The sequence below is a fragment of the Comamonas sp. C24C genome (assembly GCF_053345995.1).
On record NZ_JBKFBC010000003.1, the window covers coordinates 1 to 85,085 of the forward strand.

Annotated in this window: 81 protein-coding genes and 1 tRNA gene; 39 read left to right on the top strand and 43 right to left on the bottom strand. The window is 62.5% G+C overall.

What is annotated here, in order from left to right; genetic code table 11:
- Together ACLBXN_RS06900 and ACLBXN_RS06905 are read right to left on the bottom strand one after the other, a co-directional pair.
- The coding region (locus tag ACLBXN_RS06900; protein WP_447611627.1) for a hypothetical protein at positions 1-482 on the bottom strand (482 nt) is incomplete at its 3' end.
- A 72-nt stretch (positions 483-554) separates the two neighbouring features.
- Positions 555-1,178 (bottom strand): hypothetical protein, encoded by a 624-nt coding sequence (locus ACLBXN_RS06905; RefSeq protein ID WP_349305269.1) that lies wholly within the window; start codon positions 1,176-1,178, stop codon positions 555-557.
- Here ACLBXN_RS06905 and ACLBXN_RS06910 point away from each other — a divergent pair.
- The 3 genes from ACLBXN_RS06910 to ACLBXN_RS06920 all read left to right on the top strand — a co-directional run bounded on the left by ACLBXN_RS06910 (position 1,096) and on the right by ACLBXN_RS06920 (position 2,968).
- Positions 1,096-1,275 carry a hypothetical protein gene (locus ACLBXN_RS06910; protein ID WP_349305270.1) on the top strand — a complete coding sequence of 60 codons (180 nt, stop codon included), beginning with the start codon at positions 1,096-1,098 and terminating at the stop codon, positions 1,273-1,275. The two genes, ACLBXN_RS06905 and ACLBXN_RS06910, sit on opposite strands and share 83 nt — an antisense overlap.
- Positions 1,276-1,764: 489 nt before the next feature.
- A complete protein-coding gene (locus ACLBXN_RS06915; RefSeq protein ID WP_447611628.1) occupies positions 1,765-2,529 on the top strand; it encodes a LuxR C-terminal-related transcriptional regulator in 765 nt (254 codons plus the stop codon).
- A 112-nt stretch (positions 2,530-2,641) separates the two neighbouring features.
- Complete coding sequence (locus tag ACLBXN_RS06920) at positions 2,642-2,968, top strand: hypothetical protein (protein WP_447611629.1); 327 nt, start codon at positions 2,642-2,644, stop codon at positions 2,966-2,968.
- 389 nt (positions 2,969-3,357) lie between these two features.
- Here the strand turns inward: ACLBXN_RS06920 and ACLBXN_RS06925 are convergent, their stop codons facing one another.
- From ACLBXN_RS06925 to ACLBXN_RS06945, 5 genes are all read right to left on the bottom strand, one after another.
- Positions 3,358-4,389, bottom strand: a complete 1,032-nt coding sequence (locus tag ACLBXN_RS06925) for an integrase (RefSeq protein ID WP_447611630.1) — start codon at positions 4,387-4,389, stop codon at positions 3,358-3,360.
- Positions 4,386-4,601 carry a DUF4224 domain-containing protein gene (locus ACLBXN_RS06930; protein WP_447611631.1) on the bottom strand — a complete coding sequence of 72 codons (216 nt, stop codon included), beginning with the start codon at positions 4,599-4,601 and terminating at the stop codon, positions 4,386-4,388. Before ACLBXN_RS06930 ends, ACLBXN_RS06925 begins: the two co-directional genes overlap by 4 nt.
- Positions 4,602-4,820: 219 nt before the next feature.
- Positions 4,821-5,270, bottom strand: coding sequence for a Lar family restriction alleviation protein (locus ACLBXN_RS06935; protein WP_447611632.1), 450 nt, complete (start codon positions 5,268-5,270; stop codon positions 4,821-4,823).
- A 201-nt stretch (positions 5,271-5,471) separates the two neighbouring features.
- Positions 5,472-5,726 (bottom strand): hypothetical protein, encoded by a 255-nt coding sequence (locus tag ACLBXN_RS06940; protein WP_447611633.1) that lies wholly within the window; start codon positions 5,724-5,726, stop codon positions 5,472-5,474.
- Positions 5,681-5,842: a hypothetical protein gene (locus tag ACLBXN_RS06945; RefSeq protein ID WP_447611634.1), complete on the bottom strand. Its 162-nt coding sequence runs from the start codon at positions 5,840-5,842 to the stop codon at positions 5,681-5,683. Before ACLBXN_RS06945 ends, ACLBXN_RS06940 begins: the two co-directional genes overlap by 46 nt.
- 217 nt (positions 5,843-6,059) lie before the next feature.
- Between ACLBXN_RS06945 and ACLBXN_RS06950 the strand changes: the two genes are divergently transcribed.
- Positions 6,060-6,914 carry a CPBP family intramembrane glutamic endopeptidase gene (locus ACLBXN_RS06950; RefSeq protein WP_447611849.1) on the top strand — a complete coding sequence of 285 codons (855 nt, stop codon included), beginning with the start codon at positions 6,060-6,062 and terminating at the stop codon, positions 6,912-6,914.
- Between the two features lie 34 nt (positions 6,915-6,948).
- On the opposite strand, the gene ACLBXN_RS06955 is transcribed toward ACLBXN_RS06950, so the two are convergent.
- The 3 genes from ACLBXN_RS06955 to ACLBXN_RS06965 form a co-directional block, all read right to left on the bottom strand.
- Positions 6,949-7,248 carry a hypothetical protein gene (locus tag ACLBXN_RS06955; RefSeq protein WP_447611635.1) on the bottom strand — a complete coding sequence of 100 codons (300 nt, stop codon included), beginning with the start codon at positions 7,246-7,248 and terminating at the stop codon, positions 6,949-6,951.
- Between the two features lie 70 nt (positions 7,249-7,318).
- Positions 7,319-7,717 carry a hypothetical protein gene (locus ACLBXN_RS06960; RefSeq protein ID WP_447611636.1) on the bottom strand — a complete coding sequence of 133 codons (399 nt, stop codon included), beginning with the start codon at positions 7,715-7,717 and terminating at the stop codon, positions 7,319-7,321.
- 94 nt (positions 7,718-7,811) lie between these two features.
- On the bottom strand, positions 7,812-8,609 hold the full coding sequence (locus tag ACLBXN_RS06965) for a recombination-associated protein RdgC (protein WP_447611637.1): 798 nt from the start codon (positions 8,607-8,609) through the stop codon (positions 7,812-7,814).
- A gap of 10 nt (positions 8,610-8,619) precedes the next feature.
- On the opposite strand from ACLBXN_RS06965, the gene ACLBXN_RS06970 reads away from it, so the two are divergent.
- The 5 genes from ACLBXN_RS06970 (at position 8,620) to ACLBXN_RS06990 (ending at position 10,453) form a co-directional block, all read left to right on the top strand.
- A complete protein-coding gene (locus ACLBXN_RS06970) occupies positions 8,620-8,745 on the top strand; it encodes a hypothetical protein (RefSeq protein WP_447611638.1) in 126 nt (41 codons plus the stop codon).
- Positions 8,742-8,996 (top strand): hypothetical protein, encoded by a 255-nt coding sequence (locus ACLBXN_RS06975; protein WP_447611639.1) that lies wholly within the window; start codon positions 8,742-8,744, stop codon positions 8,994-8,996. The genes ACLBXN_RS06970 and ACLBXN_RS06975 overlap by 4 nt, the downstream gene beginning before the upstream one ends.
- Positions 8,997-9,168: 172 nt before the next feature.
- Positions 9,169-9,654 (top strand): hypothetical protein, encoded by a 486-nt coding sequence (locus tag ACLBXN_RS06980; protein WP_447611640.1) that lies wholly within the window; start codon positions 9,169-9,171, stop codon positions 9,652-9,654.
- A gap of 137 nt (positions 9,655-9,791) precedes the next feature.
- Positions 9,792-10,121, top strand: a complete 330-nt coding sequence (locus ACLBXN_RS06985) for a hypothetical protein (RefSeq protein WP_447611641.1) — start codon at positions 9,792-9,794, stop codon at positions 10,119-10,121.
- Positions 10,121-10,453: an HNH endonuclease gene (locus tag ACLBXN_RS06990; RefSeq protein ID WP_447611642.1), complete on the top strand. Its 333-nt coding sequence runs from the start codon at positions 10,121-10,123 to the stop codon at positions 10,451-10,453. The genes ACLBXN_RS06985 and ACLBXN_RS06990 overlap by 1 nt, the downstream gene beginning before the upstream one ends.
- Here ACLBXN_RS06990 and ACLBXN_RS06995 read toward each other — a convergent pair.
- Both ACLBXN_RS06995 and ACLBXN_RS07000 read right to left on the bottom strand, forming a co-directional pair.
- Complete coding sequence (locus ACLBXN_RS06995; RefSeq protein WP_447611643.1) at positions 10,448-10,729, bottom strand: hypothetical protein; 282 nt, start codon at positions 10,727-10,729, stop codon at positions 10,448-10,450. The two genes, ACLBXN_RS06990 and ACLBXN_RS06995, sit on opposite strands and share 6 nt — an antisense overlap.
- 517 nt (positions 10,730-11,246) lie before the next feature.
- Positions 11,247-11,331 (bottom strand) — tRNA-Leu (locus tag ACLBXN_RS07000).
- 40 nt (positions 11,332-11,371) lie between these two features.
- On the opposite strand from ACLBXN_RS07000, the gene cysM reads away from it, so the two are divergent.
- From cysM to ACLBXN_RS07015, 3 genes are all read left to right on the top strand, one after another.
- Positions 11,372-12,277 carry a cysteine synthase CysM gene (gene cysM / locus ACLBXN_RS07005; protein WP_003052795.1) on the top strand — a complete coding sequence of 302 codons (906 nt, stop codon included), beginning with the start codon at positions 11,372-11,374 and terminating at the stop codon, positions 12,275-12,277.
- A 196-nt stretch (positions 12,278-12,473) separates the two neighbouring features.
- Positions 12,474-13,097, top strand: a complete 624-nt coding sequence (locus ACLBXN_RS07010) for an NUDIX domain-containing protein (protein WP_407713935.1) — start codon at positions 12,474-12,476, stop codon at positions 13,095-13,097.
- 68 nt (positions 13,098-13,165) lie between these two features.
- Complete coding sequence (locus tag ACLBXN_RS07015; protein WP_003052800.1) at positions 13,166-13,393, top strand: sulfurtransferase TusA family protein; 228 nt, start codon at positions 13,166-13,168, stop codon at positions 13,391-13,393.
- A gap of 69 nt (positions 13,394-13,462) precedes the next feature.
- Here the strand turns inward: ACLBXN_RS07015 and galU are convergent, their stop codons facing one another.
- Positions 13,463-14,350, bottom strand: coding sequence for a UTP--glucose-1-phosphate uridylyltransferase GalU (galU, locus tag ACLBXN_RS07020; protein WP_003052802.1), 888 nt, complete (start codon positions 14,348-14,350; stop codon positions 13,463-13,465).
- Positions 14,351-14,422: 72 nt separating this feature from the next.
- Entirely contained in the window at positions 14,423-17,314 is a 2,892-nt protein-coding gene (locus ACLBXN_RS07025) for a valine--tRNA ligase (RefSeq protein WP_447611644.1), read from the bottom strand.
- Between the two features lie 269 nt (positions 17,315-17,583).
- On the opposite strand from ACLBXN_RS07025, the gene ACLBXN_RS07030 reads away from it, so the two are divergent.
- Positions 17,584-17,925 carry a zinc ribbon domain-containing protein YjdM gene (locus ACLBXN_RS07030; protein WP_447611645.1) on the top strand — a complete coding sequence of 114 codons (342 nt, stop codon included), beginning with the start codon at positions 17,584-17,586 and terminating at the stop codon, positions 17,923-17,925.
- Positions 17,926-18,040: 115 nt separating this feature from the next.
- Here the strand turns inward: ACLBXN_RS07030 and ACLBXN_RS07035 are convergent, their stop codons facing one another.
- From ACLBXN_RS07035 to ACLBXN_RS07050, 4 genes are all read right to left on the bottom strand, one after another.
- Entirely contained in the window at positions 18,041-18,697 is a 657-nt protein-coding gene (locus ACLBXN_RS07035; RefSeq protein WP_447611646.1) for a VOC family protein, read from the bottom strand.
- Positions 18,698-18,879: 182 nt separating this feature from the next.
- The gene (locus ACLBXN_RS07040; RefSeq protein ID WP_003052814.1) at positions 18,880-19,455 is read right to left on the bottom strand and encodes a YceI family protein; all 576 of its coding nucleotides are present in this window, start codon (positions 19,453-19,455) and stop codon (positions 18,880-18,882) included.
- Positions 19,456-19,537: 82 nt separating this feature from the next.
- A complete protein-coding gene (locus ACLBXN_RS07045) occupies positions 19,538-20,101 on the bottom strand; it encodes a YceI family protein (RefSeq protein ID WP_003052816.1) in 564 nt (187 codons plus the stop codon).
- A gap of 147 nt (positions 20,102-20,248) precedes the next feature.
- Positions 20,249-20,794 carry a cytochrome b gene (locus ACLBXN_RS07050; protein WP_447611647.1) on the bottom strand — a complete coding sequence of 182 codons (546 nt, stop codon included), beginning with the start codon at positions 20,792-20,794 and terminating at the stop codon, positions 20,249-20,251.
- 523 nt (positions 20,795-21,317) lie between these two features.
- Here ACLBXN_RS07050 and ACLBXN_RS07055 point away from each other — a divergent pair.
- From ACLBXN_RS07055 to ACLBXN_RS07065, 3 genes are read left to right on the top strand one after another with little or no spacing between them, the layout of a single operon-like run.
- Complete coding sequence (locus tag ACLBXN_RS07055) at positions 21,318-24,125, top strand: xanthine dehydrogenase family protein molybdopterin-binding subunit (protein WP_447611648.1); 2,808 nt, start codon at positions 21,318-21,320, stop codon at positions 24,123-24,125.
- Positions 24,125-24,694 (top strand): (2Fe-2S)-binding protein, encoded by a 570-nt coding sequence (locus ACLBXN_RS07060; RefSeq protein ID WP_003052822.1) that lies wholly within the window; start codon positions 24,125-24,127, stop codon positions 24,692-24,694. Before ACLBXN_RS07055 ends, ACLBXN_RS07060 begins: the two co-directional genes overlap by 1 nt.
- The gene (locus ACLBXN_RS07065) at positions 24,687-25,973 is read left to right on the top strand and encodes a c-type cytochrome (protein ID WP_447611649.1); all 1,287 of its coding nucleotides are present in this window, start codon (positions 24,687-24,689) and stop codon (positions 25,971-25,973) included. Before ACLBXN_RS07060 ends, ACLBXN_RS07065 begins: the two co-directional genes overlap by 8 nt.
- Before the next feature lie 134 nt (positions 25,974-26,107).
- Here the strand turns inward: ACLBXN_RS07065 and ACLBXN_RS07070 are convergent, their stop codons facing one another.
- From ACLBXN_RS07070 to hemC, 4 genes are read right to left on the bottom strand one after another with little or no spacing between them, the layout of a single operon-like run.
- Entirely contained in the window at positions 26,108-27,418 is a 1,311-nt protein-coding gene (locus tag ACLBXN_RS07070; RefSeq protein ID WP_043004713.1) for a heme biosynthesis protein HemY, read from the bottom strand.
- A 17-nt stretch (positions 27,419-27,435) separates the two neighbouring features.
- Complete coding sequence (locus ACLBXN_RS07075; protein WP_211459568.1) at positions 27,436-28,551, bottom strand: uroporphyrinogen-III C-methyltransferase; 1,116 nt, start codon at positions 28,549-28,551, stop codon at positions 27,436-27,438.
- Positions 28,548-29,381, bottom strand: coding sequence for a uroporphyrinogen-III synthase (locus ACLBXN_RS07080; protein ID WP_447611650.1), 834 nt, complete (start codon positions 29,379-29,381; stop codon positions 28,548-28,550). Before ACLBXN_RS07080 ends, ACLBXN_RS07075 begins: the two co-directional genes overlap by 4 nt.
- A 13-nt stretch (positions 29,382-29,394) precedes the next feature.
- Complete coding sequence (hemC, locus tag ACLBXN_RS07085; RefSeq protein WP_343678257.1) at positions 29,395-30,339, bottom strand: hydroxymethylbilane synthase; 945 nt, start codon at positions 30,337-30,339, stop codon at positions 29,395-29,397.
- 78 nt (positions 30,340-30,417) lie between these two features.
- Here hemC and ppc point away from each other — a divergent pair, with 78 nt between their 5' ends.
- Positions 30,418-33,267: a phosphoenolpyruvate carboxylase gene (gene ppc / locus ACLBXN_RS07090; protein ID WP_447611651.1), complete on the top strand. Its 2,850-nt coding sequence runs from the start codon at positions 30,418-30,420 to the stop codon at positions 33,265-33,267.
- A 443-nt stretch (positions 33,268-33,710) separates the two neighbouring features.
- Here the strand turns inward: ppc and flhC are convergent, their stop codons facing one another.
- The 5 genes from flhC to ACLBXN_RS07115 form a co-directional block, all read right to left on the bottom strand.
- The gene (gene flhC / locus ACLBXN_RS07095; RefSeq protein ID WP_003052834.1) at positions 33,711-34,262 is read right to left on the bottom strand and encodes a flagellar transcriptional regulator FlhC; all 552 of its coding nucleotides are present in this window, start codon (positions 34,260-34,262) and stop codon (positions 33,711-33,713) included.
- A 38-nt stretch (positions 34,263-34,300) separates the two neighbouring features.
- Positions 34,301-34,627, bottom strand: a complete 327-nt coding sequence (flhD, locus tag ACLBXN_RS07100; RefSeq protein WP_003069145.1) for a flagellar transcriptional regulator FlhD — start codon at positions 34,625-34,627, stop codon at positions 34,301-34,303.
- A gap of 581 nt (positions 34,628-35,208) precedes the next feature.
- Entirely contained in the window at positions 35,209-36,120 is a 912-nt protein-coding gene (locus tag ACLBXN_RS07105) for a sulfurtransferase (RefSeq protein ID WP_447611652.1), read from the bottom strand.
- A gap of 196 nt (positions 36,121-36,316) precedes the next feature.
- Complete coding sequence (locus ACLBXN_RS07110; RefSeq protein WP_003052839.1) at positions 36,317-37,231, bottom strand: DMT family transporter; 915 nt, start codon at positions 37,229-37,231, stop codon at positions 36,317-36,319.
- An 83-nt stretch (positions 37,232-37,314) separates the two neighbouring features.
- Entirely contained in the window at positions 37,315-38,454 is a 1,140-nt protein-coding gene (locus ACLBXN_RS07115; RefSeq protein ID WP_003078766.1) for an aromatic ring-hydroxylating oxygenase subunit alpha, read from the bottom strand.
- A gap of 434 nt (positions 38,455-38,888) precedes the next feature.
- Between ACLBXN_RS07115 and xseB the strand changes: the two genes are divergently transcribed.
- From xseB to ACLBXN_RS07140, 5 genes are all read left to right on the top strand, one after another.
- The gene (gene xseB, locus ACLBXN_RS07120; RefSeq protein WP_043004723.1) at positions 38,889-39,128 is read left to right on the top strand and encodes an exodeoxyribonuclease VII small subunit; all 240 of its coding nucleotides are present in this window, start codon (positions 38,889-38,891) and stop codon (positions 39,126-39,128) included.
- A gap of 38 nt (positions 39,129-39,166) precedes the next feature.
- On the top strand, positions 39,167-40,108 hold the full coding sequence (locus ACLBXN_RS07125) for a polyprenyl synthetase family protein (protein WP_447611653.1): 942 nt from the start codon (positions 39,167-39,169) through the stop codon (positions 40,106-40,108).
- 66 nt (positions 40,109-40,174) lie between these two features.
- Entirely contained in the window at positions 40,175-42,043 is a 1,869-nt protein-coding gene (gene dxs, locus ACLBXN_RS07130) for a 1-deoxy-D-xylulose-5-phosphate synthase (protein ID WP_447611654.1), read from the top strand.
- Positions 42,044-42,257: 214 nt separating this feature from the next.
- On the top strand, positions 42,258-43,340 hold the full coding sequence (locus ACLBXN_RS07135) for an ABC transporter substrate-binding protein (protein ID WP_211459583.1): 1,083 nt from the start codon (positions 42,258-42,260) through the stop codon (positions 43,338-43,340).
- A 185-nt stretch (positions 43,341-43,525) separates the two neighbouring features.
- On the top strand, positions 43,526-44,608 hold the full coding sequence (locus ACLBXN_RS07140; protein ID WP_003052850.1) for a TRAP transporter substrate-binding protein: 1,083 nt from the start codon (positions 43,526-43,528) through the stop codon (positions 44,606-44,608).
- 12 nt (positions 44,609-44,620) lie between these two features.
- Here the strand turns inward: ACLBXN_RS07140 and ACLBXN_RS07145 are convergent, their stop codons facing one another.
- The 4 genes from ACLBXN_RS07145 to ACLBXN_RS07160 all read right to left on the bottom strand — a co-directional run bounded on the left by ACLBXN_RS07145 (position 44,621) and on the right by ACLBXN_RS07160 (position 48,995).
- A complete protein-coding gene (locus ACLBXN_RS07145) occupies positions 44,621-44,788 on the bottom strand; it encodes a hypothetical protein (RefSeq protein WP_447611655.1) in 168 nt (55 codons plus the stop codon).
- A gap of 218 nt (positions 44,789-45,006) precedes the next feature.
- Complete coding sequence (locus tag ACLBXN_RS07150; protein ID WP_447611656.1) at positions 45,007-46,836, bottom strand: TRAP transporter large permease; 1,830 nt, start codon at positions 46,834-46,836, stop codon at positions 45,007-45,009.
- Between the two features lie 19 nt (positions 46,837-46,855).
- Positions 46,856-47,476 carry a TRAP transporter small permease subunit gene (locus ACLBXN_RS07155; protein ID WP_003069181.1) on the bottom strand — a complete coding sequence of 207 codons (621 nt, stop codon included), beginning with the start codon at positions 47,474-47,476 and terminating at the stop codon, positions 46,856-46,858.
- Between the two features lie 346 nt (positions 47,477-47,822).
- The gene (locus ACLBXN_RS07160) at positions 47,823-48,995 is read right to left on the bottom strand and encodes a helix-turn-helix domain-containing protein (protein WP_211459590.1); all 1,173 of its coding nucleotides are present in this window, start codon (positions 48,993-48,995) and stop codon (positions 47,823-47,825) included.
- Between the two features lie 158 nt (positions 48,996-49,153).
- Between ACLBXN_RS07160 and ACLBXN_RS07165 the strand changes: the two genes are divergently transcribed.
- The 6 genes from ACLBXN_RS07165 (at position 49,154) to ACLBXN_RS07190 (ending at position 55,854) form a co-directional block, all read left to right on the top strand.
- The gene (locus ACLBXN_RS07165) at positions 49,154-49,624 is read left to right on the top strand and encodes a (2Fe-2S)-binding protein (protein WP_043004730.1); all 471 of its coding nucleotides are present in this window, start codon (positions 49,154-49,156) and stop codon (positions 49,622-49,624) included.
- A gap of 33 nt (positions 49,625-49,657) precedes the next feature.
- The gene (locus tag ACLBXN_RS07170; protein WP_447611657.1) at positions 49,658-52,045 is read left to right on the top strand and encodes a xanthine dehydrogenase family protein molybdopterin-binding subunit; all 2,388 of its coding nucleotides are present in this window, start codon (positions 49,658-49,660) and stop codon (positions 52,043-52,045) included.
- Positions 52,046-52,079: 34 nt separating this feature from the next.
- Positions 52,080-52,865 carry an FAD binding domain-containing protein gene (locus ACLBXN_RS07175; RefSeq protein WP_447611658.1) on the top strand — a complete coding sequence of 262 codons (786 nt, stop codon included), beginning with the start codon at positions 52,080-52,082 and terminating at the stop codon, positions 52,863-52,865.
- A gap of 179 nt (positions 52,866-53,044) precedes the next feature.
- Complete coding sequence (locus tag ACLBXN_RS07180; RefSeq protein WP_447611659.1) at positions 53,045-53,965, top strand: AAA family ATPase; 921 nt, start codon at positions 53,045-53,047, stop codon at positions 53,963-53,965.
- Positions 53,952-55,193 (top strand): vWA domain-containing protein, encoded by a 1,242-nt coding sequence (locus tag ACLBXN_RS07185; RefSeq protein ID WP_447611660.1) that lies wholly within the window; start codon positions 53,952-53,954, stop codon positions 55,191-55,193. The genes ACLBXN_RS07180 and ACLBXN_RS07185 overlap by 14 nt, the downstream gene beginning before the upstream one ends.
- Before the next feature lie 13 nt (positions 55,194-55,206).
- Positions 55,207-55,854, top strand: a complete 648-nt coding sequence (locus tag ACLBXN_RS07190) for a CoxG family protein (RefSeq protein WP_447611661.1) — start codon at positions 55,207-55,209, stop codon at positions 55,852-55,854.
- Between the two features lie 63 nt (positions 55,855-55,917).
- Here the strand turns inward: ACLBXN_RS07190 and ACLBXN_RS07195 are convergent, their stop codons facing one another.
- Complete coding sequence (locus ACLBXN_RS07195) at positions 55,918-56,301, bottom strand: nuclear transport factor 2 family protein (protein WP_043004737.1); 384 nt, start codon at positions 56,299-56,301, stop codon at positions 55,918-55,920.
- Between the two features lie 267 nt (positions 56,302-56,568).
- On the opposite strand from ACLBXN_RS07195, the gene ACLBXN_RS07200 reads away from it, so the two are divergent.
- The 6 genes from ACLBXN_RS07200 to ACLBXN_RS07225 all read left to right on the top strand — a co-directional run bounded on the left by ACLBXN_RS07200 (position 56,569) and on the right by ACLBXN_RS07225 (position 67,218).
- On the top strand, positions 56,569-58,323 hold the full coding sequence (locus ACLBXN_RS07200) for an MdtA/MuxA family multidrug efflux RND transporter periplasmic adaptor subunit (RefSeq protein ID WP_447611662.1): 1,755 nt from the start codon (positions 56,569-56,571) through the stop codon (positions 58,321-58,323).
- A gap of 24 nt (positions 58,324-58,347) precedes the next feature.
- Entirely contained in the window at positions 58,348-61,548 is a 3,201-nt protein-coding gene (locus tag ACLBXN_RS07205) for an MdtB/MuxB family multidrug efflux RND transporter permease subunit (protein ID WP_447611663.1), read from the top strand.
- Positions 61,545-64,718: an efflux RND transporter permease subunit gene (locus ACLBXN_RS07210; protein ID WP_211459609.1), complete on the top strand. Its 3,174-nt coding sequence runs from the start codon at positions 61,545-61,547 to the stop codon at positions 64,716-64,718. The genes ACLBXN_RS07205 and ACLBXN_RS07210 overlap by 4 nt, the downstream gene beginning before the upstream one ends.
- A 1-nt stretch (position 64,719) precedes the next feature.
- Positions 64,720-66,297, top strand: coding sequence for an efflux transporter outer membrane subunit (locus ACLBXN_RS07215; RefSeq protein WP_447611664.1), 1,578 nt, complete (start codon positions 64,720-64,722; stop codon positions 66,295-66,297).
- 63 nt (positions 66,298-66,360) lie between these two features.
- A complete protein-coding gene (locus ACLBXN_RS07220) occupies positions 66,361-66,684 on the top strand; it encodes a hypothetical protein (protein ID WP_003052881.1) in 324 nt (107 codons plus the stop codon).
- A 237-nt stretch (positions 66,685-66,921) separates the two neighbouring features.
- Positions 66,922-67,218, top strand: coding sequence for a hypothetical protein (locus ACLBXN_RS07225; RefSeq protein ID WP_447611665.1), 297 nt, complete (start codon positions 66,922-66,924; stop codon positions 67,216-67,218).
- A 78-nt stretch (positions 67,219-67,296) separates the two neighbouring features.
- On the opposite strand, the gene ACLBXN_RS07230 is transcribed toward ACLBXN_RS07225, so the two are convergent.
- Together ACLBXN_RS07230 and ACLBXN_RS07235 are read right to left on the bottom strand one after the other, a co-directional pair.
- A complete protein-coding gene (locus ACLBXN_RS07230) occupies positions 67,297-67,815 on the bottom strand; it encodes an SRPBCC family protein (protein WP_043004834.1) in 519 nt (172 codons plus the stop codon).
- An 85-nt stretch (positions 67,816-67,900) separates the two neighbouring features.
- Positions 67,901-68,266, bottom strand: a complete 366-nt coding sequence (locus ACLBXN_RS07235; RefSeq protein ID WP_447611666.1) for a hypothetical protein — start codon at positions 68,264-68,266, stop codon at positions 67,901-67,903.
- A gap of 117 nt (positions 68,267-68,383) precedes the next feature.
- Between ACLBXN_RS07235 and ACLBXN_RS07240 the strand changes: the two genes are divergently transcribed.
- Positions 68,384-69,055, top strand: a complete 672-nt coding sequence (locus ACLBXN_RS07240) for an ABC transporter ATP-binding protein (protein WP_447611667.1) — start codon at positions 68,384-68,386, stop codon at positions 69,053-69,055.
- Here ACLBXN_RS07240 and ACLBXN_RS07245 read toward each other — a convergent pair.
- Genes ACLBXN_RS07245 through ACLBXN_RS07260 form a run of 4 tightly spaced genes read right to left on the bottom strand, consistent with a single transcriptional unit; the run spans position 69,042 to position 71,665 of the window.
- Entirely contained in the window at positions 69,042-69,857 is an 816-nt protein-coding gene (locus ACLBXN_RS07245; protein WP_447611668.1) for a LytR/AlgR family response regulator transcription factor, read from the bottom strand. The two genes, ACLBXN_RS07240 and ACLBXN_RS07245, sit on opposite strands and share 14 nt — an antisense overlap.
- Positions 69,854-70,915 (bottom strand): sensor histidine kinase, encoded by a 1,062-nt coding sequence (locus ACLBXN_RS07250; protein WP_447611669.1) that lies wholly within the window; start codon positions 70,913-70,915, stop codon positions 69,854-69,856. Before ACLBXN_RS07250 ends, ACLBXN_RS07245 begins: the two co-directional genes overlap by 4 nt.
- Positions 70,916-70,939: 24 nt before the next feature.
- Positions 70,940-71,224: a 2TM domain-containing protein gene (locus ACLBXN_RS07255; protein ID WP_211459625.1), complete on the bottom strand. Its 285-nt coding sequence runs from the start codon at positions 71,222-71,224 to the stop codon at positions 70,940-70,942.
- A gap of 36 nt (positions 71,225-71,260) precedes the next feature.
- Positions 71,261-71,665 carry a DUF2306 domain-containing protein gene (locus ACLBXN_RS07260; RefSeq protein WP_043004836.1) on the bottom strand — a complete coding sequence of 135 codons (405 nt, stop codon included), beginning with the start codon at positions 71,663-71,665 and terminating at the stop codon, positions 71,261-71,263.
- Between the two features lie 272 nt (positions 71,666-71,937).
- Here ACLBXN_RS07260 and ACLBXN_RS07265 point away from each other — a divergent pair, with 272 nt between their 5' ends.
- Together ACLBXN_RS07265 and ACLBXN_RS07270 are read left to right on the top strand one after the other, a co-directional pair.
- Positions 71,938-74,127, top strand: a complete 2,190-nt coding sequence (locus tag ACLBXN_RS07265) for a TonB-dependent receptor (protein ID WP_447611670.1) — start codon at positions 71,938-71,940, stop codon at positions 74,125-74,127.
- A complete protein-coding gene (locus ACLBXN_RS07270) occupies positions 74,127-75,386 on the top strand; it encodes a PepSY-associated TM helix domain-containing protein (protein ID WP_343678229.1) in 1,260 nt (419 codons plus the stop codon). The genes ACLBXN_RS07265 and ACLBXN_RS07270 overlap by 1 nt, the downstream gene beginning before the upstream one ends.
- A 72-nt stretch (positions 75,387-75,458) precedes the next feature.
- On the opposite strand, the gene ACLBXN_RS07275 is transcribed toward ACLBXN_RS07270, so the two are convergent.
- Positions 75,459-75,737: a PsiF family protein gene (locus ACLBXN_RS07275; protein ID WP_003052901.1), complete on the bottom strand. Its 279-nt coding sequence runs from the start codon at positions 75,735-75,737 to the stop codon at positions 75,459-75,461.
- Between the two features lie 213 nt (positions 75,738-75,950).
- On the opposite strand from ACLBXN_RS07275, the gene ACLBXN_RS07280 reads away from it, so the two are divergent.
- Positions 75,951-76,775 carry an undecaprenyl-diphosphate phosphatase gene (locus tag ACLBXN_RS07280; protein WP_003078828.1) on the top strand — a complete coding sequence of 275 codons (825 nt, stop codon included), beginning with the start codon at positions 75,951-75,953 and terminating at the stop codon, positions 76,773-76,775.
- 137 nt (positions 76,776-76,912) lie between these two features.
- Here the strand turns inward: ACLBXN_RS07280 and ACLBXN_RS07285 are convergent, their stop codons facing one another.
- Both ACLBXN_RS07285 and ACLBXN_RS07290 read right to left on the bottom strand, forming a co-directional pair.
- Entirely contained in the window at positions 76,913-77,788 is an 876-nt protein-coding gene (locus ACLBXN_RS07285; RefSeq protein WP_447611671.1) for an alpha/beta hydrolase, read from the bottom strand.
- Positions 77,789-77,848: 60 nt separating this feature from the next.
- Positions 77,849-78,832 (bottom strand): proteasome-type protease, encoded by a 984-nt coding sequence (locus ACLBXN_RS07290; protein WP_043004752.1) that lies wholly within the window; start codon positions 78,830-78,832, stop codon positions 77,849-77,851.
- 273 nt (positions 78,833-79,105) lie between these two features.
- Here ACLBXN_RS07290 and ACLBXN_RS07295 point away from each other — a divergent pair, with 273 nt between their 5' ends.
- Positions 79,106-81,031, top strand: a complete 1,926-nt coding sequence (locus tag ACLBXN_RS07295; RefSeq protein WP_447611672.1) for a methyl-accepting chemotaxis protein — start codon at positions 79,106-79,108, stop codon at positions 81,029-81,031.
- 62 nt (positions 81,032-81,093) lie between these two features.
- Here ACLBXN_RS07295 and mutS read toward each other — a convergent pair whose 3' ends face one another.
- Positions 81,094-83,685: a DNA mismatch repair protein MutS gene (mutS, locus tag ACLBXN_RS07300; protein ID WP_447611850.1), complete on the bottom strand. Its 2,592-nt coding sequence runs from the start codon at positions 83,683-83,685 to the stop codon at positions 81,094-81,096.
- Between the two features lie 181 nt (positions 83,686-83,866).
- On the bottom strand, positions 83,867-84,934 hold the full coding sequence (locus tag ACLBXN_RS07305; RefSeq protein WP_447611673.1) for a sterol desaturase family protein: 1,068 nt from the start codon (positions 84,932-84,934) through the stop codon (positions 83,867-83,869).
- Positions 84,935-85,085: the final 151 nt, after the last annotated feature.

Sequence of the window (85,085 nt, forward strand, 5' to 3'; positions counted from 1 at the left end):
TTCATGCCCTTGTTCCAGAGTTCGCGGCTCATTTTCAGGCGCTTGCAATGCTCGTCCGTCCAGGTCGTGCCGAAGCTCACGCCAAAGCCGGGGCCGTTGGCACTGCCGCTGCTGCTGCCCATGCAGGTGTCGTTGCTGGTCGTGAGGTTGGGGCCGTTCACGCTGGGAACGTTCTTCATGGTGTAAGTGCCCGTGTACTCCACGATGTTCTTGGAAGTCCCGGACACTGTGTTGTTCAGATTCTGGGTCGTCGTTCCGTTCGTTGTAATGTTCTGATCGGAGGTCGAAGTGGACCGGCTCTCCATCGTGCCCGTAGAACGGCTCTCCACCGGCGCAACCACAGGATTGACAATGGTGACCGATTGATTTTGCTGGGCCCCCACGGAAGAGGATTCGGAGGAGCTTTGCGCGCTGCTGCCAGCACTTTGCGCATAACTGCACAAAGGAACGCAAAGACTTAACAGAGCTATTGAGAGTTTCATGCTTGGCTCCTATGTCGCCCGAGCCTGGCTGTCCAGGCCCGGGACAAACACAGCTATCTTGGGATAGCTTGCTTAGTTGGCATTGGCGGTAGAGCCTGCACCAGCAGTACCGGAAGTGCCGCCGCCGTTAGAGAAGTAGCCAGCGTTGCCAAAGGCTCCAGCGTTCTGATGGACGGTACCCACCGAGGTTGCACCCGATCCGGTGTTGGTCCAGGCACCGCCAGGGCCCGAGATAGCGGCCGAAGTTGCACCATAGCCGGAGGTGGTTCCAGCATTGCTATTCACATAGGACAGTCCACCGCCAGGGCCAGCGCCAGTAGCGACTTGGTTGGCTGTATGCGAAGTGGCCACGCCAGCTGCGCCGCCGCTGACGGGGCCTGCGCTATAGCCAGCGAGAGCTGCAGAACCTGCGTTGGCATTGGTCGCAGCACCGCCACCGGCAACAGCGTTGCCCGAAGTGGCAGACAGGCTCTTCACATTACCGTAGGTCGTTGCGCCACCACTGACCGCGGCGCCGCCTGCACCGTAAGGGCCGACAGCAATACCGCCCCCAGCTGCATTGGCGTTGGAAGTTGCACCGGAGGTGGCGCTATTCATGCTCAGCGCGGCACCGTTGCCCGAACTGGCCGCGCCCGAGACCGTTGCCGAAGATGCACTTGACGTCGTGTTTGTGGCAGCGATGCTTGAGCCGCTCACTGCAGCAGATGCAACACCAGCCAACGCAATAACCGCCATGGCAATCAGAGACTTTTTCATGATCGTTCCTTTGAATAGCGAGTTCTCAGACAACTGAGAGTGTGTGAGCGAAAGACCAGTGCTCGGTATTAAGCAAAGGCCAGTGTTAACCGCCATCATGTTTTGGAGTTTTAAGTTACTTCCCAAAACACGCTTTCGGTTGGAAGCAGTTTCAGAAAACGATGTGTAAACGGTAATACCCTTTTTGAAGGTATTTTTCAGGGAAGATTTTCATTTGAAATAAATGAATATTTCCACGTGACGATTGCAATCATTGCTATTAAAAATATAGTATTTGGCGAAAAATTCTTACAGTGTTAGAAAAAGTAATCTTTATTTCATTTTTATATTATCTCTTGTGTTTCAAAATCAAAGGGTTTCTATCTAATTTTATCGGCGGCTGAAAATTAATACCCACTTATAAAGTGAGAAATTGTAAGAAAATAAACTTAATTTTTCTTTATGAGTTTTCAATGGATTTTTTCGAGATGAGATTTTATTTTTCTGGGGAATTTTTAACTTTCCTTTACACCAGATGGGGTGTCACATGTACCTCTCCGACTCATCCAAGGGGCCACGCTTTGATGCAGGCGGCGCCGAAGTCACGTCCTCAGTTCTGGGACATATGTGGCCATCTGACATGAAGGGCCAGAAGAGCCAGCCAGTGCGAGTTTTTCTGGTTGACGAAGACAGTCATATCAGGAATGTGATCTCGCAGGAGCTCATGCGAGATCCTCGGACCATCCTGGTAGGGCAAGCTTCCAGCTACCGGGAGGCGCGCAAGAGCATCTTTGTGCAGGAGTTCGACGTGCTCCTCATTGATCTCTCTCTCAGCGAAGGACAGGGGGCTGATTTACTGGATTGGGTCCAATTAAGAATGCCTAGTGTGCTGAGTATTGCAATATCTTCCAGTGAAAAAGACGATGTCGCCATGGACGCTTTAAAAAAAGGTGTTGTGGGATATTTGCTGAAAAACTCATGGTTTGGAAGTTATTCGCAAGCCGTTCTGGAAGTGGCCAATGGTGGGGCCTCTATATCTCCAATAGTTGCGAAGAAAATTCTTCCCAAGATATTTCAAACCTCCATTCCTGAAGAAAATCCTCTTGAATATAAGAACTATGAGCCATTGACTGAAAGAGAAAAAGAGGTTTTGAGATTGATCGCTCAAGGAAAAAGAACACACGAGATTGGGTCCTACTTGAAAATAAGCACATTGACTGTATCAACGCATGTGAAAAATATTTATCGAAAAATGCAGGTCAGAACCAGGGCGCAGGCTGTCAGATATGCGGTATTGAAAGGTATCATTTAAATATTGTTGACCGCAGAGTCTTTAAAATTTATGAAAGCGAACTTTTCTTACAGGAAAAATTAGAAGAGAAATCGATTTTTAAATATTGGGCTTGATATTTTTTGATAGTGCAATGTCGGATCGCCAACTGTCAGTCGCTTTGCCTGAACGTTTTTCAATCTATTCGCCCGGTGCAGGCCACGCAATCGATGTCCGCATTGCCGTGATCCAGCAGTTCTCCCGCTTCATCAGTTTCCTTGGTCCGACTGGCTGCGAAGCTGCATCTATCGCGCAGAGACTGGGTGCGAGTCTGTTTTACTGGCTCTTCGCTACCGGTGGCTTCGGCGTTACGTCATCTTCTGAACTGGCAGAAATCATGCGCAGGCTCGCGGATCGGATGTCGTGCAGCAGCTCGATGCGGAGCCTGCCCCACAACCCGAGCAAGACGGGCGCTGCGTGATTTCAGTCGAGATGTCAGGCATTGAACAAGCCCGGACGCACACGGCCTTGCGCTCGTTAACTTGCGGGCGGAGCTAGCGCGAGGCTCAGCTAATTGACCTCGAATCGCGCCATAAGCTTGCAGTCATTTTCACGAACGTCAATTAATTCAACCACGAACGCATAAGGGAAAACACAAAGAAAATTCACCAAAGAAAAAAGCCGTTAAGTCATTGATACTTAACGGCTTTTTGTATGTGGTGCCCGGGGCCGGAATCGAACCGGCACGCCTTGCGGCGGGGGATTTTGAGTCCCGTGAAGAATTGAGGATTCATGCGGCCTGCGGGCCGATGTGTTCCGGATTTTTTGGAGCACTTCTCTATAGGCAGAGAAGGCAAAACCGGAACACTTTTATCCCACTGGTTTCAGTCTTCGGACGCCGCCGTAATGGCGTTCTGTCAGGCGCTCGTCGCTGTGCTGCAGCAGCTTGGATGCCTCTTCCAGGCTGCCCGTTTTCTGGGCGGCGCGCTTGCGCATGTCCCGCAGATAGAGCTTCTTGATTGCATCGACCAGCTCACCCTCGCCGCGCTCGCTGGCCTTCTCTGCGGCCGCGCCCCGGGCCTTGTCCCATCCATAGCGAAGCGCTTGGGATGACACTGGCTGGCCGTCTGCCGTGGAGAGCAGCATCAGGTGATCGGCTCCAAGGGCTTTGCGCCTGCGAACTAGGTCGGGAAGCACTGTCGACAGGTTCAAGTCCCACTCTGCCTCCTTGCCGGTCTTACTGGCCTCCAGTGTGAGCAGGTTCCCGCGAGGCATCAGAACCGTGATGCAGTCAGTGAGGCGCATGCCCGTGGCGGATCCGAGGTCCATGCAGTCCTTGATGTGCTGGGCTGCCTCAGCGTAGATTGCCGCAAACACATCGTCCCGAACCTTGATCTTTCGTGCCTTTTCCTTGTTCTTCCACTTGCTACGCTCCATGCCGGCCGCCGGCCAGGGCAGCGAGGTCAGGCCTTCACCGCGCGCCCAGTTCCAGATGAGCGAGAGCAGGGACATCTCCCGGTTGCCCTGGGTTTTTGCCGTACGCTTCGTCAGGTAACCCTTGATTACCGGCAGGCTCACCTGGTCCCAGGTGGCATCAGCAAAGACAGGGCGCATCATCCTGAGGTTCTTGGCGTAGCCCTTTTTCGTCTCTTCGCTCTTGTAGGTAGGGAGCACCTTTGATTCCCAGCCGGCGAATGCCTCCTCCAGCGTGCCGGTGATGCGCGCACTGTGGGTGCCGTTCTCCGTAATGTCTTTCCATTGAGCGATTGCTTTATCGAAGTCGGTGCCAAGGGGAATTTCCCCGTTTCCCTCTGTCGATGCGTCATAGAAGTAATACACCACGACCTTGCCGCTTTTGCGGCGGCGCGTCCTGGTGCGCAGTCGTGGATAGGCTCCAGTCATCGGACAGCTCCTAAGTTAATCCCGCGCGAAGGCGTGAAAACCACTCCAGTCAGCCACGCCCTGGCATGAGCGCGAGAAACAAGAATACGCTTGCCTAGGCGTTTATGAGGGATTCCCTCTTTCTTCAGGAATGCCTCTTGCTGGTCCAGCTTTCCAGCTGATGCCATGCGCTTTATTTCTTGTGGCAACAGGAATTCACCAGTTTGCTCCATGGCGGCCTCCATTAAAAATGGCCCTTGCGGGCCGGCGGTTAGGTTTCAAAGGTTCGAGCAGAAGGCGTGCGGCCTGGTTGTAGGCATCCCAAAGCTGCAGTCCGTCGGTGCACCGCTCCTGCTGCCCGCCGGATAGCCCGGCAGCGCAGCAGGTAGGGCAGTTGAAGTGGTGGGCGATGTATGCCTTGTCTTCTGGCAGGCCCACGGTGCTGGCGCTGGTCATCCCGGTTTCTCGATGCGTTTGAAGTCGATCACCCAGACCCATGGGTTTGTGGCCCAGTCGTCGCCCGTGGATTCCCAGATTTCTTGGAATAGCTCACGAGGTTCATGAGTGGCCCCGCCGAAATACTGATCGCCTTGGTTGATGACGTAGCGGCCTGTAGCTGGCAGTTGATCCGCGCTGCCAAAATTCGTGCCAGCGAACGCTTTGGCTAACTCGTCGTCACTGACCACCTTGGAAGTATCTAGAGGCTGGATCTCTGGACGAGCTCGGCGATTCCATTCTTCGGCAAGCAGCGGTTTGCAGTCGTCCATACAGGAGGCGCGGCGGTTGCCTTGCATCCCACAGCTGACGCAAGCGACCCATTCCCATTGCAACTCATCTTTTTCAAAGTGAGCATTGCACCCGCAAAATGGGCACCGCTTCAATTTGTGCTCTGTGGTCTTCATGCTTGGCCTTTCTGCGCCTGGGCGCGCTGTGCTGCGGGGTTGCAGGGTGCCGCGCGCCCGTAGTTCATGTCCTCCCACCAGCCTGTGTCTCCATATTTCATGGCGAAGCGGTTCTGTTTAAGACCGCATGCCGTGCATGTGCGGTCATGTGGGTTTCGGTAGCTCCAGCTATGGAATTGCGCCCAAAAGCGCTTAAACCATTCACGCATGCTCGCCCCCTTGTGTCTGCTGGGCTGCCGCGATAGCTGCTGCTGCGCGAACAATGGCGCGGCGCACCGCGGCATATGGATCCCCGTCGCAACCTGATTCTGTGAATTTCACTGTGACGTGACCCGCAAAAATGCCCTGCTCGTCGTACCAGCAGACATTCGTGCTTTTGTCGTCTCTGTATCGAACCCACAAATTCAGCTTCACTGCCAGCCGCAGCGCGTCGCCATCGTGATCGAGGGGGTCCATACATCGATAGGGATGCCTTGCCCCAGCTCAATCCAGTAGCAGCCGTGCACCTCTTCAAACTTCACGCGCAAACCAGCGGCTCGCGCCGCCAGCTCCAACAATTCACGGTCGGTCATGCTGGATCTCCCTGCTGGGCTGAGCGCGCTCGAACTCGGTGAATGCACCCATCACCACAAGCATCAGGGTCGCCATCGGCGATTCCTCATCAGTGACGTCAGACACACTTTGACGAACTTGATACATACGCCGCGCTGCGTGGGCGTATCCTTTGTAGCGGGCAGTGCAATGACTTGACGACTTGATCGAAACTAATTCTTGGAGAAGTTACGACTAATGCTCTTCGCACCGTGGATTGCAATTTTCCTTGCTGCTCTTTCCGTGTGGTGGCCCACTTTTCGGTGGCTGTGTCTGGGGCTACTTGTTGTCGGATATAGCGCTGCGCTGGTGAATGGACAGATTGGCTTCTTGGTCGCTATTCCTTTCGCGTCATTGTGCTTTGCCGCGTATGCGGTCTCGCAGAGCCGCAAGCCTTATCTCCAATACATCGGGCATGTCACATTCATCGTGCTTGCCATTGCTCTAAGCATGCATTGGCTACCGGGATTTCATAATCCGCGCGTTATCGGCCCCGTGCGATTCACTGCCGATGCCTTACCATTTTCGATGTACCTCAACTTGGACAAGCCTCTGATCGGCTTTTGGTTGCTTCTGGTTCTGCCGTGGACTTTGCCTCCGACAAATTGGCGGTTGTCACTGAAGGCTGGCCTCGGCGGCATGTTGATGACAATCGTGACTTGTCTATTGATTGCCGTGCTGCTTGGCCTTGTCAAATGGGAGCCCAAATGGCCCACCGCCAGTTGGCTATGGCTTCTGAACAATTTGCTGCTCGTCACGCTCACCGAGGAAGCGCTATTTCGAGGATATATACAGGGTGGTCTAAGCCGGCTGCTCAGACAGCAACCGTATGGGGATGCGATAGCTATCTGTATCTCGGCTGTGCTGTTTGGTCTCGCACATGTCGCAGGTGGATGGCAATGGATCGTGCTCGCAAGCGTCGCGGGAATTGGATATGGATTGGCTTACCGCTTCGGTGGGCTCCAAGCTGCGGTGATCGCTCATTTTGGTCTTAACGTGGCACACTTTTTCCTTTTTACCTATCCGATGCTGCAACTGATTAGTCCATCGTGAGTTGCACCGTGCGTCTACCCAAGCCGTTAGTCAATCAGGACAATGAGAAAGTGCTTCGCGTGGGATTTCCGTCTTCTGTTGTGGTCGCATGCAAAGGCCCAGGCTGCCTGTCTGTGGCTTTGTAAGGGCATACCTCCTCGATTTCAGTGCGATAGTGGCGCGTCACGTGGGTGATGTGCATCATGCAGTCGATGGCGTCGACGTCTTGGATAATCGCAATGTCAACCCGACTGGCGATGGCTTGCTCGATGCCTGTGCTGGCTCCGCCGCCGTCGGCAAACAGATCAATCACCAGGTTGGCAGGCAGTGCCAGCACAAATTGAGAGGTAAGCATAGAGCTCCAGAAATGACAAAGCCCGCTCAGTGGCTGGCTGTGATTGGTGGATAAGTGCGACGGCCAGAGCTCAAGCGACGGTCTTCTTGATTTCTTGGATCTGTACCTCAAGCCAGCCCGCCTTGACGGCCAGCTCTTTGCATTGCTGAGCAGCCTCTTGAAGGATGTAGGGCTTGCTACGCACTGCGGTGCGCTTGGCGGTGCGCAGCCATGCAGCTTCATCAAACGGCTCCGGCGGCTTGCCGCCAGCCTTCTGTGCCATTTGGCAAAGCCGCTCGTGCGCCTGTCTGGCTTCTTCCAGCATTCCGGGCTTGATGCCCGAGACGCGCCAGCCTTTGTGCACGGACACCGCATCCGCCTTGGCAGCCAGGCGGCGCTGGCGCTCGAGCTCCATTCCTTGAGCTCGCATGGCAGCCATGTGGGAATCGGTGATTGGGTCGCTGTTGTGATTCACGAAAGTCAGACTCATGGGAGCCTCCAAAGAAAAAGCCCGCTGGTCGGCGGGCGGATGATTCATTGATGTGGGCGCGCGGCCCGATTCATGCAAATCTATGAATAGGTGCTCAGTTGCTGGCGCTGGTAGCCAGCGAGGCGGGCAGGTCGCCCAGCGCGGTGCGGCCTTCGCCGCCCAGAGCCTCGATCAGATCCGGGATCAGGCGCGACAGCTCACCCGTGGCAATGGTCACATCGGTATCAAAGCCGCTGTTGTCCTTGCTGTTGCCGTCCATGACCGCATCCAGTAGCGCGATGTTCTTGATCTGCAGGCCTGCGGTCAGCACAAAGCTCACGCGGTCGTCCCAGGTCATCGCCAGCTTGGTCGGAATCTTGCCGTGCTCGATGTGCTGGCGGACTTCATCAATATCCAGCGGGTGGCGGGCGTAGCGCACCACGGCCTTGGATTCGTCCGCGGCTTTCAGCTCCGTTTCGCGGTCGGCCGAGAAGCCGGCGGGCGGCTCCTGCGTCATCAGCCAATGCGCCATGGCGGCCTGCGGGCTGGTTTGTGTGTCCAGCAGAGCCAGGGCGAAGCCGGGCAGGCCTTCGACCAGCAGTGTTACCACCTCGTCGGCGCGGCCCTGGGCACTGGTATCGAGCACCAGGGTGCGCGCCTGCGGATCGATCCAGACCCACATGCTGCCTTGCTTGGTGAAGGCCATGGGCAGCAGATCCAGCTTGGCCTCGTCCTTGAGCTCCTTCTTCTCCTTCTTGCCGGGCTTGCGGCCCTCGGTTTTTTCGATGTGCTCGGCCTTCTCGTTGACCTTGCGGTTGAGCACGCTGGCCGGCAGCATCTTGGACTCGCTCATGAAGCGCTTCACCCATTGACCGGCCACGCTTTCCGCCAGCGGGCCAGCCATTCGATACATCGCAGACTTTGTGTACCTGGAGAAGGGCATTGAGGTGATCGAGGATGTGAAGGGCGTGGAGACCCCTGAGTTCAAGATCAAGCGCCACCTGATGAAGGCTTTGCTGGGTCTGGAAGTGAAGGTGGTCAAAAAATGACCCAGGCATTGAATCCCGCATTCTTTGGCAAGGTCGTGCCGCTGGCTGGCCAGCGCAAGCCGCCCAGCGCCTCGCGCATTACGCGGCTGGTGTGGCCGACCTACAAGCGCCTGAGCGATGGTCGCTACCTCATTGAGCACTGGATGGAGAACCGCAGTTGCAACCGGGTGCAGGTTGGCGGCAGCATGGTCTGCGTGGTCGACGACTACGGCAGTCTGGTGGCGGTAGAGGACAGGGGGCGCGCATGGTGACGGGCATGTCATCCGAACAGCGCGCGCCGCCGCATGGGCTTGTCGAACCAGGGCTGGAATGATGGCCGGCTCCATGGCCTGCGTCACTTCTGGTCGATTTATTCCGCGCGCTACTTGCGCGCCTTGACAAGGCATGCCACAATCGCGACCAATTACCGCGACACTGAGTCGTGTGCCCTGGTTGCCTGATGGTAGCCAGCGGCGTGACCAAAGCCCCAAGCCTTACCCGCTGGGGCTTTTTCGTTTGTCTCCTGCCAGCCGCAAGCTGGTTGCTGCCGCCCTCGTTCACCTCTCGGTAGTCGGTGGCGTGACCAAAACAAAGCCCGCTGGCGAACCTAGCGGGCTTTTTGTTGTGTTGGCAAATCTTATTGTTCTTTGCAAACCTTATTACCTTTTTGCATGTCTACTTAGTATTCTTAGTGCACTGAATAAGAGGGAGGAAGGGAGCGTGAACGTTGATAGCTTAGTGGGCTGCACATTGTTTGTGGATGACATCGCGGTGGTGCGTTTCACGGCTCCTGAAGTCATGGTCAAGGTCACGGCAGTCGTCGGTAAATACACGGTCGTAGCTGTAAAGATCCATGACGAAGGTCATGGAACTCAGCGGGCATATCGCAGAGATCAGCTTAGTAAGCTTCCAGCTCCAATGAAGTGTTAAAAAATATGAGCACCCAAGAGTTAACGAACCACCTCCGGGAGGTGTTTCATCTATCTCCTAGCTGGTCGAAAGCCGGCCTTTGCCGCCCTGGTTCGCCTCGGCGGCTTTTTCATCCCTGAGCCAGCCAGGGCGCGCGCTTGTCCAAGCGCGCGGAGAGTTTGGTGCCGCAAGCTGTGGTGCTGGACAGCGAACGGCATCCACCCAGCGCCAGTAGGCGTAAGTCCGATGGGTGGAATCATTCATTTCCAGGAGCGGCCATGGCCCTTGATGCAACCCATTCACGGCTGACCAAGGTGGGCCGAATCGTGATAAAGGGCGGCCATGTTCTGGTCGAAGGCTTTGAGGGTGATAACTGCTCTTGCCGCAATGTGGCAGTGCTGGCCTGTATGCATGGCATGCAAGTGCTGACGCTGGAAGCCCGCAAGACCATCGAGCAGCCAGGCGGCGGCCAGATCAGGGGAGGGTGATGGCCAAGCTCAAGACCTTCAAGAGCGGCGTGCCAATCCTGAATACCCAGCGCGTTCAGACCATGCAGGCGGGTAGCTGGCGCACCAGTGACCAGACGGCTGCACAGCGCGGCTATGGGTACAAGTGGCAGCAGGCCCGGGCTCAGTACCTGCGTGAGCATCCGCTTTGTGTGATGTGCAAGGCCGATGATCAGGTTACTGCGGCTACGGCCGTTGACCACATCGTCCCGCATCGAGGTGATCAGTCGCTGTTCTGGCGTCGGAGCAATTGGCAGCCTTTGTGCGCCACACACCACTCCCGCGACAAGCAACGGGAAGAGGCAAGACTATGAACGAACTATCTGGCGCATTTGGGTCAGATTGAACTCCTGGCCTTCGTCTTCGAAGTCTTGGTAGACGTGCTCACCATCAGCTTCAAGCGCATGAATCCTTGTGACTTCAGTGTCAGTGAGCTGGTAGACGGTGATGAATGGCTCCGCTGGATCCTGCTCATCGTGGTCGTACGCGCTGGACTCTGAGTGAAGTGACTTGATGGCGGCATATGCATTGGCTGCCTCGCCAAGCCATTGAAGGTGACCTGGTCCTGTGTCAAAGATCGCGTAGCGCATGAATGCTCCTTGGTTGAGTTGTACCGAATGATAGGCCTCGCTGCAGGGAGATCGCGGCGCCTGCGGGCTCGTGACGCAGCCTGAGGGCATCGACAAGGGGAAGGGGCGGTCAAAAGGCTGGAGCCTTGCGGTCTCTAGACTGCCCTGTTCCGCACGCGCAGAAAATTTCCCCCTGTATGAATAAATCCGGGGGTGGAATTCAAAGAAATCAAAGAATTCAGAGGAGCCGCTTATGCCAAGAGGTGGCGCGCGGCCCGGGGCTGGCTTTTGCGACTTCTGGCGGAAGCCTCACGCCGTCTGAATACAGTTGATAGATGGTGCACCACATACTGTGATTTTATACAGCATCTCTATATCGTCGCTTGGTGCGAGTGCTCACATTTTTATGTGCGCGAACAAAAGGGCAAAAAAAAGCCTGCGCGATTGATCATCGTGCAGGCTATCTTTTTGCTAAAAAACCGGAACACATGCCGGAACAGTTCCCGGAACATCTTCAAAAGTTATAGCATTACGTCTGTGGTGCCCGGGGCCGGAATCGAACCGGCACGCCTTGCGGCGGGGGATTTTGAGTCCCCTGCGTCTACCAATTTCACCACCCGGGCTTCGCTTAGCGCAGACGCGAATTATGGCACAGTATTGGACATGAAAACTTATTCGACCATCGAACATGCTATCGGTCACACGCCGCTGGTGGCATTGCAACGCATCGGCGCGGATGCCAACCGCGAACGTGCAAACGTAGTGCTGGGCAAGCTCGAAGGCAACAACCCGGCTGGCTCCGTCAAGGACCGGCCTGCGCTGTCCATGATCCAGCGTGCTGAAGAGCGCGGTGAAATCAAGCCGGGCGATGCACTGATCGAGGCAACGTCGGGCAATACCGGCATTGCCTTGGCCATGGCTGCTGCCATCAAGGGCTACCGCATGATTCTGATCATGCCCGAGGATCTGTCCATCGAACGCGCCCAGACCATGAAGGCCTACGGTGCCGAACTGATTCTGACGCCCAAGAGCGGCGGCATGGAATATGCGCGCGATCTGGCCGACCAGATGGTGGCGCAGGGCAAGGGCGTGTTGCTGGACCAGTTTGCCAACCCCGACAACCCGCGAGCCCACTACGAAACCACAGGCCCGGAACTTTGGGAGCAGACCGGTGGCGAGATCACCCATTTTGTGAGCGCCATGGGCACCACCGGGACCATTACCGGCGTGGCCAAGTTCCTCAAGGAAAAGAACCCGAATATCAAGATCATCGGCGCTCAGCCTTCCGAGGGCTCGCGCATTCCTGGCATCCGCAAATGGCCCGAGGAATATCTGCCCAAGATCTATGACGCTTCGCTGGTCGACGAGCTGGTCTATGTGTCTCAGGATGATGCCGAAGACATGGCCCGCCGCATGGCGCGCGAAGAGGGCATCTTCGCAGGCATCTCGGCCGCCGGTGCATTGTGGGTGGCCCAGGAGATTGCCAAGCGCGAGCAGAACGCCACCATCGTGTTTGTGGTCTGCGACCGCGGTGATCGTTACCTCTCCACGGGCGTGTTCCCGGCATGAGCCATGTCTTTTGCGTGATAGCGCAAAGTGAATCAAAGCTCCAAATGACAGGTGGCGCTTACCAATCAAGCGCTGACTGCTATCAATATCAAGAATAGGACTTACGCAAACAAGAATGCAACAGCGGCCTGCCTTCTGAGACAGACGCCTCGCCTGAACCCGTTTTGCGTAAGTCCTGAAGAATACGGAGAGCCTCATGGCTTATGAAGTCCGCTTTTGTTCCAATTGCGCGACCGAGCTGCAATGGATTGTGGCCAGCGAGGACAGCGGCGAGGTACAGCGTCTGCGTTGCCCGAGTTGCGGGTTCACGCATTGGGGCAATCCCACGCCGGTGCTCGCGGCCGTAGTGGAAGGTGACGATGGGCGTGTGCTGCTGGCGCGAAATGCGCTGTGGCAGGAGGGCGTTTTCGGCCTGATCACAGGCTTTATGGAGGCCGGTGAATCGCCCGAAGCCGGAATCTGTCGCGAGGTGCTCGAAGAAACAGGGCTGCGCGTGAAAGCGCTGCGTCTGCTGTGCTGCTCGGAGTTTCTGCGCATGAATCAGGTGCTGATTGCCTACCATGTACGCGTGGAAGGCAGGCCCGAAGACGTGAGGCTTTCTCCGGAGCTGCTGGAGTATCGTTGGCAGACGGCGGAGGAGTCGCTGTGCTGGCCTGCGGGCACGGGCTACGCGCTGGCCGAGTGGATCAAGCAAAAAGGCTTTGAGCCGCGCTTTGGTGCCTTCCGTCCTGGTCAGAACCCCGAGCCTGATCCCGGCAAATGGCCTGTGCGACGCTGGGCTGAGGACCCGCGCTTTACGGTGGCCCCGGCTCTGGTTTGAGCAAAGACCGTGCTGGCACTGCCAGCGCCCGGTTTTTCTACAATCGGTGCAGACGAGGAATCCACCCCATGCACGTAGACCAAGAAGTTGACACCCGCGGCCTGAACTGTCCGCTGCCCATTCTCAAGGCCAAGAAAGCGCTGGCCGCCATGCAAAGCGGTCAGTTGCTCAAGGTCGTGGCCACGGATACCGGCTCCATCCGGGACTTCCAGGCCTTTGCCAAGCAGACCGGCAATGAACTGGTGGAGCAGCAGACGGTGGGTGATGAATTCATCCATATCCTGCGCCGACGTTGAAGACCGGTGCTTGAAGTGACAAGGCCTGCATTTGCAGGCCTTTGTCATCAGGGGCTTGGGGGATTGGCCTTAGAGGCTCAAGTTCTTGAGGTACTCGCGAAAGCTATCGCCCACATCGGGGTGCTGCAGCGCCAGTTCCACCGTAGCCTGCAGAAAGCCTTCCTTGCTGCCGCAGTCATAGCGTTTGCCAGCGTACTGGAAGGCGTAGACGGCCTCGTGCTGCATCAGGCGCTCAATGGCATCGGTCAGCTGTATCTCTCCGCCCACGCCCTGGGGCTGGTTGCGGATCTGGTCGAAGATGGCTGGGGTCAGCACATAGCGGCCGGCCACGCCCATGCGCGACGGAGCTTTTTCCGGAGCGGGCTTTTCCACGATCTCGTCGATACGCATCAGCGGTCCGCCCGCAGGCTCGCCCTTGACGATGCCGTAGCGCTTGGTGTGCTCAAGCGGCACTTCCTGCACGGCCAGCAGCGAGCGGCCCTGCTTCTGGAAGGCGGCCGTCATCTGTGCCATCACGCCGGGGCCGCCGTTCTCTCCTGTCATCAGGTCGTCGGCCAGGATGACGGCAAAGGGCTCGTTGCCCACCAAGGGCTCGGCGCACAGCACGGCATGGCCCAGACCCAGAGAGCGGGGCTGGCGCACGAACAGGCAGTTCATATCGGCCGGGCTGACGCTGCGCACCAAATCCAGCATGGCCTGTTTGCCGGCATTCTCGAGTTCATTCTCGAGTTCGTAGGAGGTGTCGAAATGGTCTTCGATGGCCCGCTTGCTGCGACCGGTGACAAAGACCATGTCGCGGATGCCGGCCTCATAAGCCTCTTCCACGGCGTACTGGATCAGTGGCTTGTCCACGACGGGCAGCATCTCTTTGGGCGATGCCTTGGTGGCGGGCAGAAAACGGGTGCCCAGACCTGCAACGGGGAACACGGCTTTGCGGACGCGGGTTTGATTGCTCATGTGCTTGTCTTTTCTGGATGGAAAAAAGGCGCAGTTGCCTGCGCCTTGTTTTATCAGGCAGTTTAGCGGTGTTTAACCGAGGCGAGCCAGTTGCTCGTTGATGCGTGTCAGCGTCGCGCCAAAGTCGGCCAGACGCTTGCGCTCCTGCTCCAGCACGGCGGCGGGCGCCTTGGCGCAGAAGGCTTCGTTGCCCAGCTTGCCATTGGCTTTCACGATTTCACCTTCCAGACGCTTGGCTTCCTTGCTCAGGCGGGCCTTTTCGGCTTCCACGTCGATCTCCACGAACAGCGCCAGACGGATATCGCCCATCACGTTCACGGGCGAGGCTTGAGCCGCGGCGGCCCAGGCAGCTTCGTCATCAAACACTTTGACTTCGCTGAGCTTGGCCAGGTTCTTGAGCACGTCGGCATTGGCGCGCAGGAAGGCCGAATCATCGGCATTGCCGGCCACGGCCAGCAGTGGCAGGCGCTGGGCGGGCGATACACCCATCTCGCCGCGCAGGGCACGGCAAGCGTCCACCATCTGCTTGATGCGGCCCACGTAGGCAATCGATGCTTCGTCGATCTTCTCGGGCTGGGCTTCGGGGTAGCGGGCCACGGCGATGGAGTCACCCTTGAGGCCGGCCACGGGCGCAACCTGCTGCCACAGTTCTTCCGTCACAAACGGAATGATGGGGTGGGCCAGACGCAGAATCGCTTCCAGCGTACGGATCAGCGTGCGACGGGTGGCGCGCTGCTGGGCTTCGTTGCCGGTCTGGATCTGCACCTTGGCGATTTCCAGATACCAGTCGCAGAACTCGTTCCAGACGAAGTCGTAAATCGTGTTGGCGACATTGTCCAGGCGGAATTCGGCAAAGCCCTTGGCCACTTCGGCCTCGACCTTCTGCAGTTGCGAGGCGATCCAGCGGTCGGGCTGGCTGAATTGCATATAGCCAGCGAATTCGCCGCCGGGCTGGCATTGTTCCTTGGTGTGAGGAGCCAGGCCGCAGTCATGGCCTTCGCAGTTCATCAGCACAAAGCGCGAAGCATTCCAGAGCTTGTTGCAGAAGTTGCGATAGCCCTCGCAGCGCTTGCTGTCGAAGTTGATGCTGCGGCCCAGTGACGCCAGGGCAGCAAAGGTGAAGCGCAGCGCATCGGCGCCGTAGGCTGGAATACCTTCGGGGAATTCCTTTTGCGTGTTCTTGCGCACCTGGGGCGCGGTCTCGGGCTTGCGCAGGCCGGTGGTGCGCTTTTCCAGCAGCGGCTCCAGCGAGATGCCGTCGATCAGGTCGACCGGGTCCAGCACATTGCCTTCAGACTTGCTCATCTTCTTGCCCTGTGCATCGCGCACCAGGCCGTGGATGTAGACATGCTTGAACGGCACGCGGCCGGTGAAGTGCGTGCTCATCATGATCATGCGAGCGACCCAGAAGAAGATGATGTCGTAACCCGTCACCAGCACCGAGGAGGGCAGGTAGAGGTTGTAGTCATCGTCGGCCGCATTGCCCTGCTCGGGCCAGCCCATGGTGCTGAACGGAACCATGGCAGAGGAGTACCAGGTGTCCAGCACGTCGGCATCGCGGATTAGCTTCTTGCCGGGGGCCTGCGCCTGGGCTTCTGCTTCGTTCTTGGCAACATAGATATTGCCTTCTTCGTCATACCAGGCTGGAATCTGGTGGCCCCACCACAGCTGGCGCGAGATGCACCAGTCCTGGATGTTGTTCATCCACTGGTTGTAGGTATTGACCCAGTTCTCGGGCACGAACTGGACTTCGCCGGAAGCGACGGCGTCGATGGCCTTCTGGGCGATGGACTTGCCGCTCGGGTCCTGGTCGCTGACCTTGCTCATGGCAATGAACCATTGGTCGGTCAGCATGGGCTCGATCACCTGGCCGGTACGGTCGCAGATCGGCACCATCAGCTTGTGCTTCTTGATCTCGACCATCAGGCCCAGCTCTTCCAGGTCGGCCACGATGGCCTTGCGGGCCACAAAGCGGTCCATGCCGCGGTATTTCTCGGGCGCCTCGTCATTGATCTTGGCGGTCAGCGTCAGCACGCAGATCATGGGCAGCTTGTGGCGCTGGCCCACCTGATAGTCGTTCTGGTCGTGGGCAGGCGTGACCTTGACCACGCCGGTGCCGAACTCTCGGTCCACGTATTCGTCGGCAATGATGGGGATCTGGCGGCCCACCAGGGGCAGGGTCACGGTCTGGCCGATCAGGTGCTTGTAACGCTCGTCTTCGGGGTGGACCATCACGGCCACGTCGCCCAGCATGGTTTCAGGGCGGGTGGTGGCGACGACCAGATTGCCTGCGCCGCTGGTCAGCGGGTAGGCAATGTGCCAGAGCGAGCCGTCTTTTTCCTGGTTTTCCACTTCCAGGTCGGACACGGCCGACTGCAGCACCGGGTCCCAGTTCACCAGGCGCTTGCCGCGGTAGATCAGGCCTTGCTGGTACAGCTTCACAAAGGTCTCGGTCACCACCTTGGACAGCTTGTCGTCCATGGTGAAGTACTCACGGCTCCAGTCCACGGTGTCGCCCATGCGGCGCATCTGGGTGGTGATGGTGTTGCCGGACTTTTCCTTCCACTCCCAGACCTTCTTGGTGAATTCGTTACGGCCCAGGTCATAACGGCTCACGCCCTGGGTCTGCAGCTGGCGTTCCACCACAATCTGGGTGGCGATGCCGGCGTGGTCGGTGCCGGGAATCCAGGCCGTGTTGTAGCCCTTCATGCGGTGGTAGCGCGTCAGCGAGTCCATGATGGTCTGGTTGAACGCGTGGCCCATGTGCAGCGTGCCGGTCACATTGGGAGGCGGAAGCTGGATGGAGAACGAGGGCTGGGCTGCATCGGGCTTGCCCGTGCCGCGCACGCCGGCGTGACCGTAGCCGCGCTTTTCCCACTCGGGGCCCCAGTGGGCCTCGATGGCGGCGGGTTCGAAGGATTTGGACAGGCTCTCCAGGCCGGGTTGTGCAGGGGTGTCGCTCATAGTTTGCTTGTCAAGGAAAACGGCATCCCTGGGGATGCGGTCGATAGTTCGAGACGGATTGACCGATTCTAGCGATCTGGTACATGTGAGCGGCGCAGGTGGGTACTGGCTTTAGCAGGGCCGCGGAGACCTGGCGGGTAAACTGCATCCATAGCCCTGGCTTGCCACCCCGTGGCCCAGATGCACGAGGATGGCCTGAGCCGTCCCGGCGCAGATAGCGACCGGCCCGGAGGTTTCCGCAGCCCGGCCGCGCAACGAGAGGATTACCCATGAGCACATTTCCCTCCTGTCCCCAATGCCGTTCCGAGTTCACCTATGAGGATGGAGGCCTGTTAGTCTGCCCCGAATGTGCCCATGAGTGGTCCGCCGAGGCCCAGGCAGCGGGCGAGCCGGAGTCCAGGGTCTACCGCGACAGCGTAGGCAATGTGCTGCAGGATGGCGATAGCGTCACCGTCATCAAGGATCTGAAGCTCAAGGGCTCGGCAGGTGTGGTCAAGGTGGGCACCAAGGTGAAGAACATCCGCCTGGTCGATGGGGATCACGATATCGACTGCAAGATCGATGGCTTTGGCGCCATGAGCCTGAAGACGGAGTTCGTGAAAAAGGCCTGAGTCGGCGTCTGACCGGCCCAAAGCGCAAAAGGCATCCCTGGGGATGCCTTTTTTATTGCCGCACTTCGATTTTCATTTGAACGGACAGCCGTCTAGGGCACCCGGAGCGCTGTTCTTAAACCGTGCCGGGAGGCACAAACTCAGGGCGGTCGTTGCTTTGCGGCTTGAGCAGAGCGCCGGATTTGCCTTCTGCACGTTCCTTGCGCCACTGCTCCTTGCGTGCCGTCCACTCGTCCAGGCGTGCATGGGCGGTCTTGCTTTCCTTGAGCATCTGCAGTTCGTCGGCCAACTGGGCCGTCAGCTCCAGGCGGATGCCGTTGGGGTCGAAGAAATAGATGCTCTTGAAGATGTGGTGGTCTGTCACACCCAGTACTTCCACGCCGCAGGCCTGCAGACGGGCCTTGGTGTTCTCCAGTTCCTGCACGGAGTCCACGCGGAAGGAGATGTGATTGATCCAGATGGGCGTGTTGGGGGAGGGCAGGGCTGCTTCGTCGTCGCCAATGTCGAAGAAGGCGATGAAGGAGCCGTCCTTGAGGCGGAAGAAGAAATGGGTGTAGGGGCAGTACTCGCCGGTGGAGGGGACGTAGTCGCTCTGGATGATGTGATAGAGCGGCAGGCCCAGGATGTCCTCGTAGAAGTGACGGGTCTCTTCCGCATCCTTGGCCTTGTAGGCGTAGTGGTGCAGCTGCTGCACGGAGGCAGGTGCGGGCAGCTGGCTCATGTCCGCGCGCCGGGGCTGGGAGTAAACCGGAGTAGGGGCGGCTTGGCTCATGCGATGTCTCCTTCGATTGTGTGAGTGAGATTATTCTACTATTCGTAATCGATTAACCTAAAGTAAATTTTTCATTGGGGGAATTGGCGGGGTGCAGATGCAAAAAAGCCCGGACCGTTTGCACGGGCCAGGCCAAAGAGAGAGCCCGCAAAGGGCTTCACTCGAGAGTCTTTGCGGACAAATTACTGCTTCACGGCTTCGATCTGCAGGACCAGACGCACTTCCTTGGGGAAGCCGTAGGGGATGCCGTAGTTCACGCCCCACTGGGTGCGGTCGATGGTGGCCTCGAAGTCGCCGCCGCAGACTTCACGCTTTTGCAGCATGGGGCTTTCGTAGCAGGTGAACTTGTTGGCTTTGACGGTGATGGGAGCGGTCTTGCCCAGCAGGGTCAGCTGGCCGGTCACTTCCTTGAGCTTGTCGCCGTCAAACACAAACTTGTCGGAGACGAACTTGGCTTCGGGGAATTTCTCCACGTTGAAGATGTCGGCGCTTTGCAGGTGCTTGTTGAAGGCGGGAGTGCCGGAGTTCACCGAAGTCATGTCCAGGGTCACTTCCACCTTGCCGGTCTTGGCTGCCTTGTCGAACTGCACGGTGCCGCTTTTCTTGTCGAAGCGGGCACGGTTGGTGGAAGCACCAAAGTGATCGATCTCGAAAGTCGCGAACGTGTGTGTGGGGTCGATGGCGTAAGTGGCTGGTGCCGCCTGGGCAGCGGTGGCAAACAGGGACGCAGCGGCCAGGGCGAACAGAGTGGAACGCATGGTGAATACTCCTTCAGGGATTGGAACTATCAAAACATGAGCTATCAGCGCTTGACCATCAAGGGCTGGAGCCGAAAAACGCTTAAAGCTTGCCGACGCCGGTCAGAGCCAGCTTGAATTGCACATTGACTTCGTCGGCCACCATGGAGGTGTCCTTCCAGTCGCCGTCGCCGATCTTGAAGTTCAGGCGCTTGAGTGCCAGCGTGCCGGCGGCCGTGGTGGTGGCACCGGACTGGGTCAGCGTCACGGGCAGGCTTACCTTCTGTGCATTGCCCTTGATGGTCAGAGTGCCGTCCACCTGGAACTTGCCGCCGCCCAGAGCCTTGACGGCGCTGGAGTCGAATGTGGCCTGAGGGAACTTGGCAACGTTGAACCAGTCTGCCTTGGGCAGTTCGGCATCGGTTTCCTTGGCGCCCATGGTGGCGCTGCCGGTATCGACCGTGAAATGGATCTTGCTGCTCTCGGGCTTGGCGGCGTCGAAGGCGATCTGGGCGTCGAACTTCTTGAAGTGGCCCTTGAGCGGCACGCCCATCTGCTTGGCTTCAAAGTTGACGGCGCTTTGTGCTGGCACCAGGGCTTGAGCCGCCTGGGCGGCAGTGCCCATGAAGGCGGTGGCGATCAGTGCGGAGGAAAAAAGGATTTTCATCAAAAAACTCCTTGTGATGAACGTACAAAAAACTTAAAAACCGGTACGGCTTGAAGGAGCGAGACAGCAAGCGCCGCAGCGCAGCAAAGCTGTCGTCCCCCTGGGAGAGGCGGCGGGGCCGCCCCGGCAAAGCCGCCCAGGGGGCTACTAGCCTGGAATCATGCGTGACAGCAGTCCGTCGCGGTCAATGATCTGATGCTTGATGACGGCGGCGATATGCATCACCACCAGGGCGGCCAGCGCGTAGGCCAGATAGCCATGCCAGGGCTTGAGCGCTTCGGCCAGCTCGGGGCTCTTGCTCACCAGGTCGGGCAGAGGCAGCTGACCGAAAAGCACGATGGGAAAGCCTGCGGCCGAGCTGTACATCCATCCAACCAGCGGGATGGCAAAGAACAGCGCATACATCAGGTGGTGCACACCATGGTGGGCCATGCGCTGCCAGCCGGGCATGGTGCGGGTGACGGCTTCGGGCAGTTCCGGTGGCCGGTGGGTGACGCGCCAGACCAGGCGCAGCACGGACAGGATCAGAATCGTCATGCCCGCCCATTTGTGCCAGTTGAAGTACTTGAGGCGTGTGGGCGAGAAAGGCAGGCCTGTCATATAGAGACCAAAGGCAAAGATGCCGATCAGCGCCAGGGCCAGAACCCAGTGCAGGGCGATGGCGGTACCGGTGTAGCGGGAGCTTGAGTTCATGGAAACTGCAATCAGAAAGTGCGGGTTGCGGGCGCTGGGGGCCTGCTGAAATTGATATGCAGTGTATGAAGCGACGAATGCAAAAAGGTTCAGCAGGATTGAGGTCTCAATTCAAAAAAGCTGAATGACCAAAGCCCGGACCACAGTCAGCAGCAGGGCCGCGGACTTCTTCAGCACCGAGCGGAATATGGATATGCCGCTTTACGCAACAAGCACCAATGTCGGGAATCGGTGTTGATGGGGATCAATTTTCCGAGTAATTAACTTGTGATTTGAATACTCAGACTGGCTTTGCAGCCGCTGTTTCTATACTCCGCGCCTCTTAGTCTTTTCAAAGACCAAAGCGTGGCGGACGGCCAAGGCTGGCGATATGTGGGCAGTAATGCCGACAACAACTGCAGCCGTTATCACCTGCTTTTTGACTCTTGGGCGTCTACAACGTCCTGGAATACATAGTCATCTAGCGATGTGCCCACGCCAGTCCTTGCTGTTGCTGTGCGCATTGCAGCAAGGAGTTGGAACCGTGTCCAAACTGGACTTGAATCGGCGCAGTTTTCTGAAGGCTGCCGCCGCCATGGGCGTGATTGCGAGTGTGCGCCCGGTCAAAGACGCGCTTGCGGAATTGATAACGCCCGCCAGCGGTCAGGAGACCCACTGGATCAATGGCAACACCCTCAACTACCGCCGCGACGGCCTGGCCAAGGTCACCGGGCAGAAGGTCTTTGCCATCGACCTGCGCGCCAGGGACATGCAGGGCTGGCCCGCGCAGCAGTCGCATGCGCTGACCATCCATATCCCGCGCGCCGACCGCATCTATGAAGGCCTGGATCTATCGGTGCTGGGCAGCGACTACCAGCCCGATGTGCTGATCGACGCCGAGTCCATCGCTGCCGACGGCGTGGGAATGCCCGAGCCGGGCTTCTACGGCGAGTTCTTCGTCAAGAAGGGGCAGGTCTCGCCCATGCTGGGGCACCCGGTGGCCGTGGCCATCTGGCACGACTACGAGAAGTTCCGCGTGGCCAACCAGCGCCTGCGTTTCAATGACGCGATCTTCCGCTTCGGTGCCGAGGCTGCCCAGCCACCGCGCGCGCCTTATGTGGCTGCGCGCTATGTGCGAGTGCAGGGCGAGGACGGCTATGGCGAGGACAGGTTCTCGCCCATGAAGAACACCGTCATCTGGCCGCAGCTCGATGAAAAAGGCGTGCACTGGCCCGACAGCAGCCACCCTGCCTTCGGGGCGCTGATGGGCGAGTCGGCCCGCATCCAGGCCGAGATGAAGCAGCCCAAGGACGGCTTGCGCGCGTTTGCACGCAAGTACTACAGCCAGTCCATCGAGCATGTGGCCATGGAAATGGAAAACGGCCTGGCCTGGTACGAACGTGACAGCGGTGCGCTGCACATGGTCGCCGCGAGTCAGGCGCCCTACGGCACGGCCGAGCATGTGATGCACATGCTCAAGGACAGCAAGCTGTCGCTGAACCAGCTCGACTACATCAGCTCCTACACCGTGGGCTACGGCCAGAAGGAGCATCATCCCTTCCCGTTCTACGTGGCCCTGGCCTCGCTGTACGCACAAGGCCGCCCGGTGCGGCTGGCGCTGGATCGCTGGAAGCATTTCCAGTTCGCACTCAAGCGCCATCCCTTCGATGTGGAGACCGCGATCTCGGTGGACAAGGACGGCAAGTTCCACGCACTGACCTGCCATATGGTGGGCGACGGCGGCGGCGTGACCAACTTCAGTCCCTCGGTGGGCACGGTGGCGGTGACGGCGGCGCAATCCATTTACTACTTCCCCGAGAGCGACCTGTCGACCGAGGTGTACCCCTCCATCGGCGTCACGGCCGGCTCCATGCGCGGCTACGGCACGGTGCAGTCCATGGCCTATACCGAGATGCTGGTCGACGAGATCGCCCAGGAGATCGGCCTGGATGCCATCGAGCTGCGCCGACGCAATGTGCTCAAGAGCAGCATGAAGAACACCCAGGGTGCCTCGCCCTCGGGGCATCTGCGCATTGGCGAGATCCTCGACATGGCTGCCAAGGATGCGATGTGGACCGAGCGCGCCAAGCGCAAGGCCGACTTCGAGGCTGCCAACCCCGGCCTGCGCTACGGCATAGGCTTCGGTGCGGTGCAAAAGGACTTCGGCACGGGGGCGGAAGCCTCGATCGCGCAGCTGGAGATCACGCCCGAGGGCCGCATCAAGATGCGCCACATCGCCACCGAGATCGGTACCGGCAGCACCACGGCGCAGCTGGTGGCGGTCGAGCCCTTCCTGGGCCGCCCGGCCGACGATGTGGACTTCGCGGTGAACCACTGGGACAACCTGCCGCTGCATACCAAGGACGAGCCTTACACCACACCTCAGGCCAAAGAGGACGAACTGGCGCGGGACCCGACCTGGACCCCGCGTCTGGTGTCGCCGGTATCGGCCTCGAACTCGGCCTACTACTTCCGTCATGCCACGCAGCAGGCGGCGCAGCTGCTGCTCAAGCTCTGCCTGTGGCCTGCGGCCCAGTCGATCTGGTCCGGCAAGGAAGGTGGTGGTCAGCTGCTGCCGAGCACCGTCACCGAAGACATGCTGGAGTGGCGTGATCGCATGCTCGTGGCCGAGGGCCTGGAGCCGCTGAGCCTGGAGCGCCTGGCCGCTCGCGCACACGAGCTGGGCATGGTGACCGGTGTCTGTGTGCATGCCTTCAACCGCTGGGCCTGGGCTAAGGCCGACTTCACGGTCGAAGGCAGAAAGTTCCAGGCCATGATCGACGCCCTGTCCGTGCAGTATGGCAAGGGTGCCGGCGAGGCCAAGAAGGCTGCGATGAAATCCGGCGGCTATGCCTTCATCGCACGCGACAAGGTTTATTACCCGCCGGTGCAGCGCACCAATGCGGGCACGGTGTACTACGCGCCCTGCGCCACCATGGTGGAGTTGTCCGTGTCCCCGGGCACGGGCAAGGTGAACATTCTCTCGCACAAGACCTGGCTGGAATGCGGCACGCAGATCGTGCCCGAGTTGGTCTCCGGCCAGATCCAGGGCGGCGTGGCCATGGGCATTGGCCATGCGCTGTACGAAGACCTGCCGCTCCATGAGGGCGGCCCCGGCAACGGCCAGTGGAACCTGAACCGCTACCACGTGCCGCGCGCCAGCGAAGTGGCCGTATGGACGGCCGAGGGCGTGGTGCTGCCGCCGCTGTCGCGCACCGATCCGCCCAAGGGCATGGCCGAGGTGGTGATGATTCCGGTGGTCGCTGCCTGCGTCAACGCCATCGCCCATGCCACGGGTAAGCGCTTTCATGCCACCCCCGTGACCCCCGACAAAATCAAAGAGGCACTGTGATGCAGGACCGTATTCAATTTTCCGCCACCATCAATCGCAAACAGGTAGGCCCCGTAGACGTTCCCAAGGACTTGATGATGATCGAGTTCCTGCAGGAATACGCGGGCATGAACGGCACACGTCTGGGTTGCGGCCAGGGCGTGTGCCGCGCCTGCACCATCATCGTCGACGACCCGGAAAAAGGCTCGATCACCGTGCCCGCCTGCGTGACTGGCGTGACCTGGCTCAACGGCAAGACCATTCGTACCGTGGAGGGCATTGCCTCGGTGGACGACAAGGGGGTGGTCCATCCTTCGCCGGTGCAGAAGGCTTTTCTCGAGCACTACTCTTTTCAGTGCGGCTACTGCACGCCCGGCTTTGTGAACTCGGCCACCGTGCTGGTGGAAAAACTCCAGAAGCACCCCGTGCCCGCCGATGAGGTGGAAAAAGCCATCGAGGAGCAGCTGGAGCCCCATATCTGCCGCTGTACCGGCTATGTGCGCTACTACAACGCCGTGCGCGACGTGATCCTGAAGACGCCGGGCCTGACCACAGGCAAGCGCAGCAAGGAGGTCGTGAACAATGGCTAAGACCTGGATCAAGGGCCTGGGCGCAGCCGCCATTCTGGGCGTGCTCGTGGCCGGAGGCATGTACCTGTACGGCAGCGCAAGCGGTGACGTCCCGCCGGCCACGGTGGACTTTGCCAAGCTGGGCCCGCAGGAGTTCGATGCGCTGTACAAGCGCGGCGAGCAGGTGTTTCGCGGTGGTGACTGCGCGGCCTGCCACAGCTCTCCGACCACGGGGGCGGAACTGGCGGGCGGTGTACCCATGGTCACTCCCATGGGAACGCTTTACGGTACCAATATCTCTCCTTCCAAGGAGCACGGCATCGGAGGCTGGACGGCCGACGATCTGTACCGGGCAGTGGCTGCTGGCATGGCACCAGGGCGCAAGAACCTGTATCCGGCCATGCCGTATGCCAGCTACCACCAGATCACGCGTGCCGATGTCGATGCGCTCTGGGTGTGGCTGATGAAGCAGCCGGCCGTGGAGGTCGCCAACAAGCCCGGCGAGATGAGCTTCCCGTTCAACATCCGTCCTGCCGTGGCCATGTGGAATGCGCTCAATCGCCCCGCAGCCAAGGAGTTCGACATGTCGGTGGACGAACTGGTGCGCGGCAAGTATCTGGTGGATGTGCTGGGCCACTGTGCCGAATGCCACAGCCCGCGCACCAGGGCCACCTTCGCCATGGATGGCTCGCGCTATCTCGAGGGCAACACCATCGAGGGTTCGTACGCTCCGGCGCTGACCCCTGATGCCCTGAGCGAGCGTGGCTGGACCAAGGACGATCTGGTCAGATTCTTCCGCACCGGCCTGTCGCCGCAAGGGGTGATGACTTTCCGCATGTCATCGGTGCTCGAACATTCCACCTCGCGCATGGCGGAGGCCGATGTGCGCGCCATGGCCGCCTATCTGACCCAGAACCGCGAGATGCCGGGGCCCAAGGTCAAGGCTGCCGAGGGGCAGATCAGCGTCAAGGGTGAGAACCTGTACCTGGGCCTGTGCGCGGGCTGCCACGGTGCGCAGGGCCAGGGCCAGCCGCATTCATCGGTGCCCATGAGCACCAACACCACGGCCATGTTCCCCACGCCCATCAACCTGATTCGCGTGATCCGCGAGGGCGTGCACGAGCGTGATCTGGCTCATGGCGAGCGCATGCAGACCATGCCGGGCTATGCCGACAAGCTCAGCAACGAGGAGATGGCCGACCTGGTCAACTACATGCGTCAGACCTGGGGCGGTCGCCCTGGCGACGTGACCGCAGCGCAGGTGGCTGAGCATGTGAAGACCATAGAGCACAGCAAGTAACTCCGGACTGGCTTGAGGCCACGGTCGCTCGCGATTTGCCGCGGCGGCTGTGGCCTTTTGCTTTGCACCAGGGGGCTGCGGGGTCGTTGGCCGCACAGCGTCCGTGCGACGCCGTGCTCCTTGCGAGGCAGCGCCTATTCGTCCTGCGCCGGATTGTCCGGCAGTACCACCATGGCCTGGGCTGCGAGCTTCCAGGCGATGGCCGAAGCCTCCATATCGCCACGGTGCTCGGCCATCAGCGCCAGGCGCTGCCAGGCGCGGGTGCGCAACTGGGGATCTTGCAGCAGCGGTGCGGCGCGGGTCAGCAACTGCTGGGCCTTGCCCCACAGCTCGCGCTGCACGCAGGCCATGCCGGCCAGGTATTGCAGGCGCGGCTCGCGCGGGTTGGCATTGGCCGCAGCCTCCATGCGCGCCAGCCAGGCGCCATCCAGCTTGCCCAGGCTCGATTGCAGCACCTCCACCAGCTTGGGCAGATGCGTTTCCGTGCGCGGGCCGGGCTGGGTCAGCAGATGTTCCCAAACCGGCAGCAGCCAGGTGCGCGCCTGCTGGGCTTCGCCGCCCAGTTCGATCAGGCGCTCGGTGGCCGGAATGGCCACTTCGGGCATGGCGCGCTCGTCCTCGTCCAGCGACAGCCAGAACTGCTGCAGCGACGAGGTGTCGCGCGCATCGCGGATGCTGGCCAGCAGCAGGCCGCGCACCACGCTGGCCGAGGCTGCGGGAGAGAAGGCGCGGTGCTTGGCCAGCAGACGGGCGGTGTCCAGCGCCACCTGCGTGTTGCCGGACAGGCGTGCGGCCTTGAGCTTGATGCGCAGGGCAATCGTGCGGCGGCCCGCACCCAGTGGCAGCTCGCCCAGGCGCCGAATCGATTCGGCGGCATCGCGGTCGTCCAGTGCCCAGCGGGCGGCGCGCATCTGGGCGCCTTCGCGAATTTCCGAGTCCTGGGTGTTGCCGGGCACTGGCAGCACGTCCAGAGCCTGCTGCCAGTGCTGGTCGCGCAGGGCGGCATCCTGCAAGGCATGGGATGCATCGGCGGCGATCAGATGGGCGGTGGCGTTGAGGCGCTCGCCATAAGGCAGGCCGGCTTTGGCGTCGCGCAGCGATTGTTCGGTGGACAGGGCCGCGAGCGCGGACTTGCGGGCGCGCAGGAAGCGGCCGGCTTGCAGATGCGAGAGCGCTTCGAGCAGGCTCTGGTTCATGCCGCGCTCTTTTTGCTGCATGCGCCAGCGGCGTGCCTGGTGCGGCATTTGCAGCAGCACCGCCAGAGCGCGCAGCGCGGCATAGAGCAGCACGAACGCGAGAAAGAGCAGAACCAGGGCCAGGTTCAGCGACATGTCCACCCGGTAAGGCGACCAGAACCAGGTGACCGAGCTTTGGTTATTGCCGGCAAACAAGGCCATGGCCACGGCCACGGCAAACAGACCCATCAACCACAAGGCGGCGCGCATCTCTGTGTCCTCCCCGATCAGCGGCCGGCTGCCGCCGTGGCCAGTGCATTCAGCGTGTCTTCAAGCTGTACGCGTCCGCCCGAATGCAGATTGGCCTGAATCTGCTGCAGCTGTGCCTGGGCGATCTGGGTACGCCGCGAGCGTGCGTCGAAGTATTTGTTGAGCAGGGCGCCTGCCGCGCTCAGGTCGGCACGGGCCGACTCCCATTGGCGTGACAGCAGGGCCAGACGGGCATTGAGCAGTTGCAGCTTGAGGTTTTCGCGCAGGAAATAGCCCTGCTCGGGAGCCAGCAGGGCCACCTCGGGGTGATCGATGCGGCGCACGCGCACCAGGTCGGCCGCGCCGTCCCTGAAGGAGTCCCAGACCCGCTGACCCTGGCCTTGCCACCAGATCCACTGCGTGGGCGAGAGATTGGCGTCCTCGGGCGTGTCATGGGCGGCCGCCGTCTTGCGGGGCTGGGCATCGCGCGCGCGTGGGCGACCCACATCGTTGATCAGGGCCAGGTCGTCCACCTGACGGATCAGGTCTTCGATACGGCTGAGCACTCCCGTGGTGTCCGTCACGCTCATGCGCGAGAGCTTGTCCAGATCCAGGTCGATGGCGCGCACCACCGGGGCCAGACGTGGCTGGGCCGTGCTTTCCACACGCTTTCTCGCCGATTTGAGGCTGGCGACCAGCGGCTGCAGGCTGCCCGAGAGCTCGGCCTGCTGCTGGGCCATGCGTACCGAGGAGTCGATATCGGCCACCAGGTTTTCATCGCGCGAGCGCGACATGCTCTGCATCAGCTCTTCAAGCTGGTTGCGCTGCAGGCTGATTTCGGCCACACGCGCCTCCATTACGGAAACGCGTGCAGCACTGTCGCGGGCGAGATCCTGAGCGTCCTTGGCCAAGGTGCGTGCCTCCACCGACTGAGCGCCCGATTGCGCCGACTGACGCGCCAATTGCTCCTGCATATTGCCCACGCGCTGCCACAGCATGCCGCAGGCAACCAGGGCTGCGGCAGCCACCGTGCCCAGCGTCAGCACCAGAGCCACGGGCGCGCCCCGCCCGGTCTGAACGGGGGCGGGATGGTCCTGGCTGGGTGGTGGGGCTATGGGTTGCTTGTCGGAGGTGGGGATGGCATCGGAGCTCATAGAGCCGATTCTATAGACGCCACCACATCATCCAGACTTGGGCGACTGTGCAAAACCCGACCGAAACCTGCTGAAAGTGCTTTGCTGGCAATGCGTTCATGGGTGGTGAGCGCTAACCCCAGGTTCCATTTTTGTTGGGGCAGAAGCTGTTGCAGGTTGGCAACAGCTTCCGAGCTGCTGAACAGCCACAGGCTGCCGTCGCTGGCGGCCTGCCGCGCGACATCCAGCTGCTGCGCCGTCCAGCTGGGAAGCTGGCGCTCATACACGGCCAGCAGCTCCACCTCGGCACCGGCTTCACGCAGCCGGGCTGCGAGCCAGTCACGGCCCGCACCTTGGGTGGATGGTGCAGGCTTGCCAGCATTGCCGGTGGCAGGGCTGGCGCCGCGCACGATCAGCACGCGGTCGCCCGCTCGAATCTGGTCATGGACGTTCTGCCACAGCGCTTCGGACTCGAACTGGGCGGCATCGGGGCTGGGGCCGTCGATCTGGTGGGAGTTCAACCCGAGCTCCAGCAAGGCACGCTCCGTACCCGGGCCCGGAGTCCATGCTCTGGTATCAGGAGCTAGAAGCGGTTTCCCAGTAAGCGTTTGAGGCGTGTTTGGCGTAAAGAAATACTTCGCTGCATTGCCGCTGACAAACATCACGGCCCGGTAGTGCCCGGGCTTGAGCGCCAGCTGGCGTGCGCTCAGCAGAGCCTGATGGGCAGCCGGGTCCGTGCAGCCAGCGATGGCCAGCAGCGGCAAGGCCTCGGCTTGCAGGCCGCGGGCACGAAACGCGTCGACCCAGGGTTTCGCATCATGCAAAGGGCGGGTGACCAGAACACGGCGCATGGGCAGGCGTGGCTCAGTCCTGCTTGGGCGCCGCAGGCACGGCACCCGCCGCTTGCAGCTGCGCAGCCAGTTGTTCGCCCAGGGCGTTGGCGCTGGCAAAGTCCGTCACGCTGGCGCTGGCCTGCACGCGCACCAGGCCCTTGTCGCCTTCCATGTCGCCCCAGGCCGCATCCATGTGCAGGGTGTCGCCTTCAAAGCGGCCATAGGCCGCCAGTGGCATGGAGCAGCTGCCGCCCATGCAGCGGCTGACGGCGCGCTCTGCGGTCACGGTCAGCCAGGTGGGCATATGGGCCAGCGGGGCCAGGGCGTCGATGATGTCCTGGCGGTCTGCGCGCACCTCGATGCCCAATGCACCCTGGCCTGCGGCGGGAAGCATCTGGGCCGGATCGAACCTGGCGCGGATGCGCTCGCTCATCTCCAGGCGCATCAGGCCGGCGGCGGCGAGCACGATGGCGTCGTACTGACCTTCGTCGAGCTTGCGCAGGCGGGTGTTGACATTGCCGCGCAAGGCCTCGATCTTGAGGTCGGGGCGCAGCGCCTGCAGCAGGGCCTGGCGACGCAGGCTGGAGGTGCCGACAACAGCACCCTGGGGCAGCTCGTCCAGCGATGCATAGCGGTTGGAGACAAAGGCGTCGCGCGGGTCTTCGCGCGTCATCACGCAGGCCAGCACAAAGCCTTCGGGCAGCTCCATGGGCACATCCTTCAAGGAGTGCACGGCCAGATCGGCGCGGCCTTCCTCGAGAGCCACTTCCAGCTCCTTGACGAACAGGCCCTTGCCGCCCACCTTGGACAGGGCACGGTCCAGAATCTGGTCGCCCTTGGTCGTCATCCCCAGCAGATCCACGCTGTGGCCTCGGCCGCGCAAGATCGCCTGCACATGCTCGGCCTGCCACATGGCCAGCTGGCTCTCGCGTGTGGCAATGACGATGGATGTGGGTGAGGATGCAGAAAATTTCATGACGGCGCGGTCTCGAACGGGTAACAGGGAATGCTAGCATGGCGAGTTGCCTTACACCGTGCCCAAGGAGAATAGTTCATGCCTTCCGCCCGCCCCAAGAGCGCCGCACATGCAGACAAACATGGCGAAAAACCGGCACGCAAGACCGACAAGGATTTGCCGTTGATCGAGGACATACGGCTGCTGGGGCGCATTCTGGGCGATGTGATTCGCGAGCAGGAAGGTGGGCCGGCCTACGAGCTGGTCGAGCAGGTACGCCAGCTTTCGGTGGCCTTTCGGCGCGATGCCGACGAAGCGGCCGACAAGGCACTCAAGAAGCTGCTCAAGGGACTGTCCAGCGACCAGACGGTGAGCGTGATTCGCGCCTTCACCTATTTCTCGCACCTGGCCAATCTGGCTGAAGACCGCCACCACATCCGCCGCCGCGCCGTGCACGAGCGCGCCGGCAACACACAGGAAGGCAGCATCGAGGTGGCACTGGCGCGCCTGCGCTGGGCGGGCATCTCGCCCGCCACGGTGGTCGACACGCTGGCCAAGAGCTTCATCTCGCCCGTGCTGACGGCCCACCCCACCGAGGTGCAGCGCCAGAGCATTCTGACGGCCGAGCGCCGCATTGCCCAGTTGCTGGCCGAGCGCGACGATATCCTGATGCGCGCCCAGCTCTACAACAGTGCCAAGGATGCGCTCACCCCGCGCGAGCTGACGCGGGTGGAAGCGCAGTTGCGTGCCTGCGTGGCCCAGCTCTGGCAGACGCGGCTGCTGCGCCATTCCAAGCTCACGGTGGCCGACGAGATCGAGAACGCCCTGTCCTACTACGAGGCGACGTTCCTGCAGGAGATCCCCAAGATCTACGAGCAGCTGGAACAGGAGCTGGGCGAGAAGCTGCCCGAACAGAGCTTTTTGCGCATGGGCCAATGGATAGGCGGCGATCGCGACGGCAATCCCTTTGTGACGGCCGAGAGTCTGGAGTTGGCTCTGACGCGTCAGGCCGACGTGGCGCTGCGCCACTATCTGCGCGAGGTGCACTACCTGGGCGGCGAGCTGTCGCTGTCGGCCAATCTGGTCGACATCACGCCCGAGATGCAGGCGCTGGCCGATGCCTCGCCCGACCACAATGTGCACCGTAGCGACGAGCCTTATCGCCGGGCGCTGACGGGCATCTATGCGCGTCTGGCCGCGACGCTCAAGCAGCTGACGGGCGGCGAGGCGGCACGCCATGCCGTGGCGCCCCAGAATGCCTATGCATCGGCCGACGCGTTTCTGGCCGATCTGCAGATCATCGACGACTCGCTGTCGCGCTATCACGGCGATGCCCTGGCGCCGCAGCGCCTGCGCCCGCTGATGCGCGCGGTGCGGGTCTTCGGCTTCTATCTGTCCACGGTGGACCTGCGCCAGAGCTCGGACAAGCATGAGGAAGTGGTGCGCGAGCTGCTCTCGGTCGCCAAGGTCGAGCTCGATTACAGCCTGCTCGAAGAAGACGCCAAATGCGCGCTGCTGGTGCGCCTGCTCGAAGACGCACGCCCCCTGCGCGTCATGGGCGGCGACTACGGCGACCACACGCGCAGCGAGCTGGCCATCTTCGAGACCGCCAAGCGCCTGCGCGAGCGCCTGGGCGGCGAGGCGATTCGCCATTGCATCATCAGCCACACCGAGACCGTCAGCGATCTGCTCGAGGTGCTGCTGCTGCAAAAGGAAGTGGGCCTGCTGCGCGGCACCCTGCAGGACGGTGCGCAATGCGACCTGATCGTGGTGCCGCTGTTCGAGACCATCGAGGACCTGCGCAATGCTGCGCCCATCATGCGCCGCTACTACCAGTTGCCCGGCATTGCCGAGCTGGTCCGGAAAAGCGGTGGCGAGCAGGACATCATGCTGGGCTACAGCGACAGCAACAAGGACGGCGGCATCTTCACCAGCAACTGGGAGCTGTACCGGGCCGAGATTGCGCTGGTCGATCTGTTTGACGATCTGGCCGATCACTACGGCATTCGGCTGCGCATGTTCCACGGCCGCGGCGGCACTGTGGGGCGTGGCGGCGGCCCCAGCTACCAGGCCATTCTGGCGCAGCCGCCAGGCACGGTGCGTGGTCAGATCCGCTTGACCGAGCAAGGCGAGGTCATCGCCTCCAAATATGCCAACCCCGAGATCGGACGCCGCAATCTGGAGACCCTGGTGGCCGCCACGCTGGAGGCCACACTGCTGCAGCCGACCAAGCCGGCGACCAAGGCCTTCCTGGAGGCTGCGGCGTTTCTGTCTGAAACCAGCATGGCGGCCTACCGTGCGCTGGTCTATGAGACTCCGGGCTTTACCAATTACTTCTTCAGCAGCACGCCGATTCGCGAGATCGCCGAACTCAATATCGGCTCGCGCCCCGCATCGCGCAAGGCGACCCAGGCCATCGAGGACCTGCGCGCCATTCCCTGGGGCTTCAGCTGGGGCCAGTGCCGCCTGACGCTGCCGGGCTGGTACGGTTTCGGCTCGGCGATCCAGGCCTTCATCCACCGCCCCGGCAAGGATGCCAAGGCACAGCTGGCGCTGCTGCAGAAGATGTACCGCCAGTGGCCGTTCTTCCGCACCCTGTTGTCGAATATGGACATGGTGCTGGCCAAGAGCGACCTGAACCTGGCCTCGCGCTACAGCGAATTGGTGACCGACACGCGCTTGCGCCGCCGCATCTTCGGTGCGATCGAGGCCGAGTGGCAGAGCACGGTGGAAGCGCTCAACCAGATCACGGGCGACAAGCAGCGCCTGGAGCACAACTCCGCGCTGGCGCGTTCCATCCGCCACCGCTTCCCCTATATCGATCCGCTCAACCACCTGCAGGTGGAGCTGGTGCGCCGCTGGCGTGCAGGACAGACCGACGACAGGGTCAAGAACGGCATCCACCTGTCCATCAACGGCATTGCCGCCGGAGTGCGCAACACGGGTTGAGGCTGTTGATGGCTGCTCCTGAATTTGGAGCTTTTGTCGCCAATGAATAAAGGGTTTTAGGCATATAAATGCTTAAAACCCTTTGTTGTATGGCGCCACAAGCTATGAAAGTTGAAGAGTCCTCAGGCAAGCGCGCTTGCACAGCGAGCCATCCAGCAAGCGCCGTCGCAGTTTCTCGGCCATCAAGGCCGGACACGCTGAAGCCGCCGCAGCAGATCATGGAGGATAGGCTACATCTTTAGGAGCTGCTTGCGCCAACGCATAAAGGGTTTGAGGCAAGTAAATGCTTCAAACCCTTTTACGTATGGCGCTAATAGCTATGAAAGTTGAGCTTTAAAACTGGCGTGCTCCAGACCAGAGGCAGCAAGCAAGCGCCGCCGCGCAGCGAGGCTGCCGTCCCCCTCCCGAAGAGAGAGGTGGAAGCGGCACAGCCGCTCAGGGGGTTAGTGAAGCATCAAGGACCCAGCGGCCTTGCTCTTGCCGGCGCGAGCGGGAGGATTGCACAGGCCGCACTGGTAGTGGCGCGCATTCTCGTAAGGCTCGGTCACGAACTGGCCCTTGCAGACCGAGCACTGGGTGCGCGTGAGCATCTGTGCATCGACAAACTTCACCAGGCGCCAGGCGCGGGTAAAGGACAGCAGCACCTCGAGTTCGGCAGCCTGAATCTGTTCGGTATAGAGGCGATAGGCCTTGGTCAGCTGCTCGGCCGAGTCCAGCTCCACGCCCTTGGACAGGTATTCGTAGATGTTGAGGAACAGCGAGCTGTGGATGTTTTCCTGCCAGGTCAGAAACCAGTCCGTGGAAAACGGCAGCTGGCCCTTGGAGGGAGACTTGCCCGAGATTTCCTTGTATAGCCGGATCAGGCGTTCATAAGACAGCGTGGTCTCGGACTCCAGCACCTGCATGCGGGCGCCCATCTCGATGAGCATGGCGGCGCGCTCGATTTGCTTGGATTCGTTCAGAACGCTTTTGGTGGCAGTCTTGGCGGCGGGCATCTGTCTCTCCTTAAAACCAGGTAGTCGCTAGCGGGTGCTCAGAGCACTTCGGAGACACGGCTGGCCATCAGGATGTTGGCGTGCAGCGTATTGGTGGCGGCGTTGCCGATCTTGTTGCTGCTGTGGTTGGTCAGCAGGCTCCAGACCATTTCGTCATCGGCGCGGAAGCTGGCCAGCAAGGTGTTGCGCGATGCCAGCTTGAGCACCTGGGCCGAAGACAGCGAGCCCAGCAGGTCGCAGGACTCTTCGTTCAGACCCAGACGGAACACGGCCTCGGCCTTGTCCTGGCGGATCAGGGTCTGGGCCAGCATCAGGTAGGTGAGGTTGGCTTCGCGGATCTCGGCAAGCAGTTGTTCGTTGTTCATGGGTCCAGTCCTTTCAATCTCGACAGACCGTCACGGCACACACAAACAAGACGTTAAAAGTGTTTCGATCTGTTGAAATGAATTGTGTTTCAAGCCTTGATCGAACTGAAGTCGGGGAGCGTCGGTATCGCCGGTCTGGTTTTACAGGCAGGCCTGTAAGATTTCCCTTACTGCCTTGCCGTCCGTCGGGATGACTTGGGATGCCGGTTGGGGGCTGACATTGCATCAGGCCGGATTCCGCTGGTGCATGTATTGTGAATCTGTCCGGAAGATGACAAACGAGGAAATAGGCGGCTTTTTGTTCGGTATCTGATCGCCTATGAAACAAGACGGTCCGGATTCCCTGTGATAGCGGCCTGCATCCGGGTTGCCAAGCTGCATCGACATGCGAGTGCGGACATGGGCGTCGGCCATGCCGCCAAGATCCGGAGCACTGCGATGGAGCGGGCTTGGCCTACATGGGTAGGGCGCTGATCACGGCCTGGCCTGCTCAAGGAGCGGGGAGTGAACCCGGCAAGTGCAGGGAGACAGGCGTGCCCGCTCGAAGCCGGTGCCTGGAGCGGCACCGGCATGCGTCAGGCTCAGCCCCTCTCGACCGGCCGCGAAGGCTGGCTGCACCACTCGCTCCAGCTGCCGGCAAACAAGGCCGTGGGCGCGAAGCCGGCAATGCGCATGGCCAGCACATTGGGGGTGGCGCTGACGCCGCTGCCGCACTGGTGCACCACGCTGGCGGGATCGTGTCCGGCCAGCAACTGGTCAAACTCGGCCTTGAGCAGCGCTGCGGGCTTGAAGCGTCCGTCGGCGGCGATATTGCTGCTGAACGGGCGATTCAGCGCGCCCGGAATATGGCCGGCCACGGGATCCAGAGGCTCCACCTCGCCGCGGTAGCGGGCCGGGGCCCGGGCATCGATGAGGGTCTGGGTGGCTTGACCCAGATCGGCCTCGACCTGAGAGACGGTCTTGAGCGTCTCCAGCGGCTGGCCCAGTTCAAAGTTGGACTGGAAATGGCCGGGCTCTTCCCCGCTGCCCAGGGGCTGGCCGGCCGCCTGCCAGGCCTGCAGCCCGCCATCAAGCACCGCCACGGCATCGTGGCCGGCCCAGCGCAGCATCCACCACAGGCGGCCGCAGTAATTGGCGGCGTTGCGGTCGTAGACCACGGCCTGCATATCGTTGGCAAAGCCTATGGAGGACAGCCAGGCGGAAAAGCGCTCGCGCGTGGGCAGCGGGTGGCGACCCCCCGAGGCCGATTGCACGCTGGTGGCGACCTGTCCGTCCTCGCCGGGCGTGCCGTGCGGTGCGCTGAGATTCTTGTCCAGGTCGGCGAAGACGGCGCCCGGGATATGGGCCTGCAGATACTGCTCTCGGCCGGCAGGCGGGTTCATGAGGTCAAAGCTGCAGTCAAACACCATCAAGGGCTTGCCGCTGGCCTTGAGCCGGGCCAGCTGTTCGACGGAAATCAGGGTGTTGTAATGCTCGGGCGTCGAGTGGTTCATGGCTTGCTGCTCCAAAGATTGACTGTTGCAGACGGCACTGCGTGCAGCCTTGCGTGATGCAAACCATTATGCGATCGGGTCAGCGCACCGGACTCAAGCGGCCTTCATTGTTTGGATATGGCCAGCCGCGCGGATCTGGCCTGGTCGCTGACGCAGGCAGGGGGGCATGGCGCAGATGCTCGGCACCCCGGCACGGTTAGCCTCTGGAGCGCAAGGTGGTGGCAGCGGCGCCGCTGGCGACGATGAGCACGATGCCTCCCCAGCCGATCAGGGGAATGCTCTCGCCGAACAGCACCAGGCTGAGCAGGGCGGCAAACACAATGCCCGAGTACTGCAGATTGGCGACGACCAGGGTGTTGCTCTTGCTGCCGGCCGAGGCATAGGCCTTGGTCATGCAGACCTGGGCCACGGCGGCCAGTACGCCCACGGGCACCAGCCACAGAGCGCTCCAGCCGGGGAAGGGCGAGATGCCGGTGAACAGCATGGTGATGCCGCCGGCAATGGCCGAACCGACCGAGAAATAGAACACCACGCGGGTCTCAGGCTCGCCCAGGCGCGACAGGGTTGTCACCTGCATATAGGCCATGGCCGCAAACATACCGCCAAACAGGCCGCCGAGCGCGGCGACCCATTCGCTGGCCGGTGCGCTGGTCGGGCGCAGCACCAGCAGCACGCCGACAAAGCCCGCCACCACGGTGGACACCAGGCCCCAGGGGAAGGGTGGAATGGCACGGCGGGTTTCGGGCTCGGCCGCATAAGACTTGCGCAGCGTATGGCGCATCCACAGGCCCTGGGCGATGAGAAACACCGCCATCCAGATGCTGCTCATGGAGTTGAGCGTGGTGGCCGTGGCCAGCGGCAGATGGCCGATGGCGTAGAACCAGGCTCCCATGGAGATCACGCCGACGAAGCTGCGCCAGGCATGCTCGCGCGAGTACTGGGTGGTCAGCGTCACGCCGCTGCGCCTGGCCAGCCAGACCAGCAGCGCCATGCTGACCAGGCCGCGGTAGAACACGATCTCTGCCGCATTGAAGTCCTGGGAGGCAAACTTCACACACACACTCATGACCGCAAAAATCAACGCGGCCAACACCATCCACAGGGCTTGCATATCTCACTCAATTCAGCATAAAAAATAGCTGCTGTGCTTATGGGGTAAGCGATAGCAGCTATCAGTCTTGAGGTTCACCTCATTCAGCGTTGGGGAACGCTGTCACCCATGATGCGGCGATACCATTCATGGAAATGTTGCATGCCGTCTTCCATGGGGCTCTGATAGGGGCCGACCTCGTTGTCGCCGCGTTCATACAGGGCCTTGCGGCCACCGTCCATGCGCTCGGCGATCTCGTCGTCCTCGATGCAGGTTTCCATGTAGGCGGCCTTCTGGGCCTGCACGAACTCGGGCTCGAAGGCGGCGATTTCCTCGGGGTAGAAGAACTCCACCACGTTCAGCGTCCTGTCCACGGCCAGCGGGTGCAGGGTCGAGACGGTCAGCACATGCGGATACCACTCCACCATGATGTGAGGGTAGTAGGTCAGCCAGATGGCACCGCGATCGGGTAGTTCGCCGTTGCGGTAGGCCAGCAGCACCTCGTGCCACTTCTTGTAGATGTCCGAGCCCGGGTTGCCGAAGCTGGGGGCCACGCCCACGGTCTGCACCGAGTACTCGCTGGCGAATTCCCACTTCAGATCGTCGCAGGTGACGAAGTTGCCCAGACCGGGGTGGAAGGGGCCGACGTGGTAGTCCTCCAGATAGACCTCGATAAAGGTCTTCCAGTTGTAGTTGCACTCGTGCATCTCGACATGGTCGAGCACAAAGCCGTCGAACTGGAGCTGCTCGCGCAGCTTCATGCCGGCCAGATCGGCCTCGATGTCGCGGCCGTTGTCCTCGAACAGCAGTCCGTTCCACTCACGCAGGCGGTAGTTGTTGAGGTTCAGGCAGGGGTCGTGGCTGAAATGCGGGGCGCCCAGCAGCTCGCCGCTGGTGCTGTAGGTCCAGCGGTGCAGCGGGCAGACGATATTGCCGCCGGCATGGCCCTTGCCTTCGGACAGCAGATTGCCGCGCCCCTTGAGCATCACGGCCTGGCGGTGGCGGCAGACGTTGGAGATCAGCTCGATCTCGCCTTTGGCATTGCGTACCAGCGCCCGCCCCTCTTTTTCCTGAGGCAGGGCGTAGTAGTCGCCTATCTCGGGAACGGCCAGCTGGTGGCCCACATAGCGCGGGCCGCGCTTGAAAATCGTTTCCAACTCGCGCTGGAACAGCGCTTCGTCGAAATAACTTGAAACTGGTAGTTGGCTTGCGGCCTGCTGCAGTTGAAGACTTAAATCAGTCATGGATGACTTGACCTAAAGACTCCCCACAGGGAGGGTGCACGTGCGCACACGGTAAAAAACGAAACCGGCCTTGTCTGGACACGGGCCTCAGGCAATGGGCGGTGGCGCATGGCCTGCCGACGCGTTTGCCCGACCAGGATGACCAGGCACGGGGCCGGCTTGACGGGAATGGGATTATAGGCTGTGGGGTTATTTCCGTTTTTCTGGTACGTGTATTGGCGTTATTTCGTCCATGTGCCGTCGGAGCCTGTCAGCAAGTTGCCAGCCGCCTGCAAACCCTTGCCGCTGGGCAAAAAGGCGGGCGCAGCAGGCCCGGGCCGGTCGGGAATTGACAGCCAAAACATATCGCGCCAGCCGGCTTTGCGGGCATTGCACGCCAATGGTGCAGGGACGCCTAAAATCGTCGCTTCCGTCCAACATTGACCACACCATCCATGCCCAAGGCCGCTGCCGCCAAAAAATCTGAACAGCCTGCCAGCTATGAAGCTGCTTTGCAGGAGCTGGAGCAACTGATTGCACAGATCGAATCCGGTCAGCTGCCGCTGGAGCAGATGCTCAGCGGCTACCAGCGCGCTGCGGAGTTGCTGGTTTTTTGCCGCAGCCAGCTCGATGCCGTGCAGGAGCAGGTCAAGGTATTGGACGAAGGCAAGCTGTCTGCCTGGACCCAGGACTGATCCCGGTGTCCGCGCGTTTTGCCTTGAAGATGCAGCCCATGAATGAATCAATGATTGCCGAACCATCGACGCCTTTGAACGAGGGCAAGACTGCCCTGGATTTTTCCGTCTGGATGCAGGAGCGACTGGTGCGCACCGAAGACGCGCTGTCGCGCTGGGTGGGCATCAATGCACCTGCGGGTCTGGGTGAGGCCATGCGTTACGCCGTGCTCGATGGCGGCAAGCGCTTGCGACCGCTGCTGGTCTGGGCGGCCGCGGAGGCGGTTGGCGGTCAGGCCGCGGCCACGCTGCGTGCCGGTTGTGCCGTGGAGCTGATTCATGCTTACTCCCTGGTGCACGACGACATGCCCTGCATGGACAACGACACCATGCGTCGCGGCAAGCCTACCGTGCATGTGCAGTTCGGCGAAGCCTCGGCCCTGCTGGCCGGCGATGCTCTGCAGGCCCTGGCTTTCGAGCTGCTGCTGCCCGAAGACGATGGCATTCCCTGCTCCATGCAGGCCAGGCTGTGCCGCCTGCTGGGCGCGGCGGCGGGCAGCCATGGCATGGCTGGCGGTCAGGCCATCGATCTGGCCAGCGTGGGCAAGCAACTGAGCGAGGCGCAACTGCGCGAGATGCACCGTCTCAAGACCGGTGCACTGCTGCTGGGCAGCGTGCTCATGGGGGCCGCCTGCAATGCACAGACCGACGCCAGGGCACTGGCCGCGCTGACCGACTACGGCCAGGCACTGGGCGTGGCGTTCCAGGTGGTGGACGACATTCTGGATGTGGTGGCCGACTCTGCAACGCTGGGCAAGACGGCGGGCAAGGATGCGGCCAATGACAAGCCCACATTTGTATCGCTGCTGGGGCTGGAAGCTGCAAGAGCCCATGCCGAGGAGTTGCGCCTGCAGGCCCACGCCGCGCTGGCGCGCAGCGGTCTGGCCGATACCCAGGCCCTGGCCGCACTTGCTGATATGGTCGTGCAGCGCACCCATTGAGATTGAATGGAAAAGCTCTGTAACCGAATATTGGCTGGCGCTAGCAGCTATTAAAAAATATAGAACATGTCCACGAATACTTCTTCCCTGCTGCACAACATCAACGATCCCGCAGACATGCGCGGCCTCTCGCGTGCCCAGCTCAAGACGCTGGCCGCAGAGCTGCGCACCTATGTGATCGACAGCGTCTCAAGGACCGGCGGGCACCTCAGCTCCAACCTGGGGACGGTGGAGTTGACCGTGGCGCTGCACTCGGTGTTCAACACGCCCTATGACCGCATCGTCTGGGACGTGGGCCACCAGACCTATCCGCACAAGATCCTGACCGGTCGCCGCGATCGCATGGCCACTCTGCGCCAGTTCGGCGGCCTGTCCGGCTTTCCTCAGCGTGCCGAGAGCGAGTACGACACCTTTGGCACGGCACACTCGTCCACCAGCATCTCTGCTGCGCTGGGCATGGCGCTGGCCGCCAAGCAAAAAGGCGAGGACCGCCGTGCAATCGCCGTGATCGGTGACGGTGCGATGACGGCCGGCATGGCTTTCGAGGCACTGAACAACGGCGGCGTGCACGATGCCAATCTGCTGGTCATCCTCAACGACAACGACATGAGCATCAGTCCACCCGTGGGCGCGCTCAATCGCTATCTGGCACAGCTGATGAGCGGCCAGTTCTATGCCAAGGCCCGCGATGTGGGCAAGAGCGTTCTCAAGCAGGTGCCGCCCTTGCTGGAGCTGGCCAAGCGCCTGGAACAGCAGGCCAAGGGCATGGTCGTGCCTGCCACCATGTTCGAGCAGTTCGGCTTCAACTACATCGGTCCCATCGATGGTCATGACCTCGACTCGCTGATCCCCACGCTGGAGAACATCAAGGGTCTCAAGGGCCCGCAGTTTCTGCATGTGGTTACCAAGAAGGGCCAGGGCTACAAGCTGGCCGAGGCCGATCCCGTGGCCTATCACGGGCCCGGGAAATTCGATCCGGCTGTCGGTCTGGTCAAGTCCGCCATCCCTGCCAAGCAGACCTTCACCCAGGTGTTCGGCCACTGGCTCTGCGATATGGCAGCCAAGGACCAGCGTCTGGTCGGCATCACGCCCGCCATGCGCGAGGGCTCGGGCATGGTGGAGTTCCACAAGCGCTTTCCAGGTCGCTACTACGACGTGGGCATTGCCGAGCAGCATGCCGTGACCTTTGCCGGCGGCATGGCCTGCGAAGGCGTCAAGCCCGTGGTGGCCATCTATTCCACGTTCCTGCAGCGTGCCTATGACCAGCTGATCCACGACGTCGCGCTGCAGAACCTGCCCGTGGTGTTCGCGCTGGACCGCGCAGGTCTGGTGGGTGCCGACGGGGCCACGCACGCCGGCGCCTATGACATTGCGTTTGTGCGTTGCATTCCCAATATGAGCATGGCCTGTCCGGCCGACGAGCGCGAAACCCGCCAGTTGCTGACCACGGCCTATGAGCAGGATCACCCCGTCTGCGTACGCTATCCGCGCGGTGCCGGTGTGGGCGTGACGCCGCTGGAGAGTCTTGATGCTTTGCCCTTCGGCAAGGGTGAGATGCGCCGCGAATCGAGCTCCGGGAAGGTGGCGATTCTGGCCTTCGGTACCTTGCTGTACCCGGCCTTGCAGGCCGCTGAGGCACTGGATGCCAGCGTGGCCAACATGCGCTGGGCCAAGCCGCTTGACGAAGAACTGCTGCTCAAGATCGCCGCCGAGCATGAACTCATTGTCACGCTGGAAGAGGGTTGCGTCATGGGCGGCGCCGGCAGTGCCGTGATGGAATGCCTGGCCGCCAACGGTCTGAGCAAGAGCGTGCTGCAGCTGGGTCTGCCAGATGCGTTCATTGAGCATGGCGATCCCGCCAAGCTGCTGGCGCTGCAGGGGCTGGATGCCGCAGGCATCGAAGCCTCCATCCGCAAGCGTCTGGCTGCGGGCTGACGCGATACGGACATGGTTTGCGCAAGTCCGATGGATTGACACCAGGCCCTTCCATGAAGGGCCTTTTTCTTTGCTTGCCGTCAAGAAAACTGACGGCAACCGTGAATCGCCACACGGACGGCGTCTGCGTTCCTAGAATGCCTGTGGCTGTCGGCCTGTGATCAGGCTGCTGCAGCCAGCTTGGCAATCGACAACTACTAGCGGAGAAATATTCATGGATCGTCGCTCACTCGTCAAACATGTGGGCATGGCTGGTGTGCTGGCAGCGGGCGTGGCTCCGGCGGTGCGCAGCCAGGAGGTGCTGCGCTGGCGCCTGGTGACGAGTTTTCCCAAAGTCCTTGACGCCATCTCTGGCGGGGCCGAGAAGTTTGCCCAGTCGCTGCGTCTCATGTCGGGTGGCCAGATCGAAGTCAGCGTGCACTCCGCGGGCGAGCTGATGCCCGCGTTTGGCGTGATGGAGGGAGTGCAGAACGGCGTGGTCGAAATGGCTTTGACGGCACCGTACTACTTCACCGACAAGGACTACTGCTTTGCACTCGGGTGCGCCGTGCCTTTCGGTCTGACGGCGCGGCAGATGGATGCCTGGATGGAGTGGGGCGGCGGGCGCAAGCTCATGGATGATTTCTACGCCCAGTACAACATCAAGAGCCTGAGCGCCGGCAACACCGGCACGCAGATGGGGGGCTGGTACCGCAAGGAAATCAGGACCGTGCAGGATCTGCACGGGCTGCGCATGCGCGCCGGCGGCGGCTTGCTCGGCGATGCGCTGCAAAAGCTAGGCGTGCAGGCCGTCAACATGCCTATTGCGGATGCGCAGCAGGCGCTGGAAAAGAACCGCCTTGATGCCGTGGAGTTCGTCGGCCCCTATGACGACCAGAAGCTGGGCTTCGGCAAGATCGCTCCCTACTACTACTATCCGGGCTGGTGGGAGGGCGGCGCCGAGCTGGCCTACTTCATCAATACCAAGTCCTTTGCAGCTCTGACGCCCGAGCTGCGCGCCATGGTGGAAGCCGCGGCGGCACTGGCCGCCAAGGATCTGACGGCCAAATACCTGGCGTACAACCCTGCGGCACTCAAGAAGCTGCTCAGCGAACGCGTGCAGCTGCGCGCCTTTCCACGCGAGCTCATGGATGCGGGCTTCAAGGCCGTGATGGCCACCATGGCCGAGCATGAGGCCAAGTCGGCGCAGTTCAAGAAGATTCACCGCAGCATGCGCGGATTCCAGCATGACCAGCTGCTCTGGGACCGCTTCTCCGAATTCCGCTATGCCAGCTATATGAGCGCGGTACGGCTGTAAGCAGCGCAGGCAGGCCGCCGAGGCCGAATTCGATACACCTAACTAGGTAGAACTTCTTAAGCTAACGGTCACTTTTTATCGCATGCTGAACGATTGACTCGTGTACATTTTGTGCCTGTTGCATAAGTCAAGCTGGCATAGATCAGTGGTCTGTGTCAGCCAATCTGTTCCTCAAGGAGACTAAAGTGGATCGTCGTTCCATTCTGAAAAATGCCGGTATCGCTGGCGTGCTGGCTGCGGGCGCCGCACCTGCTGTTCACGCCCAGGCCGCCGTGCGCTGGCGCCTGGCCTCGAGCTTTCCCAAGTCGCTGGACACCATCTTCGGCAGCGCTGAAAAGCTGTCGCAAGTGGTCAAGGCCATGTCGGGCGGCAAGTTCGAGATCTCGGTGCACCCCGCTGGCGAGCTGATGCCCGCTTTCGGTGTGGTGGATGCACTGCAGGGCGACACCATCGATATGGCACAGACTGCGGCCTACTATTTCACCGGCAAGGACCCCATCTTCGCCTTCAGCTGCGCCGTGCCCTTCGGCCTGACCACGCTGCAGATGAACGGCTGGAAAGACCATGGCAATGGCCGCAAGCTGCTGGATGCCTTCTTTGCTAAGTACAACTTCAAGACCGCATCCGCAGGCAACACCACGACCCAGATGGGTGGCTGGTACCGCAAGGAAATCAAGACCGTGGAAGACCTCAAGGGTCTGAAGATGCGTCTGGGTGGCGGCGTGTTCGGCGAAGCCATGGCCAAGCTGGGCGTGGTGGCACAGAACATGCCTGCCGGTGATGTTTATCAGGCCCTGGAAAAGGGTACGCTGGATGCCGTGGAGTTCGTCGGTCCCTACGACGATGAGAAGCTGGGCTTCAACAAGGTTGCTCCCTACTACTACTACCCCGGCTGGTGGGAAGGTTCTGCCGACCTGGAGTTCTTCATCAATCTGAAGAAGTACAACGCGCTGTCGCCCGAGAACAAGGCGATCCTGGACGCCGCAACCCGCGTGGCGGCCGCCGACATGACCAGCAAGTACCAGGTGCTCAACCCTCAGGCCATCAAGCGCCTGGTGGCCAACAAGACCCAGCTGAAGATGTTCCCCAAGCCGCTGATGGACGCCGGTTTCAAGGCTTCCATGGAGGTGTTTGCCGAGCACGAAGCCAAGTCGCCCGAATTCAAGAAGATTCACCAGGACATGCGCGCTTTCCAGCGCGACCAGATCCTGTGGAACCGCTTCTCCGAGTTCCCATTCAATCAGTACATGGCGACTGCCAAGATCTGATCTCGATCAGAGTCACCGGCGCCATGCGCTGGCTGTTGAAAAAACCGCAGCTTGCTGCGGTTTTTTCATGCCATCGAGATCATGCCGGGAGTCCTCCTGCGCTGCCTCGGAGGTGTCTTTCGATACGCGGATGACATCGGCCCGGCAGGGCAGTTCCCATTGTCCTTCGGTTGCCAGCATTCCATCTCTGCTGCGATAGGCCGGCTCCACACAAGACTCCTGGGCATTGGCGGCTTGAGACAGCAGGTCGGCACAGGGTTAACGGGGGCGGCAGTCAGCAGCTCGGTGATGGTCAGGGTAGCTTCCTGAAGGGTGCGGATCTATCACCCATCAATCTTCAAGCCATGAAAAAGCCCCGGCTCTGGCGAGCCGGGGCTGTGTCGGTAGCAGCTGTTGATTTACTTGGCGGCAGGTGCGATGCTCAGTGAATCCTGCAAGGCCTTGGCCGGGTCATCCGAGCCATAGCCGCTGGCATCGGGCGCAGCCGGGGCTGGCTGGCTGCCTTCTGCAGGGGCCGAGCCTTCCTCGCCGCCTTCAGGCGCTCCAAACGGGTTGTCTGCACCATAGCCGCCGCCGGCATCGTTGAGCTGGTTGAGCATTTCGTCGCCCACCTTGTTCATGTCCACAACCACGGGCTTGTCGAGCGCGCCGGTCACGATGCCGGGGAAGGCGATCAGCACGCCCACCATCACCAGTTGGATCAGCACAAAGGGCACGGCACCCTTGTAAATCTGCATGGTCGTGACTGGCGCTATCACCTTGTGCGTGACCTTGTCCACGTACTGCTTGTCCGGTGCGACGGAGCGCAGGAAGAACAGTGCAAAGCCGAAGGGCGGATGCATGAACGAGGTCTGCATGTTCACGGCCAGCAGTACGCCGAACCAGATCAGGTCGATGCCCATCTTCTCGGCCACGGGGCCCAGCAGCGGCACCACGATGAACGAGAGTTCAAAGTAGTCCAGGAAGAAGGCCAGGAAGAAGATCATGATGTTGACCACGATCAGGAAGCCCACCTGGCCGCCGGGCAGGCTGGTCAGCAGATGCTCCACCCACTTGGGGCCGTCTGCAGCCTGGAAGACCAGACTGAAGGTGGTGGCGCCGATCATGATGAACATCACAAAGCTGGCCAGCTTGGTGGTCGAGGCCAGGGCCTGCTTGAGCAGGTCCATGTTCAGGCGACGGCGGGCAAAACCCATGATCAGTGCCGCCATGGCGCCCATGGCACCGCCTTCGGTAGGTGTGGCAATGCCCAGGAAGATGGTGCCCAGCACCAGGAAGATCAGCAGCAGAGGGGGGATCAGCACAAAGGTCACGCGCTCGGCCAGCTTGGACAGCAGGCCCAGCTTGAGGACCCGGTTGAGCGAGGCGATCACGAAGGCGATGAAGGTGCCGCCGCACATGGCTGTGACGATCTTCTCGTCGGTGGCGACTTCGGTGATTTCCTTGCCCTGCCACCAGGTGTGCAGGTCGGCCATATGGCTGGCCAGGAAGATGGCCACGATGGTGGACAGACCCATCACCACAACCAGCGAGGTATAGCCGGAGTTGCCATTGGCTTCTCGATAGATACGTGCCTCAGGGGGGAGAGCAGGCACCATCTTGGGTTTGAAGATTGCAAGAATCACCACCCACAGCACATACAGGCCCATGAGCATGAAGCCGGGGATGAAGGCACCCTTGTACATATCTCCAACGCTCTTGCCCAACTGGTCGGCCATCAGAATCAGCACCAGCGAGGGCGGGATGATCTGGGCCAGCGTGCCAGAGGCCGCAATCACGCCCGATGCCAGGCGGCGGTCATAGCCGTAACGCAGCATGATGGGCAGAGAGATCAGGCCCATGGAGATTACCGAAGCGGCGACCACACCGGTGGTGGCAGCCAGCAGGGCGCCCACAAAGATCACGGCCAGCGCCAGACCGCCGCGGATGGGGCCGAAGACCTGACCGACAGTGTCAAGCAGGTCCTCCGCCATGCCGGAACGTTCGAGAATCAGGCCCATCAAGGTGAAGAAGGGCACGGCCAGCAGGGTGTCGTTGGCCATGATGCCGATCAGGCGCTGGGGCAGCCAGGCCATCACGGAGGAGGGGAAGACGCCCAGTTCGATGCCCAGAAAGCCGAAGGCCAGGCCCGCAGCGCCCAGGCTGAAGGCGACTGGAAAGCCCAGCAGCAAAAAGCAGATCAACCCCGCAAACATGATGGGGGCGTAGTTGGTAGCGATGAATTCCATTGATTGTCTCCCGCTACCGTTATGCCTTGGCCTGGGCAGCCAGCGCCTCAGCCTGCTTGCGATCGGCTTCGGCACGCAGGGCCTCGGCCAGCTCTTCCTCGGCGCTCTTGTCGCTGAGCTTGCCCATGGGGTCGGGGCCGTCACCGGTCAGGAAGGCAATGCGCTTGATCAGCTCGGAGATGCCCTGCAGCAGCAGCAAGGTGATGCCCACAGGAATCGCTGTCCACACGGGCCAGCGGATCAGTCCGCCGGGGTTGCCCGACATCTCGCCGGACTGGTACATCTGAATCACCACTGGCATGCTCAGCCACAGAATGGTCAGGCATAGAGGGGTGAGAAAGAAGGCAAAGCCGATGATGTCGATCCAGACTTGGGCCTTTTTGGACAGACGGCTGTTGATCACGTCGATGCGCACATGCTCGCGGTGCAGCAGGGTGTAGCCCGCCGCAATCAGAAAGGACCATGCGAACAGATACCACTGGACTTCCAGAAAGGCATTGGAGCTGGTGTCGAAGGCCTTGCGAACAATGGCGTTGGCGGCGCTGATGAAGGTGGCGGCAAATATCAGCCAGATTGAATATTTGCCGACAAAGGCGTTGAGCCTGTCGATAGCCCTGGACAGGGCAAGTAAAGCCTGCATGGTGTCTCCAAAAAGTAGGCCGTGTATGCGTCGCGCTGTTGGGGCTGGTAAGCCTTAGGGCGATCTGAGTTTTTGAACCGAACTGGAGATTCTACGGACGCAGGTATGGTGTTTTTTACAAATACGCACGCAAATGTGGCGCCCGAGCGTCAGTTGTGTCTGCTATGCGCACGATAGCTGGAAGCGCATGGCTGGTGCCGCTTAGGTGATTGTTTTATTGAGGTATTTTGGGTTCTTGATGGGCTTGGGTGCTAGTGTGCGCCTGCTGTCGTGGAGGATGTCTGTGTGCTGAAACTAGGGCAAATCCGGAGAGCGTCAAACTGCCTTGAATCCGGTTCAAGACCTCTTACTTGCTGGCGAGTCGACGGTAGAGCGTGGCCCGGCTCAATCCCAGGTTGCGGGCTGCCACGCTTACATTTCCGTGCGCCTCCTGCATGGCCTGCTGAATCAGCAGCAACTCGCTGGTGCGCAGCGGCGTGGCCATGGCATTGGCTGGTACTCCCCGGCTGGCTGCGCCGGAACCCGTCATGACGGGAGTGCGCAGCAAGGGGCCGGCCTGTGCCAGCGCCAGCAGGCGCAGACCGGACCACAGCGGCAGCTGCAGTGGCGCCTCGGGCCGCTGGCGCGCATGCTCGATCAGATGGCTCCAGGGCAGGGCCAGCAGCTCATGGCTCTGAATGAGCGAGTCCTCCCCGGGGGCTTGCAGAGGACGTGGCACCAGTTGCCTGGCCACGGTATTGCTGCCCAGCAATCGGCCTTCGGCATCAAACACCATCAGGCCTTCGCCCTCCTGGCCCAGCGGCCCGCCGGGCCAGTTCACGCGCAGCAGCAGGGTGTGAGGCAGGGCCCGCAGCAATCGATCTTCGATGGCGCGTGCGCAGCGCAGCGCCAGCAGCAGCAGCTCTGGGCGCTCGGGGACATCAATGCCGGTGATGTCCAGCATGCCCAGGCATTCGCCCTGAGGGCCGAATACCGGAGCACCTGCGCAGCTGTAGTCGCGCAGATCGTCAAAAAAATGCTCCTGCCTGTGCAGCCATACCGGGCTGAGTTCGGCCAGTGTCGCGCCGATGGCCGAGGTGCCCACGCCGCGCTCGGACAGGTCCACACCGACACGGCCCACGGCCAGCGCGCGCAGATCGCTGTGGTCGACGGGGCCTTGCACTTCCAGGGCCAGTCCCTGGGCATCGGTCAGCAGACAGAAGTAGCGCATGGCGCCCACGGCCGCGACCAGTTGCGTCATGACCGGACGTGCGGCCTGCAGCAGCAACTGGTGCTTGTCCTGGGCGTGGCGCAGTGCGTGAGGTCCGACGGCCTCGAACTCCACTGTTTGAGCGGGATGACGGCCCTGTGCCACGCAGCGCTGCCAAGAGCGCCAGAGCCAGGGGGCAAGACCAGACGGTACCAGTGCATGGGATGAGTCCATCGCCAGCAACTGCTGCCTGGCCTGGGCAAGCAGGGAATGGCGTGCACCTGGATGGGCTGCGGCTTGCGCGGATGTGGCGAGGCTGGCGGGCGACATGCGGACTCCGGACAGTGTTTCATTTTGAGAATATCTGTGCGTGTTTCGCCTGGCTTGGGGGTCAACCCTAGCGCCTTGCATGGTGGTAACTGCCCACCATAGAGAGTGCGGTTGTGCTTTGTTACCCAATTCTTCGGATATAGGCAGGAGGCATCACGATGAATGTTCAGTTCACGGTCAATGGCCGCGCGGCCAGCATTGACGTCCCCCCCAATACCTTGCTGGTGCAGGCGCTGCGTGAACAGCTGCGCCTGACGGGCACCCATGTGGGCTGCGATACCAGCCAGTGCGGAGCCTGCACGGTGCTGGTCAATGGCAAGGCCATCAAGTCCTGCACCATGCTGGCCGTGCAGGCCCAGGGTGCCGAGGTTCAGACCATAGAGGGCATGGCCGCTGCCGACGGCAGCATGCACCCCATGCAGGCGGCCTTCAAACAGTGCCACGGCCTGCAATGCGGCTTCTGCACACCCGGCATGGTGATGAGTGCCGTGGACCTGTGCCGCCAGAAGCCTCAGGCCACCGATGCCGAGATCCGCGAACTGCTCGAAGGCAATATCTGCCGCTGCACGGGCTACCAGAACATCGTCGCCGCCGTCAAAGCGGGTCGCGACGGCATGAGCGCCACCTGAGCCGCGCATCACAACTAGAAGAGGAGACACACCATGGGTGCATCTGACTTTTCCAAGCTGCCGCATATCGGCGAAGCCGTTCTGCGCCGCGAGGATGATCGCTTTCTGACCGGCGCTGGCCAGTACACAGACGACATCACACTGGGCGCACAGGCCTATGCGGTGTTCGTGCGCTCGCCCCATGCCCATGCAAGGCTGCGCAGCGTCAACGTGGATGCCGCCAAGGCGGCACCAGGCGTGGTCGGCGTGCTCACGGGCGCCGATGTGGCGGCCGCCGGCATCAACGGCCTGCCCTGCGGCTGGCTGATCACCAGCACCAATGGCGAGCCCATGAAGGAGCCGCCGCACCCGATATTGGCCCTCGATACCGTGCGCTATGTGGGCGATCAGGTGGCCATGGTGGTCGCCGAGACCCTGCAGCAGGCACGCGATGCGGCCGAGCTGGTGGAGGTCGATTACGCGGTGCTGCCTGCGGTCGTGAACGTGGCCGACGCGGCGGGCGGCAAAAAGCCTGGCGCCGTGGTTCACGACATTGCCCCGGACAACCATTGCTACAAATGGGCGATTGGCGACAAGGCGGCAGTGGATGCGGTGTTTGCCGGCGCCGCCCATGTGACCCGTCTGGACCTGGTCAACAACCGCCTGATACCCAACGCCATGGAGCCGCGGGTGGCCATAGGCAGCTATAACCGCGCCATGGACGAGTACACGCTGTACGTGGCCAACCAGAACCCGCATGTGGAGCGGCTGCTGATGACGGCCTTCGTCATGGGTCTGCCAGAGAGCAAGGTGCGCGTGATTGCGCCCGATGTGGGCGGCGGCTTTGGCTCCAAGATCTTCCTGTATGCCGAGGATGTCTGCCTGACCTGGGCGGCCAAGAAGCTCAACCGCAACATCAAGTGGACGGCCGATCGCAGCGAGTCCTTTCTGACCGATGCCCATGGCCGCGACCATGTCAGCCATGCCGAGATGGCCATGGATGCCGACGGCAAGTTCCTCGCCATGCGTGTGCACACCGATGCGAATCTGGGCGCCTACTTGTCCACTTTCGCCAGCGCGGTGCCCACCATTCTTTATGCAACCTTGCTGGCGGGCCAGTACACCACGCCGCAAATCCACATCGAGGTCGATGCCTGGTTCACCAACACTTCGCCCGTGGATGCCTACCGGGGCGCTGGGCGTCCCGAGGCCACTTACCTGCTCGAGCGGCTGGTCAGCCGCTGTGCCTGGGAGATGAATCTGTCCCAGGCCGAGATCAGGCGTCGCAACTTCATCACCAGCTTCCCCTATCAGACGCCCGTGGCGCTGCAGTACGACATCGGCGATTACCAGGCCTGCATGGATCAGGCCGAGCAACTGGCCGATGTGGCGGGCTTTGCGGCGCGGCGCGCAGCCAGCGAGGCCAGAAGCCTCAAGCGCGGCCTGGGCTACAGCAGCTACATCGAAGCCTGCGGTCTGGCGCCCAGCAATATTGCCGGGGCGCTGGGCGCACGTGCCGGTCTGTTCGAGTGCGGCGAGGTGCGCGTCCACCCCACGGGCAGCGTGACGGTGTTCACAGGCTCGCACAGCCATGGCCAGGGGCATGAGACGACTTTTGCCCAGGTGGTGGCGGCGCGGCTGGGCATTCCCGTCGAGCATGTCGAGATCGTCCATGGCGATACGGGCCGAGTGCCCTTTGGCATGGGAACCTATGGCTCGCGCTCCATCAGCGTGGGAGGGGCGGCCATCATGAAGGCTCTGGACAAGATCGAGGCCAAGGCCAAGAAGATCGCCGCCCACCTGATGGAGGCCAGCGATGCCGACATCGATTTCGCGGGAGGCGAGTTCACGGTGCGCGGCACCGACAGAAAGCTGCCGTTTGCCCAGATTGCGCTGACGGCCTATGTGCCGCACAACTATCCGCTGGACAAGCTGGAGCCGGGGCTGGACGAGACTGCTTTCTACGATCCCACCAACTTCACCTTCCCGGCCGGCACCTATATCTGCGAGGTCGAGGTGGACCCTGCCACGGGCGTGGTGCGCGTCGACCGCTTCAGTGCCGTGGACGATTTCGGCACCATCATCAACCCCATGATCGTGGAGGGTCAGGTTCATGGCGGACTGGCCCAGGGGATAGGTCAGGCGCTGCTGGAGAACTGTGTCTACGACCGTGACTCGGGTCAGTTGCTGACCGGCAGTTTCATGGACTACGCCATGCCCCGCGCCGACGATCTGCCCGACTTCAAGCTGGGTACAGTCTGCACGCCATGCACCCATAACCCGCTGGGCACCAAGGGCTGCGGCGAGGCCGGAGCCATAGGCTCGCCGCCCGCCGTCATCAATGCCGTGCTCGATGCCCTGCATTCTCTGGGCGTCAAGGACCTGGATATGCCTGCCAGCCCGCACCGCGTGTGGGAAGCGATTGATGCTGCACGCCCCTGAGGCACCCGACTGAGAGGAAGAGAGGACAACACATATGTATGCCTTCAGTTACTCCAACCCCCGGACGCTGGATGAGGTGAGCGCTGCCAGCGGTCAGTTTCTGGCCGGCGGCCAGAGCCTGATTCCTTCCATGAAGCTGCGCCTGGCCCAGCCCGGCGCGATTGTGGATCTCAACCAGGTCGATGGCCTGGCGGGAATCTGCGTCGGCGGCGATCAGGTCGAGATCGGCGCCATGACCCGTCACGCCGATGTCGCCGCCAGCCGCGAGGTGCAGGCCGCCATTCCTGCACTGGCCGAGTTGGCTGGCGGTATTGGCGACCGCCAGGTGCGAGCACGCGGCACGATTGGTGGCTCGCTGGCCAATAACGACCCTGCGGCCTGCTATCCCAGTGCGGTGCTGGGTCTGGGCGCTGTTGTGGTCACCAGTCGGCGCGAAATTGCGGCGGACGACTTCTTCCAGGGCATGTACACCACGGCACTGGAAGAGGGGGAGCTGATCAAGGCGGTACGCTTTCCCGTGCCCAGAAAGGCTGCCTATATCAAGTTCAAGCAGCCCGCGTCGCGCTTTGCACTGGTGGGCGTGTTTGTGGCGCAGACGGCGCAGGGCGTGCGCGTGGCCGTGACCGGTGCGGGACTATCGGTCTTCCGCCACGCAGGCCTGGAAGCGGCGCTCAACCAGAGTCTCACGGCCGCTGCGGCGGCTGCGGTGCCTATTGACGACAGCGAGCTCAACAGCGATCTGCACGCGAGTGCGCGCTACCGGGCGCAGCTGATCAGCGTCCTGACGCAGCGGGCAGTGGATCAACTGCTCTCTCCCTGAGCGGTTTTGTCTGGGGGGCTGCTCCTGCCTGGGCGGAGGGCAGCCTCGCCAAGGGTGGGGCGAGTGGGCGGTCGGCAGGCCGCTTGCTTGCCGTCTCTTTGCGGCAGTGTGATTGTCATAGGATGTTATTTTTTGAATAAAAAGTGGCTTAATCCCTTATCAGTAAAGCGCAAGCAGCTATGAATACTGAAGTGAATAGCGCTCTGCAGTCGGTGGATGGGCTGCTCGCCGCCTTGCAGGAGGTGGGCTATTTTGCGGACCGGCGTCTGGCCACGGCCGTGTTTCTGGCGCTCAGGCTTCAGCGGCCCCTGCTGCTGGAGGGCGAGCCGGGCGTGGGCAAGACCTCGCTGGCGCAGGCGCTGTCCCAGGTGCTGGCGCGGCAGCTGATCCGGCTGCAGTGCTATGACGGCCTGGAGCAGCGGGAAGCGCTGTATGAGTGGAATTACGCGGCGCAGCTGCTGCATTTGCGCGCGGCCGAACTGCGTGGCGCGGCGGAACTCGAAGCTGTCGAGCAGGAGGTCTATCAGCCTCGCTATCTGGTACGGCGCCCTTTGCTGCAGGCCCTGCAGGCACCTGCGCCTGGCGCGGTGCTGTTGATTGACGAGGTGGACCGGGCCGACGAGCCTTTCGAGGCCTTTTTGCTCGAATATCTGGGCGAGTACCAGGTCAGTATTCCCGAGCTGGGAGTCATCAAGGCCCAGGTGCCGCCCGTCACCATTCTGACCAGCAATCGCACGCGCGATCTGCATGATGCGGTCAAGCGCCGCTGCCTCTACCACTGGCTGGACTACCCCGAGCGCGAGCGCGAGCTGGCCATTGTCCGGTCGAAGGTGCCCGAAGCCGCGGTGGCGTTGACCGAACAGATCGCCCGTTTTGTGGACCGTCTGCGCAGCCGCCCGTTTGCCGATGCCTTCGAGCGCACGCCCGGCATTGCCGAAAGCGTGGAATGGGCCAAGGCGCTGGTGGCACTGGACACTCTGGTCATAGACCCCGAGCTGGTGCACGAGACGGCGGGCATTCTGTTCAAGCAGCGCGAAGATGTGGCGGCGCTCACTCCAGAGCGTCTGCAGCAATTGCTGGAGCCCGATGCCACAGCCTGAGCTGCAAGCGCAGTCGCCAGAGCGGCCCGCAAGCGTGAGCTGGTGGGGGGACGCGCGCGGCGGCAAACTGCCCATCAATCTGCTGGGGTTTGGTCGCGCGCTGCGCCGTGCGGGGCTGGCGGTGGATGCCGAGCGCCTGGCGCTGGCCCAGCAGGGCCTGATGCTGGTGGGCATGAACCGCGAGGACGTGGCCGCCGCGCTGGAGGCCGTGCTGGTTTCACGCGAACAGGACCTGGCGGTCTTTCGCGAATTGTTTGCGGCCTACTTTCGCAATCCCGAGGTGGCGCAGCAGCTTCTGAGCCAGTTGCTGCCAAGCTCGCCGGAGGCGGCCAGGCCGCGTCACAGGCCACGTGTGCAGGAGGCCCTGTCGGCGATTCGTGCCGCGCAGCAAACGCCCGCGAGCGAGGAGCTGACGCTGGATGCCGCCATGTCGGCCAGCGACCGGCACAGGCTGCAGCATGCGGATTTCAATCAGCTCAGTGCCAGCGAGTACCGCCTGGTGCAGCAACTGGCGCGCGATATCCGCTTGCCGCTGCCCAGCTATCGCAGTCGTAGAAGCGAGCTGCGAACCTCGGGGTTGCGTGTGCACTGGCCCGCCAGTCTGAAAGCTGCGGCGGCCACGGGCGGCGAGCTGGCAAGTCTCAAATGGCGCAGGCGCAAGCGGCTGCCCATGCCCTGGCTGGCGCTGGTCGATGTGTCGGGCTCCATGGAGCGTTATGTGCGTCTGTTGCTGGCATTTCTGCACCAGGCCACCAGCCCCCGGCGCTATCCGCAGCTGCGCCGCCATGTCTACAGCATGGGAACCAGCCTTCAGGAGCTGAACCGGGCTTTTGCCCACAGCGACCCCGATGCCATGCTTGCACAGCTCAATCACGACATCGACGATTTCGGCGGCGGCACCTGCCTGGGGGAATGCCTGGCACAGCTGCGCCGGCAGCAGGCGCGCCATCTGGTGGGCAGGCGCACTCTGGTGCTGCTGGTCAGCGACGGGCTGGATACCGGCGACAGTGTGCTGCTGGAGCGGGAGCTGCAGTGGCTGGCACGGCACAGCGCGCGCATTGTCTGGCTCAACCCCTTGTTGCGCTTTGACGGGTATGCCCCGCTGGCCAAAGGCGCGCAGGTGCTGCATCGTCACAGCCATGCCATGCTGGCCGTGCACAACCTGCAGTCATTGCAGCAACTGGCAGCCCACCTGGCGAAGCTGCTGCAGCTGCCGCACCGAGATTGAAAAGGAGAACACCATGGAAATGCATGCCAGCCGCCCTCTTGCCGTGAGCCAGCAGCAGGCCTGGGAGGCGCTCAACGATCCGCAAACCTTGCAGCAATGCCTGGCCGGCTGCGAGAAGTTCGAGGATGCGGGCGATGGCTCCTATGCCGTGATCATGTCCGTGAAGATCGGTCCGGTATCGGCGAAGTTCAATGGCCGGGTCACGCTGTCGGACGTGCAGCCGCCCAGGAGCTACACGATTGCCTTTGAAGGGCAGGGCGGTGTGGCCGGTTTTGGCAAGGGTCAGGCCAAGGTGGATCTGATTCCCGCCGATGAACGCCACTGCGAGCTGCAATACGAGGTGCAGGCCCAGGTCGGCGGCAAGATTGCCCAGCTGGGCCAGCGCCTGATCGACGGTGCGGCCAAGAGCATGGCAGAGGATTTCTTTGCGCGCTTCGAAGCCTTGATGCAGCAGCGCCACCCGAGCGAGCGGCCCGAAGACGAAGGCGGTGCGGAGGAGCTGGATACACGCTCCTGGGAGCACGACGCGGCTTCCACCAGCTACGCACCGCTGGATGCCACACCCTCGGCGCCGCCGCGCGAATCGCCTGGCATCCCTGTCTGGGCCTGGGGTCTGGGGGCTGTCATCGTTCTGGGCGCGCTCTGGCTGCTGACTCGCTGACCAGCGCATGAATAAAAAAGCCCCTGGGCCTGAGGCCAGGGGCTTGGTGCAGGTGGCTTAGCCTTATTGAGGCTGAGCGTGGAAAGCCTTGTTGGCAATCTTCCAGCCCTGCTCGGTCTTGAGCAGCACAAAGTAGTCGGTAAAGGTCACGGCACCATGGTAGAGCGTGACCTTGGCCATGGCGGCCGTGCCCACGATGTCCAGGGAGTCGATGACGCGGCGACGCGTGGCTTCGTCGGCGGCGGGCGTGTTCTTGAAGCGCTGGCAGTAGAAGTCCAGGTCCCAGGATGTCAGCGGGCCTTCGCGCACGGACTCCAGCCGGGCCGTGGGCATGAAGGCTGCGCGCATATGCTCGGCCTTGTCTTCGGCATGGCCGCGCATGTACAGCTCCAGCGGCACGCGCACGGCGGCTTCTTCGGGGTGATTGGTCAGGCGTTCGGTGGTCATATGGGTTTCTCCTTGGAGCCGGATTCCTTGCGCCGCAAGGCGGACGCAGCAATGGCAGTGTCAGCCGCCAAGCATGAGGCCTGAAAACACCGGCATTGCGGCTATGAAAGTCAGCACTGTTTTAGTCTGCCAAGAGGGAACTTCACGAGGTAAACCCGAGGTAAAGCAGGGGTAAATGCTGGCAAAGCCGGCGCTGCCTGACCCGGAATTTGCTTGCAACTGGATACCATTGGCGCCAATTCAGGCTCGAAATTCCTGCGCTCAACCATGTCCAGCTCATCCAATCTGCACCCCAATCGTCATTTTCTACAGCAGGGCAAGGTCCGGCCTGCCTTGCTTGCCACTGTGGTGCTCGCTGTGGCGGCCGCTGGCGGCGGCTATTGGTGGTATACGCAAAAACAGGGTGCAAGCGGCGATACGTCTGCGTCTGCAGCTCCTAAACAGGGAGCGGGTGGGCCTGGCGCTCGCGCCGGGCGCAACGGTCGCTCCGGGCCGGGCGGCCCCGGCGGCATGAGCCAGGCTCAGCCTGTGAGCGTCGGAGTGGTGGAGCAGCGTGACATGCGTGTGCTCGTCAGCGCCATCGGCACCATGAATGCACGTGCCACGGCCGTGGTGCGTGCCAAGGTTTCGGGCGAGCTGCTCAAGCTGCACTTCAAGGAAGGTGACGAGGTCAAGGCCGGCCAGTTGCTGGCCGAGATCGACCCGCGCAGTTTTGCGGCCTCGCTGGCGCAGGTGCAGGGCTCTCTGGCGCGTGATCAGGCCCAGCTCAAGAATGCGCAACTCGATCTGCAGCGCTACAAGGAGCTGCAGGCCCAGGACTCGATTGCCCGCCAGCAGGTCGATACCCAGGCAGCGCTGGTGCGCCAGCTGCAGGGCACGGTGGCGGCCGATCAGGGTCAGGTCGACGCGGCCAAGCTGCAACTGAGCTATACCAGGATCACGGCTCCCATCTCGGGCCGCCTCGGCCTGCGCCAGGCCGACCTCGGCAACGTGGTCAATCCTTCCGATACCAACGGGCTGGTGACGATCACCCAGATTCGCCCCATCGATGCCGTTTTCTCCGTCCCCGAAGCCCATGTCGGTACGCTGGCCCAGCAACTGCGCGAGGGCAAGGTCATGCCCGTAGAACTCTGGGACCGCGAGCAAAAGCAGATACTGGCCAAGGGCCAGCTCAATGCGCTGGACAACACCATCGACACGACCACGGGCACGGTCAAGGCCAAGGCCTCGTTCGACAACGCGGAGCGCAAGCTGTTTGCGAATCAGTTCGTCAACGTCAAGCTGCAGCTGCGCCAGATCGATCAGGCGCTGGTCGTGCCCGCGAATGCGGTGCAGAACAACTTTGTCTATCTGGTCAAACCCGACAACACGGTCACCCAGCGCAAGATCACGGTAGGGGTGACGGACGGTGACTATGTCAGCGTGCGCGGTGAGCTGGAGCCCGGCGACAAGGTGGTGACCGACGGCATCGACCGCCTGCGCGAAGGTGCGCAGGTGACGGTGGTGGACTCGGAAAAAGTCAAGAAAGTCGACCAGGCCGTGCAGGATGCCGCCAACCAGCCGCGCGGCATGATGCGCAACCTCAGTCCCGAGCAGCGTGAAAAAGTCTCCAAGATGACGCCCGAGGAACGCAAGGAGTTCTTCCAGAAGCTGCGCGCTGAGCGCGGTGCCAATGGCGGCAATGCTGGCCCGGGACCTCGCGGCGCGGACGCCCGTGGCGATCAGCCACGTGAGGCGCAGGGCAGTCCCTCCAAGCCGGACGCCAAGGCCGATGCGAAGCCGGATGCCAAGCCTGCCGCTGCGAGCGAGGCCAGGCCTCAGGCCGGCGCCGAGCGTGGCGGCGGCGAGGGCCGAGCCGAAAGAGCCGAGGGCCGGGGTGACCGTCCCCAGCTGACGCCCGAGCAGCGCGCCAAGCTGGAGGCCCTGTCGCCCGAAGAGCGCCGCGCCTTCTTCCAGAAGCTGCGCGCCGAGCGTGAAGCCAATGGTCAGACCGGAACGGCAGCCGGCGGCACGGGTCGCTGAGCATAGTCAGAGCCTGCGGCCATCATGAATCTCTCGCGCCTCTTCATTCTCAGGCCCATCGCCACCAGCTTGCTGATGGTGGCGGTGCTGATCTCGGGCATTCTTGCCTACCGCCTGCTGCCCATCTCGGCCCTGCCCGAGGTGGACTACCCCACCATACAGGTCACCACCCTCTACCCCGGGGCCAGCCCCGATGTGATGACCTCCAATGTCACGGCACCGCTGGAGCGCCAGTTCGGTCAGATGCCGGGCCTGGACCAGATGTCCTCGACCAGTTCGGGCGGCGCATCGGTCATCAGCCTGCGCTTTGCACTCGATATGTCCATGGACGTGGCCGAGCAGCAGGTGCAGGCCGCGATCAACGCGGGCACCAATCTGCTGCCCAGCGATCTGCCCATGCCGCCGCTCTACAGCAAGGTCAACCCGGCCGATGCGCCGGTGCTGACGCTGGCCATCAGCTCGCCTTCGCTGCCCGTCATCAGGATCAACGACCTGGTGGAGAACCGCCTCGCGCCCAAGCTCTCCCAGGTCAAGGGCGTGGGTCTGGTGGCCATTGCCGGTGCGCGCCGCCCGGCCGTGCGCATCCAGGCCAATCCGGCTGCGCTGGCCAGCTTCGGCATGACGCTGGATGATGTGCGCACCGCCATCTCTGCGGCCAACGTCAAGACCGCCAAGGGCAGCTTTGACGGCCCCAACCGCGCATCGACCATCGATGCCAACGACCAGATGCAGTCGGCGGCCGAGTACCGCAACCTCATCATCGCCTTCAAGAACGGCAATCCCGTGCGCCTGTCCGATGTGGCGCAGACCGTGGACGACGCCGAGAACACGCGTCTGGCCGCCTGGTCTGGCACTCCGGAGACCGGCTCCAAGTCGGCCGTGATTCTCAACATCCGTCGCCAGCCCGGCGCGAATGTGATCGAAACGGTCGATGCCATCAAGAACCTTCTGCCCCAGCTCAAGGAGACGCTGCCTGCCTCCGTCGACGTGCAGGTGCTGACCGATCGCACCGTGACCATCCGAGCCTCGGTCAAGGACATGCAGTTCGAGCTGGCCCTGGCCATCGCCCTGGTGGTGATGGTGATCTTCCTGTTCCTGCGCAGCGCATCGGCCACGCTGATTCCCAGCGTAGCGGTGCCGTTGTCGCTGATAGGCACCTTCGGCGTCATGTATCTGGCGGGCTTTTCCATCAACAACCTCACGCTGATGGCCCTGACCATCGCCACGGGCTTTGTGGTGGACGATGCCATCGTGATGATCGAGAACATTGCCCGCTATGTGGAAAAGGGCGAGGCGCCCATGCAGGCCGCGCTCAAGGGTGCCAAGCAGATCGGCTTCACCATCATCTCGCTGACCATCTCCCTGGTCGCGGTGCTGATTCCGCTGCTGTTCATGGGGGATGTGGTGGGGCGTCTGTTCCACGAATTCGCCATCACCATGACGGTGGCGATTCTGATCTCGGCCGTGGTTTCGCTCACGCTGACCCCCATGCTGTGCGCGCGCTTGCTGCGCCACCGGCCCGAGGGCGAGAAGAACCAGGCGCAGTCCAAGGGCTTCGGCGCTGCGGTCGCACGCTTTTTCGACAAGGTGATTGCCGAGTACGGCCGCATGCTGACCTGGGTGCTGGATCACAGCAAGCTGACCTGGCTGGTGTTCATCGCCACGCTGGTGGTCACGGTGCTGCTGTACTTCGTCGTGCCCAAGGGCTTCTTTCCTGAGCAGGATACGGGCACGATTGCCGCGACCACCGAGGCCGACCAGTCCATTTCCTTTGCCGCCATGGCCGAGCGCCAGCAGGCGCTGGCCGAGCATTTGCTCAAGGACCCGGCCGTGGCTTCCATCTCCTCGTTTATCGGCGTCGATGGAACCAATACCACGCTGAATACCGGCCGCATTCAGATCGACCTCAAGCCCCATCCCCAGCGTGATCGCCTGCCGGTGGTGCTCAATCGCCTGGCCGAGGATTCCCAGGCCGTGCCCGGCATCCGCCTCTATGCCCAGCCTGTGCAGGATCTGACGATAGAGGACCGCCAGGCCCGCACCCAGTACCAGCTGCTGCTGTCCTCGCCGGACATGAACCAGCTCACGGCCAGTACCCGAATTCTGGTGGAGCGTCTGCAGCAACTGCCCCAGTTGCTGGATGTCAGCAGCGATCTGCAGAACCAGGGCCGTCAGGCCTATGTGCAGATCGACCGTGCCCAGGCCAGCCGTCTGGGCGTGACGGTCTCGTCGGTGGACTCGGCCCTCTACAACGCTTTCGGCCAGCGCCTGATCTCCACGATCTTCACGCAATCCAACCAGTACCGGGTGGTGTTGGAGGTGGCGCCGCAGTTCAAGATCGGGCCAGAGGCCTTGCAGAACATCTATGCCGCATCCAGCAACGGAGCGCCGGTGCCGCTGTCCTCGATTGCCACGGTGAGCGAGCGCCCGATGGCGCTGGCCGTCAACCATGTGGGGCAGCTGCCTGCGGCCACCATTTCGTTCAACACCGCATCCGGCGTGTCGCTGGGCCATGCGGTGGAGGCGGCCCAGGCCATCATCGGGCAGCTGCGCGACGAAGGGCAGATCCCGCTGTCGGTGGACTCGCAGTTCCAGGGCGCGGCGCTGGCTTTCCAGGCCTCGCTGTCCAATACCCTGCTGCTGGTGCTGGCCGCCATCATCACCATGTACATCGTGCTGGGTGTACTCTACGAGAGCACGATTCACCCGATCACGATTCTCTCCACCCTGCCTTCGGCGGGCGTGGGGGCGCTGCTGGCGCTACTGGTGGCGGGGCTGGATCTGGACATCATCGCCATCATCGGCATCATCTTGCTGATCGGCATCGTCAAGAAGAACGCCATCATGATGATCGACTTCGCGCTGGACGCCCAGCGCGAGGAAGGCATGAATGCGCGCGACGCGATCTACCAGGCCTGTCTGCTGCGCTTCCGCCCGATTCTCATGACCACGCTGGCGGCCCTGCTGAGCGCGCTGCCCATGATGCTGGGAACGGGCGTGGGCAGCGAGCTGCGCCAGCCCTTGGGCGTGACTCTGGTGGGCGGTCTGCTGCTGAGCCAGTTGCTGACCCTGTTCACCACGCCGGTGATCTATCTGACCTTTGAGAGCTGGGCCGAGGGCTGGCGCACCAGGCGCGGCCTGCCGGCCGTCAAGCATGTGCCGCATTCCGAAGCAGAAGTCATGGGCGAGGCCGAGGATGGCGGCCGGGACGGGGCACGCCCATGAGCATCTCCACGCCCTTCATCTTCCGGCCCATTGCGACCATGCTGCTGACCATCGGCATGGCCCTGGTGGGCGGCGTGGCCTATTTTCTGCTGCCGGTGGCGCCGCTGCCGCAGGTGGACTATCCGACGATTTCGGTGACCGCCAGCCTGCCCGGCGCGGCGCCGGACACCATGGCGGCCACCGTGGCCACGCCGCTGGAGCGTGCCCTGGGCGCGATTGCCGGCGTCAATGAGATGACGTCCAGCTCCAGCATGGGCAGCACGCGGATCACGCTGCAGTTCGATCTGACGCGCACCGTGGACAGCGCCGCCCATGACGTGCAGGCCGCCATCAATGCGGCGCGCACGCTGCTGCCCTCGGGCATGCCGGGCAACCCGACCTATCGCAAGGTCAACCCGGCCGACGCGCCCATCATGATTCTGGCGCTGACTTCGGATTCGCTCACGCGCGGCCAGATGTATGACGCGGCCTCCACGGTGCTGGCACAGAAGCTGGCCCAGGTGGAAGGCGTGGGCCAGGCATCGATCAACGGCGGCGCGCTGCCGGCCGTGCGCGTGGAGCTGGATCCGGTGCGTCTGGCGGCCAATGGCGTATCGCTGGATTCCGTGCGCACGGCCATCACCGCCACCAATGCCAACCGCCCCCTGGGAGCCGTGGAGCGCGAAGACCATTACTGGCAGGTGGCGACCAACGACCAGGCCCGCACCGCCGCCGAATACGCGCCCTTGGTGCTGCGCTGGAACAACGGCAATGCGGTGCGTCTTTCCGATGTGGCCGACGTCACCGACTCCGTGCAGGACATACGCAACTACGGCGTCATGAACGGCAAGCCCGCCGTGCTGCTGCAGGTGTTCAAGCAGCCCGACGCCAATATCCTGCAGTCCGTGGACAAGGTGCGCGCCATGCTGCCCCAGCTCAGGGCATCGATCAACCCGGCCATCGATGTCACGGTGATCTCGGATCGCACGCCCACATTGCGCGCCTCGGTCAAGGAGGTGCAGAACGCGCTGCTGATATCGATAGCGCTGGTCATCATGGTGGTGTTCGTCTTTCTGCGCCGGCTGCGCGCCACGCTGATTCCGGCCGTGGCCGTGCCCGCCTCGCTGATGGGTACCTTCGGCATCATGTACCTGTGCGGCTACACGCTGGACAATCTCTCGCTGATGGCGCTGACGGTAGCCGCAGGCTTTGTGGTGGACGATGCCATCGTGGTGCTGGAGAACGTGATGCGCCACATGGAGCGCGGCAAATCCGCGATGCAGGCGGCCATCGAAGGCGCGCGCGAGATCGGCTTCACCGTGGTCTCCATGAGCCTGTCGCTGATTGCGGTGTTCGTGCCCATTCTGTTCATGGCCGGCATCGTGGGGCGGTTCTTTCGTGAATTTGCCGTGGTCATGTCGGCGGCGATTCTGGTCTCCATGATCATCTCGCTGACCACCACGCCCATGATGTGTGCGGCCCTGCTGCGCACGCCTGCCGACGAGGAGCGCCGCCGCGCCGAACGTGCCCGGCGCCCGTTCACGCGCCGCTGGGATGCCTTCTGGCTGCGTGTCTCGCTGGCCATGGATCGCTTCGAGGCGCGTGTGACGGCGTTGTACCGTCACACCCTGGCCTGGGGGCTGCGCCACCAGCCCGTGGTGCTGCTCAGTCTGGTGGCGGTCATCGGCCTCAACATCCATCTCTACCAGACCATAGACAAGGGCTTCATGCCCAGCGAGGACACGGGCCGCGTCATGGGCTTCATCCGTGCCGACCAGTCCACCTCCTTCCAGGCCATGGAGCGCCGCATCAAGCGTTTTCTCGATGTGGTGCAGCAGGACCCGGCCGTGGAGTATGTGACCGGCTTTACCGGCGGCGGCCAGGCCAATTCGGCCAATATGTTCATGTCGCTCAAGCCCATGGCCGAGCGCAAGGTGTCGAGCGACGAGGTCATCAACCGCCTGCGTGAAAAGCTCAAGGACGAGCCCGGCGCGCGCCTGTTCATGATGACCCAGAGCGATGTGCGCATTGGCGGGCGCCAGAGCATGTCCTCCTATCAGTACACGCTGCAGGCCGACGATACGGCCGAGCTGCGCCTGTGGGAGCCGCGCATCCGTCAGGTGCTGTCCACCCTGCCGGAGCTGACCGATGTCAACAGCGATGTGCAGGACAACGGCATGCAGACCAAGCTGGTCATAGACCGCGACCAGGCCACGCGCCTGGGCCTGACGGTGGCGCAGATCGACAACACGCTCAACGATGCCTTCGGGCAGCGCCAGGTGGGCGTGATCTACAACCCGCTCAACCAGTACCGTGTGGTGATGACGGCCTCGTCCCAGTATCTGCAGAGCCCGGAGACGCTGCGCGGCTTCTTCTTCGTCAACAGCGCGGGCCAGCAGATTCCGCTGACGGCCTTTGCCAAGATCACCACCTCGACCACGCCGCTGTCCGTGCAGCACCAGAGCGGCACGCCCGCCAGCACCGTGAGCTACAACCTGGCGCCCAATGTCTCGCTGTCGCAGGCCAATGACGCGATCCGCAATGCCATGCTGGAGCTGGGCGTTCCGGTATCCATTCGCGGCAGCTTCAGCGGCTCGGCCGGGGCCTTCCAGCAGGCGCTGGCGGGTCAGCCTCTGCTGATTCTCGCGGCCATCATCACCATCTATCTGGTGCTGGGCATCCTCTACGAGAACTTGGTCCACCCGCTGACGATTCTGTCCACCTTGCCCTCGGCCGGCGTGGGGGCGCTGCTGGCGCTGATGTGGTTCAAGACCGAGTTCTCGCTGATCGCCTTCATCGGCGTGATCCTGCTGATAGGACTGGTCAAGAAGAACGCCATCATGATGATCGACTTCGCACTGGAGCGCGAGAAGGGCGGTCATGCCACGGCGGCCCAGGCCATCTATCGGGCCTGCCATCTGCGCCTGCGCCCCATACTGATGACCACCATGGCGGCCCTGTTCGGTGCGCTGCCCCTGGCCCTGGGTCGGGGCGACGGTGCCGAGCTGCGCCAGCCCCTGGGCATTGCGATCGTGGGCGGCCTGCTGCTGAGCCAGTTGCTCACGCTCTACACCACGCCCGTGGTCTATGTGCTGCTGGACCGTGTGCGCCGCAGTGTGTTGCGCCTCTGGGCGCGCCGTCCGGCCAGAAAGCGCGGCGGTCAGGCCTCTGTCATGGCTGAGGCGAAGTGAGATGAATATGCCAGCACATTTTTTGAATCAAATCGGCGTCAATCCCAATCAGGGTAAGCGTAAGCAGCTCACTTTTATGAAGAATTCTCCCCGGGCGCTGCCCCGCTGGATGCCGCGTCTGCTGCCGCTTGCTGCGGCGCTGGCGCTGGCGGCCTGTTCCACCCAACCAGCCTATCAGCCGCCACGGCTGGATGTGCCGGCCCGGTTCAAGGAGGCCACGCCCGAGGCTGCGCAGTTCGGCGTCTGGCAACCGGCGCAGAGCTCGGCGGCCAGCCCGACCGCGGCAGTGCCCGACCAGTGGTGGACGGTGTATGGCGACAGCACGCTGGATCAGCTGCAGCAAGCGGCAGCCGCAGGCAATCCCAGCGTGGAGCAGGCCGTGGCCCGTCTGCGCTCGGCCCAGGCGGCCGTCGCCAGCAGCCGCGCCGCGCAATTGCCCACGCTCAGCACCACGGGCAGCGGCTCGCGTGCCTTGACCGGCGGAGGCACCTACAGCAATACCAACGGCGAGAACGTGGCGCGCAGCGGCAGCATCAACAACAACTTCTCGCTGGGCCTGAGCGCCAGCTGGGAGCTGGATCTCTGGGGCAAGCTCTCGGGCGCGGTGGATGCCAGCCGGGCTTCGGCCCAGGCCAGTGCCGACGATCTGGCTGCGGCCCGCCTGTCGGCCCAGGCATCGGTGGCCCAGACCTATTTCTCGCTGCGTGCCGCCGAGGCGCAGATGAAGTATCTGCAGGAAAGCCTGGAGGCCTACGAGCTAAGCCTGAAGCTCACGCAGAATCGCTACCAGGCGGGCGTGGTGTCTTCGGCCGATGTGGCCCAGGCCCAGTCCCAGTACAAGAGCACCCAGGCCAGCCTGCTGGAAGCCCGCATCACGCGCGCCCAGTACGAGCATGCGCTGGCGGCCTTGCTGGGCAAGGCTCCTGCCAACTTCAGCCTGCCGGTCACCGGCCACCTGCCGACGCCGCCTGCAGTGCCCGAGATGCTGGCCTCCACCTTGCTGGAGAGGCGCCCCGACATTGCTGCCGCCGAACGCCGCGTGGCCATGGCCAATGCGCAGATCGGGGTGGCGCGTGCGGCCTATTTCCCTTCGCTGACCCTGTCAGCATCGGCCGGCTATCGCAACTCCGTGCTCTCCGATCTGCTCAATGCGCCGAATCTGTTCTGGTCGCTGGGCCCGGCGCTGGCCATGAGCCTGTTTGACGGTGGAGCGCGCTCGGCGGCCGTGGAGTCGGCCCGTGCCACGTTGGATCTGAATGCCGCCACCTACAAGCAGACTGTGCTGACGGCGCTGCAGGAGGTGGAGGACAATCTGGTCGCTGCCGTCAATCTGGCGCAGGAGGAGCAGGTGCAGACCGAGGCCCTGGCCGCAGCGCAGAAATCGTTGACCGTGGCCAACAACCAGTACCAGGCCGGTATCGTGGCCTACCTGAACGTGATCTCGGCCCAGACGACGGTGCTCAGTGCCCAGAACAACCTCAACAGCGTCAGAAACCGCAGGCTGACGGCTGTGAACACCTTGCTCAAGAATGTGGCAGGGCGCTGGGAGCCGCTGGACGCGGGGCTGCGCAAAGAGTGAGCGCGCCGTGCAGGCTTGCGGTCTGGGTTACAACCGTGGCTCCGTTGTTGTGAAGATCAAACCATGAGCATTGCTGTTTTCTACCTGCGCAATTCCGAGCCCGAGGGCCAGACACCGGTCTGGCAGCCGCAATGCCGGGCCTTCTCCGATGCGCAGATGAGCGAGGCGCTGGCCCTGTGCCAGCAGCTGCGCAAGGACGAGCGCCATGCCCATGTGGTGATTTCGTCGGAGTTGCGCGATATGGTCGGGCCCGTGGGGGTGTCTGCGGTCGAGGACGGCAAGACACCCGATGGGGTGGACTATCAGTGGAGCAAGGCCGGGCGTGCCGGGGCCAGTCGCAGGAATGCGGCCGAGCCGCCCAGGCAGCGCCAGGATATGGACTGCTGAGCCTGGCCGGCTGGGCCTGACGCATGGCCTCGAATATGGCGCGCCGGCGTGCAGCTGCCGTGCACGCTCGTCCCGTCGTGATTTTGAGGGACAGGCCGGACAGCTTCGTGATAAAACCTGCTCCATTCCCTGGCCGCCATCTCTGGGCAGGGTTTGGTCTGCGGTGCTGGGCATGTCGGCTTGTGCAGCCTGTTGCCCTTGTCTGCCAGCTATCGCCTGTTTCAACAGGAGTCCGAGATGTTGAAGAAAGCTTTGCTCTTAGGGACTGTCGCTGCCGTTGCGGGGTGCAGCAACAACGGCGCACCTAGCGAGACCCAGGTCAAGCAAGCGCTCTATGACTACTACGCGACCGCGGGCGGCAGGGCCGATCTGAATCAGGCGCTGGATAAAGAGGTCAGCGTGAAAAACTGCCGACAGGATGGTCCGGGCTATCGCTGCACCATTCAGAACCAAAGCCTGGGAAGCACCATCGACATGCTGTTCGTCTTTGACAAAGGGGGCCGCAAGTGGAAATTCCAGCGCGAAGCTTCCTGATTCGCGAAGCATCTGAGAGGGGCAAGCAGATGTCGATTCAGGATCTGTGGGCCGCGAGGCCAGGGGCGCCAAAGCGCATCAGGTCGCCTGTACCTTGGCCAGATAGCCGGCCAGCAACTGCATGCTGCCGCTCCAGCCCATTTTCATGCTGGCATGCGAGCTGTCGAACAGCGCTTCTTCGACCGGGCTGGCATCGAGAGCGCGCCATTCCAGATGCAGGCGCGTGCCGCCGGCTTCCTCGCTGAGCGTGGTGGTCGACAAGGTGTAAAGCGGCCATTGCGGCGCCATCGGATGGCGCGTGACGCCGCCAGCGGCATCGCTGAACTGCACCACGACAACGATGCGCTCGGGCGCTTTCAATTCCCTGAAGCTCCATTTGCCCCACATGGCGGGCGCTTGGGGCATGGCCTCGGCGCGCATGCCGTAATGAAAGCTGCCGCCTTCGCGTGCATCCACTTCGCATTGCGTCATCACCATGCCGGGCGGGCGCATCCAGTGGCTCAGGTGCTCGCCTTGCGTGAAGGCCGCGTAGACAAGCTCGCGCGGTGCCTTGAAGAATTGCTCGATGACAAACGGGGCAGAGAGTCGCTCGGTCATGGACATGCCTTTGCAGATCGCTTGGAGCCATCCATTGTGCACAGTGCGCACCTGACTTCAAGTGCCGCAGCCTAGGGCCTGGATGTCAGGTGTCGAGATCAAAGGCCTGGCGCAGCGCATCGCCGAACTGCGTGGAGCCCGAAAGACAGAGGCTGACCGTGGTGCGGCCCGTGGCCGAGGCCTGCAGCTCCAGCCTGCCTGCGGCCCTGTCGAAGCGGGCGCTCAGGGGCTCGCCGTCATCGTCCTGTGCCTGCAGGTCATAGTCCCAGTCATTGCCGTCTTCCAGGGCGCCCTGGCGGCCCGCAAACTTCTGGCTGGCCCAGCGCAGCAGGGCTTCGATTTCGCCGGCCAAAGCCGGCACGCGCTCGGCCTTGACGCTGGCCATGGCGTCCCAGGTGCCCGTGCCTTCTTCATCTTCGCTGTAATCGAATTCCAGATAATCCAGAGCCATGGCATATTGCGCGCTGTTGAGGGGGACGCCATTGTGCCTGTGCCTTGCATCGCGCATGACTGTGGGTTCTTTGGTCAAAATCAGCCGTAGACATATATATACAAGGCATTGTCAGCTATGAATTCTGAACTTGACGATGGCTGCGAGTCGCTGTGCATGGTGCAGGCTCTGCAGGTGAGCTTCGGCTACCCGGGCCGGGTAGTGGCCCATGAGGCCTCGCATTGCTGGCATGCCGGACTGTGTCTGCTGCAAGGCGACGAGGGCACGGGCAAGACCAGCTGGCTCAAGGTATTGGCAGGGCAATTGCCGCTGCGCATGGGCTTGCTGCACTATCCGTTCGCCGGCAACGGCCGCTTGGCTGCAAGCTCCTGCTTCTGGCAGGACCCACGCCAGCCGCTCAACGATGTCTACAACCAGATGCCGGCCGAGAGCTGGGTGGCTTTGCAGCGCACGCTGTATCCGCATTGGTCGCAGCAGCAGTTCGAGCAGCATGTGCAGGGCTTCGGGCTGGAGCCGCATTTGCACAAGCCGCTGCTGGCCCTGTCGTCGGGCACGCAGCGCAAGCTGTGGATGGCGGTGGGCTGGGCCAGCGCAGCCGAGCTGGTACTGATCGACGAGCCGCTGGCGGCGCTGGACAAGCCGTCCGAGCGCTATGTGCAGCAAGCGCTGGCGGCCATGGCCGCCGAGCTCAGGAATCCGGCACGGCCCCGCAGCGTCATCGTGGCGCATTGGGATGCCATGCAGGGTGTGGACTGGGAGGATGTGATGGTGCTGCCTACATCGCCTTGAACCGCGTTGCGTAGAGACGGCTGACGGCCAGTTTTTCAGGGCGGTCACGCAGCAGCAGGCCGAGGCGCCCGGACTCGTCACGCTGGGCGCTGGCAATGGCTTGAGCCCGCACCACGGTGCCGCGATGGATTTGCCAGAACTCGCGCGCGTCGAGCTGCGGCAGCAAATCCTTCAGCGGGGTACGGATCAGATACTCCTGACTGGCCGTCAGCACGCGCAGATATTTGTCGGCGGCTTCGAGGTAGATGATGTCCTGCACCCTCACCATATGGATCTGGTTGCCGACGCTGGCCTGAATGATCTGCAGCGCGGCGGGGGCCTGCCCCAGCAGTTGCTGCTGCAGCCCGAGCAGCTGTTCGAGCTGACGGTGATTCTGCATGGCAAGGTCCGTGCCCTGTACCGGCTGGCGCTGCTGCCACCACTGCTGCAGGCGCTGCACGGTCTGGCCGAGGCGCGCCGCCTGCACCGGCTTGAGCACATAGTCCATGGCGCAGGCCTCGAAGGCCGCCAGGGCGTACTGGTCGTAGGCGGTCACAAAGACAATCGCCGGCAATGCTTGCTCTTCGGGCCAGGCATCGGCGATTTCGGCAGCGGCTTCCAGCCCCGTCTGGCCGGGCATGCGAATGTCCAGGAACAGCAGGTCGGGCAGCCGGGTCAGCGCCTGCTGCACGGCGCTGATGCCGTCGGCCACCCTGGCCTCTATATGCAACTGGGGCCAGAGCTGGCCCAGCAGCTGCTGCAATGCCAGGGCCAGCAGCGGTTCGTCTTCGGCAATCAGGGCGCGCGGCAGGCTGGTGTTCATGGCTGGGGCTTCAGGGGTAATACGATGCAGGCCCTGGTTCCGCCTGCGCTGTCTGCTGTCAGGTCGAAGCGGGCAGCGCTGCCGTAGCGGCTGGCCAGGCGTTCGCGAATCTGCTGCAGGCCAAAGCCTGAGCCCGAAGGCGGCTGGCCAGGCTGCAGGGGCAGGCCCAGGCCATTGTCATGCACGCTGAGCAGGAGATGGCTGTCATCCAGCATTCCGGCCTGAACGGCAATGTGGCCACCGGCCAGCTGGGGCTCCAGTCCATGGCGAATGCTGTTCTCCACCAGCGGCTGCAGCAGCAGGGGCGGCACAGGCAGCCCGGCCAGATCGGCGGGTAGCGTCAGGGAGTAGGTGAGTCTGTCGCCCATGCGTATCTGCATCAGGGCCAGGTAGTCGGTCAGCAAGGCAAATTCGCTGGCAAGACTGTGGGTGCCGTTGCGCGAGCCGGCAAGCGTGGCACGCAGGTAGGCAATCAGATGGTCGAGCATCTGCTCGGCACGTGGCGCATCGCTTGCAATCAGCACGCGCAGATTGGCCAGGGTGTTGAACAGCATATGTGGCTCCAGCTGGGCCTGCAACAGGCTGAGCCTGGCTTCGGCGGCCTGGCGCTGGGCCTGCTCTGCCTGCATTTGCAGATGGCGCGATTTGCCCACCACATAAAAGCCCCAGGACATGGCAATGCTGGTCGCCATTGTGATGGCAAGCGGCAGCCATAGCGAGGGCCTGCCTGAGGCGGGCAGTTCGGGATGGAACTGCTGAACATAGAGGCTGCCCAGAGGATTGCCCAGAACCAGGCCTGCTGCAATTCCCAGCGGCACCACAGCCATGCCGCGCATGCCGCGCGGCCAGGGGATCTGGTCGGACTCGCGCCAGCGCAGCCTGAGCAGATCGATGCTCAGCCAGCTGATCAGGCCTATGGCCAGCGAGTAGGCGAGGTTGACATCCCACAGGCCCTGGCCCAGAGCGGTCAGGGCCGCGGCGATCAGCAGGCAGGCCGCCACGGTGATGCCGGCGTGACGAAGCAGGGGGGCGGGCGCAAACATGGACATGACAGGCATGGTAGGTGATGGGGGATCCGGCAACTAGCGCTTTTCGCTGCGCTTCAGCGTTTTCAGCTCGTGCTCCAGCAACTGCTGAAAGAGCGGGCTGCCGGGTGCCAGCAGCCAGACCACGGCGCCATGTATCAGCAGGCCCAGACCCCAGCCCAGAGCTGGGTAGACGGCCCAGTGCCGTCCCTGACTCAGAGCCAGGGTCATCAGTCCCAGATTCACTGCGGCATAGACCGCAGCATGGATATACCAGCCCAGCTTCATGCCGGCGCGGCGGCGTGCCTGCTGGTGCAGAGCGTCTTCGGAGATCGGGTTCATGTCTTTTCCTTGTAGAGCTTGGGATGAATGCGGGGATCAGGCCAGTCCTTGCCACAGCAGATTGCCGAGCAGGCGGCCGGGGAGCAGCGTGAACAGCCCTGCGACCACGCAGCTGCCGAAATACAGCTTGCGCATGACGCTGCGGTGCTGGCCGATGCGTCGATGGGCCAGATGCCAGAAGGACAGTGCCAGGCCACCCAGCGTCACGGGGATCAGCAGATGGATAGGCGTGAAGCCTGCCCAGTTGGGCAGTTTGAAGTCGCGTATGAACAACGCGGAGATGGCGGTGGCCAGCATGAGCAGCACAAAGCCACGGCCTGCAATTCTGTGCACCCAGGGCAGCGGGCCGGCCTGGCGCCTGGCCCAGAGTGCAATGGCTCCGGTCAAGGTGGCTGCGATGGCGCAACCCATGTGAAAGGCAATCAGAGGTGTGAGTGTCATGGCTGGCTCCTGGTGCTTGCACATGACTGTGCAAGCCCAGCCTGCTGGCGGCCAGCGCTTTGCGACGAAGTGACAGAAGCCGGGAGCCAGCTGCAACTCCGTGGGTGTGACTGGTGTGGTTGCCTGGTTTGTGCGCGCACACATACCACGCGGCGGCTTCAGGCTTGGCAGTTTGCCGTGGATCCCGTTGAGGCTCCAGGGTGTTTGACATCGTTGGCTGGGTTGATTACTAAAATTAACGATTCTGAAAATCATTCTCAATAATTTAAAAAATGTTCCTGCTGCGACCGATTTCCCTGGCTGCCCTCGCACTGTGCAGCCAGCAGACTGTTTTTGCCCAGACTTCCAGCACTGAATCAGAGGCTGCCCTGCAGACCGTGACCGTGGAGGCCAGCGCCGATGCTTCGGCCGAGGGTCTGGCCAAGCCTTTTGCGGGCGGGCAGGTGGCGCGCGGCGCGCGTGTCGGCGTGCTGGGAAACCAGGACATGATGGAGACTCCGTTTTCCGCCACCAGCTATACCAGTGATCTGATTCAGGATCAGCAGGCCAAGAGCGTGGGCGACGTGCTGCTCAACGATGCGGGCGTGCGCTCGGCGCGCGGCTTCGGCAATTTCCAGCAGGCCTACTTTGTGCGCGGCTTTGTGCTGTATTCCGATGATGTGGCCTATAACGGCCTGTACGGCCTGGTGCCGCGCCAGTACATGGCGTCGGAGTTCGTGGAGCGCGTGGAAGTGTTTCGCGGAGCGAATGCCTTTCTCAGCGGCGCGGGTGCGGGCAGCGTCAGCGGCGGTGGTCTGGGCGGCCTGATCAATGTGGTGCCCAAGCGCGCCGGCAACGAGCCGCTCAATCGTGTCACCCTGGGTGGCGCCAGCGGCGGGCAGGCTTATGCCGCAGCCGATGTGGCCCGCCGCTTCGGCCCCGACGATGCAGCCGGTGTGCGCCTGAATCTTGCGCGCCGCAGCGGCGGCACCGGCGTGAGCGGTGAGAAGGTCCACACCACTGTCGGTTCGCTGGGCCTGGACTGGCGCAGCAGCCGTGCACGCCTGTCGGCCGATCTGGGCTGGCAGGAGCACAAGCTGACGGCGCCGCGCCCCTCGCTGACCCCTTCGGGCAATCTGCCCATTCCGGCAGCTCCTGACAGCAAGACCAACTACGCCCAGCCCTGGACCTACTCCAACAGCCGCGACCTGTTCGGCACCGTGCGCGGGGAATACGACTTCAACGATCAATGGACCGGTTGGGCCGCTGTGGGCATGCGCCGGGGCAGCGAGGACAACGCGCTGTCGGGCCTGACGCTGTCCAGCGCGGCTGGCGATGCCACGGTCAACCGCTTCGACAACACGCGCAAGAACCGCGTCAAGACCGGCGAGCTGGGCCTGCGTGGCAAGTTCGAGACCGGCGCGGTCAAGCACTCGGTGGTGGCTTCGCTGTCGGCCTTCGATTCCAGCGAGCGCAATGCCTGGGGTTACAACTATGCAACCGGCCAGAGCAACAACATCTACAACCCGGTGGCCCTGCCTGCGCCTGCCTATAACGGACTGGGCGGCATACTGGGCAGCCCGCGCGAGACCGAGCGCATCAAGACCAGCAGCCTGGCGCTGGCCGATACCCTGGGCTTCATGGACGAGCGCCTGCTGCTGACGGTGGGCATGCGCTACCAGACCATCAAGGTCGACGGCTTCGATGCCACGACGGGCGCGAGCTCGGGCAGCTACGACAAGAGCCGCGTGACGCCGGTGGCTGGCCTGGTGTTCAAGCTGACCCCCGAGGTGTCGGCTTATGCCAACTACATCGAAGGGCTGGCCAAGGGCGGCAGCGCGCCCATGACCAACGGTGGTCAGGTCGTCAGCAATGCAGGCCAGGTGTTCGCTCCCTATGTCTCCCGTCAGAAGGAGGTGGGCCTCAAATACGACGGCGGCAATATCGGTGCCAGCGCTTCCTTCTTCACCACCAGCATGCCTAGCGCCTATGTGGAGAACAATGTCTACGGCGTGTTCGGCAAGCAGCGCAACCGCGGTCTGGAGTTCAATGTGTTCGGCGAGCCCGTCAAGGGCCTGCGCGTGCTCGGCGGCCTGACCCTGCTGGACGCCGAATACCTGACCACGGCGAGTGGCGCCAATGACGGCAAGCGCGTGGTGGGCGTGCCCCGCAGCCAGGCCAATATCGGCGCTGACTGGGATGTGCCGGGCGTGCGCGGTCTGGCATTGAATGCACGACTGATGTATACCGGCGCGCAGTACGCCAATGCAGGCAATACCCAGCGCGTGCCGGCCTGGACCCGCTTTGACCTGGGCGCCCGCTACCTGATGGACGTTGGCGGCAAGCTGGTGACCCTTAATGCACGCGTGGACAACGTGGCCAACCGCAACTACTGGGCCTCGGTCGGCGGCTATGCCACCAACGGCTATCTGGTCCAGGGCGCACCGCGTACCTTCTCGCTGACCGCCAGCGTGGACTTCTGATGCGCGCTCTGTGGACCGTGGTTCATCGCTGGGTAGGCCTGTTTCTCGCGGCTTTCCTGGTCATGACCGGTCTCACGGGAGCGGTGCTCTCGTGGGATCATGAAATCGACGACTGGCTCAACGCCGACATGCTGCACACGCCGGGACGCGGCCCGCTGCAGACGCCGCTGCAACTGGCCCAGGCCGTGCAGGCGGCCGATGCGCGCGTCGAGATCTCCTATATGAGCCTGGGCCTGCGCGAGGGAGAAGCGGCCTCCTTTCTGGTGCGCCCGCTGGTGGACCAGGCCACGGGCAAGCCCCATGTGCTGGGCTACAACACGGTGTTCGTGGACCCGGTGACGGGCTCCATCACCGGCCACCGCGACTCAAAGAGCCTGGCCCTGAGCTGGCGCAATCTCATGCCCTGGCTGCGCCATCTGCATGAAAGCCTGCTCAGTCCCACGTTTGCGGGCAGCAACCGCTGGGGCTACTGGTTCATGGGCGGTCTCGCGCTGCTGTGGCTGGCCGACAGCTTCTGGGCACTGGTGCTGACCCTGCCGGTGAAGAAGAAGGCGGCTGCGGCCGGGGCGCAGGATGCCCCCGCCAAGGCTGGCGGCAAGTCCTGGTGGGCGCGCTGGATGCCGTCCTGGCGCATACGCTGGGGCGCCGGTGCCTACAAGCTCAATTTCGATCTGCACCGCGCCGGCGGGCTGTGGATCTGGGGCGTGATCGTCATCGTGGCCTTTACCTCGTTCTCGATCAATCTCTACCGCGAGGTGTTCTACCCCGTGATGAGCAAGGTTTCGACCACCACGCCCGGCCCCTACGAGACGCTCAAGCCTGCACCTTTTGGCAGCTTTATCGAGCCGAAGATCGGCTTTGCCACGGCCATCGAGATCGCGCGCAAGGAGGCGGTGCAACTGGGCATCAAGACCGAGGCCGGAGGTATCTGGTATGGCGGGGATTTCCCGTTCTACAACGTGTCCTTCTTCGATCCCGACGACGAGACCGGGGCCATGGGCATGGGGCTGTCCAATGTCTATGTGAGCTCGGAAAGCGGCGAGGTGCTGGGCAGCTATCGTCCCTGGCACGGCACGGGAGCCGATGTCTTCGTGCAGCTGCAGTTGCCGCTGCACAGCGGTCGCATCCTGGGCACCTTCGGGCGTGTGCTGATATCGGTGGTCGGCGTGATGGTGGCCATGCTGTCCATCACCGGCGTCGTCATCTGGTGGAAAAAGCGCCGCGCCCGGCGAACCGCCCTGGCAGCTGCCTCGGCCTGAAACCACAAAGCCACCTTGCGGTGGCTTTGTGCATTGCGCGCTGCGCGGAAGCGGCAAAGCCGCTCAGGCGGCTCAGTCCTTCTTCAGGCACTCGCTCATGAAGGCCTTGCGCTCGTCGCCCTTTTTGCCGGCGGCGTCGGCATTGCAGCTCTTCATGCGTTCCTGCTGACGCTTCTTGCCGTCGGACAGGCAGGACTTCATGAACTCCTTGCGTTCATCACCCTTCTTGCCGGTGGCTTCGGTGTTGCAGGTGCCCATGAGCTGCTGCTGGGCGGTTTTGGGTTTGTCGCCGGCAGCCATGCTCATGCTGCAGGCCAGGGACACGACAGCCAGGACCACAAATTTTTTCATGATGGTGTGATTTTTGAAAAAACGCCGACAGCCGGCGCGCAGCTATTGCAGCACAGGCGCGTGACTTTGCCCATCACCACAAGCCATGTCTTGTAAAAGTTTGCGATTGTCTGTCGATCGGCGGCCGGAAAAGGTCTTGTGAGCGCGAGCGGGAAAATGGCGAGCGGATAATGGGCGGCTTTGCTTCAACCCTGCACCCAAAGGACGATTCGCGTGGATACTTTATTGCTGGTCAAGGCCGCCATCATGGGCATTGTGGAAGGGCTGACCGAGTTCTTGCCGATTTCCTCAACCGGCCACCTGATCCTGGCGGGGTCGCTGATGGGCTTCGTCGGCGGCAAGGCCAAGGTGTTTGAGATTGCGATCCAGACCGGGGCCATCTTTGCCGTGATGCTGGTGTACTGGCAGAAGATCCGCGACACGCTGGTGGAGCTGCCCAGCAGCCGCCAGGCGCAGAAGTTCGCGCTCAACGTCCTCATCGGCTTTTTGCCTGCCGTGGTGCTGGCGCTGCTGTTTGGCAAATACGTGCAGGAGCATCTGTTCACGCCGGTCATCGTGGCGACCACCTTCATCCTTGGCGGTTTCGTGATTCTCTGGGCCGAGAAGCGGCCCGCCGCTGCCACCCGCGTGCAGTCGGTGGACGATATGACGGCGCTCGATGCGCTCAAGGTCGGCCTGGTGCAGTGCTTTGCCCTGGTGCCCGGCACCAGCCGCAGCGGCTCCACCATCATCGGCGGCATGCTCATGGGCCTGTCGCGCAAGGCGGCCACGGACTTCTCGTTCTTCCTGGCCATGCCCACGCTGATCGGCGCGGGCGTCTACAGCCTCTACAAGGAGCGCGCGCTGCTGTCCATGGCGGATGTGCCGCTGTTTGCCGTGGGCCTGATCTTCTCGTTCATCAGCGCCTGGCTGTGCGTGCGCTGGTTGCTGCGCTTTATCTCCACCAACAGCTTTGTGCCCTTTGCCTGGTACCGCATCGTTTTCGGCATCATCGTGCTGGTGACCGCCTATACCGGCATCGTCGACTGGCACCATTGAGTGTCTTGACGCTGTTCGCAAAAAAAGCCGCTTGCGTGATTGCAAGCGTCTTTTTTCATAGCTGCCAGCGCTTGTTTTGATTGAGTTTCAGATAGTTTTGATGCTGAAATCGTTATCTGAAAAGCGCAAGAAGCTACTTATTTATGAGTACTTCCAGTGGATTTCTGCAGAATGGTCTGCTCCATATTGAGCAGCGAAGCCTCGATGGCGGCAGCGGTGGCCTCGGGCCGCTCCATGGGAAACAGATGGCCGCCGTCCAGCATGGTGATGCGCCCGCGGGTGATGCGCTGCGTCATCTCCATGCCCACCTGGCGCATCTCCACCGACGAGCGACCGCCGATGAAGGCCACCGGGCAGCGCACCGGGTGACGCCTGAGCTGGTTGTTGAGATTGCTGGGCAGGGTGTTGTAGATGGCGGTCTCCACCTCGCGCCTGAACAGCAGGCTGCGCTTGCCCTGGTCGTCCTCCAGGCCGTGCTGCACATAGTCCTGCAGCACCTGCGGGTGCCACTGGGCGAAGGCCTTCTTGCCACGGAAATACTCCAGCGCCTCCTCGTTGCTGGCCCAGGTGGTGCGCCGGCGCTGGCTGATCTTGCCGGGGGAGACCGAGGCCACGATCTGCGTCTGCTTGGCCAGGCCCACGGCGTTCGCCTTCCAGCCGCCCAGCAGGGGCGAGTCGATCAGCAGCACGCCGCGCGCCAGATCGGGGCGCTTGGAGGCCGCCTGAAAACTCAGGATGCCGCCCAGCGAGTGGCCCACCAGATAGACCGGCTGGCCGTGCCGCTCGACCTGCTGCTCGATGTATTCGATCAGCTCGTCCACCAGATGCGGCCAGTGGTTGGTGACGGGGCGCTGCGGGTCATGGCCGAAGCGCTGCACGCCGCCGGCGTCGATGCCCCGCTGGCGCAGCAGCGAAAACAGCAGGCGATAGGTGCCTATGGGAAAGCTGTTGGCATGCGCGAAGACCACGGGCAGGGTGTTCGTCGTGCTGGCGGTGGCAGTGGGCTGGGACATGGCGCTGAACGGGCTGAACAGTAAAAACGCCCCGTGGGGGCGTTGGATGCGTCGATCAGTTTAGCGCCTGGACAGCGCCGCCTGTCTTTGCATGCGTGCCTGTTCTTCGGCGCTCTGAAGGCGCTGGTATTCATCGGCCATGCTCAGGCCCGCCTGAGCCGGCACCACGGGCTGGCGCAGCGCGGCGGGCGGGCAGTTGCCCGCACCCAGGCCATGGGCCGAGCGCGATGCGACGGGCGCGCCGACCTTGACCAGCGGATGTGCGCGCGGGCTGTGGATGCGAATCGGCGTATCGGTCTGGCCGCCATCCCAGGCCGGGTCCTCGATGCTGTCGAAGACATGGCGCAGGCGCTCGCCCCAGCTGTCGTGCAGCATGCGCAGATAGGGATTGTCGGCGTCTAGGCAGACAATGCGGTCCGTGGCGAAGCGGTTGTTTTCGTAGACGATCAGATCCAGCGGCAGGCCCACCGAGAGGTTGGACTTGAGCGTGCTGTCCATGGACACCAGCGCGCACTTGGCGGCTTCGTCCAGAGGGGTTTCGGAGGTGATGACGCGATCCAGCACGGGCTTGCCGTACTTGGATTCGCCGATCTGGAAGTAGGGCGTCTCGCCCGTGGCCTCGATGAAGTTGCCCGCCGAATAGACCTGGAACAGGCGCATGCGTTCGCCCTGGATCTGGCCGCCGAAAATCATGGAGACATTGAAGTCCACCCCGGCGCGCTGCAGGGCCGTGGCCTCGCGCTCATGCACATGGCGCACGGCAGCGCCCAGCACGCGTGCGGCATCGAACATGCTGCGCACATTCCAGATGGTCAGCATCTCGTCCGTGGTCGTGTCGTGCAGCTGAAAGCTCTCCAGCAGCTCGCGCACCGACTGGGTGATGGACAGATTGCCGGCCGATTGCAGCACCATGAAGCGCTCGCCCGGTTGCTCGTACAGCATGACCTTGCGGAAGGTGCTGATCTGGTCGAGTCCTGCATTGGTGCGGGAGTCGGACAGAAACACCAGGCCGGCGTTGAGCTTGAGGGCGACGCAGTATGTCATGGGTGATAGAGACAATAATGAAAAACGTATGAATGTCAGGCGCAGCAAGCGCTGAATGCTTCTAAATAGATAGCTGTAAACGCAGGCTGCCACGTGATTTTAGAAGGGTTTTAATAACGTCGGTGGCGGCCCTGTAACTGTTGCCGGAGCCCCGTTCATGCCCCGGTGCAGGGCCGGGCTGAGGAAGTCCCTGAGATGCAGGGCCTGTATGCGTGAGAAGATGCCGCCCCTTGATAGAACACTTGCTTACAGCTGGTTAGAAGAGGGCCTCCCATGCACGCATTTCGCAACCTGTCGATACGGACCAAGCTCATGTCCAGCATGCTGGCCTGCCTGCTGCTGTTCGTGGCGATTTCCACGACGCTGGGCTTTGTGCTGACAGGCGCCAGCCTGCGTGAGCGCGTAGTGGGGCAGGAGCTGCCGGCCGTGGTGGGGGAGATCCGCAACGACATCCTGCGCCAGATCGGCACGCCGCTGGCCATGGCCAGATCCCTGGCCGGCAACAGCTATGTGCTGGACTGGGAAGCTGCGGGCGAACCCGAGGAAGGCAATGCCGCGTGGGCCAGATACGCCCAGGCGGTCAAGCAGCAGGCCGGTGCCTCATCGGTGTTCTGGGTGTCGGGCACCACGGGCCAGTACTTTGGCGAGCAGGGTGTGACGCGCAGGCTGGCGCCCAAGGGCCAGGGCGACCAGTGGTTCTACGAGCTGCTGGCCGGCGACAAGTCGCAGGTGCTGGAGATCGACAAGGACGTCAGCTCCAACGCCTATATGCTGTTCATCAATGTCCGCTTCGATGCCGGCCAGGGCAGGCAGGGCATTGCGGGCCTGGGCCTGTCGGTGGATGAGCTGGCGCAGGCCGTGCGCGCCTACCAGGTGGGCGAGTCCGGCTCGGTCTCCCTGGTGCGCGGCAACGGCAGCATTCTCGTGCATCGAGACCCGGCGCTGGTGGACGGCAAGCACTGGCTCAAGGATCGGCCCGGCTTCAGTGCCGGGCTCAGCGCTGCGCTGCTGAACCGCGAGCGCTTTGCCCATGCCATGTACGAGGCACCCTCGGGCCGGCAGCTGATTGCCTCCTCCTACGTCCCCGAGCTGGACCTGTATGTGATTGCCGAGCTGCCCGAGGCCCAGGTGTTGGGCGGCGTGCGCCGCACCATTGCACTGGCCTCGGCCGTGGCCGGCCTGGTGGGCGGCGGCATAGGCCTGCTGGTGATCTGGCTGGTGAGCCGGGCGATTGCGGCACCCGTGGGACGCGCGGCGCGAATGCTGGAGGAGATTGCCGATGGCCATGGAGATCTGAGCCGTCGCATGCCGGTGGAGAGCAATGACGAGGTGGGGGCGCTGGCCTCGGCCTTCAACCGCTTTGTCTCGTCGCTGGAGCGCATGGTGGGGGCCGTGCGCCAGGCCGCCGATTCGATTTCCGTGGCCAGCTCAGAGGTGGCCCAGGGCAACCAGGATCTGAGCCAGCGTACCGAGCAGGCAGCCAGCGCCCTGCAGCAGACGGCGGCATCGCTGTCGGTGCTGACGGACAGCGTGCAGGCCAATACCGAGGCCACGCGCAGTGCGGGCGAGCTGGCGCAGTCGGCGCGCGGCGTGGCCGAGCGCGGCGGTGCGGCCTTCGAGCAGGTGGTGGTGACCATGGAAGGCATCAACCACGCCTCGCGCAAGATTGCCGACATCATCGGTGTGATCGACTCGATTGCCTTTCAGACCAATATCCTGGCGCTGAATGCGGCGGTGGAGGCCGCGCGTGCCGGCGAGCAGGGCCGGGGCTTCGCCGTGGTGGCGGCCGAGGTGCGCAGCCTGGCCCAGCGCTCGGCCGAAGCGGCCAAGGAAGTGCGCCAGCTCATCACCGACTCCGTGACCCAGGTGGGAAGCGGATCGCAGCAGGTCGAGCATGCGGGCGCCACCATGCAGGAACTGCTGAACGCCGTGGCCAGGGTGACGGGCATCATCGAGGAGATCAGCGGCGCTTCGCAGACCCAGGGGCGCGGCATTGCAGAGATCAACCAGTCCGTGGCCGGACTGGACGATGCCACGCAGCAGAACTCCGCCCTGGTCGAGCAGTCGGCCGCTGCGGCAGTCAGCCTGCGCGAGCAGGCCGCACGTCTGATGGCCGAGGTGTCTGCCTTCAAGCTGGGTGACAGGCCCCAGAGCCGCCCGTCCGTGCAGGAGCGACAACAGCAACTGCTGGAGGCATGAACGCAAGCCGGGCCCGAAGAGATCGGGCCCGGGCTTGAGTGCGCAAGGCTTGGAACGTGTTCTTAAGCGGCGCTGGTGCTCAGCTTCTTGAGCTGGTAGAGCATTTCCAGCGCTTCGCGCGGGCTCAGTGCATCGGGGTTGAGGGCGGCCATGGCCTGGTCCAGCGGGCTGGGCGTGGCGCTGGCATCCACCAGCTCCGGTGCATCGAACAGATTGACCTGCAGATCGTTTTCGCCGGCCTGGGATTCGAGGGCTTCCAGCGCATGGCGCGCATGGTTGAGAACGCCGGCCGGCATGCCGGCCAGCTTGGCCACCTGGATACCGTAGCTGCGGCTGGCGGGGCCGGCCTGAATCTCGTGCAGAAACACGATGTCGCTGCCCGACTCCGCAGCGCTGACATGCACGTTGACGGCGGCCTTGGCCTTGGCGGGCAGCTCGGTCAGCTCGAAGTAGTGGGTGGCAAACAGCGTGAACGCCTTGGTCTTGTCGTGCAGCTGGCTGGCAATGCCGCTGGCCAGGGCCAGTCCGTCGAAGGTGCTGGTGCCGCGGCCGATCTCGTCCATCAGCACCAGGGAGTGGGGCGTGGCCGAATGCAGAATCTGAGCGGCCTCGGTCATCTCCATCATGAAGGTGGACTGGGCATTGGCCAGATCGTCGGCGGCGCCGATACGCGTGTGGATGGCATCGATGGGCCCCAGGCGGCAAGCGCCGGCCGGCACATAGCTGCCCATGCTGGCCAGCAGCACGATCAAGGCCACCTGGCGCATATAGGTCGATTTACCGCCCATGTTCGGGCCGGTGATGATCTGCATGCGCGTGTTGAGGTTCATGCGCGTGTGGTTGGCAATGAAGCTGCCGCTGGAGGTCTCGGCCATGCGTGCCTCCACCACGGGGTGGCGGCCGGCCTCGATCTCTATGCAGGGCTGGCTGACGAACTGCGGCTCGGCCCAGTTCAGCGTCAGAGAGCGCTCGGCCAGCGTGCACAGAACGTCCAGTGCGGCAATAGCCTGGGCCACGCGCGTGAGCTGGGGGACATGGGGCTGAAGCTGGTCGAGCAGCTGCTCGAACAGGAACTTCTCGCGCTGCAGCGCTCGCTCCTGGGCCGACAAGGCCTTGTCCTCGAAGGCCTTGAGTTCGGGCGTGATGTAGCGCTCGGCGTTCTTGAGCGTCTGGCGGCGGCGAAAACGCTCGGGTACCGCGTCCTTGTAGCTGTTGGTGACCTCGATATAGAAGCCATGCACCTTGTTGAACTGCACGCGCAGATTGGGAATGCCGGTGAGCAGCTTTTCCTTGGCCTCCAGCTCCAGCAGAAATTCGTCGCAGTTGTTCTGGATGGCGCGCAGCTCATCGAGTTCGGCATCAAAGCCCGTGGCAATCACGTCGCCGTCGCGCACCAGAGCCGCCGGTTCTTCGAGAATTGCGCGGGCCAGCAGCTCGGCACAGCCTTCAGGCGGAATCAGGTCGCTGAAGATCTGCGTCAGATAGGCGGATGGAGCTTGTCCGGATTGCGCCAGCAGCTTTGATTTTTCCAGTGTTTTGGACAGACCTACCAGCTCGCGCGGGCGCACCTGGCGCAGGGCGATGCGGGCGGTAATGCGCTCCACATCGCTCACGCCCTTGAGCTCGGAACGCAGGGCTTGCCAGGGGGCCGTGCCTGCCCCGGTGCCGCGCAGCACGCCAATCGCTTCCAGGCGTTGCATGGCGGACTTGCGATTGCGCTCGGGCTCCAGCAGCCAGGTCTTGAGTAGACGGCTACCCATGCCGGTCATGCAGCTGTCCAGCAGAGAGAACAGCGTGGGCGAATCTTCGCCGCGCAGCGTCTTGACCAGCTCCAGATTGCGGCGTGTGGCCAGCGGCAGCGCAATCAGCTCGTCGTCGCGCTGCACCTGGATGGCGTGGATGTGGGTCAGATTGCGGCCCTGGGTATGTTCTGCATAGGACAGCAGGGCGGCACTGGCACCATGGGCCAGCGGCAGGCCTTCGGCCTCCCAGGCCTTGAGGCTGGCAGCGCCCAGCAGCTCCAGCAGCTTGCGTTCGCCCAGACCCGAGTCGAATTGCCAGTCGGGGCGAGGAGACAGAGGGCAGCTGATGGCGCTGCTGTGCTTGACGGCAAACAATGCCTGCTCGAAGCGCTCGGTGACGCCTGCGCTGTAGATCACCTCGCTGGGCGCAATGCGCGACAGCCAGGCACCCAGTTCATCGGCCGCGCATTCGGCCATATGGATGCGGCCCTGGGTCACGGCCATCCAGGCCAGTCCACAGCGCTGGCGACCGGCGGTGTGCACGGCGACCAGAATGGCTTCGCTCTTGTCGGACAGCAGTTCGCTATCGGTCAGCGTGCCGGGCGTAACCACACGCACCACTTTGCGCTCGACCGGGCCCTTGCCTGCGCCAATCTCTCCGACCTGCTCACAGATCGCCACCGACTCGCCCATCTTGATCAGGCGGCCCAGATAGTTCTCGAGTGCATGGAAAGGCACGCCCGCCATGGGAATGGGTTGACCGGCCGTCTGGCCGCGCGAGGTCAGCGTGATGTCCAGCAGGCGCGTGACCTTCTCGGCATCGCCGAAGAACAGCTCGTAGAAATCGCCCATGCGATAGAAAACGAGGGTGTCGGGATACTGCGCTTTTATTGGGAGATATTGCTGGAACATCGGCGTATGTGCCGAGAGGTCAGTCATATCGGGGAAATTGGCCAGCGACGGGGATTCTGTGCTTTTCTGGGTCATCGCTTCAGCGGTATGCAAAACAGGGGGCGCTACGCTGGTGCTGGGCGGGCGCCGAATGCTCCATTATCCGTGATGCCCAATAGCAGGGGGCATGGCTGTTTTTTGGTTATTTGGCAGAGACCGTCTGAACGCTTGGCTCGGATTGAGAGCCCTGATCGTCGTCATGAATGGGGCGGTAGCCCGGACCGAAGGACACATCGCCCAGTCGCCAGCCTGCGCGGCAGCTCACTGCGCCCCAGAAGCGCTTCAGGGTGTAGCACTGCATGGCGATCAGGCCGCGCTCGTTGTCGGCATCCACTTCCGGGTCGCTCACGCCCGTGGGTCGCAGCTCTTCATCGTGATAGAGAGCGGTGCCGAACAACTGATCCCACCAGGGAAGGACCTGGCCGAAGTTGCAGTTGTGGCGCTCGGGGCGCGCTGCATCGCGCAGCATATGGTGGTTGCGGTGAAAACGCGGGCCAACCAGCAGGCGCTCGCCCACCCGGCCCAGCCAGCCCAGGCGCAGCGCCACATTGGCGTGGGAAAAGTTCTGCACCAGCTCGCTGAGCAGACCCAGCATGGCGAACTCAGAGGGCTCCACGCCCATGGCCAGGCCTACGCTGGCCAGCACAAAGCTTTGCAGCATGCCGTCCAGATAGTTGCTGCGGTCGTTGCTCCAGCAGCTCATCTGGCGCTGGCTGTGGTGCATGCTGTGCATGGCCCACCACCAGGGAATGACGTGCTGGGCGCGATGCATCCAGTAATACGTGAGGTCGTAGACCACGTAGTACACGCCAAACAATACATAGGGGTGGTCTTCAAACCAGGGAACCCAGGCCTTGAGGCCGCTGGCCTCCGAGGAGGATGGGCCGCCGCCCAGCATATGGGCGACCGGCATGAGGATCAGAAAGCTGAACAGCGGAAACAGGCCCAGCAGCATGAGCAGGGTGTAGTTGCGATCCACCGTGGTGTGGCGGCGGTCGGCCCAGCGCTCGGCGGGAAGCAGGCTCTCCAGCGGCCGCATCACACAGCCGATCAGAAACAGCTGCAGCAGCGCGATCAGAATGCCGGCGGCAATCTCGCGCGGATCGCCCGCTGCCTCTGCAATATGGAGTGCGTTGACCACGGGAGTCACCGCATGCACGGATACCCAGTCAATGGTCAGCGTCCAGTGCTGGCTGAAGAAATCCATCATATTGTTCTGCCCATTTGTCGTCGGGCAGATTCTGGACCGGGAGTTTGTGGATTCTGTGGAGAGACGCAGACTCCGCCGCCTGTCCCTTGCGTGTGGTCAAGAGGGATTGGTTGGGCAGGAGCGGAGCGGCCGCAATAAAAAAAGGGGCTGG

Coding starts and splice junctions, on each gene's coding strand:
- flhD (WP_003069145.1), bottom strand. CDS start 34,627: ATGAACAACGAACAACTGCTTGCCGAGATCCGCGAAGCCAACCTCACC.
- ACLBXN_RS07185 (WP_447611660.1), top strand. CDS start 53,952: ATGCCACAGCCTGAGCTGCAAGCGCAGTCGCCAGAGCGGCCCGCAAGC.
- ACLBXN_RS07125 (WP_447611653.1), top strand. CDS start 39,167: ATGAATGAATCAATGATTGCCGAACCATCGACGCCTTTGAACGAGGGC.
- ACLBXN_RS06915 (WP_447611628.1), top strand. CDS start 1,765: ATGTACCTCTCCGACTCATCCAAGGGGCCACGCTTTGATGCAGGCGGC.
- flhC (WP_003052834.1), bottom strand. CDS start 34,262: ATGCCCGCCGCCAAGACTGCCACCAAAAGCGTTCTGAACGAATCCAAG.
- ACLBXN_RS07060 (WP_003052822.1), top strand. CDS start 24,125: ATGCAGGACCGTATTCAATTTTCCGCCACCATCAATCGCAAACAGGTA.
- ACLBXN_RS07245 (WP_447611668.1), bottom strand. CDS start 69,857: ATGAACACCAGCCTGCCGCGCGCCCTGATTGCCGAAGACGAACCGCTG.
- ACLBXN_RS07215 (WP_447611664.1), top strand. CDS start 64,720: ATGAATATGCCAGCACATTTTTTGAATCAAATCGGCGTCAATCCCAAT.
- hemC (WP_343678257.1), bottom strand. CDS start 30,339: ATGAAATTTTCTGCATCCTCACCCACATCCATCGTCATTGCCACACGC.
- ACLBXN_RS07075 (WP_211459568.1), bottom strand. CDS start 28,551: ATGAGCTCCGATGCCATCCCCACCTCCGACAAGCAACCCATAGCCCCA.
- ACLBXN_RS07150 (WP_447611656.1), bottom strand. CDS start 46,836: ATGGAATTCATCGCTACCAACTACGCCCCCATCATGTTTGCGGGGTTG.
- ACLBXN_RS07180 (WP_447611659.1), top strand. CDS start 53,045: ATGAATACTGAAGTGAATAGCGCTCTGCAGTCGGTGGATGGGCTGCTC.
- ACLBXN_RS07240 (WP_447611667.1), top strand. CDS start 68,384: ATGAATTCTGAACTTGACGATGGCTGCGAGTCGCTGTGCATGGTGCAG.
- ACLBXN_RS07270 (WP_343678229.1), top strand. CDS start 74,127: ATGCGCGCTCTGTGGACCGTGGTTCATCGCTGGGTAGGCCTGTTTCTC.
- ACLBXN_RS07265 (WP_447611670.1), top strand. CDS start 71,938: ATGTTCCTGCTGCGACCGATTTCCCTGGCTGCCCTCGCACTGTGCAGC.
- ACLBXN_RS07210 (WP_211459609.1), top strand. CDS start 61,545: ATGAGCATCTCCACGCCCTTCATCTTCCGGCCCATTGCGACCATGCTG.
- ACLBXN_RS06930 (WP_447611631.1), bottom strand. CDS start 4,601: ATGGAGCAAACTGGTGAATTCCTGTTGCCACAAGAAATAAAGCGCATG.
- ACLBXN_RS07195 (WP_043004737.1), bottom strand. CDS start 56,301: ATGACCACCGAACGCCTGACCAATCACCCCGAAGAAGCCGCCGTGCGC.
- ACLBXN_RS07035 (WP_447611646.1), bottom strand. CDS start 18,697: ATGAGCCAAGCCGCCCCTACTCCGGTTTACTCCCAGCCCCGGCGCGCG.
- ACLBXN_RS07290 (WP_043004752.1), bottom strand. CDS start 78,832: ATGACATACTGCGTCGCCCTCAAGCTCAACGCCGGCCTGGTGTTTCTG.
- ACLBXN_RS07220 (WP_003052881.1), top strand. CDS start 66,361: ATGAGCATTGCTGTTTTCTACCTGCGCAATTCCGAGCCCGAGGGCCAG.
- ACLBXN_RS06965 (WP_447611637.1), bottom strand. CDS start 8,609: ATGTATCGAATGGCTGGCCCGCTGGCGGAAAGCGTGGCCGGTCAATGG.
- ACLBXN_RS07255 (WP_211459625.1), bottom strand. CDS start 71,224: ATGAACCCGATCTCCGAAGACGCTCTGCACCAGCAGGCACGCCGCCGC.
- ACLBXN_RS07015 (WP_003052800.1), top strand. CDS start 13,166: ATGCACGTAGACCAAGAAGTTGACACCCGCGGCCTGAACTGTCCGCTG.
- ACLBXN_RS07030 (WP_447611645.1), top strand. CDS start 17,584: ATGAGCACATTTCCCTCCTGTCCCCAATGCCGTTCCGAGTTCACCTAT.
- ACLBXN_RS06920 (WP_447611629.1), top strand. CDS start 2,642: ATGTCGGATCGCCAACTGTCAGTCGCTTTGCCTGAACGTTTTTCAATC.
- ACLBXN_RS07285 (WP_447611671.1), bottom strand. CDS start 77,788: ATGTCCCAGCCCACTGCCACCGCCAGCACGACGAACACCCTGCCCGTG.
- xseB (WP_043004723.1), top strand. CDS start 38,889: ATGCCCAAGGCCGCTGCCGCCAAAAAATCTGAACAGCCTGCCAGCTAT.
- ACLBXN_RS07080 (WP_447611650.1), bottom strand. CDS start 29,381: ATGCGCCGTGTTCTGGTCACCCGCCCTTTGCATGATGCGAAACCCTGG.
- ACLBXN_RS06945 (WP_447611634.1), bottom strand. CDS start 5,842: ATGACCGACCGTGAATTGTTGGAGCTGGCGGCGCGAGCCGCTGGTTTG.
- ACLBXN_RS06960 (WP_447611636.1), bottom strand. CDS start 7,717: ATGAGTCTGACTTTCGTGAATCACAACAGCGACCCAATCACCGATTCC.
- ACLBXN_RS06950 (WP_447611849.1), top strand. CDS start 6,060: ATGCTCTTCGCACCGTGGATTGCAATTTTCCTTGCTGCTCTTTCCGTG.
- ACLBXN_RS07145 (WP_447611655.1), bottom strand. CDS start 44,788: ATGCTGGCAACCGAAGGACAATGGGAACTGCCCTGCCGGGCCGATGTC.
- ACLBXN_RS07110 (WP_003052839.1), bottom strand. CDS start 37,231: ATGCAAGCCCTGTGGATGGTGTTGGCCGCGTTGATTTTTGCGGTCATG.
- ACLBXN_RS07250 (WP_447611669.1), bottom strand. CDS start 70,915: ATGCCTGTCATGTCCATGTTTGCGCCCGCCCCCCTGCTTCGTCACGCC.
- ACLBXN_RS06975 (WP_447611639.1), top strand. CDS start 8,742: ATGACCCAGGCATTGAATCCCGCATTCTTTGGCAAGGTCGTGCCGCTG.
- ACLBXN_RS07225 (WP_447611665.1), top strand. CDS start 66,922: ATGTTGAAGAAAGCTTTGCTCTTAGGGACTGTCGCTGCCGTTGCGGGG.
- cysM (WP_003052795.1), top strand. CDS start 11,372: ATGAAAACTTATTCGACCATCGAACATGCTATCGGTCACACGCCGCTG.
- ACLBXN_RS07295 (WP_447611672.1), top strand. CDS start 79,106: ATGCACGCATTTCGCAACCTGTCGATACGGACCAAGCTCATGTCCAGC.
- ACLBXN_RS07175 (WP_447611658.1), top strand. CDS start 52,080: ATGTATGCCTTCAGTTACTCCAACCCCCGGACGCTGGATGAGGTGAGC.
- ACLBXN_RS07155 (WP_003069181.1), bottom strand. CDS start 47,476: ATGCAGGCTTTACTTGCCCTGTCCAGGGCTATCGACAGGCTCAACGCC.
- ACLBXN_RS07010 (WP_407713935.1), top strand. CDS start 12,474: ATGGCTTATGAAGTCCGCTTTTGTTCCAATTGCGCGACCGAGCTGCAA.
- ACLBXN_RS06955 (WP_447611635.1), bottom strand. CDS start 7,248: ATGCTTACCTCTCAATTTGTGCTGGCACTGCCTGCCAACCTGGTGATT.
- ACLBXN_RS07200 (WP_447611662.1), top strand. CDS start 56,569: ATGTCCAGCTCATCCAATCTGCACCCCAATCGTCATTTTCTACAGCAG.
- ACLBXN_RS07305 (WP_447611673.1), bottom strand. CDS start 84,934: ATGATGGATTTCTTCAGCCAGCACTGGACGCTGACCATTGACTGGGTA.
- ACLBXN_RS07135 (WP_211459583.1), top strand. CDS start 42,258: ATGGATCGTCGCTCACTCGTCAAACATGTGGGCATGGCTGGTGTGCTG.
- ppc (WP_447611651.1), top strand. CDS start 30,418: ATGCCTTCCGCCCGCCCCAAGAGCGCCGCACATGCAGACAAACATGGC.
- ACLBXN_RS06935 (WP_447611632.1), bottom strand. CDS start 5,270: ATGAAGACCACAGAGCACAAATTGAAGCGGTGCCCATTTTGCGGGTGC.
- ACLBXN_RS07025 (WP_447611644.1), bottom strand. CDS start 17,314: ATGAGCGACACCCCTGCACAACCCGGCCTGGAGAGCCTGTCCAAATCC.
- galU (WP_003052802.1), bottom strand. CDS start 14,350: ATGAGCAATCAAACCCGCGTCCGCAAAGCCGTGTTCCCCGTTGCAGGT.
- ACLBXN_RS06940 (WP_447611633.1), bottom strand. CDS start 5,726: ATGGACCCCCTCGATCACGATGGCGACGCGCTGCGGCTGGCAGTGAAG.
- ACLBXN_RS07065 (WP_447611649.1), top strand. CDS start 24,687: ATGGCTAAGACCTGGATCAAGGGCCTGGGCGCAGCCGCCATTCTGGGC.
- ACLBXN_RS06990 (WP_447611642.1), top strand. CDS start 10,121: ATGGCCAAGCTCAAGACCTTCAAGAGCGGCGTGCCAATCCTGAATACC.
- ACLBXN_RS07040 (WP_003052814.1), bottom strand. CDS start 19,455: ATGCGTTCCACTCTGTTCGCCCTGGCCGCTGCGTCCCTGTTTGCCACC.
- ACLBXN_RS07260 (WP_043004836.1), bottom strand. CDS start 71,665: ATGACACTCACACCTCTGATTGCCTTTCACATGGGTTGCGCCATCGCA.
- ACLBXN_RS07160 (WP_211459590.1), bottom strand. CDS start 48,995: ATGTCGCCCGCCAGCCTCGCCACATCCGCGCAAGCCGCAGCCCATCCA.
- ACLBXN_RS07045 (WP_003052816.1), bottom strand. CDS start 20,101: ATGAAAATCCTTTTTTCCTCCGCACTGATCGCCACCGCCTTCATGGGC.
- ACLBXN_RS07165 (WP_043004730.1), top strand. CDS start 49,154: ATGAATGTTCAGTTCACGGTCAATGGCCGCGCGGCCAGCATTGACGTC.
- ACLBXN_RS07190 (WP_447611661.1), top strand. CDS start 55,207: ATGGAAATGCATGCCAGCCGCCCTCTTGCCGTGAGCCAGCAGCAGGCC.
- ACLBXN_RS07105 (WP_447611652.1), bottom strand. CDS start 36,120: ATGAACCACTCGACGCCCGAGCATTACAACACCCTGATTTCCGTCGAA.
- ACLBXN_RS06925 (WP_447611630.1), bottom strand. CDS start 4,389: ATGACTGGAGCCTATCCACGACTGCGCACCAGGACGCGCCGCCGCAAA.
- ACLBXN_RS07205 (WP_447611663.1), top strand. CDS start 58,348: ATGAATCTCTCGCGCCTCTTCATTCTCAGGCCCATCGCCACCAGCTTG.
- ACLBXN_RS07050 (WP_447611647.1), bottom strand. CDS start 20,794: ATGAACTCAAGCTCCCGCTACACCGGTACCGCCATCGCCCTGCACTGG.
- ACLBXN_RS07115 (WP_003078766.1), bottom strand. CDS start 38,454: ATGACTGATTTAAGTCTTCAACTGCAGCAGGCCGCAAGCCAACTACCA.
- ACLBXN_RS07235 (WP_447611666.1), bottom strand. CDS start 68,266: ATGGCTCTGGATTATCTGGAATTCGATTACAGCGAAGATGAAGAAGGC.
- ACLBXN_RS07170 (WP_447611657.1), top strand. CDS start 49,658: ATGGGTGCATCTGACTTTTCCAAGCTGCCGCATATCGGCGAAGCCGTT.
- ACLBXN_RS07230 (WP_043004834.1), bottom strand. CDS start 67,815: ATGACCGAGCGACTCTCTGCCCCGTTTGTCATCGAGCAATTCTTCAAG.
- ACLBXN_RS07275 (WP_003052901.1), bottom strand. CDS start 75,737: ATGAAAAAATTTGTGGTCCTGGCTGTCGTGTCCCTGGCCTGCAGCATG.
- ACLBXN_RS07070 (WP_043004713.1), bottom strand. CDS start 27,418: ATGCGCGCCGCCTTGTGGTTGATGGGTCTGTTTGCCGTGGCCGTGGCC.
- mutS (WP_447611850.1), bottom strand. CDS start 83,685: ATGTTCCAGCAATATCTCCCAATAAAAGCGCAGTATCCCGACACCCTC.
- ACLBXN_RS06995 (WP_447611643.1), bottom strand. CDS start 10,729: ATGCGCTACGCGATCTTTGACACAGGACCAGGTCACCTTCAATGGCTT.
- dxs (WP_447611654.1), top strand. CDS start 40,175: ATGTCCACGAATACTTCTTCCCTGCTGCACAACATCAACGATCCCGCA.